Origin of the sequence: Bombella apis (assembly GCF_018221685.1) — a bacterium.
Taxonomy (GTDB): domain Bacteria; phylum Pseudomonadota; class Alphaproteobacteria; order Acetobacterales; family Acetobacteraceae; genus Bombella; species Bombella apis.
Map to the genome: position 1 here is coordinate 229,367 of NZ_JAGJTM010000004.1, position 110,907 is coordinate 340,273.

The 110,907-nt window shown below is 59.7% G+C and carries 113 protein-coding genes and 1 pseudogene (1 of these 114 running past the window's edge); 47 read left to right on the forward strand and 67 right to left on the reverse strand.

What is annotated here, in order from left to right:
• Positions 1-930 carry the 5' portion of a carbohydrate porin gene (locus J8Z04_RS04235; protein ID WP_192848582.1) on the reverse strand. The gene continues 615 nt to the left of window position 1, outside the view, so only the first 930 of its 1,545 coding nucleotides appear in the window; the start codon lies at positions 928-930; the stop codon falls past the left edge of the window.
• Positions 931-1,142: 212 nt separating this feature from the next.
• On the opposite strand from J8Z04_RS04235, the gene J8Z04_RS04240 reads away from it, so the two are divergent.
• The 6 genes from J8Z04_RS04240 to J8Z04_RS04265 all read left to right on the forward strand — a co-directional run bounded on the left by J8Z04_RS04240 (position 1,143) and on the right by J8Z04_RS04265 (position 9,502).
• Positions 1,143-2,501: a purine-cytosine permease family protein gene (locus J8Z04_RS04240; RefSeq protein WP_043562053.1), complete on the forward strand. Its 1,359-nt coding sequence runs from the start codon at positions 1,143-1,145 to the stop codon at positions 2,499-2,501.
• A 283-nt stretch (positions 2,502-2,784) separates the two neighbouring features.
• A complete protein-coding gene (locus tag J8Z04_RS04245; RefSeq protein ID WP_081563390.1) occupies positions 2,785-3,648 on the forward strand; it encodes a transporter in 864 nt (287 codons plus the stop codon).
• Between the two features lie 76 nt (positions 3,649-3,724).
• Positions 3,725-4,897 carry a Na+/H+ antiporter NhaA gene (gene nhaA / locus J8Z04_RS04250; RefSeq protein WP_192848583.1) on the forward strand — a complete coding sequence of 391 codons (1,173 nt, stop codon included), beginning with the start codon at positions 3,725-3,727 and terminating at the stop codon, positions 4,895-4,897.
• Positions 4,898-4,977: 80 nt separating this feature from the next.
• On the forward strand, positions 4,978-5,769 hold the full coding sequence (locus tag J8Z04_RS04255) for an epoxyqueuosine reductase QueH (RefSeq protein WP_086431766.1): 792 nt from the start codon (positions 4,978-4,980) through the stop codon (positions 5,767-5,769).
• Positions 5,770-5,812: 43 nt separating this feature from the next.
• Positions 5,813-6,976, forward strand: coding sequence for a glycerate kinase (locus J8Z04_RS04260; protein ID WP_192848584.1), 1,164 nt, complete (start codon positions 5,813-5,815; stop codon positions 6,974-6,976).
• An 81-nt stretch (positions 6,977-7,057) separates the two neighbouring features.
• Positions 7,058-9,502 (forward strand): mechanosensitive ion channel family protein, encoded by a 2,445-nt coding sequence (locus J8Z04_RS04265; protein WP_192848585.1) that lies wholly within the window; start codon positions 7,058-7,060, stop codon positions 9,500-9,502.
• Positions 9,503-9,562: 60 nt separating this feature from the next.
• On the opposite strand, the gene J8Z04_RS04270 is transcribed toward J8Z04_RS04265, so the two are convergent.
• Positions 9,563-9,727, reverse strand: a complete 165-nt coding sequence (locus J8Z04_RS04270) for a hypothetical protein (RefSeq protein WP_156878809.1) — start codon at positions 9,725-9,727, stop codon at positions 9,563-9,565.
• Positions 9,728-9,940: 213 nt separating this feature from the next.
• Between J8Z04_RS04270 and J8Z04_RS04275 the strand changes: the two genes are divergently transcribed.
• Positions 9,941-11,083, forward strand: coding sequence for an AI-2E family transporter (locus J8Z04_RS04275; RefSeq protein ID WP_192848586.1), 1,143 nt, complete (start codon positions 9,941-9,943; stop codon positions 11,081-11,083).
• A gap of 32 nt (positions 11,084-11,115) precedes the next feature.
• Here the strand turns inward: J8Z04_RS04275 and J8Z04_RS04280 are convergent, their stop codons facing one another.
• Both J8Z04_RS04280 and J8Z04_RS04285 read right to left on the reverse strand, forming a co-directional pair.
• Positions 11,116-13,026, reverse strand: a complete 1,911-nt coding sequence (locus tag J8Z04_RS04280; RefSeq protein ID WP_192848587.1) for a PepSY-associated TM helix domain-containing protein — start codon at positions 13,024-13,026, stop codon at positions 11,116-11,118.
• Positions 13,026-13,325, reverse strand: coding sequence for a hypothetical protein (locus J8Z04_RS04285; RefSeq protein WP_192848588.1), 300 nt, complete (start codon positions 13,323-13,325; stop codon positions 13,026-13,028). Before J8Z04_RS04285 ends, J8Z04_RS04280 begins: the two co-directional genes overlap by 1 nt.
• A gap of 496 nt (positions 13,326-13,821) precedes the next feature.
• On the opposite strand from J8Z04_RS04285, the gene J8Z04_RS04290 reads away from it, so the two are divergent.
• The 5 genes from J8Z04_RS04290 (at position 13,822) to J8Z04_RS04310 (ending at position 16,647) form a co-directional block, all read left to right on the forward strand.
• Positions 13,822-14,334 carry a GNAT family N-acetyltransferase gene (locus J8Z04_RS04290; RefSeq protein ID WP_081562651.1) on the forward strand — a complete coding sequence of 171 codons (513 nt, stop codon included), beginning with the start codon at positions 13,822-13,824 and terminating at the stop codon, positions 14,332-14,334.
• A 192-nt stretch (positions 14,335-14,526) separates the two neighbouring features.
• Positions 14,527-15,018 carry a hypothetical protein gene (locus tag J8Z04_RS04295; protein WP_103765796.1) on the forward strand — a complete coding sequence of 164 codons (492 nt, stop codon included), beginning with the start codon at positions 14,527-14,529 and terminating at the stop codon, positions 15,016-15,018.
• Positions 15,019-15,038: 20 nt separating this feature from the next.
• A complete protein-coding gene (locus J8Z04_RS04300; protein ID WP_212125578.1) occupies positions 15,039-15,395 on the forward strand; it encodes a hypothetical protein in 357 nt (118 codons plus the stop codon).
• Between the two features lie 141 nt (positions 15,396-15,536).
• The gene (locus J8Z04_RS04305; protein WP_043562073.1) at positions 15,537-15,977 is read left to right on the forward strand and encodes a hypothetical protein; all 441 of its coding nucleotides are present in this window, start codon (positions 15,537-15,539) and stop codon (positions 15,975-15,977) included.
• Between the two features lie 52 nt (positions 15,978-16,029).
• Positions 16,030-16,647: a trimeric intracellular cation channel family protein gene (locus J8Z04_RS04310; protein ID WP_043562075.1), complete on the forward strand. Its 618-nt coding sequence runs from the start codon at positions 16,030-16,032 to the stop codon at positions 16,645-16,647.
• Between the two features lie 9 nt (positions 16,648-16,656).
• On the opposite strand, the gene J8Z04_RS04315 is transcribed toward J8Z04_RS04310, so the two are convergent.
• The 4 genes from J8Z04_RS04315 to J8Z04_RS04330 form a co-directional block, all read right to left on the reverse strand.
• Positions 16,657-16,998 (reverse strand): YnfA family protein, encoded by a 342-nt coding sequence (locus J8Z04_RS04315; protein ID WP_081562647.1) that lies wholly within the window; start codon positions 16,996-16,998, stop codon positions 16,657-16,659.
• Between the two features lie 93 nt (positions 16,999-17,091).
• On the reverse strand, positions 17,092-17,319 hold the full coding sequence (locus tag J8Z04_RS04320; RefSeq protein ID WP_052349246.1) for a hypothetical protein: 228 nt from the start codon (positions 17,317-17,319) through the stop codon (positions 17,092-17,094).
• A 75-nt stretch (positions 17,320-17,394) separates the two neighbouring features.
• The gene (locus tag J8Z04_RS04325; RefSeq protein ID WP_192848590.1) at positions 17,395-17,844 is read right to left on the reverse strand and encodes a structural protein P5; all 450 of its coding nucleotides are present in this window, start codon (positions 17,842-17,844) and stop codon (positions 17,395-17,397) included.
• 5 nt (positions 17,845-17,849) lie between these two features.
• Positions 17,850-18,149 (reverse strand): hypothetical protein, encoded by a 300-nt coding sequence (locus J8Z04_RS04330; RefSeq protein ID WP_043562083.1) that lies wholly within the window; start codon positions 18,147-18,149, stop codon positions 17,850-17,852.
• A gap of 87 nt (positions 18,150-18,236) precedes the next feature.
• Between J8Z04_RS04330 and J8Z04_RS04335 the strand changes: the two genes are divergently transcribed.
• Positions 18,237-18,419 carry a hypothetical protein gene (locus tag J8Z04_RS04335; RefSeq protein ID WP_192848591.1) on the forward strand — a complete coding sequence of 61 codons (183 nt, stop codon included), beginning with the start codon at positions 18,237-18,239 and terminating at the stop codon, positions 18,417-18,419.
• 26 nt (positions 18,420-18,445) lie between these two features.
• On the opposite strand, the gene J8Z04_RS04340 is transcribed toward J8Z04_RS04335, so the two are convergent.
• From J8Z04_RS04340 to J8Z04_RS04375, 8 genes are all read right to left on the reverse strand, one after another.
• Positions 18,446-18,679: a hypothetical protein gene (locus J8Z04_RS04340; protein ID WP_043562088.1), complete on the reverse strand. Its 234-nt coding sequence runs from the start codon at positions 18,677-18,679 to the stop codon at positions 18,446-18,448.
• Positions 18,680-18,687: 8 nt separating this feature from the next.
• Complete coding sequence (locus tag J8Z04_RS04345) at positions 18,688-19,164, reverse strand: hypothetical protein (RefSeq protein WP_192848592.1); 477 nt, start codon at positions 19,162-19,164, stop codon at positions 18,688-18,690.
• A complete protein-coding gene (locus tag J8Z04_RS04350; RefSeq protein ID WP_192848593.1) occupies positions 19,161-21,170 on the reverse strand; it encodes a right-handed parallel beta-helix repeat-containing protein in 2,010 nt (669 codons plus the stop codon). The genes J8Z04_RS04345 and J8Z04_RS04350 overlap by 4 nt, the downstream gene beginning before the upstream one ends.
• 60 nt (positions 21,171-21,230) lie before the next feature.
• A complete protein-coding gene (locus tag J8Z04_RS04355; protein WP_192848594.1) occupies positions 21,231-22,334 on the reverse strand; it encodes a glycine-rich domain-containing protein in 1,104 nt (367 codons plus the stop codon).
• Positions 22,331-22,927: a DUF2612 domain-containing protein gene (locus J8Z04_RS04360; RefSeq protein ID WP_052349248.1), complete on the reverse strand. Its 597-nt coding sequence runs from the start codon at positions 22,925-22,927 to the stop codon at positions 22,331-22,333. The genes J8Z04_RS04355 and J8Z04_RS04360 overlap by 4 nt, the downstream gene beginning before the upstream one ends.
• Positions 22,924-24,150: a baseplate J/gp47 family protein gene (locus J8Z04_RS04365; protein WP_192848595.1), complete on the reverse strand. Its 1,227-nt coding sequence runs from the start codon at positions 24,148-24,150 to the stop codon at positions 22,924-22,926. Before J8Z04_RS04365 ends, J8Z04_RS04360 begins: the two co-directional genes overlap by 4 nt.
• Positions 24,137-24,487, reverse strand: a complete 351-nt coding sequence (locus tag J8Z04_RS04370; RefSeq protein ID WP_192848596.1) for a hypothetical protein — start codon at positions 24,485-24,487, stop codon at positions 24,137-24,139. The genes J8Z04_RS04365 and J8Z04_RS04370 overlap by 14 nt, the downstream gene beginning before the upstream one ends.
• A gap of 78 nt (positions 24,488-24,565) precedes the next feature.
• On the reverse strand, positions 24,566-26,644 hold the full coding sequence (locus tag J8Z04_RS04375) for an ATP-binding protein (protein WP_192848597.1): 2,079 nt from the start codon (positions 26,642-26,644) through the stop codon (positions 24,566-24,568).
• Positions 26,645-26,972: 328 nt separating this feature from the next.
• Here J8Z04_RS04375 and J8Z04_RS04380 point away from each other — a divergent pair, with 328 nt between their 5' ends.
• The 5 genes from J8Z04_RS04380 (at position 26,973) to J8Z04_RS04400 (ending at position 29,203) form a co-directional block, all read left to right on the forward strand.
• Complete coding sequence (locus J8Z04_RS04380; protein ID WP_192848598.1) at positions 26,973-27,143, forward strand: hypothetical protein; 171 nt, start codon at positions 26,973-26,975, stop codon at positions 27,141-27,143.
• A 281-nt stretch (positions 27,144-27,424) separates the two neighbouring features.
• On the forward strand, positions 27,425-27,760 hold the full coding sequence (locus J8Z04_RS04385; protein ID WP_143539976.1) for a hypothetical protein: 336 nt from the start codon (positions 27,425-27,427) through the stop codon (positions 27,758-27,760).
• Positions 27,761-27,882: 122 nt separating this feature from the next.
• Positions 27,883-28,251, forward strand: coding sequence for a hypothetical protein (locus J8Z04_RS04390; RefSeq protein ID WP_043562104.1), 369 nt, complete (start codon positions 27,883-27,885; stop codon positions 28,249-28,251).
• Positions 28,252-28,399: 148 nt separating this feature from the next.
• Positions 28,400-28,555 (forward strand): hypothetical protein, encoded by a 156-nt coding sequence (locus J8Z04_RS04395; protein WP_156878807.1) that lies wholly within the window; start codon positions 28,400-28,402, stop codon positions 28,553-28,555.
• A 75-nt stretch (positions 28,556-28,630) separates the two neighbouring features.
• On the forward strand, positions 28,631-29,203 hold the full coding sequence (locus J8Z04_RS04400; RefSeq protein WP_043562106.1) for a hypothetical protein: 573 nt from the start codon (positions 28,631-28,633) through the stop codon (positions 29,201-29,203).
• A gap of 4 nt (positions 29,204-29,207) precedes the next feature.
• Here J8Z04_RS04400 and J8Z04_RS04405 read toward each other — a convergent pair whose 3' ends face one another.
• From J8Z04_RS04405 to J8Z04_RS04455, 11 genes are read right to left on the reverse strand one after another with little or no spacing between them, the layout of a single operon-like run.
• A complete protein-coding gene (locus tag J8Z04_RS04405) occupies positions 29,208-29,861 on the reverse strand; it encodes a Gp138 family membrane-puncturing spike protein (RefSeq protein ID WP_192848599.1) in 654 nt (217 codons plus the stop codon).
• Between the two features lie 54 nt (positions 29,862-29,915).
• Positions 29,916-30,935, reverse strand: coding sequence for a hypothetical protein (locus J8Z04_RS04410; protein WP_192848600.1), 1,020 nt, complete (start codon positions 30,933-30,935; stop codon positions 29,916-29,918).
• A complete protein-coding gene (locus tag J8Z04_RS04415) occupies positions 30,932-31,231 on the reverse strand; it encodes a phage baseplate plug family protein (RefSeq protein ID WP_086431785.1) in 300 nt (99 codons plus the stop codon). Before J8Z04_RS04415 ends, J8Z04_RS04410 begins: the two co-directional genes overlap by 4 nt.
• Entirely contained in the window at positions 31,228-31,926 is a 699-nt protein-coding gene (locus J8Z04_RS04420) for a hypothetical protein (protein ID WP_086431786.1), read from the reverse strand. The genes J8Z04_RS04415 and J8Z04_RS04420 overlap by 4 nt, the downstream gene beginning before the upstream one ends.
• Before the next feature lie 21 nt (positions 31,927-31,947).
• Positions 31,948-32,955, reverse strand: a complete 1,008-nt coding sequence (locus J8Z04_RS04425; protein WP_192848601.1) for a hypothetical protein — start codon at positions 32,953-32,955, stop codon at positions 31,948-31,950.
• Positions 32,942-33,082: a hypothetical protein gene (locus tag J8Z04_RS04430; protein ID WP_156878805.1), complete on the reverse strand. Its 141-nt coding sequence runs from the start codon at positions 33,080-33,082 to the stop codon at positions 32,942-32,944. Before J8Z04_RS04430 ends, J8Z04_RS04425 begins: the two co-directional genes overlap by 14 nt.
• Positions 33,079-33,543, reverse strand: coding sequence for a phage tail assembly chaperone (locus tag J8Z04_RS04435; protein ID WP_081562633.1), 465 nt, complete (start codon positions 33,541-33,543; stop codon positions 33,079-33,081). Before J8Z04_RS04435 ends, J8Z04_RS04430 begins: the two co-directional genes overlap by 4 nt.
• Positions 33,544-33,554: 11 nt before the next feature.
• Positions 33,555-33,998: a phage tail fiber protein gene (locus J8Z04_RS04440; RefSeq protein WP_081562632.1), complete on the reverse strand. Its 444-nt coding sequence runs from the start codon at positions 33,996-33,998 to the stop codon at positions 33,555-33,557.
• A 3-nt stretch (positions 33,999-34,001) separates the two neighbouring features.
• A complete protein-coding gene (locus J8Z04_RS04445; RefSeq protein WP_103765807.1) occupies positions 34,002-35,171 on the reverse strand; it encodes a DUF3383 family protein in 1,170 nt (389 codons plus the stop codon).
• 30 nt (positions 35,172-35,201) lie between these two features.
• The gene (locus tag J8Z04_RS04450) at positions 35,202-35,783 is read right to left on the reverse strand and encodes a phage neck terminator protein (RefSeq protein ID WP_192848602.1); all 582 of its coding nucleotides are present in this window, start codon (positions 35,781-35,783) and stop codon (positions 35,202-35,204) included.
• Positions 35,729-36,118 (reverse strand): hypothetical protein, encoded by a 390-nt coding sequence (locus tag J8Z04_RS04455; RefSeq protein ID WP_192848603.1) that lies wholly within the window; start codon positions 36,116-36,118, stop codon positions 35,729-35,731. The genes J8Z04_RS04450 and J8Z04_RS04455 overlap by 55 nt, the downstream gene beginning before the upstream one ends.
• A gap of 137 nt (positions 36,119-36,255) precedes the next feature.
• On the opposite strand from J8Z04_RS04455, the gene J8Z04_RS04460 reads away from it, so the two are divergent.
• On the forward strand, positions 36,256-36,447 hold the full coding sequence (locus tag J8Z04_RS04460; protein ID WP_043562128.1) for a hypothetical protein: 192 nt from the start codon (positions 36,256-36,258) through the stop codon (positions 36,445-36,447).
• A 56-nt stretch (positions 36,448-36,503) separates the two neighbouring features.
• On the opposite strand, the gene J8Z04_RS04465 is transcribed toward J8Z04_RS04460, so the two are convergent.
• From J8Z04_RS04465 to J8Z04_RS04490, 6 genes are all read right to left on the reverse strand, one after another.
• Complete coding sequence (locus tag J8Z04_RS04465) at positions 36,504-36,968, reverse strand: DUF4054 domain-containing protein (RefSeq protein ID WP_192848604.1); 465 nt, start codon at positions 36,966-36,968, stop codon at positions 36,504-36,506.
• A gap of 67 nt (positions 36,969-37,035) precedes the next feature.
• Positions 37,036-37,449 (reverse strand): hypothetical protein, encoded by a 414-nt coding sequence (locus J8Z04_RS04470; protein ID WP_181005249.1) that lies wholly within the window; start codon positions 37,447-37,449, stop codon positions 37,036-37,038.
• A 3-nt stretch (positions 37,450-37,452) separates the two neighbouring features.
• Entirely contained in the window at positions 37,453-38,478 is a 1,026-nt protein-coding gene (locus J8Z04_RS04475) for a hypothetical protein (protein WP_052349250.1), read from the reverse strand.
• Positions 38,479-38,534: 56 nt separating this feature from the next.
• Positions 38,535-39,035: a structural cement protein Gp24 gene (locus J8Z04_RS04480; RefSeq protein WP_192848605.1), complete on the reverse strand. Its 501-nt coding sequence runs from the start codon at positions 39,033-39,035 to the stop codon at positions 38,535-38,537.
• A 35-nt stretch (positions 39,036-39,070) separates the two neighbouring features.
• The gene (locus J8Z04_RS04485; protein WP_192848606.1) at positions 39,071-40,000 is read right to left on the reverse strand and encodes a DUF2213 domain-containing protein; all 930 of its coding nucleotides are present in this window, start codon (positions 39,998-40,000) and stop codon (positions 39,071-39,073) included.
• The gene (locus J8Z04_RS04490) at positions 39,997-41,433 is read right to left on the reverse strand and encodes a phage portal protein (protein ID WP_154980962.1); all 1,437 of its coding nucleotides are present in this window, start codon (positions 41,431-41,433) and stop codon (positions 39,997-39,999) included. The genes J8Z04_RS04485 and J8Z04_RS04490 overlap by 4 nt, the downstream gene beginning before the upstream one ends.
• Positions 41,434-41,469: 36 nt before the next feature.
• Here J8Z04_RS04490 and J8Z04_RS09430 point away from each other — a divergent pair, with 36 nt between their 5' ends.
• Complete coding sequence (locus J8Z04_RS09430; protein ID WP_256462226.1) at positions 41,470-41,601, forward strand: hypothetical protein; 132 nt, start codon at positions 41,470-41,472, stop codon at positions 41,599-41,601.
• 12 nt (positions 41,602-41,613) lie between these two features.
• Here J8Z04_RS09430 and J8Z04_RS04495 read toward each other — a convergent pair whose 3' ends face one another.
• The 4 genes from J8Z04_RS04495 to J8Z04_RS04510 all read right to left on the reverse strand — a co-directional run bounded on the left by J8Z04_RS04495 (position 41,614) and on the right by J8Z04_RS04510 (position 44,657).
• Complete coding sequence (locus J8Z04_RS04495; protein WP_197981634.1) at positions 41,614-42,843, reverse strand: PBSX family phage terminase large subunit; 1,230 nt, start codon at positions 42,841-42,843, stop codon at positions 41,614-41,616.
• Positions 42,844-42,857: 14 nt separating this feature from the next.
• Entirely contained in the window at positions 42,858-43,316 is a 459-nt protein-coding gene (locus J8Z04_RS04500; RefSeq protein WP_052349176.1) for a terminase small subunit-like protein, read from the reverse strand.
• Positions 43,306-43,710 carry a hypothetical protein gene (locus tag J8Z04_RS04505; RefSeq protein WP_086431794.1) on the reverse strand — a complete coding sequence of 135 codons (405 nt, stop codon included), beginning with the start codon at positions 43,708-43,710 and terminating at the stop codon, positions 43,306-43,308. Before J8Z04_RS04505 ends, J8Z04_RS04500 begins: the two co-directional genes overlap by 11 nt.
• A gap of 299 nt (positions 43,711-44,009) precedes the next feature.
• Positions 44,010-44,657, reverse strand: a complete 648-nt coding sequence (locus J8Z04_RS04510) for a hypothetical protein (protein WP_043561032.1) — start codon at positions 44,655-44,657, stop codon at positions 44,010-44,012.
• A 245-nt stretch (positions 44,658-44,902) separates the two neighbouring features.
• On the opposite strand from J8Z04_RS04510, the gene J8Z04_RS04515 reads away from it, so the two are divergent.
• The 3 genes from J8Z04_RS04515 to J8Z04_RS04525 all read left to right on the forward strand — a co-directional run bounded on the left by J8Z04_RS04515 (position 44,903) and on the right by J8Z04_RS04525 (position 47,768).
• Positions 44,903-45,667 (forward strand): LexA family protein, encoded by a 765-nt coding sequence (locus tag J8Z04_RS04515; protein WP_166651630.1) that lies wholly within the window; start codon positions 44,903-44,905, stop codon positions 45,665-45,667.
• Between the two features lie 17 nt (positions 45,668-45,684).
• Positions 45,685-46,815 (forward strand): DNA polymerase IV, encoded by a 1,131-nt coding sequence (gene dinB, locus J8Z04_RS04520; protein ID WP_086431796.1) that lies wholly within the window; start codon positions 45,685-45,687, stop codon positions 46,813-46,815.
• Positions 46,816-46,931: 116 nt separating this feature from the next.
• Entirely contained in the window at positions 46,932-47,768 is an 837-nt protein-coding gene (locus tag J8Z04_RS04525; RefSeq protein WP_212125613.1) for an aldo/keto reductase, read from the forward strand.
• 65 nt (positions 47,769-47,833) lie between these two features.
• Here J8Z04_RS04525 and J8Z04_RS04530 read toward each other — a convergent pair whose 3' ends face one another.
• Positions 47,834-49,831: a DNA gyrase/topoisomerase IV subunit B gene (locus J8Z04_RS04530; RefSeq protein WP_192848607.1), complete on the reverse strand. Its 1,998-nt coding sequence runs from the start codon at positions 49,829-49,831 to the stop codon at positions 47,834-47,836.
• Between the two features lie 41 nt (positions 49,832-49,872).
• Positions 49,873-50,409, reverse strand: coding sequence for a hypothetical protein (locus J8Z04_RS04535; protein WP_081562618.1), 537 nt, complete (start codon positions 50,407-50,409; stop codon positions 49,873-49,875).
• A gap of 261 nt (positions 50,410-50,670) precedes the next feature.
• Here J8Z04_RS04535 and J8Z04_RS04540 point away from each other — a divergent pair, with 261 nt between their 5' ends.
• Positions 50,671-51,279, forward strand: coding sequence for a hypothetical protein (locus tag J8Z04_RS04540; RefSeq protein ID WP_143539805.1), 609 nt, complete (start codon positions 50,671-50,673; stop codon positions 51,277-51,279).
• A gap of 128 nt (positions 51,280-51,407) precedes the next feature.
• Here J8Z04_RS04540 and J8Z04_RS04545 read toward each other — a convergent pair whose 3' ends face one another.
• From J8Z04_RS04545 to gltX, 9 genes are all read right to left on the reverse strand, one after another.
• Positions 51,408-52,553 carry an OmpA family protein gene (locus J8Z04_RS04545; RefSeq protein WP_043561026.1) on the reverse strand — a complete coding sequence of 382 codons (1,146 nt, stop codon included), beginning with the start codon at positions 52,551-52,553 and terminating at the stop codon, positions 51,408-51,410.
• Between the two features lie 171 nt (positions 52,554-52,724).
• Positions 52,725-53,078, reverse strand: coding sequence for a DUF1491 family protein (locus tag J8Z04_RS04550; RefSeq protein WP_086431799.1), 354 nt, complete (start codon positions 53,076-53,078; stop codon positions 52,725-52,727).
• A gap of 34 nt (positions 53,079-53,112) precedes the next feature.
• On the reverse strand, positions 53,113-54,990 hold the full coding sequence (locus J8Z04_RS04555) for a S41 family peptidase (RefSeq protein ID WP_192848608.1): 1,878 nt from the start codon (positions 54,988-54,990) through the stop codon (positions 53,113-53,115).
• Positions 54,991-55,168: 178 nt separating this feature from the next.
• Positions 55,169-57,895, reverse strand: coding sequence for a type I DNA topoisomerase (gene topA / locus J8Z04_RS04560; RefSeq protein ID WP_192848639.1), 2,727 nt, complete (start codon positions 57,893-57,895; stop codon positions 55,169-55,171).
• Between the two features lie 60 nt (positions 57,896-57,955).
• Positions 57,956-59,164 (reverse strand): DNA-processing protein DprA, encoded by a 1,209-nt coding sequence (gene dprA / locus J8Z04_RS04565; RefSeq protein ID WP_332067169.1) that lies wholly within the window; start codon positions 59,162-59,164, stop codon positions 57,956-57,958.
• The gene (gene plsY / locus J8Z04_RS04570) at positions 59,148-59,783 is read right to left on the reverse strand and encodes a glycerol-3-phosphate 1-O-acyltransferase PlsY (RefSeq protein ID WP_043561018.1); all 636 of its coding nucleotides are present in this window, start codon (positions 59,781-59,783) and stop codon (positions 59,148-59,150) included. Before plsY ends, dprA begins: the two co-directional genes overlap by 17 nt.
• The gene (locus J8Z04_RS04575) at positions 59,780-61,057 is read right to left on the reverse strand and encodes a dihydroorotase (protein ID WP_081562612.1); all 1,278 of its coding nucleotides are present in this window, start codon (positions 61,055-61,057) and stop codon (positions 59,780-59,782) included. The genes plsY and J8Z04_RS04575 overlap by 4 nt, the downstream gene beginning before the upstream one ends.
• Positions 61,054-61,992 (reverse strand): aspartate carbamoyltransferase catalytic subunit, encoded by a 939-nt coding sequence (locus J8Z04_RS04580; protein ID WP_043561013.1) that lies wholly within the window; start codon positions 61,990-61,992, stop codon positions 61,054-61,056. Before J8Z04_RS04580 ends, J8Z04_RS04575 begins: the two co-directional genes overlap by 4 nt.
• Positions 61,989-63,392 carry a glutamate--tRNA ligase gene (gene gltX / locus J8Z04_RS04585; protein ID WP_103765817.1) on the reverse strand — a complete coding sequence of 468 codons (1,404 nt, stop codon included), beginning with the start codon at positions 63,390-63,392 and terminating at the stop codon, positions 61,989-61,991. The genes J8Z04_RS04580 and gltX overlap by 4 nt, the downstream gene beginning before the upstream one ends.
• A gap of 108 nt (positions 63,393-63,500) precedes the next feature.
• On the opposite strand from gltX, the gene J8Z04_RS04590 reads away from it, so the two are divergent.
• Entirely contained in the window at positions 63,501-65,741 is a 2,241-nt protein-coding gene (locus J8Z04_RS04590) for a ComEC/Rec2 family competence protein (RefSeq protein ID WP_212125580.1), read from the forward strand.
• A gap of 7 nt (positions 65,742-65,748) precedes the next feature.
• Here the strand turns inward: J8Z04_RS04590 and J8Z04_RS04595 are convergent, their stop codons facing one another.
• Complete coding sequence (locus J8Z04_RS04595; protein ID WP_043561007.1) at positions 65,749-66,693, reverse strand: glycosyltransferase family 8 protein; 945 nt, start codon at positions 66,691-66,693, stop codon at positions 65,749-65,751.
• Between the two features lie 116 nt (positions 66,694-66,809).
• Entirely contained in the window at positions 66,810-67,508 is a 699-nt protein-coding gene (gene nth, locus J8Z04_RS04600) for an endonuclease III (protein WP_373364563.1), read from the reverse strand.
• Between the two features lie 153 nt (positions 67,509-67,661).
• Between nth and J8Z04_RS04605 the strand changes: the two genes are divergently transcribed.
• A complete protein-coding gene (locus tag J8Z04_RS04605; RefSeq protein ID WP_192848641.1) occupies positions 67,662-69,455 on the forward strand; it encodes an ABC transporter ATP-binding protein in 1,794 nt (597 codons plus the stop codon).
• A 45-nt stretch (positions 69,456-69,500) separates the two neighbouring features.
• Here the strand turns inward: J8Z04_RS04605 and J8Z04_RS04610 are convergent, their stop codons facing one another.
• On the reverse strand, positions 69,501-70,640 hold the full coding sequence (locus J8Z04_RS04610) for a type III PLP-dependent enzyme (protein ID WP_043561002.1): 1,140 nt from the start codon (positions 70,638-70,640) through the stop codon (positions 69,501-69,503).
• Positions 70,641-71,080: 440 nt separating this feature from the next.
• Between J8Z04_RS04610 and J8Z04_RS04615 the strand changes: the two genes are divergently transcribed.
• Complete coding sequence (locus tag J8Z04_RS04615) at positions 71,081-71,863, forward strand: aspartyl/asparaginyl beta-hydroxylase domain-containing protein (RefSeq protein ID WP_244978045.1); 783 nt, start codon at positions 71,081-71,083, stop codon at positions 71,861-71,863.
• 56 nt (positions 71,864-71,919) lie between these two features.
• Positions 71,920-72,897, forward strand: a complete 978-nt coding sequence (locus tag J8Z04_RS04620) for a YihY/virulence factor BrkB family protein (RefSeq protein WP_227449777.1) — start codon at positions 71,920-71,922, stop codon at positions 72,895-72,897.
• A gap of 11 nt (positions 72,898-72,908) precedes the next feature.
• On the opposite strand, the gene J8Z04_RS04625 is transcribed toward J8Z04_RS04620, so the two are convergent.
• Complete coding sequence (locus J8Z04_RS04625) at positions 72,909-73,499, reverse strand: septal ring lytic transglycosylase RlpA family protein (RefSeq protein WP_192848610.1); 591 nt, start codon at positions 73,497-73,499, stop codon at positions 72,909-72,911.
• Positions 73,500-73,673: 174 nt separating this feature from the next.
• On the opposite strand from J8Z04_RS04625, the gene aroQ reads away from it, so the two are divergent.
• The 3 genes from aroQ to accC are packed head-to-tail and all read left to right on the forward strand — an operon-like array spanning position 73,674 to position 75,930.
• Positions 73,674-74,123 (forward strand): type II 3-dehydroquinate dehydratase, encoded by a 450-nt coding sequence (aroQ, locus tag J8Z04_RS04630; protein ID WP_043561671.1) that lies wholly within the window; start codon positions 73,674-73,676, stop codon positions 74,121-74,123.
• The gene (locus tag J8Z04_RS04635) at positions 74,120-74,575 is read left to right on the forward strand and encodes an acetyl-CoA carboxylase biotin carboxyl carrier protein (protein ID WP_043560999.1); all 456 of its coding nucleotides are present in this window, start codon (positions 74,120-74,122) and stop codon (positions 74,573-74,575) included. Before aroQ ends, J8Z04_RS04635 begins: the two co-directional genes overlap by 4 nt.
• Entirely contained in the window at positions 74,575-75,930 is a 1,356-nt protein-coding gene (gene accC / locus J8Z04_RS04640; RefSeq protein ID WP_192848642.1) for an acetyl-CoA carboxylase biotin carboxylase subunit, read from the forward strand. Before J8Z04_RS04635 ends, accC begins: the two co-directional genes overlap by 1 nt.
• Before the next feature lie 66 nt (positions 75,931-75,996).
• Here accC and ccmB read toward each other — a convergent pair whose 3' ends face one another.
• Together ccmB and ccmA are read right to left on the reverse strand one after the other, a co-directional pair.
• Positions 75,997-76,701, reverse strand: coding sequence for a heme exporter protein CcmB (gene ccmB / locus J8Z04_RS04645; protein WP_192848643.1), 705 nt, complete (start codon positions 76,699-76,701; stop codon positions 75,997-75,999).
• Between the two features lie 54 nt (positions 76,702-76,755).
• A pseudogene (gene ccmA, locus J8Z04_RS04650) lies at positions 76,756-77,337 on the reverse strand (heme ABC exporter ATP-binding protein CcmA); the annotation flags it as partial.
• A gap of 193 nt (positions 77,338-77,530) precedes the next feature.
• Here ccmA and J8Z04_RS04655 point away from each other — a divergent pair.
• The gene (locus J8Z04_RS04655) at positions 77,531-78,274 is read left to right on the forward strand and encodes an amino acid ABC transporter ATP-binding protein (protein ID WP_052349171.1); all 744 of its coding nucleotides are present in this window, start codon (positions 77,531-77,533) and stop codon (positions 78,272-78,274) included.
• A gap of 68 nt (positions 78,275-78,342) precedes the next feature.
• Positions 78,343-79,863: an ABC transporter substrate-binding protein/permease gene (locus J8Z04_RS04660; protein ID WP_052349215.1), complete on the forward strand. Its 1,521-nt coding sequence runs from the start codon at positions 78,343-78,345 to the stop codon at positions 79,861-79,863.
• Positions 79,864-79,871: 8 nt separating this feature from the next.
• Here the strand turns inward: J8Z04_RS04660 and J8Z04_RS04665 are convergent, their stop codons facing one another.
• From J8Z04_RS04665 to J8Z04_RS04675, 3 genes are all read right to left on the reverse strand, one after another.
• Positions 79,872-80,807, reverse strand: coding sequence for a hypothetical protein (locus J8Z04_RS04665; RefSeq protein WP_192848612.1), 936 nt, complete (start codon positions 80,805-80,807; stop codon positions 79,872-79,874).
• Positions 80,804-82,087 (reverse strand): AAA family ATPase, encoded by a 1,284-nt coding sequence (locus J8Z04_RS04670; RefSeq protein WP_086431826.1) that lies wholly within the window; start codon positions 82,085-82,087, stop codon positions 80,804-80,806. The genes J8Z04_RS04665 and J8Z04_RS04670 overlap by 4 nt, the downstream gene beginning before the upstream one ends.
• A gap of 83 nt (positions 82,088-82,170) precedes the next feature.
• Entirely contained in the window at positions 82,171-82,752 is a 582-nt protein-coding gene (locus tag J8Z04_RS04675; RefSeq protein WP_043560990.1) for a hypothetical protein, read from the reverse strand.
• 261 nt (positions 82,753-83,013) lie between these two features.
• On the opposite strand from J8Z04_RS04675, the gene rimP reads away from it, so the two are divergent.
• From rimP to J8Z04_RS04720, 9 genes are all read left to right on the forward strand, one after another.
• The gene (rimP, locus tag J8Z04_RS04680; RefSeq protein ID WP_081563379.1) at positions 83,014-83,601 is read left to right on the forward strand and encodes a ribosome maturation factor RimP; all 588 of its coding nucleotides are present in this window, start codon (positions 83,014-83,016) and stop codon (positions 83,599-83,601) included.
• A gap of 34 nt (positions 83,602-83,635) precedes the next feature.
• Positions 83,636-85,177 (forward strand): transcription termination factor NusA, encoded by a 1,542-nt coding sequence (gene nusA, locus J8Z04_RS04685; protein ID WP_043560987.1) that lies wholly within the window; start codon positions 83,636-83,638, stop codon positions 85,175-85,177.
• Entirely contained in the window at positions 85,152-85,817 is a 666-nt protein-coding gene (locus J8Z04_RS04690; protein ID WP_227449778.1) for a DUF448 domain-containing protein, read from the forward strand. The genes nusA and J8Z04_RS04690 overlap by 26 nt, the downstream gene beginning before the upstream one ends.
• 16 nt (positions 85,818-85,833) lie before the next feature.
• Positions 85,834-88,572, forward strand: coding sequence for a translation initiation factor IF-2 (infB, locus tag J8Z04_RS04695; protein WP_154980974.1), 2,739 nt, complete (start codon positions 85,834-85,836; stop codon positions 88,570-88,572).
• Complete coding sequence (gene rbfA, locus J8Z04_RS04700) at positions 88,569-89,012, forward strand: 30S ribosome-binding factor RbfA (RefSeq protein ID WP_192848613.1); 444 nt, start codon at positions 88,569-88,571, stop codon at positions 89,010-89,012. Before infB ends, rbfA begins: the two co-directional genes overlap by 4 nt.
• A gap of 18 nt (positions 89,013-89,030) precedes the next feature.
• A complete protein-coding gene (truB, locus tag J8Z04_RS04705) occupies positions 89,031-90,005 on the forward strand; it encodes a tRNA pseudouridine(55) synthase TruB (RefSeq protein WP_043560977.1) in 975 nt (324 codons plus the stop codon).
• Positions 89,989-90,258: a 30S ribosomal protein S15 gene (gene rpsO / locus J8Z04_RS04710; RefSeq protein ID WP_043560974.1), complete on the forward strand. Its 270-nt coding sequence runs from the start codon at positions 89,989-89,991 to the stop codon at positions 90,256-90,258. Before truB ends, rpsO begins: the two co-directional genes overlap by 17 nt.
• 196 nt (positions 90,259-90,454) lie before the next feature.
• Positions 90,455-92,605: a polyribonucleotide nucleotidyltransferase gene (gene pnp / locus J8Z04_RS04715; RefSeq protein ID WP_081562601.1), complete on the forward strand. Its 2,151-nt coding sequence runs from the start codon at positions 90,455-90,457 to the stop codon at positions 92,603-92,605.
• A gap of 75 nt (positions 92,606-92,680) precedes the next feature.
• The gene (locus tag J8Z04_RS04720; protein WP_043560968.1) at positions 92,681-94,108 is read left to right on the forward strand and encodes an NAD(P)H-dependent flavin oxidoreductase; all 1,428 of its coding nucleotides are present in this window, start codon (positions 92,681-92,683) and stop codon (positions 94,106-94,108) included.
• 72 nt (positions 94,109-94,180) lie between these two features.
• Here the strand turns inward: J8Z04_RS04720 and pdxH are convergent, their stop codons facing one another.
• A complete protein-coding gene (pdxH, locus tag J8Z04_RS04725) occupies positions 94,181-94,837 on the reverse strand; it encodes a pyridoxamine 5'-phosphate oxidase (protein WP_192848614.1) in 657 nt (218 codons plus the stop codon).
• A 138-nt stretch (positions 94,838-94,975) separates the two neighbouring features.
• Between pdxH and J8Z04_RS04730 the strand changes: the two genes are divergently transcribed.
• Positions 94,976-95,653, forward strand: coding sequence for a 4-hydroxythreonine-4-phosphate dehydrogenase (locus J8Z04_RS04730; protein ID WP_232086395.1), 678 nt, complete (start codon positions 94,976-94,978; stop codon positions 95,651-95,653).
• Positions 95,654-95,656: 3 nt separating this feature from the next.
• Here the strand turns inward: J8Z04_RS04730 and J8Z04_RS04735 are convergent, their stop codons facing one another.
• The 4 genes from J8Z04_RS04735 to J8Z04_RS04750 all read right to left on the reverse strand — a co-directional run bounded on the left by J8Z04_RS04735 (position 95,657) and on the right by J8Z04_RS04750 (position 100,174).
• Positions 95,657-96,109 (reverse strand): DUF1489 family protein, encoded by a 453-nt coding sequence (locus J8Z04_RS04735; protein WP_192848615.1) that lies wholly within the window; start codon positions 96,107-96,109, stop codon positions 95,657-95,659.
• Between the two features lie 75 nt (positions 96,110-96,184).
• Positions 96,185-97,360: a radical SAM family heme chaperone HemW gene (gene hemW, locus J8Z04_RS04740; protein WP_197981642.1), complete on the reverse strand. Its 1,176-nt coding sequence runs from the start codon at positions 97,358-97,360 to the stop codon at positions 96,185-96,187.
• Positions 97,357-99,327 (reverse strand): potassium transporter Kup, encoded by a 1,971-nt coding sequence (locus tag J8Z04_RS04745; RefSeq protein ID WP_043560963.1) that lies wholly within the window; start codon positions 99,325-99,327, stop codon positions 97,357-97,359. The genes hemW and J8Z04_RS04745 overlap by 4 nt, the downstream gene beginning before the upstream one ends.
• Positions 99,328-99,496: 169 nt before the next feature.
• On the reverse strand, positions 99,497-100,174 hold the full coding sequence (locus tag J8Z04_RS04750; RefSeq protein ID WP_154980978.1) for a YggS family pyridoxal phosphate-dependent enzyme: 678 nt from the start codon (positions 100,172-100,174) through the stop codon (positions 99,497-99,499).
• 94 nt (positions 100,175-100,268) lie between these two features.
• Between J8Z04_RS04750 and J8Z04_RS04755 the strand changes: the two genes are divergently transcribed.
• Positions 100,269-101,597, forward strand: coding sequence for an RsmB/NOP family class I SAM-dependent RNA methyltransferase (locus J8Z04_RS04755; RefSeq protein ID WP_192848617.1), 1,329 nt, complete (start codon positions 100,269-100,271; stop codon positions 101,595-101,597).
• A gap of 20 nt (positions 101,598-101,617) precedes the next feature.
• Here J8Z04_RS04755 and J8Z04_RS04760 read toward each other — a convergent pair whose 3' ends face one another.
• Positions 101,618-102,640: a cysteine synthase A gene (locus J8Z04_RS04760; protein ID WP_192848618.1), complete on the reverse strand. Its 1,023-nt coding sequence runs from the start codon at positions 102,638-102,640 to the stop codon at positions 101,618-101,620.
• 277 nt (positions 102,641-102,917) lie between these two features.
• On the opposite strand from J8Z04_RS04760, the gene J8Z04_RS04765 reads away from it, so the two are divergent.
• Positions 102,918-103,289 (forward strand): rhodanese-like domain-containing protein, encoded by a 372-nt coding sequence (locus J8Z04_RS04765; RefSeq protein ID WP_192848619.1) that lies wholly within the window; start codon positions 102,918-102,920, stop codon positions 103,287-103,289.
• 7 nt (positions 103,290-103,296) lie between these two features.
• Here the strand turns inward: J8Z04_RS04765 and J8Z04_RS04770 are convergent, their stop codons facing one another.
• Positions 103,297-104,247, reverse strand: coding sequence for a DUF2272 domain-containing protein (locus J8Z04_RS04770; protein ID WP_086431829.1), 951 nt, complete (start codon positions 104,245-104,247; stop codon positions 103,297-103,299).
• Between the two features lie 286 nt (positions 104,248-104,533).
• Here J8Z04_RS04770 and J8Z04_RS04775 point away from each other — a divergent pair, with 286 nt between their 5' ends.
• Together J8Z04_RS04775 and J8Z04_RS04780 are read left to right on the forward strand one after the other, a co-directional pair.
• The gene (locus tag J8Z04_RS04775; protein ID WP_192848620.1) at positions 104,534-105,175 is read left to right on the forward strand and encodes a hypothetical protein; all 642 of its coding nucleotides are present in this window, start codon (positions 104,534-104,536) and stop codon (positions 105,173-105,175) included.
• Positions 105,176-105,281: 106 nt separating this feature from the next.
• Positions 105,282-106,004, forward strand: a complete 723-nt coding sequence (locus J8Z04_RS04780; protein ID WP_154980987.1) for a hypothetical protein — start codon at positions 105,282-105,284, stop codon at positions 106,002-106,004.
• Between the two features lie 77 nt (positions 106,005-106,081).
• Here J8Z04_RS04780 and J8Z04_RS04785 read toward each other — a convergent pair whose 3' ends face one another.
• The 3 genes from J8Z04_RS04785 to J8Z04_RS04795 form a co-directional block, all read right to left on the reverse strand.
• Positions 106,082-107,734 carry a Hint domain-containing protein gene (locus J8Z04_RS04785; RefSeq protein WP_192848621.1) on the reverse strand — a complete coding sequence of 551 codons (1,653 nt, stop codon included), beginning with the start codon at positions 107,732-107,734 and terminating at the stop codon, positions 106,082-106,084.
• Positions 107,735-107,987: 253 nt separating this feature from the next.
• Positions 107,988-109,628: a Hint domain-containing protein gene (locus tag J8Z04_RS04790; protein ID WP_192848622.1), complete on the reverse strand. Its 1,641-nt coding sequence runs from the start codon at positions 109,626-109,628 to the stop codon at positions 107,988-107,990.
• Between the two features lie 262 nt (positions 109,629-109,890).
• Positions 109,891-110,880 carry an aldo/keto reductase gene (locus tag J8Z04_RS04795; protein WP_192848623.1) on the reverse strand — a complete coding sequence of 330 codons (990 nt, stop codon included), beginning with the start codon at positions 110,878-110,880 and terminating at the stop codon, positions 109,891-109,893.
• Between the last annotated feature and the right edge of the window lie 27 nt (positions 110,881-110,907).

Sequence of the window (110,907 nt, forward strand, 5' to 3'; positions counted from 1 at the left end):
GAACCCGTTGATGTTGCCGCCATTGAACTTGAAGCCGGTACGGTGCTGCTCGTTCTTGTAGATGCCGTTTTCTCCGGCATAGAGGCCGCTCTGTATATAGAGGAAGCGGGAGGGACGGACCCGGATGCGCCCAGCCCAGACAGCTGCAGGATAACCGCTGACAAAGCTGCTGTCCGTGGCGGCCTTGGGCCGTCCGCAGATGCTGCCATTCTGGAAGTTGCAGAAGAGGGGGCTGTTCTGGAAGTCCGACATTTCCGCCATGCGGCCGGCAGCGATGGCAAGGCGGCCATTGAACAGGTCTTCTTCACCATAGGCCATGACGAGATGGACAACCACATTGCCGCCACCGCCGTAATCTTCCGATGCATGGTTCAGCCAGTCACCAAACATGCGGTTGGCTGTTGTTCCATAGCGGCCGACAACAATGCTGTGTGTGGAAAAACCCCGCAGCCCGATGAGCTGTTCCCAGTTTATGTTGAGTGAGGCGGCATATTGCCCGGCATTGCTGGCGCCCTGTTTGTAGGGTGCGAAATGCTGGGAGTTGGGATAGTTTTTCTTGGGCGGCGTGATGGCCCCGGCAAATTCATTCGTGTTGTCGAGGAGGAGGGCAATGCCCCGTTTGCGCAGCCAGTCCGTCATGCCAAAGCCATGGGGAAAGAGGGCCTCCGGCCTGCCAAAGGGAGGAACCGAGGTCGTATAGCCGCCATGGGCAGGCAGGGGGGTATCAACCCGGAGCAGGGGTTCGTTACCGACGATTTCATCAAGTACCTGTGCCTGCGCACCGGGGGTGGCGAAGCAGAAGAGGGCGACTGGCAGCAGCCAGGAGCAGTGCCTGGCCAGCTTTTTGAGAAAAACTGATGAATAACGGCGTAGTTCTTTTAGAGAAATGGGTACGTTCTGCCGTATGGGGCAAGAGAATATGGCAGGCATAATAGTCCCCATTTCTATAAAAAGAACCCTGACGGTACGAAATTGCCCCCAAGAAAGAGCGCATTGTTGCGGAATCTGTTAAAGAAGTTTGGGTAAAACTTCAAAGTCTATCTTCCACCTCTGGATATTTTTCAGTCTGACCTGCTGTCTGGACGGGACTGCCATGAAGTAACCTCTTTTCACGCCTCTGGGAGTGTGGGAAAAGCGGGGCCATGAGTACCCATATGGAAACCCATACCATTCACCCCGTTCCTCAGGCGCATCGTCACGGGCGGGTAGCGGACCTGTTCTCGGTCTGGTTCAGTGCCAACATGACATTGCTGACGGTTGTTACCGGGGCTCTGGGGCCAGCCGTATTCGGGCTGTCGCTCATCTGGTCCGTTTTGGCGCTGGTGCTGGGTAATGTGGTGGGGGCTGTCTTCATGGCGCTCCATGCGGCACAGGGCCCGCGTCTGGGTGTGCCCCAGATGGTGCAGAGTCGGGGGCAGTTTGGCGTTTATGGGTCGGTGCCGATCATCCTGCTGGTCGTGCTCATGTATATCGGTTTTGCTGCTTCCAACTGTGTCGTGGGGGGAGAAGCCCTGGCGCATGTGCTGCCTGTCTTCCAGGGCAGCAGGGGGGTCTGGCTCATTGCGGTGCTGACACTTCTGCCCTGCATGATGGGGTACAGGGCCATCCATGTCTGTTCCCGTCTGGCCAGCTGGATTTCCATTGTGGCGGTCATTTACGCCATCGGTTGTGGGCTGGGCGGGTTTTCCCGCACATTGCTGGCAGACATGCACGGCACGGTAGCCGGATTCTTCGGAGCCTTTTCCGTTTCGGCTCTCTGGCAGATCGCCTATGCCCCTTATGTTTCCGATTCTTCCCGGTATCTGCCGGATGAGGCCGGGTCCGGCCGGCAGGCCTTCTGGGCGACCTATGGGGGAACTGTCATCGGGGCTGTTCTGCCCATGGTGCTGGGGAGCCTGCTGTCACTGAGCTATCCGTCCCTGCCGTTGGCTGGAGCGCTCTCCCTGACGGGCGGCCATATGGGCAATATCGTTCTTCTGGTGCTGGCACTGGCCATTCCGCTGGCCAATGCCATGAGTGTCTATTGTGGAGCGTTGTGCAGCCTTACTCTGGTGCAGACCTTTTGGCCGTCGTGGCGTGCCGGCCTGTGGGGGCGGCTGGTCATGACGGTTCTTCTGCTGGGGGCGGCCCTGGTCATGAGCCTTGGCATGGTTGGTGACTTCCTGAAGGCATACACGTCGTTTCTGGATGTACTGATGGCAGTGCTCGTGCCGTGGACGGCAATCAATCTGTGCGATTATTACCTGCTGCGCCATGGCGAGTATGATGTCATGGCCTTTTTCAGGGCGGATGGTGGACCGTATGGGCGGTTCAATCTGCCGGTCGTATTGATTTATCTCCTGGGTGTGCTGGTTGAACTGCCTTTCATGAAGACCGGCCCGTATACAGGGCCGCTTGTGGAAGCCCTGCATGGAGTGGATATTTCATGGATTGTCAGTCTGCTGGTGACGGCCGTCGTGTATTACCTCTGGGTGAGACGATGTGACGGGGTGAGAGCCTGAGCTTTACCTGGTCGTATGAGGGGTTTCATTGGGGTCTGATGTAAGCTGTACTGACAGGGTACTATTATATTTGTAATTGATCTGACTTGTTAAAAGAGAACCGATCCTTCTATACAGGCAGAAGCCGTTTTAGACTGGCCATCCCTGTGGGGGTGGCAGGGGACGTGATGCAGCTCTTTTGTTGACGGCCGGGCCCTGCGTCATGTCTGCTCTGTGGGGAAGGCTCTGCATGCTGTGGCTGAGGAGGGTGAGATCACCGGGTGGGCTGCTGGTGCTGGGTGGCATGGTCGTGTTCTGGCTGCTGTCGTCTGCTTCGGCAGAAGCATCGGACATCACGTTTGCCGTCATTGGTCCGCATGAATATGACCTGCCAGTGGATTTCAAGCCTTTCAATGTATTCGTCCAGTATGGTGACGGGAATGCAGCAGGAAATTATTATGATGGGCAAGGGGCCAGAAAGCCGGAACGGGGCAGCCATACATGGTCTGGCCTGAGCAAATACGTCCATTTCTGGACGTTTGATTCCATTCCTCATGTCGGTTTTGCCTATGAAGTCATCCAGACGGAAAGTTACCGTCTGGCGGATGGCACAAATTATGGTGGATTGGGGCCGACCATCACAGGGCCTGCGGTGTGGTTCAAACCGAATGAACACAGCACGTTCGGTATCCAGACCTTCATGCAGACACCCAGCGCCACCCGGAAAGTCCTGAACCCGCAATACTGGTCCAATCTTTCAAGCTTCATGTTTGATTATGAGTGGAAACATTTCAGTTTCGGTGGAGACCTCGGGGCTGTGGTGGCTTCGACCATGCATGTCAGAGGGGAACATTCCTATCATCCGGGGACGGCCTTTCACAGCAATCTGCGTTTCAGTTGGAAAGCCAGCCGCAGGTGGGAGCCATTTTTCTCCATGGACTGGCAGAACAATGCCGGCTGGCATGACAACACGCTGGGGCGCTCCGTGGCGGACAGCAGCAGCCGGGAGGTTACGCTGGGCGTGGGATTGATGTGGAACATCAATCCCCGGCTTAACATCACGACCCGCTATGCTCATTCGGTGGACGGACGTTATGTACCGGAGACCAACGCTTATTATTTCAAGCTGGTTTATCTGTTTGAGGGGGCCCTGTTCTCACATTACTGACCGTCTGGCAGGTGGTAGAGATTTTTTCCCCGGAGCGCTGTAAGAGGGGAGCGGTCTCGACAGCCATAAAAGGACGATGATGACGGCAACATGCAGACATCGGTTTCTGACGCCGGAAACGGGCGGCCCCTGCCTTCTGCTGGTCATGGCGCTGGCAGGTTTCATCCTGGCCAATTCACCATGGCGGTCTTTTTATGCGCTGCTGGCCAAGCCTCTGGGACCTGTCCCGTTGGGGGATGGCCTGTCACCCTTCTGCCTGCCCAGCGTTGCAGAGCTGGTTACCATTGGGCCGATGACGCTGTTTTTCCTCACCATTTCGCTTGAGCTGAAAAAGGAACTGACAGCCGGACACCTTGCAGAATTTCGCCAATGTCTTCTGCCCTGTCTTTCTGCTCTGGGAGGTGTGGTTGTTCCAGCAGGGCTGTATGCGCTGATCGCTGCACCTGACCCTGCCCTGCGGTCAGGCTGGGCCATTCCCGTTGCAACGGATGCAGCTTTTACGCTGCCTGTACTGTTGGCGCTGGGGCGGCGTGTTTCGGAAGGAGGGCGGGTCTGGCTGATGGCACTGGCCATTTTTGATGATGTGCTGGGCATTTTCATCATCGCCCTCTTTTATGGTGGAACACCGCATGCCATGCCGCTTTTCGGTACGGTCATCCTTGTGGGCATGATGGCCTGTGCCGGCTGGCGGGGTGTCCGTTGCCTGTGGTTTTATGGCATTGGCGGGGGGCTTCTGTGGATTTGCCTGAAGGAAGCGGGGCTGCATCCCACATTGACGGGTGTCGTGGTGGGGCTCTGCCTGCCGACCGCCCGGCATGATGGCCCGTCTCCTCTGGAGCGTGTGGAGCATGGTCTGGCGCCGTGGGTCACATGGGGGGTGTTGCCGCTGTTCGGTTTTGTCATGGTGGGTGTGCCGTTGGCTGATACGTCTCTCACGAGCCTTGATCTGCGTCTGATCGTGGCTGTTGTGGTGGGGCTGGTATTGGGCAAGACGGCCGGAATTTTCGGCATGACGTGGCTTGCCATACGGTGCCGCCTGGCTTCTCTTCCGGCCCGGACATCATGGCCGATGCTTTTTGGTCTGTGCCTGCTCTGTGGGTTGGGTTTTACCGTCAGTCTTTTCATGGCTTCGCTGGCCTTTCCTGCTTCGGGCCTGCTCATATCCAGTAAGATCGGTATTTTTCTCGGCTCTTTCATGGCCGTGGCCAGTGGCTGGTTCTGGTTGAGATGCGTGGTGAAAGAGACGTGAAGCTCTATCTACTCGACAGTTCTGCCGTGCCTCTGTATGGGGGCGGGCGTGTGCTGATGATCGGATAGAGGAACTCACTGATGAGCCATGAGCGGACAGACCGGCCGGATGCCCTTCATGACCCGGCCTGTGATGGAACGACACATGCCGGAGTGGCCAGCCCGACCGGTAGGGAACGTGGCTATGCAGCCCGGAAAAAGCGCCGTGTGTCTGCTCCGCTGACACCGTCCGGCAGGCCGGTTCTGGAGCCTCCGGGTGGGCAGAAAAAGGTGCTGCTTCACTCCTGCTGTGCCCCCTGCTCTGGTGAGGTGATGGAGGCGATGACGGAATCAGGCATCGACTACACCATCTTCTTCTATAATCCGAACATCCATCCAGAGCGGGAATATCTTCTGCGCAAGGAAGAGAATGTCCGGTTTGCCGAGGCACACAACATCCCGTTCGTTGATGCCGATTATGACAGGGACAACTGGTTTGAGCGGGCCAAGGGCATGGAATGGGAGCCGGAGCGTGGCATACGCTGCACGATGTGCTTCGACATGCGTTTTGAGCGCACGGCCCTGTATGCGCATGAGCACGGGTTTCCTGTCATGACGAGTTCTCTGGGCATTTCACGCTGGAAGAACATGGCCCAGATCAATGATTGTGGTGCCCGGGCCGTGGCGCCCTATGATGGGTTGTCCTACTGGGATTTCAACTGGCGCAAGGGGGGAGGCTCTGCCCGCATGATCGAGATCAGCAAGCGGGAGAGATTCTACAAACAGGAATATTGTGGCTGTGCCTATTCCTTGCGGGATACGAACAATTTCCGGCGTTCAAAAGGGCGGCCCGCCATCGTGCTGGGAGAGGAATTCTACGGCGAAGAAGACTAGACCTTTTCCTGCCCGGGGAGCACCCTGAAGGCAGGAGGGACGTATGAAAATTGCCATTGTCTGTGATTCCTTCAAGGAAAGTCTGGCCCCACTTGAGGTGGCTGAGGAGATAAAAGCAGGTTTCTCCCGCGTGTTTCCTGAAGCATCGTATGTCTGCCTGCCTATGGCAGATGGTGGAGAGGGAACAGTGGAAGCCCTCGTGCAGGGTACGGATGGTAAACTGGTGCATTGTTCTGTCACGGGGCCGCTGGGGATGCCGGTTCCTGCTTTTTTCGGCATCAGCGGTGATGGGCAGACGGCGATCATCGAGATGGCAGCAGCGGCGGGCCTTCCCCTGCTCCAGCCAGAAGAGCGTGATCCCTTGCGGACGACCACTTATGGAGTTGGGCAGCTCGTTCTTGCCGCTCTGGAACATGGGTGCCGACATGTCATTCTCGGCCTGGGGGGCAGTGCTACCAATGATGGAGGGGCCGGGTTTGCGCAGGCTCTCGGGGCCCGCCTGCTCGATCAGCAGGGGCAGGAGCTGCCGCCTGGTGGTGGGGCTCTGGCCAGGCTGGCGGATGTGGACCTTTCCGGTCTGGACAGGCGCCTGTCTGACATCACGCTGGAAGGGGCCTGTGATGTGACCAGCCCTCTGACAGGGCCGCAGGGGGCCTCGCATGTTTTTGGTCCCCAAAAAGGGGCTGGACGAGAGGATGTGATTCTTCTGGATGATGCCTTGGCGCATTATGCCCGTATCCTGGCCCTTCGGTGTGGGAAGGATGTGGCGGCTGTGCCCGGGGCCGGTGCTGCGGGGGGATTGGGCGCGGGGCTTCTGGCTTTTACGAAGGCACGGCTGCGGCCAGGTGTGGAGATTGTTGCAGACCAGCTTCAGCTGGCTGCCCGTTTCAGGGATGTGGACCTTGTCATCACCGGGGAGGGCCGGATGGATGGCCAGAGTGCCCAGGGCAAGGCTCCCATGGGGGTTGCTCAGGTTGCCAGAGCCCAGGGGCGGCCTGTCATTGCCATTGTCGGTTCTACGGGAGAGGGTGTGGACAGGATGCATCAGGTGGGCATTGATGCTTTCTTTGATACGGTTCCCCGTCCCGAGGCGTTGCCGGTCGTGCTGGCGCAGGCCCGTGAGAATGTCCGTCGTACAGCAGAGAATGTCGCCGCTGCGATACGGACAGGGATGGAGATGGGACGGAACCTGTCGGGATCATCTTGAAAGGTAACATAACTCTACCATATTTCTATGTTCGTCTACCCAGCAGGTCATGAATCAAGACATTGGAAACAAGCAGGTTTTATGAAGCGTTATTCTGTTCGTCAGATCATGGTGAGCATGGGGGCAGGCCTTGGGCTGGTTGCCATGCTGGCGGCTCCTGCGCAGGGCATGGCCGCCAGTGCTGCTGACAAGGTGGATTCCGGGTCAGCCCCGGCGCACGCTGCGCCCGTCGGGACAGTTTCCCTGCCTCTGGGGCAGCCGGAAGGTGATTTTGGCTGGGCCGGTGTGTCGGGGGCATTGCGGACCCAGCTGGACCAGGACCAGACGACCTTGCGGACGGTTGGTGCCGCTCTGGGGGGGCTGAAGGGGCTGCCTGCCGGGCGGTTGCTGGATTCCTACACGCAGCAGGTGGCGAAGGTCCGCCAGCATGTGACGGACGGGATGGCGCAGATCCAGGCTTATGAGGGCTCCATCAATTCCCTGCTGAAGGTTCTTGGCGACAAGGCCGAGGATGGGGAGGATGCTTCCATCACCCGGCAGCGTGTCACGGCCCGCAAAACCTCCATGGGGATCACGGCTCTTCTGGTGCGGATGCGTGTCTGTGATCTTCAGACCCGCCAGCTGGAAGGTCAGCTGGACGACCTGCTCCGCAAGGTCCAGCAGGGAGCGCTGGTACGGCATGTCGATTCTCCTCTGGGGGTCGGTTTCTGGCGGCGGGCCCTGTCGGATGGTTATGCGACATTCCGGGATATGGGGCAGGATGAGCCGAGGGCACTGGTTGGTGTTCTGGGTATTGGCTGCCTGGTCATGCTGTTTGGCTTCGTGCTGAGGCAGCTGGCGACCCGTGTTCTTGCTTCAGCCCGGGGGCAGGCGAGCTGGGGGGGCGTGATCCGCAGCCAGCGTGCCCTGGGGAGCGTGTTGGCCGGTGTCTTGTGTGGTCTGCTGGCGGAAATCCTCTGGCAGGGCTGGCAGCTTGTGGGTTTCGACAGTGATGGCGTGCCCGCCATGCAGGGCGCGTATCTGACACAGGCACTGCCGGTGTGTGGTTTCATCATCGGGGCCGGGGTGTCCCTCAAGCGCTGGCTTCTGGGCAGGGCGTGCCTGCCGTGCAGTCTGCTTCTCGGTGGAGGAATTTTGTTCTACGGAGCGTTGCGGACGGCCGAAGTCAGCCGCGATGTCGGTCCCGGGCTGGATGCCGTGCTGGAAGGAGCGTTTGCGCTTTCCACATCCATCCTGCTGTATCTGACGTGCCGCTCCAGCAAACGTGACCAGAAAAATGGGACGGCTCTGGGTGATGTGGAGGCAGGCAGTACGGGGCAGGATATTGGTGCCGTACTGATCCAGCATATTCCCCTGCATGGTGTTTCTGCCCTGCTCATGGGGGTGACGGCCGTTGCCGTTCTGAGTGGTTATATCTCCTTTGCTTTCCTGCTGAATGACTGGGTGCTGACGCTGCTTTATGCCTTTGGGGCCGTCATGCTGCTCATGCAGGCGTGGCGGGACTTTTCACAGTTCCTCTTTTCGGCACAGAGCCGTCTTGGGCGGCTGTGGACCGAGCTGGAGCTGAGTGCCCGCCGTCTTGCGCAGATGGAGGTCATCACCACGGCGCTGGTTGGTCTCAGCCTTGTCATGGTATTCATTGCACTGTTGCAGGGCAGAAATGGTGTTTCCTTCATCGGGACATGGCGGCAGCTGGAGCATGTCTTTGGTGGGGGTATCCTGTTTGGTGTGCCCGTCTCGCCAAGGACGATAGTGGGGGCGGCCCTGCTGCTGGTGGGCGTTTATTACGCCATACGGTTTTTGCAACAGTGGCTGCAGACACGTCTGTTCCCGGTCACGTCCCTGGATAATGGGGCACGGACATCCATCATCAGCATTCTGACTTATACATTGTGGATCGCTGCGGGGCTCAAGCTGTTGGCCATGATCGGCATTTCCGTACAGAATCTGACATGGGTTGTCAGTGCGCTGTCAGTGGGTGTGGGTTTCGGTCTCCAGTCCATCGTCAAAGACTTCATTTCTGGTCTGATCCTGCTGGCGGAACGTCCGGCCCAGGCTGGGGACAAGATCACCATCAGTGGCAATACGGGGGTGATTCAGCGTGTGAATGTGCGGGCAACGGATATCCGGCTGAGTGATGGAACGACACTCATTGTTCCCAACTCCCAGTTTATCACGGCGAATGTGCAGAATTACAGTGCGGGTCATAATCCGCTGAAGATGAGCCTTGTTTTCGCTGTACCGACCAATGTGAGTGTGGACAAGGTGAAGGCGCTTTTCATGCTTGTCGTGGCGGATCAGCCGGATGTTCTGAAGGACCCGGCCCCGCAGAGCTGGCTGGGTGACAAGGTGGGGGATACGGTTTCTGCGACGCTGGCGATCTATGTTGCACGGGGCACGAACAGTGATGCCGTGAGAACGGCTGTTATCTCCGGGGTGCTGGCACGTTTCAGCCAGGAAGGTATCAGCCTCATGGTGCCGCAGGTTTCTATGACGCTGCCATCTGATGATGGGTCCCAGACATGAAAAAAAAAGCCAGGGTGACTGTCACCCTGGCTTTCCATGCCACTGTCGTGCAGGGAGGTTTTACTTGCCGTCGACGGAACGGGCAATTTCAGCCACGAGCTTGAGAAGGTAGGCACGGTCGATCTTGGTGTTCGGACCTTCGATGCGGACTACATCCTGCACCAGAGCGAAGATGAGGTCTTCGCGGGTCATGCTGCGGGCGATATTGTTTTCTTTCTGAGACATGCAGGTAAATCCTCTCATGTGGTGAATTGGCAACGCCGGGTAGACGGTACCGTGCCGGTATCCGTCCCAGCAATCTTTTAGCAGTTTTCATTGAGATAGGTCACGAGGTGTGGATGAAAAGATTGTAACCATAGTCATGGTACCGGTCTTCCATCTTTCCCGGGATTCTATTTTATTGGGGCCATACAGGCACCTTTTTGCTCAGGATAGGTCATGATAACGCGTTTCAGGAATTTCTTTGCTTCAGCCGAGGCTACGACCCGGGCTGCGGTCAGCCCGGTCCGGCCAGTACTGACCGCTCTGGCAGTGGGGCTTCTGCTTCTGGCCGCGGTATGGATCATCCATCCTTTCCTGCCCCCCATTCTCTGGGGGGCGACGATTTCTGTCACGCTCTGGCCGCTGGTTCAGCGGTTGCAGACCATATGCTTTGGCAGCCGGTCAGCGGCGGTCTTTTTTACCGTCCTGGCCGCCATGATCATCTTCTTCCTGCCTGCCGTGCTGGTGATCGTCATTTTTGCACGGCATGTTGATGCCGTGTCCCATTTCATTGGGATCCTGCCGACAATACAGCTGCCAGCAGCGCCCGCCTGGGTGGGGCGTATCCCTTACGTTGGGGGCAATATCATTCCGTTCTGGGATCATCTGCGGGAAAACAGCCTGCCGGAGCTGCTGAAACAGGTCATCCCGTCGCCAGAGAAGATCCTGCATGTCCTTCTGGCATCAGCGGGCAGCTTTGGGTCTCTTTTGCTGGAATTCGCTCTGACATTGATCGTCATGGTGCTGCTGCTGGGCCGGGCGGAGGGCATCATCATGCTTCTGGACCGGATTGGTGGTCAGCTTGGCGGCAGAAAGGGACGTGCCCTGCTGAAGCAGGCCGAGATCACGACACGAGGTGTTGCTCTGGGTGTCACGCTGACAGCCATTCTTGAATCACTGTTCGGCTGGGTTGGCCTGATGGCCGCTGGTATGCCGATGGGCAGTGTCGTGGCGGCGGTCATGTTCATTTCCTGTGTTCTACAGTTCGGTGGGGCATGGGTGATGATTCTCAGCACCGTCTGGCTTTATTTTACGGCACCGTTGATGCACGCCATCATCATGCTGCTGTTTGCGCTTGTGGTGATTGCAGGAGACAATTTCCTTCAGCCGCTCATCATTCGCCGGTATGTGCGGATTTCTGTCATCGTTATCATGGTGGGCGCTTTTGGTGGGTTGTCCACACTTGGTTTTGCTGGTGTCTTCATCGGTCCAACCCTGCTTTATCTGACGGAGACGATGATTCGGGACTGGGCGGGCCTGCCTGCTGACGATGAAAAGGCGGGTCAGGCTGATGCTTCAGCTGATGCCTCCGAGAGCTGAGCGTGTATCAGGCCGGCTTCCGCTGGGGGGTATCACCTGCCAGTGGGAGCGACCTGTTTCCAACGGTAGAGCGTGAGAAGACTCCCAGCCCAGAGGGCCAGACTGGCAAAGCTGAAGGCGATGGTCAGTTCTGCCGCAAGAGGGGTCTGCACGGCTGTATGACGCATAAGCACGATTGTGACGGCTCCCGAAAGACAGAAGGCCGCAAGGGCCAGAATGATCCCGCGGCATAAGGCTCTGGGCAGCAGACAGTAGCTGACCAGTGTCAAGGCAATCAGCCCATGGTAGGCTAGGCTGGTCTGCTGGTATGAGTGTTCCATGTCTGGCGTTGAGACGCTGGACAGATGGGGGATCGGTGTCAGATGGGTCATGAGGGGGCTGATGGCGATGATGCCGCACAGCCCCAGCAGGCAGCCCAGCAGTGTCCCTTCGCTCAGACGGCCCAGCCAGAGAGTGGCGGGTGTTTCCACGCAGGACGTCTGTCCCGGTTTCCTGCGGCGGTGGGTATTGAGCCAGAGCTGGTTGGCAGCATGGAAAAAACCGACGCCGCACAGACCCAGTGCCACATAGAGCCAGCGGACAAATTCGCCGCCAAAACTCCCGAAATGCAAGGCGAGGCACCATGTCAGGATACGGCGGGCTGGTGTTTGCTGGCCGGGTAGATTCTGGCTGTCGATCAGGTGGCCTGTTTCGGGGGTCAGCAGGACAGCGCCACGATCCCGGCCAATGAGCGGGTTCTGGAGGTCTGTTCCTTCTGCCAGCAGATAAGACTGTCCTGCCGGAGGCAGGCTCCGCTCCCCATTGGCATTGTAGAGCGGGGCATGGAGGGCAAGGCGCTCGGCCTGACTGTCCGTGCCGTGAGGGGACAGGACATAATCCAGCGTGAGGGGATGAAAATCTGGTGCCAGTTCATGCAGGAAGGACAGGGCTTTTTCGGGGGGAAGAAGCGATGATGCTGATGGCATCTCTCTGGCAGTTGCCTGCTGGATGCCGTCATGCCCCGAGGAGACAGGGTACAGTAGCGGCGAGAAGGCAAAAAGTGCCGTTGTCAGGGCGATGATGAGGTGGAAGGGAAGGGAGCAGAGGCCGAGAAGACTGTGGAGGTCGAGCCAGAGGCGGCGGCTGTGGCCCTGCAGGCGGACGCTCATGAGGTGGCGCCATATGCCGGGCAGAAGAAGAATGACACCGGAGAGTAGCGCCAGGCCGTAAAGGAGGCAAACGGTACCGACAAGAGGCATGGCCCAGTTTTCAGGCAGTGGCAGGCCCAGACGGCGGTGCAGCCCTCCGATGAACGTGGGAACAGGGGACAGGGTCAGCTGGTGAAGGGAGGGAGTATGAGAGGCAGGCAGGCTGATGAGAATATGGGATGCTGGCAGGCCGAGGGGCAACTCTGGCCCTGTCGGGATGCTGAGGGTGGCCGTATCTGATGTTTTGAGGCCGACCCTGTAATGGAGGCCGGGGAAGATGGAGGGTAGGTCTTCTGTCCGGGATGTGAGAATCTGGTCAAGCGTCGCGGGGATGTCTGCCAGTGGGAGGGCTCCATGGTCCGGCAGGGGCGGCTGGCTCCATTGTTGAAGAGGGGCGGCAAACAGGGTCATGGTTCCAGCCAGAAAGCTCATGGAAAGCAGAGTGCCGGTTGTAATGCCGATCCAGCCATGCAGGGCGCGGTACCGGATGGCCAGATGCTGGAGCTTTTGCCACGGGCCGAGGCCGATACACAGGGTCAGCCCCGTAATCCCGGCCAGACAGGCGCCCGTCATCAGCAGGCAGAAGCCCGTCATGCCATAAGGGCGGAAACAGGGGAGGGTTATGTCTGCCCAACAGGCCGCCATGATGAAAAGAGCTGCCAGCAGGCCACCGATGCCCAATCGCAGCCACAATACGGCAGAAGGATGGGGCTGTGGGGGAACCGGCCGCCTGTCCCTGCCTTGTGATCCCTTCATCAGGACGTATGGGACTGGGTGGAAATGAGAATGGCCCAGAGGATGGGCATGATGCACAGCAGCACCATGCCAAGCCCACCAAGGCAGAAAAAAGCGGTTACGGCACCGAAGACATGAGCCCATAGCAGCCATGCCAGCCCGCTGGACAGGGCAAGGCCGACCACACCGGCAGTACGGCCCAGCTTCTCGGGTCCGGGCGTATTGCCGGGGAGCTGCATCCACAGGAGCACGGCCCACACGGCCCCGGCCAGAAGGCCGCCCCAGAAGAAAACGGGCTCAGACGCAGTCTCCAGTCTCATGCTCCCTCCGGTTTCCCCGCATTCCGCCTGCTACAGGAAGGCTGGCAGGTGGATCATGCTCTGTAACGGGCCGGATTTTATGGGGAAGAGGGAAGAGACGTCAAACCTGTATAATTTATACAGGATATAAGGAGTCCTGATGTCAGGCTTCCATGCCGCACTGCCGCCGCTTCTTACTGCCGCCGGAAGGGGAGGCGTTTGCGCAGGCCGCTGAGTGGTCCTGCTGCCGCAAAACCAACGAGCAGGGAAGCTGTGACGGTCAACTGAAAAAGAAAGTGATAGGAGGACGACATGATTCTGTTCTCCAAGGCGGGGGTGACGGATGTCATCCTCAGGCATCAGTAATTAATTTTACGTAATAAAGGAATGGTTTTTTGGAGGCTTCTACAAAAAATATGAAAGGGTGCTGTTTTTGCTGCCTGTTCTGTGGAACGTACTGCTATGGGCAGGCCCTCTGGCAGGTAGGGGAGCGGGCCTGGAAGAAGAGGAAGCAGGGATGAAGATTCGGCCAGCTGAAGACAGGGACATTGCCGCCATTACCGGGATATACAACCATGCTGTCAGTACGACGACAGCCATATGGAATGACAGGGTGGTGGACAGTGCCAATCGTGCCGCCTGGCTGAAAGCCCACGATGAGGCAGGCCTTCCCGTGCTGGTGGCCGTTGATGACGGGGGTGGAGTGGCTGGTTATGCCACGTTCGGGCCATGGCGTGCCTGGGATGGCTACCGTCATACCGTGGAACATTCCGTCTATGTTCACAAGGACAGGCAGAGGGCCGGGATCGGGAGGGCTCTGATGGTGGCTCTTCTGGAAGAGGCCCGCCAGCGGGGATATCATGCCATGGTTGCCGGGATTGAATCGGGCAATGTCGGCTCCATCCGACTGCATGAACAGCTGGGTTTTGCTGTGGTTGGGCAGTGTCGGCAGGTCGGCTGCAAGTTCGGGCGCTGGCTGGATTTGACCTTCATGCAGATTCTTCTTGATGATCGCTCCAGCCCGGGCTGAAAGTCCTTCTCTGTCGGAATCTTGATTTGCACGGCAAAGCTGATGTGTGAATGTTAATTCATGTTCCGGTTGGGGAACAAAATGACAGCTTGCCGGGAAGGAGACGGTCATGGTGACAGGCTGGGCCTCCTTTGGCATCTGTGCCCTGCCGGTCTGTGACAAGTGTGGAATGATAGGGAGGTCCTGGGACTGATGATGGTACGATATGGGAAAGCCGGTCTTTATGGTGGGATGATGGCACTGGGCATGAGCTTAATGGCTGGAGCTGCCCAGGCAGAGGGCTTGGACCGTGTGTATGAGGTGCAGGCCCAGCTGTCTCCAACAGCCCTTGTGGCGGGCAACAGCACGCCAGTGGATGTGCTGAAGACCCAGATCGGCCCGAATATCCGGCAGGAACAGGATGAGAAGACGGTTTCCATCGGTCAGGACAGCTACAGGCTGGACCAGTACCGCATGAGGGTGCGTCTGCGCCATGGTGCTGGTGGCGGGTATGATGATGGTACGGTAAGCTATGTGATCTCTGCCAACCTGAGCCGGAAGAACAGCGATCATGCGACGTCCATTTTCACGCGGGTGAGAGGCGTCCTGAAGATGCATGATGGCCAGGCTGCGGCTGTTCTGCCAGCCAATCGTTATTTCAAGGGCACGGTGCAGGTTGGTGCCATTGCGGCGAAGCTGTTCTGAACGTGAAGGGAGACTGGACCGTGTGGCGGTTTACGAAAGGCAGCATGGCCCTCCTGGCCTGTCTCATGGTTCCGGCTGGTGCCATGGCGGCTGGGCTGGCCCTGCCGGCTTCAGGAATCAAGGCGCCGTACAGCCCGTTGGCCATTCCAACCCGGATGACGCCCCTTGAAGATTCCCTGGAAACCCTGCTGGACAGGCAATACCGTGTTGTTGCTGCCCATCAGGCCGGAGGGGAGGAGGTGCTGGTTCTGTTCCAGGGGGATATGCCGGACAGGGCTGGAAGTACGGTCCTGTGTGCCCTGACGATGCCCAATCCTGCCAGGGATCAGAATGTCGTGACATCACGTTGCTGGGCCCTGAACCACCCTGACCGGTAAAACATGCCGTCATGCCTGTGCAAGAAAGCCGTTCTGCTGTGTGTACAGGTATGTTACTCATTCTGCGATGTCATGTGGTCCGTCATGCCTCATGTCTCTGCCCTCGGGTAGAGAAGACGGCTCAGGGAGGGAGCTATCTTTATGGTTGATTCAGTTTACAGTCTGCTTGGTTATGAGGCGGAGGTGCGCCAGCTGGGGAAGAAGATCGGGCGTTTGTCCAAGCATGAGCTTTTTTCACAGGATCTGACAGCTTTCCCTACTGCACATCCACGGGTCGAGCCCCGGCATGAGGCTTTTTATCGTGAGATCGAGGCATCCCATCTCTTTTACCGGCAGATGGTCAGCTCGATGGAGCGGGAGTTTCATGCTCTTTGTGAGTGTTTTTCATCTGAGCGCTATTATGCGGTTGATGGTGACTTCAACCATCTGATGGTGAAATTCAACGGTGATGCTGCCAACGATACGCTGGCCTCCATGCGGTTCATGAACCGTTTTATCCTCTGCCTGAAGAAGGGAGCACCCTTTGGGGAGGATGACACGCATGTCCTGTTCGCCAATTACGGGCGGCTGGTGGTCCGCTAGGCGGCAGGGCTGCATTTTTTCTGGCAGAGTGGCGCATGGCAGGGAACCCAGCATGACCTTTGATCTCTACACCACGCTGTATATCGTGGCCATCATTGCCGAGGCCATGACGGCTGCCCTGCTGGCGGGCAAGCTGGAGATGGATCTTGTAGGGGTGTTCCTGTTGGGATGGATCACCGCCCTGGGGGGAGGGTCCATCCGGGATGTGCTGCTCAACCATTATCCATTGTCCTGGGTGCGGCACCCCAGTTACCCGCTCATTACCGGGTTTGCCGCCCTGGCCACCATCATGGTGGCCCAGCACATGCACAGGTTGCGCAAACTGTTCCTGTTTCTGGATGCAATTGGCCTTGTCGTCTTTACCGTTATGGGCTGCCAGGTAGCGATGACGGAACATCTTTCTGTGGTCTGTGTCATCATTTCTGGCATGATCACGGGATGTATGGGCGGCGTGCTGCGGGATATACTCTGCAATGACATTCCGCTGCTGTTCCGGTCCGAACTGTATGGCACGGTGTCTGTCAGTACGGGGGTCGTGTTTCTCTGCTGCTCCCATATTGTGGACAACAGGAACATCGAGCTGCTGATCTCCATGATTTTTGGCATCAGTTTCCGTCTGCTCTCCATCCGCTACAACTGGACACTGCCACGCTTCAGTTATCGGTCCTGAGGCAGGTGGTCAGGTCCGGCCATGGGGGGCCAGAAGAATGAGCAGGGCTCCCACCAGGCAGAGGGCAGCCCCTGCCATGTCCCATGCATCCGGTGCCAGACCCTCCACGGCCCAGCCCCAAAAGAGGCTGGTGATGATATAGAGGCCGCCATACAGGGCATAGGCCCGCCCGGCATGGTCAGCCGGGCTGAATGTCAGCAGGATAGCGAACAGGCCGAGGCACAGCCCGCCGGGCAGGAGCCAGAGCGGGGACCGCCCCAGCCGCAGCCAGGCCCAGACAGAGAAACAGCCTGCAATTTCAGCGAAGGCCGCCAGGCCGTAGAGCAGGCAGGCAATGAGAGCATGTGACATGGCCGATGGTCCTGACGTGATGACGCTATCTGTTCTGTAGCAGGTGAGACAGCTCACAGGCGAGGGCGGAGAGAGACGGTCTCTGCCTGGGGCTCAGGAATTATGTGAGGCTTCTTTCGCTGGGTGCCCTGGCTGGAGGTGATTTCTGGCCCAACCGACATTCAGTGCCAGCGTGGATATGCATCGGTATGGCAGTATCCAGCGGGAACCAGCCGCTGGCGGGCGGATGAACACGGTCATCAGATTGCAGAGGATGATGACCAGCGCCACGTAGTTCTGGAGACCATCGGGAAGGGTGGTGAAAAAGGAGCTGATATCCATTGGCGGTATCTCCGTGATGATAAGGCCGCAGAGAGGCGGTCATGGGATTGATGTATGATGAGATGGAAGCGTCAGTCAGGTCGCTGGGGTCTGCCGGAGGGCAGGGAGGGCTGCTGCGACCTGGGCCACCAGCCGTCCATAAGGGTTCTGGCCATTTTCGTAGTGGATGATGGCCTCCATCAGGCTGGCAAGCAGGGTGGCTGTAGGCGGGCCGAGGACTGTATCCGGCGTCACGCCAAGGACCTGCGCAACAGTATCAATGTAGCGTCGGGTATCGTTCTCGGCCGGAGGGGCCCATTGGCTGATGATGCAGGCGACGGTATCCAGCCTGTCCCGTACCATGTAACGGCAGAGCTGGTCCCGCAAGGCCATCAGGCCAGCTTCTGATGTGGAGAAGTGGGCAAAGCGGGGCGTGATGCCTGGCTCCGCAGGCTCCAGCATTGCGCCGGGCTGATGGGCGAAGTTGAGGTTGCCCGGATTGTTGTTGCGGATGCCACGGGGTGGCCGGGTGGGTGTCTGGGGCATGGTCATCAGCCTCCGAAGAAATGGGGGTAGAGCGTGTGGATGAGTTGATAGAGCCCCACGGCGACTGCTCCGCCAACCGCACCGCCGCCTGTGATGGCGGCTGTAACAGTGCGTGACCGTAATGAATTGCTCTCCCGTATCTGTTCGCTCAGGGAGGCAATGCCAGCATGAAGTTCCAGCGCCAGATTATCGATCTTGTTGCTGAGCTTTGTGAGGTCTTCATCATGACGGGCCTGTACTGCCTCCAGGGCGGCAATCCGCTCGTTGAGAGGGGTGATCCTGTCAGGAAGGTGTGTGGGCATCATGGGAGCAGTTCCATAAAAAAAACCGCCTTGGCGGGCGGTCAATGTGGGGTGAGAGCGTGGTGGTCAGCTACAGATTTTTTGAATTTCATGGCGTTCATTTCCATAATCCAGAAGGAAGAGGGGCGTTTCCTTCAGGTCAGGATGGAGATGGAGCTCTCTGGCGACAGCTCGCTCTTCTTCTGGCGAATAATGGACAAGCGCCGGGCAAAGGGGACGAAAGGGAGGCTGGTTGCAGCCTGCCAGCAGGCACAAGGCCAGCCCTGCCAGTAGTCCCGCAGGCGGTGGAGCGGGGGCCATCAGAATTGTCCCTTTTCCAGTGTGTCCAGCAGCTGGGTGCGGGTCCGCAGGCCGTTGGTACGGGCTTCGAGCATGGTGCGGGCGGCCTTGCTTGTGGCCTGGGCTGTTGCCGCGTCCTGCTGGCTGGACCGGACCCGTGCGCTGTTGCGTCCAGCCCTGTTGGCATAGGCAATCAGCCCTCCCAGAAAGGCCAGCATGGTGAGGAGAAAACAGCCTGCAAAATAGGGATTCATGGGGGCTCTCAATCTGTTGGTCTTGCGGGTAACGTGGGGAGGGACGTTGGTGTGTCAGAACCATCCAGGATGGCTCTCAGTGTGCTGACACAGGCCCGCATTTTGGGGCCGAAGGTTTCGCCCATGGCGGTAGTCATGGCTGCCTGTTGCTGAACCTGCAGCATCATGGCGGCGGCCTGGTCCCGCAGGGTGGTGGAGGGTGTTTTTCCCTGTGTGATGCCCCCCTTGGAGAGAACTGGATTTACAACAGGGCGGGCGTTCCAGTCCTCATCCGTGACATGCAGGCGGATGGCCCGGCTTCCCGCAGGCATGTGCGGTGTGACCTGCTGGAGCAGCTCTTCTTCCGTCAGGCTGTGGGCGGTTATGGTGCCATCGGCCTGTTTCCTGTCCTGCGTGAGGGGAATGATGGTCCAGCCACGGATGGGGACAGGCTCCATGGCGGCTCCTTCATCAATTATGGCGAAATAGGCCATGTTCTGGGTCATGACGAAAGCTCTCCAATGGCCATGACAGTAATGTCATCGGCCGGATCAATATTGGCACCTCCCAGTCCGACCCAGAATTTTCCAACCGTGAAGCCGGTGCGGTCCGGTGGGGAGAGGGTTGAGGGGCCACCAACAATCATGTTGGTTCCGTTATGGAATGGCGGAACCATTATCGACACGGTGTCGCTGGTGAAGGATTGCGGAAAGGTGACCCTGTCTCCATGGGCTGCCTTTATGGTGAAAACCTGCATCATGAGCGGTGCGCCGGATGGGCTGCGTATGTTCAGCAGGACGTGGCCGTTCGGTGTGGTGATGGCCCCGTTCAGTGAGAGGGAAAAGACCCGGAAGATGTTGCCCTTGTTCAGGACAATATCGCCGGAAACGGCTCCCGTGGTCTGGTTCCGTGCTGTCTGGAGGAAGAGGCCCGTATCATCGGTCGTGGCACCGATCTGCCTGCTCAGTGTACGGCCATCATAGTCATAATGGCCTGATGCCACGATGTTGCTGCTTCGGGGGAGGGTATCCAGCAGTCCGCCCATGCCATCTGGCTGGCTGATGAAAGCTGTATCAGTCTGCCATGCCAGAGCCAGCAGGGGGCCGGCCATTGGTCCGGCTGCTACATTGCCGCTGATGAGGCCAGCAGCACCGACCGTTCCGCCAAGGCCTGTACGGAGCGGGCCGGAGGTACCGGCCGTGTTGGCAAATATGTTGTTGCGGATGATGGCGCCAGTGGGCCTGTTGAGATAGATGGCCGTTCCCGGATTGGCAGTGGAGCCGATATCCTCAAAATGATTGCCTTCAATTTCGACAAACTGGCAGCTGTCCGAGACATAGGCGGCATAGACCGGGTTGCCCGTTCTGGCGGTTGATCCATCACGGGATACAAGGTTGTTGCGGACCTGTACGCCATGAGCCGCCACGATGCCGATGGATCCACCCCCGTTGCGTCCGTGCGTATTGTTGTTGGAGAGGATGTTTCCCGTAATGAGGATGTTCCGCTGGATCAGCCCGTCTGCACTTTTCTGGTCTGTCGTCGTGATGCCAATGCCCCCGTCGGCATTGTCGTGGACATGATTGTTGGCGATCAGGATGTTCTCGTTGGCGGGCTGGTCGGAACTGTCGGCATAGACGCCGATCCCGTCATGGTTGCCGGAGACCGTATTACCTGTGGCCCCGCAGCGGCGGCAGCCCATGTAGAAGACGAAACCGCCATCGGTGTGACCGGTTGATAGGCTGTCCGTGAACCAGCAGTTGTCAGCCGACCAGATGAACTGGGGGCTGTTGCCGCCATCCAGCAGCGTGACGTTGGTAATGAGGCTGTTGCTGATGAACCCCAGAGAAAGCGGCCAGTTGAAGGTGTTGCGGATCGTGATTCCGGAAATCAGCAGATTGTCGATCCGTGTTGGAAATGAAGGCATATCAGGCGTATTGTCTGTATGGCTCAGCGTGTTGGCGCATATGCCGCCACTTACGGCGGTCTGTCCCCCCTGCTGGCCGGACCGGTTTCCGTCAATGATTCCCTGTCCCGTGATGGAAATCCGCTCCAGAGACTGGCCGGGGGCATAGATGTCCAGACAGTTCGTGTTGCTGTCTGGCGCCAGGGTGATGATACCATCCAGGACGAGATGCGTATCCGGGCGGGTGATGCGGAGCGTTCCAAGCATGACGGACAGCCCGGCAGGGTGCACCAGCCGGAAGGTGCCTGCACAGTCATTGATGGCGGCCTGATAGGCGGCACTGTTGGCGGCTGTGTGCTGGCCGTCCGGGTCGTGGGTGACACCGTAGCTGGTCACCAGTTTTTCCGGGAAGCGGGCCAGAACATCCCGGACTTTTTCTCCTGCAAGGGTACTGTCACCATCAATGGTCAGCCCCGCTGCCTGGCCGTTGATGGCGTCAATCTTGCCGCCAATTTCCCTGGCAACGGTTGTGGAGGGGACGATGTCTGTCGGGTTTCCCGTTGCCGTGTAGGAGCGCCAGGCAGGAACCCTGTTTGCTGGTTGTGTCATGGTTTCCTCATGCTGGTTTCATTGCGCCGCCTGCGGGCGGTCCCAAAGGCTGGATGACGCTCAGACCAGCCAGCGATAGCGGATCAGGCCGTTGCCTCCTGTGCCGCCAGAAAAGAGTGTGTTTTTGGAGAAGGCATCATAGGCTCCACCTCCTCCCGCACCGAAGGAGGAGGCATCCAGTCCTCCCTGTGCACCGGCCCGTCCACCGCCCCCGAAAGCAGAGTCGCCTCCGTTGCCAACAAGAATGAACGGGCCGTTCTGCCCGTCTGACCCTGGGGCACCGGACTGCATGAGGATGTTTCCTCCATGTGCGGAACCGCCAGGGGCCCCAGCACTGGAGGCCTTTGCCTGCCATGAGGCTCCTCTGCCGCCACCTGCCGTCATGACGGCAGTTCCGTTGATGAACAGTACGGTATCGCCGCCAGGCTGTTCTGTGGCGCCCCCCCGACCGACCCTGACGGACAGGGTATCGGCAGGAGAGATGGAGAAGATACCCTCTGCATAGGCGCCAGCTCCACCGCCACCGCCTGAAGAATTGGTGTTGGAGAATTCGCCCCATGCCTGGCAGTTGGCACCTCCCCCTCCTGCCCCCAGTGCCACGACATGAAGGCGTGTGGCCCATGCTGGGGGAGCGGGCATTGATCCGTCCTGATAGAGCGAGGCGAACAGGAGATTGGCTGAGGCTCCATCAAGACGGCTGAGCCTGCTGTCCAGACGGTCGGAGAGGGCCCCCAGTGTGTGCTGGAGTGCCTCATCATTGCCGATGCGCCGCCAGTATGTTCCGTCAGGGTCGGTCGCGGGGTTGGTCATGTTGCCATCCTGCTGGCTGATGAGCAGAATGGTCGGATCCGTGGTGGATCGCAGAACAGCTCCCAGCGGGTAGCCTCCGACATCATGGGCGAATGATGCATCGAATGTCATCGTGGTGCCTGCACACCATGCCCGTGCGATGGATGAGAGGGCAAACAGGATGCCGTTCATGTCCCGGCCATCTGGTGGTGTGCCCCCAGCCCCCGTAGGCTGAAAGGTCAGCGCAGGGAAACCCAGCATGAAAGAGGCCGCCCCTGCATCACTGCTCTGGAGAGGGATGTCACGCCGATAGGCCAGACCTGCATTCTGGGCAAAAGGAACGGTAATTTTCTCTGGAAGGTCGGAAGTCTTCATAGAATGTCATTCCCGAAATCATTTTTGGCAGGGGGGATGAAGGTGTAGCGGTACTGCACGCCAGAGGGGCGGGGCAGCACACCGGATGCGATGATGGAAACGTCAATGGCTGTGGGGCGGAAGGAGAAAACGAGCATCATGGTGTGGTCGCTCGTATCGGCCAAGTAGCAGTTGCCACGGTTGCCGAAGAGGATCATGAGGATGCGGTTGATGTCAGCGATGGACCCGGCAGAAATGTTTGCTGCTGCCTTGGCCAGGATCAGCTGGCGGTAGTTTTCGTCTGTCAGGCGGTAATTGGCTGTTGCTCCACGCCCGGAATACCAGATGCCTTCACCAAAGGTTCTGGAGGTCGGATAGCCTTGTGCAAATCCCCAATAGCCTGTCGTGTCAATGCGTAGAACCCGCCCGACCCCGACAATCCTCCCCCACACGTCCAGCCCCCAGCCTTTGGCCGTGGCCGGGTTCCAGACATCATGCAGGAAGGTCTCGATAGACCGTTGCGGGTCCACCGCCGCATTGAAGCGCTCGAGGATGCCGGTGAGGGCAGGGCTGTTGGCATACTGGGCGAGGATGGTCTCCCGTATGTCGATCATGTCACCACCTGCACGCTGATCGTGTCCGCCGTCACCGTGGGAAGCTGGTTGATCGGCAGTGTGAGCCTGTTCTGGCCCGCATTGCCATCAGTGCCGATGGACAGGGTGAGCACCTCTGCCCAGTCCCCCAGCCCGTCCACCACGGCAGAAAGGCGGGAGGCATAGACGGTTCTGCCCAGCCGGATGCGGTTGGCCCCCGTCGTCAGGTAGGAGACGATGGCCTGCTGGATGAGCTGTGCCGCATTGGATGGCACGGCATCCGAGGCCGCAATCTCCATGACCACATGGAGAGCAACCGGCGTTGGCCTGTCATAGCGGAATGAGTAGGACGGCTGGTTGCCCGCATAAACAGGGTTTGTGTCCTGCACCGTGACGATCTGGGTACCAACGGTGGGGATGCCCGGGGGCTTCTTGTGCAGGATGGCCTGGCCGATGTCCTGCGGGTTGCCTCCTTCGACAAGGATGTACTGCGCCCCCGCCGGGATGGTCACGCCCTGCTGCACTGTCGGAGCCTGTGCCGGATTGTCCGTCACATAAGCATCCGTCACGCCGGGCAGCTCCAGCAGTGCCCCCATGAGGGAAGCATTCTGCCCGATGCTGTTGGCCGCCACGCTGGCCTGCCGCCGGGCCTCGAAGTCGGTGCGGCTTTCGGCATCAGCGCCCGTGGCGCCGGGGGCAGGATTGGTGAGGGACGCCAGCCCCAGCCCCGCCTGATAGAGCGTCAGGCTGCTGGCGGGGCAGGTGATGGCCCCGGCGGTCTGGCAGGAGAGGTCGATGCTGGCCGTGGCGGACTGGGGAAGCGTGATGACCTGCGGAGCCACATAGAGGCTGCCATCCGTTCCCTGCGCCACGACCGTACCGGCAGCGATGGTCTGGCCGGGGGCGTTCACGCTGGCCTGCACCGTGACGGTCGTTGCCGTGGCGGGGCGGCGTTCGATGAAGTAGATGCGCCCGATGGCCTCCTGCATCCGCCCGGAAGAAGAGGCCGGGTCCACGCCATTGAAGATGGCGATCATCGCCCCCAGAAAGTCGCCAAGGATGGCGGTCTCGGAAAGGGCGATCTGCCCCTGCGGGGTGGAAAGGGCCGTGTTGGCCCCACCGCCCAGGGCGGCGTTCATGTCGGCCAGAACCCCGGCAAGGATGTCCTGCTCGGAAGGGGCGGTGAAGCCCGCATCGGTGAGGATGGGGGCCGGGACGTTGGTCGTGGCGTCAGAACTGGGCATGGTCCGTGCTCCCATCGCTGAAGGTTACGAGAATGACGCCGGTGAGCTGGCGTTCCCTGGTGGGATTGGCGAGGTGGCAGGTGGCCGCCGCCACGCCGGGAACAGACGTGGCGGCATCCTCGATCTCCGAGGCATAGAAGGAGAGGTCCACGTCCGAGCGGAGGATGTCCGTGTCGTAGGGGATGCCCTGCCCGGTGTCGTAGAGCACCTCGCCCAGCCATGTGCGGGCGGCTGAGCATACGTCCTGAAGGATGGCCGCCTTGTCCGTCAGCACGACCAGATTGCCCGTGCTGTCCAGTGTCAGGTCCCAGTCAGGGGTGAGGGAGAGGGTTTTCATGAGAACTCCGGGCAATAAAAAACCCTCCCGGTGGGGGGAGGGTTGGATGATCTCCAGTGAAGACTGGGCCTGTTGGTATCAAAAGTTGTTGATCCCCAGTTTTTCAAAGAATGGCTTGTTGCGCATTTTCGCATCATCAAGTAGACGGTCCCATTCGATGAGTTCAATGGAGCCTTTGTAACTGTCACCAGGGGCCAGCCAGCGTCCTTTCTTGGGGTTGGGGAACCAACCATCTGTCCATTCCTCAAGCTTTCCTAAACGGTCGGCGATGATGAAGCAGTCAAAGATGCAATTTTCACTTATTTCTACAGGCCGACCATTTGGGCCTTTGACTTTCTGGCCAGCTAGGGAGCGTCGGTAGTTTATGATCTGCTGTACAGGACTGTCCTCAGATGTATAGATTTCCCGGCCCGGCCTTTTGAACTCCACAATCATGATGCGGTTCGGAGTTTTCGGATCATCCATGAATCCCATGACCTGATCGAAGACAATCAGATCGGGCCGTTTTTTGCTGTTGCTACCCTGCACGATGTCTTTCTGAGGGACATCCGAAGACAGGAACTGTGTGAAGGTCAGCCGCTCATCAATCACCCAGAGATCATGAGAGAAAAAGGCAGGTTTTGGTCCTATGGATGTTTCTCGCATCGGGCAAAGAAGGGAGTGGAGAATTTCTTCCTTGGCGTAGTCGGCATCACGGCCTGTCTGGTGTCTGGTCACATAGGTCAGACTCTCTTCCATCAGGTTGAGGAGGGCCTTTCTGCGTGTGACATATTCGCACAGGCTGTTCCTGTCTGCTTTGCTTTCCTGCGCGCGTATGGCCGAAATTCTTTCCGACAGATCGGAAACAGGGCCATCGCACCGCATATCTGCGATGACCTTTTTTAGTTCTTTTGAGCGGTTCTTGTCACGAATGAAGCGCCTGCGGGAAAACTCTCCATAAACATGATTGGGGTCATCGTAGCCGTATCCCTGTTCTGCAAGAATTTTCAGCATTTGGTCGATGCTGCCTTCCAGCACGGAAGGGTACATGTTCACGACATCTTTGATAGCGTCCCTCTGTTTCTTTCTCAGGTCAGCCAAGGGGACTTGTAGAAACGTGGTAAGAGGCTCGTGGAACATCTCTACAATATCTTTACCCTGCAGTTTAGCTGCGTCTCCAGTAAAGTCTGTCCGCTCCTGATTTACATTCCTGTCAAGAATAGGAGAGGTGAGGATGGCCCGGAACTTCACTCTTTTTCCGTCAGTTCTATGGTAGGCATTTTTAATGCCCATGACGGTGTCGATATCTTCCTGCTTTACGATGCGGTCATTGCCCGCAAGGTAGATGAGGTTATTGCGCTTCCCTGATGATGGAACATTTTCTGCCAAGCATTCCATCATCAGCAGGGTGTAGGGTTGTCCATTCACCTCTGTAGTAACTTTTTCTTTCCTGACGATGCTGTTCTGTACCTTTTCGGAAAGGTCGGTGTTCTGGCCGTCAATTTCCAGTATGAGGCGGCCCATTTCTTTATTGAGAAGATAGGGGAAGAATTGGCTGCAGATGATATCCTCCACAGCTTTTCGATTAAGTTGCTTTTGGGCTGGTTTACTTGCCTTTGTTAGCGGAATTTTCTCGGCATATTCAGGTAATATGCCGCTGAATGAGATTTTCGTTTCTGTTTCGTCAAAGAGACGGTCAAGGGGCTCTTCTATAAAGTCCGTAATCGGTTCACTTTCTCCCAGCCCGAACTTGAACGAACGCTTCGAAAAGGTGATGCTTTTTCCTTCGGCGGTGTTGTCTACTTCGTATGTGCTTTCAATGGCTGTTTTTTTAAAGGCAGCCAGCCACAGTAAGCGACCAACACCTTTCCGGCCTTTCCCGACGCCATGTAGGGTATCGACCATGCAGAATGCGTCAAAATTTTCCTCTGTCATGCCAGTACCGTTGTCGGTTACTGAGCAGGAAAATCTTTTGTCGGCCCCTGACATTTTTACTGTGATACGCCCCTTTTTCTCTGTTTTTTCCTTAAATAGCTCTTCTATGGAAATGAAGGAGTTACTTATGGCCTCGAGCACGGGCAAGAGGGCGGTGTGGCCGTTATGGGGCGCAGGTAAACGCCGGACACGGGCAGCAAGGTTGAAGCTCATTGCCTTGTTCTGTTGTGTCTGTGCCTTCATACCATGTCCCCGCTTAAGTAGTGCGAAAGTTATGACATGAAGGTCGTTGTTTGTGAATGGGAGGGAAGGGGGGGGTGCATTTCTGCACAGGCCCCCAGTGTCGGGCCATCCCCGCTAGGGCGGGGAACACCCAATGCTCATGCCTGCATGGGAGACAATCGCCGCAAGAGTGTTTTTGTTTGATTTGGCGTCACCCATGATTGAAGTACTTTTTCAGTCAGAGGTTGGGGAGGTTGTGCGGGTTGTAGACACATGGGGGTCACCTGTGCCGAAACGATCCTCCTTCTGATCCAGCAGGTATTGGAGGCAGAAAAAGAGGAGTAGTTACGTGGAGGAGATCATGAAGAAATTAGGCGTTGCTTTTGTTCTGGCTTCTGGGCTTTTGGGATACTCTCTTTCGGCGAGAGCTGAGGAGAATGAGGATCAGGTCAACCAGTTGATGCAATCCATGACGGCTCAAGACTTCCTGAAAGTTCTGGACCAGTTCTACGGGAAGTAAAGAGGTAAGGGGGAGGAAGCAAAAAATTCCTCCTTTACTGCCGACACGCCATATTTCATCTGTTGCCTGGATGAACTGGTCCAGCCCGTTGTGCGGCTCTCTTTTTCTTTTTTGGAAAAACCGATCGCCACAGGTTTGTGGTAGAAGCAGGCTCTTCCACAGGTCCGTTGAGTGTGGTTTTCATATGTGGCCCTGATGGATCAGGATGTGGTTGTCAGAGTCGGTGGCTGCACCCGGTAGGGTGGGTGCCGTCAATTTCAGGAATGAACAGGATTATGGGCATGAAACATCTGGTGCTGTGCGCCGTGTTCGCACTGGCTCTGCCCGGTGTGGCACGGGCGGAGGCTGTGTATCTGAAAAATGAGGATGGGTCTTTCGCCATAGACCCTCCAAAACTGTACGAATTTCTTCACAAGGCTTATTCCAGCAAGCGGGTGGCGGATAATGCCTATGATGTGCTCATCAACAAACGGCGGGGCAATTGCTACGATGCTGTTGTCCATGTGCTTAGATATTTTGATGATGGGCCAGGAAATGTGCCGAAATATTGTTACAGGCCGGATCTGGCCAGTGATGATGCCGTTACGGACGAGCCGCAGGGCCTGAGAGCGCCCTGAAAGCAACACCCGGCCAGAAAATTGTCTGATTGCCAGCGCATGGGGTGAAACCACATTGGAGAGGTTGTCGGGATGCGCTATTTTCTCCGTAGCCTATGGGGCGTAATGCAGGAATCCTGTCCATGAAACACGTTCTTTTTGTAATTGCAGCCGTTTCTGTCTGGGGCGGAGTAGCCCGTGCGGATGCATTGAGTCACATGCCCGAAACCAGAGGCACCCTCTCTCAGGCGCTGCATAGTGCCAAGGTGCAGGCGCATCAGGGGGTGAATCATCAGGAGCAGCGGACGGATGAGGAGAATTTGCGCCGCATCGGCCTTTCCGCCGAGACGGTGAGGGATGGTCTCTGGGCCGTATCACACCGCCCCCATTCGCCCTGTGCCCAGTATATCCGTCAGCTGACAGCCGATGCAAAGGGCAGTTCGGCGGCCCTGTTGCAGAGTGACCAGCGGCTTGTCACTTACGTCGAGAATTCTGGAATCTGCGAACGCTAACCGGCTGGAGCAGTGGTTTCTCTGCAAGGCAGTCGTGCAGTGATAGAGGGGCCGTGCGCTTGATCGACCGTTCCTGATGGTTCAGTGCTGGGCTGCGCCCTTCTGGAAAAGAGGGCGTCCGATAGTGAATGACTGGAAAGGGAGTATCATGTCCGAGAAGGAAGAACCGGCTGCAAACCCTGTGAAGGCAGTACATGACGTGATCAGGAACATGCCAGCTGAGGAACGTGAAAAGGCTCATGAGCGCCATCATGAAGTGCTCGATGAAGTCTCCAGTGATGAATCCGAAACTGTAACTGACTGAAATCTGTTACGGGCGGGGGCAGGCGGGCCTGTTCCGTCCTGCCCCCGCCCCTGTATCGTGAGGGAAAGGAAAGTGATGATGCGGACGACACTGTGCATGACAGGCCTGAGTCTGATGCTGCTGGCGGGCAGTCTGACAGATGCCCGGGCCCAGACCCCGCTGGATGTGGCGCAGGATGGAACGGTGACAACAAGCGGTCTGGCCGCTCTTGGTGTATCTCCCAATGGGGGGCAGCGCTTGGGGCAGACCGGTAAATGGCAGATGCTGGAGCTGGACCACACGCTTACGGCTCTTCTGGCAGAAAATGATGTCATGTTGTCCGCATCGCCACGTCGGGGTGGTGATGTCTTTCTCATGTTCGTCCTGAAGAATCATGAGATTCACCAGCCAGAACTGGAGGTCCGTTTCTCCAACGGATACGAGGTGAAAGGCTTCCATTATACAGGCATCATCAACCGGGGCACGCAATGGGGATGTTATGTCTCCGAAGCTGAGGGGCACGCCCTGTTTGATGCCCTGGCAGGCAGTACGTCTGTCAGCATGTCCTGGGCAGGGGGCGCAGCCCACATCGATTTCGATCACGGGGATGAGTTCGTCCGCACACTGGCCGAGACAGCCTGGCGTGGAAATATGCCGTTTCCGAAATGATATTTCATTGAGGGGGAGCGCTTGTGCCCGGACCGGTCTGCACGCCGCCGTGAGTATGCTGTTTTAGCGAGATGCCACCCGCCTGAACGTCGCCGGATGTGATAATATCGCAGGTGGCTTCAATGCGGCTGGCTTTCAGGGTGAGGGGCCCTTGTGCGTCTATGGTGACGGATCCCGGCGTCACGATCCGCCAGCCCTGATCCGTTGCCTGTATGAACTGGTCTGGCCCTTCATTGAGGAAGCCGCCCACATATACGCAGTCCTGCATGGAGAACTGTCGGAACGAGGCCGGAGGTGAGGGCTGTCGGGTCGTGATGGCATGGGTGTGGTCCCGCCCTGATATGATGATGAAGCCAATATCCCCCGGCTTGGGGTCGATGATGAAGGCGGAACGGCCGCCTTGCAAACGCAGGTAAGGAACATTGTGGATGAGGTCATGTGGCAGGGTGCGGGAGAGCGCATCCTGCTGCTGTACCATGGGACGGACCGTGACCTTGCCTGTAATGGCAGTGGCCTCGGTCGTGACTGTTTCTACCTGTACCAGCATGGAAGGGCCGATCTGGTTGATGTGGCTGGCAATGAGTGAATCCAGTGCACCTTTCAGGCTGTTTTTGCCCGCATTGGAGCGCAGGAGATAGGGCGTGGCTGTAGCTGGCATGCTGTGATCCTTCAGGCCGTTCTGGAGGTGGTTGTTCAGGAAGGTGGCGGCCCGTCATCGTCTGCCAAGGGTCGTACGGATGCATTCCATATGTGTATGCCAGGATCCATGTGAGGTCTCGGTACTGATGTCGTGCCAGACAAAGGTGGCCAGCCACAGGCCGTTCCAAGGTGGGGTGCTGGTTGTGCATGTTCCGGTGACGGGTGCAAAGGTGCTTTCCAGAGCCAGTGGATGCCAGAAGGTGATGTCTGGCCGGAGGAGGGTTGTCAGGGATATGCCGGAACTGCTGTATCGGGGATAGCCGATCATCCCCGTTGCGGCTGAGATGACAGGAACTGTTGATTCCTGCCCTGCTGGCGGGATGCCGGTAAAGGTCGGCCCCCATATTTCAAGGAGCCCCCTGTAGGGAATGGCCCCCTGGTTGCTTTCCATCACGGGGATGAAAGGTGAGAGGTTGAAGGTGCCTTTCGTCGCCGTCAGGATGGCCTGTATCTGCTCAAGAGCCGTTCCCCATCTGTAATGGTTTGTCAGGCTGGCATGGTGTTCCCACCCACCATGATCCAGCAGCTGGAAGCCTGCTTCTTTGCAGATATCCGCCATCAGGGTGATGACGTCCTGCGGTCCGGCATAGCCTTTGGCCTGTGGCAGGATGGACGCTGGAATGGTGCTGGTCATGGCATGGATATGGAAGGGACTGTCCAGATCATCATAATCCGTCTGGGCACTGTCGACTGTTCCAGTGAACAGGTTTGTCAGCGGGCTCCCTTCATCACCGGCCTGTAAGGTGATGAAAGTCTGGCCAGCAGTGATTGTGTTTAGGTTGTCTGGTGCAGGATGGTCGGGAAGGATGGAAAGGCTGTCTCTGTCTATCTGGGAGAGCCCCCTGATGGTGAGGTCAGCTTCGGAACCGGTGGTGAATCCCGCATGTCTTATGGTGGCCTGTATTGCATGTCCCTTGCCAATCGTGAAGCTGTCCAGGCCTCCGTTCAGCCCGGGTATGAAGAATGTGACGGTTATCTGTTTGCGGGCAAAGCTGTGTGTCGTGGTGGCATTGGGATATGTGATGGCTGTCATGATGTATCATCTTCGTAATGAAGCAGGAATCGGGACCCCAGACCTGAAAATGTGGGATCATCAGCCCCTTGTGTGTCGGTGAAGTACAGGCGGCCTGGCAGCAGGCTGGCAGGGTTGCGGATGATGTTGGTCCCGTTCTGGCAGACAATGCCACGGAGAAGGGCTTCGGTACCGACGGTCAGGTCCATGTATAGTCCGGTGGAAAGCTGTCTCAGCCAGATGTGGCATTGCAGCCCGGCAATGGGGCAGGTCATGCTCTGGGCTGCTGTTGGCTGGAGCGGAACCGTGTAGATCATGTCCGTTTCTCCGGCTGAAGGGTGACGGGGCCTGCATTGCGGGTTTGCGCACCCTGTGGGTGGCGGCTTCCCGTCCAGCGGGACGTGTTTCCCTGTCGGACTTCCTGAATGGTGATGTTGGCCGTTATGATGTCAACGCCGCTGTCGACCGTGCGGGTGAAGGTGTAACCGGTGATGTTGGCATTGGGGTAGATGCCCTCTGGCGTGGCGACGAAATAGAGGTTTGTGTCCTTTACGAGCCGGGAAAGCGTTTCCAGAAAATCTTTCCGCACCGTGTCAGACCCCACACCAAGGGTGCTGCGTATGAAGTCTGGCAGCAGGTTTTCACCAAGGGAGCCTGTTTCCGACCCGTCACAGACCATGCGGATCATGGCCCGGTAGGGCAGGAATACCTTGTTGTAGCTCGTGAAGGTACCGTTTTCCTGTGGGGCGGAGCAGATGTTGGCCTGTTCATCCAGTCGCAGGGAATCGACATGGGCGGCGGAGAGGACACGTCTTGGCGCCTGGCCTGACAGGAAACTGGATGGGCCGCCAGCTGATCGGTTGAAACCGGACGATGTGAGGGAACTGAACTGGTCAGCCGTCGGGCGGCGGAAGATGCCCCATTGGCGGGCGGCACGCTGTACGGCCCAGTTTCCCAGCGTTTCACCACCGGTGGCGGAGGCTGACGCCCGGAGAGATGTCAGGATGGACATGAGGACTGCTCCAGAAAGAGATTATCCGGTCTGGGTGAGGGTCTGGCGGGCAAGGGCTTTTATGGTGCTGGCTTCCACGGCACGGGCAATGTCTTGCGGTCTGCCATGACCTGCCGTCACGGTGATGTTGATGGTCGGGCTGTGCGTGGTCGTGTTGTGGGTCGTGAGAGGGTGCGGTCGTGCTGCGGTTTCGACATGCCGGGCAAGGTGGGCAAGAGCCGGCCCTGCACCGGGAGTGGGCCTGCCCGGAATGGCGGGGGAACGGGAACCCGGTGCTGCAGGAAGCATCCGTGAGAGTGTCTGATCCGTACGGGCAAGGGTCAGGGACAGGCGATGCAGCCGCTCCTGGTCCTGCTGCGGCGTGGGTGAGACGTTCAGTTCCCGTGAGGCCGTGCCGGTCAGGTATGGGATGGACATGGCAGGCAGGAGCCTGCCCGGCTGGCGAGGAGGGGGTGTCTTCTGGCGTCCGGTTTCATCATGGGGTGAGGAGAGGCCTTCAGGAGCATGAAGGTTCAGGATGCTGCGGGCCGTCATCATGGCTGAAAAACCTTGCAGGAGGGGGCCGGGGTCCGTTCCCTCCCGTGTTTCATCAGCCTGTCGTGCCTGCAGGTGAAGGACACGCTCCAGAGCCTGCTCTGCATTGTGGAGGGTTGGCTCCACGTCCTTCAGGGCCTGTCGGGCGGCAGGGGTGGACTGGGCCAGCAGGGTGGACCAGTCCCGCACGGTCTGTACCGCCGAGGGAGGCATGGGCTGGGGTGAAGGGGCTTTCGCTTCGGGAGTTGTGGCATCGCTCTGGCGGACCGGTGGCTCCGGCGTTGGCATCATGGCGGGCAGAGGGCGTGCCATGACAGGGACATCTGTTCCGTCTGTGTCCTGCTGTTTCAGACCAGTGAGTGATCGCCCCCCGGTGAAAAGGGCCAGTGCCCCCATGACATTCCGCCGGAAGGCTGCCGTGCCCTGTTTCAGGGGGAGATGGGTCGGGGGACGTATCAGGTCCGACTGGGCAATGAGTGTATCAAGAATGGCCATTCATGCGCTCCACGGCCGCAATTTCCCAGAGAAGCCACATGTCTTCGCTGTCATAGAGGGTTTTCAGCTCATGCAGTGTGGCCAGCCCCGCCCCGATGACAAAGGCCATCGGACTGGAGAGATTCACGCAGCGGGCGGGAGGTCCCCGTCCGGCTGTGTCTCCCTCAAGATGGCGATGAGGGGGTATATCTGGTAAATTGCGGCCTTGAAAAAATCCACGTTCAGCCGGAAGGCCTCTGCCCGTAAGGCAGGCAACGTGTTGGGGTCCGTTATGTCCGCCTCGATGAGCGGGGCAGGCTCAAGGGCCCGGTTCGTGGGGTCCCGGCGGATTGTCACACAGTCCAGAAGGCCGGAGAAAGCCCGGTCACAGTCTTCATCGCTCATGTGCCCGAACAGGGCCATGCTCTGGCCGGAGAGACCGGCAATGCCGCTGTGCAGGGCCTCCCGTGGGGTGTTGGCTCCGGCACGGGCCAGGGCACGGACGACATGCCGTGCCCAGCGGTCCGCCGTGAAGGCCGACATGCGGGAAATGACAAAACATTTGCCTGCATCAGGGCCTTCGGCAGGGGTCCATTCGATGGTTTTCATGGTGGGTTGCCTTACAGCCCTGCCGGGAGGACATTTTCCCATGTGATGTTCACGGTCCGGTTGCCCAGCGTTGTATCCCCCGCCGGAACGGGGTCATAATCCGTCAGGCAGCCATTGGTGAAGGTGAAACGCTGTCCCAGCCCGTGCAGCAGAAGCTCGCCGTTCAGTTCATAGACTGTCCGGGCCTGCCGGGAGGCCGTGGCGATGGCATCGAAGACGGGAAGGGAGCGTGATCCGGCAGAGAAATGCAGGGCCATGTGATAGGCTGAAGGGACAAATCCCTTGTTGAGACGGCCATCAATGGAGAGGCTCGTCGTGGCCAGCTTCAGCTTCTGGGAGCCACTCCAGCCATGGTCGGTTGCCCAGTTCTCCAGCGTGATGGGCGCATTGAACAGGGTCTTGACCGTGAGGGTGAAAACGGCGTCAGCCGAGGTGATGAGCGCAGTGCGGGACATGACTTACTGGACCTCGATGGATGCAAGATGAATGGACTGGACGGACTGGCCATCCGTGTACCAGAAGCGGCACGGGGGACTTCTGCGGGCGGCCCGGATGTCGGCTGCGGCGGTGGAGGCATTGGGCTGGAAGTACCAGCCCCGGCTCTGCACCGTGTCGCTGATGGTGGTTCCGGCAGCCTGGTCGATCTGCTGTTTCTGAAGGGATGTCAGCTGGATTCCGGGGCGGATGGCCCCGAAGCGCAGGGCCTGGTTGATGGTGTCCTGCACGCTGGCCGAGATCAGCCCATCCCCGAGGCTGTCATACGGAATCTGCCCGGTCTGGAGCAGAAGCGTGGTCAGGGCGGACTGGAAGGACGCATTGAGCCATATCTGGTTGATGTAGCTGTCCGCCCAGAGGAAAGCCCCCGAGACATGCCCGTCCTCCAGCCACTGGAAGCGGCCCAGCCCGTTGGCATAGGCCCCGTAGAAATTGTAGCCATTGGCCCGGAGAGTGGCGGCTGTCGTGGCATCGGTCACGCTGGGGGTGAGCAGCCCGCTGCGGCGAAAGCAGAGCGTGGTGCGCCCGTCCGTTGCGCTGAAATCGAGCGAGGCCAGCCAGCCGAGACAGAAGGCGGCAGCTAGAGGGTCCTGATAGATCAGGGTGGTGCCATCAATGTTCCGGTTTTGCAACCATGTGCCGAAGCTGGCACTGTTCTGCGGGTTGAGGGCCTGCTCGTCCGTGTCCCATGGGACATACCAGTAACGGTCCGTCGTGCCGGCCACCCATGTGGCGAAGGCCTGTTTCTGTGTCAGGGTGGGTTCCCATGTGGTGGTGAAGCCGGTGAAAGCCTGATTCTGGCTGGTGATGAGGTCCATCAGGCTGGCAGGATCGGCCTGGTGGGCCGGGTCCGCCATATGGATCAGCAGGGTGGGCGGTATCTGGGCTGCATCGTCATGGCTGGCGAAATAGACGGCGGCCATGCGGGCTTCCGGGCTGTTGGCGGGGAAGTCTTTCGTCACGTCTGCCAGGGAGCCGTAGGATTTCAGCTGACCTGTACCGAGAGCGGCTGAATCCGAAGGGGTTGTGATGAGCAGCCCGTTCATGAAAGGAACGCCACTGGCGGTGCCGAGTGTGACGGGATTGATGCTGACAGTCTGGGCAAGAGGGATGGTGCCGGTCAGGGAGGCCATGATGGAGTGTCCTTGTCTGTGAAAAAGGAATCAGTGGTCGGCAGATGGGAGGGGAGTGGCCAGGGTGGCTTCCACCATGGAGGCCATGCCGAGGGCTGTGGCCGTCTCGGCCGGGCGTTTCAGGGTGGTCATGATGACGAGACGCAGTGTCAGGGTGGCGGAGGCCTCATACTGCTGTTCTGCACTGGTGAAGTCCTGCTGCGTGAGGGGCCCGGTGTCTATGGGGGCGATGTCAGGCCGTCTGTGGCGGAACCACGCCACGGTCCGCCGGTCCCGCCACAGGGTGCTGACACCGCCCAGAACCGTCAGGGATTCAGGCCCACGGGCGGTGAGCCGGATGGACAGTTCCATGGGCTGGGAGATGGTGACGCCTTCTTCATCATGGTCATGGCTGTTGGTGGCGAGCGGACGGCGTGTGGTTGGCTGCATGACGAGATGGCTGCCTGAAGGCATGGGCAGACGGTTCTGCTGGCCCTGGAAGAGGCCCCAGCCTTCAGGCAGAATTTCTGCTTTTAGCCAGTCTCCCAGCATCTGCATGACCGTGCTGTCTGTCGGGGTCAGCTGGAACTCTGCCGGCATGGAATCTGGCGGGTGACGATCAGGCGGCACCATTCATTGGCTCCCCATTGTTCGAGTATTTTCGTGACCAGCCATTCCGATCCTTCAAACAGGAGGCTGTCGCCCCCGCTCTGCAGAGGGCGACTGAGAGTATGGGCGCTGCCTTGCAGAAAGACGGTGCGGCTTTCTCCCTGCTGGGCGATGTCGCCAATGAGCTGGAGGAGAGTGGCCGGGGCGGGCTGGATGTCGATCAGCATAGGGATGTCCTCATGAAGCGGGGTCGTGCTGTAATCGGCGGCAATCTGGCTGCCTGTCATGCGGCGGAGAATGGCAGGCTGAAGCGGGTTGATGGTGGTTGTCACGCTGCTGGCGAGAGAGAAGAGATTCATGCTGTCTGGCCTTCCATCAGGTGGTGAAACCGGTCAGGCGGGACTGGATTGACGAAAGCGCATGACTGCGCCACTTTACGGCCAGTTCTGGCTGGTTGCGGATGCGTGTTCAGCCAGTGAGACAGGAGTAAGATCGTATGTATGGTGCTGTAACCGGCAAGGCCGTGCTGTTTGCCGTGGTGCTGATCCTGTGTCTGCTTTCTCTGACACGGACCATTTTCCTGATGATGCGGGCCGGTGATGGCAAGCGTATCACCTTCGGTACGCTGGTCCATCTCGTGGTGCCTTTCCTGTTCGCCTATGTTGTCTGGAAGCTGCTCTGGCACTGAGAGCGTCAGGTGATGATGGAAGACGGCCCACCCTTCTGGGGTGGGCCGTTTCCGTATCAGGGCCAGAGGTAGGCTGGATGTGCCTGGCCAGGCAGGAAGCGCATCTGGCGGAGGGGGGCCGTGGCCTGCCAGAAGATCAGTCCATACTGTGTCTGGCTGAACCACCCGGCCTGCCTTGGCAGGGTACTGCCATCCAGTGTGATGGAGACCGCCCCCCGTGTGGCGGAGGCGACCCGTCCGACTGGCGGTGCCGCTGGCGGGCTGCCGGTGGCCTCGCCAGACTGGGCTGGTGTTTCGGTGGCGAAGAGCTGCGCCTGATGCGCTACCAGCAGCCAGAGCAGCGTCCTGCGTCGTGTCATGTCCCGGACAGGGGAACGGCCCGTATTGTTGAGGATCAGTTCTGCCAGCTGGAAGAAGCTTTCCGCCTGCCCGGCACTGACATGCCCGACGAAGGCCGGATAGGCGGCGAGCCAGTCCTGATAGGAAAAGATAACCTGCCCTGGGGGGGAGGAGTCCGTCATGGTGGCATTGTCTCCCGGTTGGAGGCCCGTGCCGTTGGGCTGGAGGGCATAAGGCACGGGCGGGTGGTCAGGCTGTTTTCTGCATGGGGGTGACACCTTCGGCCAGGGTGGTGTTGTCAGCCCCTTCCAGCCCCGTGCGGTCCTTGGCCAGTTCGGCCATGGCATTGTCGGCACGGGCGGGCGTGGTTTCGGCAAAGATGATCTTCCGGGTGATGAGGTCGCTCTGCCTGTTCTGTTCCAGCCAGGCTTTCCAGAAGTTGGTCGGCACGGTGGTCCGTCCTGCCCGCCCGAGCAGACGGTTTTCCACGGGATGGTAGAGCGGGTCCTGCCGGATGCCATTCAGCAGTATGGAGGACCGGGCCTGTGGCGGAGTCATGACGGGGGCCGTGGCCTGTGTCCGTTCGCTCAGGCTGGAGAGGTCATGCAGGTCGAGCCGGATGCCGGAAGGCAGACGGCAGAGGACGGTGACAGTATCGGCCATGGTTCAGATTCCTGTCATGGTGACGCAGGCCACCGGGTAGAACCAGATGGTTCCCCATGTGCCCTGGGATTTTTTCTGGCGGATGTAGGAGCTGTAGCGTTCGACCGCATGGGCACGCAGCTTCTCGGTAAAGGCGGTGGTGACACTTTCCTGCCCGTCCACCTCCCGCAGGAAGAGCTGCATCTGCGTGACCTTGCTGAGACCACCAGACAGCGTACTGCCGGCTTCCGGCAGGGTCTCGATCTTCAGGTTGGGCAGGTTCTCCCGCAGCAGTTCACGAAGGGAGACACGGAACTGGTTCGTGTACAGCAGGCACTGCTGCCGCTCCGTCGGAATGACGAGGGTCAGGGGGCTTTCCAGCGTGACATTTCCGCCCATCTGTTCGGAAAGCTGCTGGAAGGCCTTGAGAATGTCGGCATAGACCTGCATCGGGTCGGTCATGCTCAGCCAGTCGCTGCTGCCCGTTGCCGCTCCGGAAGGAGCAATCTTCGGGGTGGGCTGGATGGCCGGTGGCAGGGCCGTGTCATTGAGGGCACCACGCAGCTGGAGACCTTCCATTCCGAAGAGGCTGATGCGGTTGCTCGTCTTGTTCAGGATGGAGATGGACGCCTCATTCTTGCGGGAGACCCAGTCCAGCCGTGCCGCCCCCATGCGTTCCGCCTCCCGTTCTCCCCAGCGGGTCCATGTCTGGAAATGGAAGGACTGCCTCTGCACCCAGTTGGCGTTGACGTCACTGTCCCCGGAGCTGTCATAGTCCCCGTAGGAAGCTGTCTGGCCGGAAAGTTCGACAAAGGGGAATTGTGCCGTGTCCGTCAGCCAGTCGCCTTTCTGGCCCTGGCCATAGATGGCCTCGGCCCGGATGGGTGTGATGAGAGCCTTGATGGTGCGAGGGTCGGCATAGGTGGAAAAGATGGACGGAATGCCGGAATTGGGAGCCGTCACGGCGCTGTCGAAGGCCATGGCGTGGTCAAGCACGCCATGAATGCCGAAGTCACGTTTCAGCATGGCGGAAGAAATGGAGTGGGGCATGGTGATACCTTGCTTGTGGTCGGGAGCGGAGAAGGGGCGGGCGGGTTGAAGAGGGGTCAGGCCGTCATGGGGTGCATGGGGCCGGAAATGATGATCAGTTCTCCCGCACTGCCGCCACGGGAGACCGTCCAGCCTGTGGCCACGGTTCCCTGCGGTGTGTTGCCTGCCGGGGCCGTCTGGAGGCTGCCGTCACCTGTGGAGGCATAGACGGCCTGTCCCGCCGTGGCTGCCGTGCTGGCCACGGCCCAGAAGTCTCCGCCCTCAGCAAGGCTGGCCATGAAGCCCTGCGGCAGGGTCATGGTGGCGGACTGGAGATACTGCGTCGTCAGCCCCTGCTGCGAACGGTAGAGGAAGCCCGCCGGGGTGGTGGTGCCGGTGTGGCTCAGGCTCACGCCGTCTTCATGACGCCAGACGAAACGGGCAATGGTCAGCCCGCCCTCTCTGGCGATGAATCCGCCTTCCGGGGCGATGGCCGTGCGGATGGGGTTGGCACTGGCCGGGGCTCCGGGAAAACCCTGCGGCCATGTGTAGGAGACAGTCTGCTGGAAATCGGACATGGATGTGCTTTCTGTAAATCTGGGCAGGGATGGGGTCAGTAACGGCGTGGGGCCGTATACCCGGTGGCGGTTTCATCAGCGGCAGGAGCGTGCGTGATGGGTGGAGTCATGGCCTCCAGACGGGTCTGGACGAGGGCATGAAGACCGGCCTGATTGATGGCGGCGAGACTGTCCGCTGCCATGCCGGACTGCCGGAGGGCATAGCGGTAGACGTCATCGGCACTTTCCATGCCATGAACCTCTCCGACCAGGGGGCGGACAAGGCGGCGTGCCTCCTCCGTGGCCTGGCGCAGGGTACGGTCGGCGGAAAGGGCCTTCTGGATGGCCTCGTTCAGGGCAGATTCCGCCTCTTCATGGTGGGGTACCTCGGCGGTGGGCGTGTCGTCTTTCCGTGTCATGGTGGTGGCTGCTTTCCCTGTGGCTGAAGAATCATGGACCAGCACGTCAGGGCCGGCCCGTCCTTTTGTTACGAGAGCAATATGGTTTCCCCGGATGTTGACCATGCGTCCGTCATAGGGCTGGCCCTCATGGGTGCCCGGTGTCATGTCCGCCTCATAGGCGTAGCCGCAGGACAGTTCCTTCTGGTCGCCGGACTGGATGCGGGTGATGGCAGGACCATCAAAGATGACCATGCCGACCGTCAGGTAGGGGCTTTCGAAGCGGGCATTGTCCATGGTGGAGCCGACCGTCAGTTCCCTTGGGTGGGCATCCGCACTGGTGGGGACGTGTTCCTCCAGAACAGGCAGGGAGTTGAAACTGTCTGCCGCCTTTTCCAGTTCTTTCGGGTCCCGCAGGAGGCGGTAGGACTGGTCCGGGTTCAGGCCCAGCCGGGCATGGTCGGGAATTTCCCGCCCCTGATAGAGGCAGATGTTGGCCTTGCTGATGGGGGTCCGTTCCACACGGAGGCGTCCGTTGTCATCAAAACTGCGGACGGACCCGGTGCGGTCATAGGCGAGAATGGTCATGAGGCCTCGGATGGCTGTGGTTGTGTGGTCTGCTGCCAGAGGGGCTTGAAGGTGATCTCCAGCGCAGGGTCGGTGTCTCCCCAGAGGTTGAGCTGGATCAGGGTGAGCAGGCGGCTCAGCACGGGCCGCATGTGGGCTTCCTGAAAGGCGGCGATCTCATCGTAGAACACCCTGATTTCTCCAGCGGAGGAGGCGTTCAGCCCGTTGGGGGTGATGCCGAAGAGCTTCACGAGCGGTATGCCGGGTATGGAGGCCATGGCTTCCATGGCCTGGGACTGGAGGTCGGCAAGCCCTGTCAGGGGTGTGGCCACGATGGATACATCCTCGTTCTGCCGGTCGGCCACGATGATGTCCTGTCCTTCGGAAATTTTCTGCATGAAGGAGGCCCGCCCCGTGATGGAGGCTGTCGGGTCGGCCTCGTCGCTGGTGCCGGTGGCCATCAGGCCGCCCATGTCGGTCTTCAGGACAAGCCTGGAGAAATTGGTCGTGATGTTGCTGATGCTGTTGCGGGTCCGCAGGAAGTTGTGGACATAGGGGCGCAGCTGCTGTGTCAGGCTCATCCCGCCGAAATTGAATGACGGTTTGAAGAGGTCGGATACGCCATAAGGCACCATGCTGATGAGCCTGTCCCGATGGACAAGGCTGCCCTGCACCCACCAGTTGCGGGGCCGGTAATAGTCATCCTGCAGGGGAGAGTCGGCATTGTAGGCGTTGGGCGTGGTCCAGACCGGTTCGATGTTTTTCAGCCCGGCCAGAGTTCCCCTGCGGACCCCGTGGGGGGTGAGGGGCAGCGGGAGTGTCTGCCCATAGGTCGTGCGGGGCGTGTCAGCCATGTTGAGCCAGATATGGCCGATGCCGTAGAGCAGGCTGTCCAGAATCTGCTGGTGCAGAAGCTCGCGGACATTCAGCCGTTTCATCTCCACATCCAGCGCATGAAGGCGGGCTGCGGGATCCGACGGAAGAGCCGGAGAGGGATGGTCTGGGTTGTGCGTGCTGAGGCTGATCCATTCCCGTGTGGCTTCCCGTGCGATGACATCACAGGGTTTGCGGAACTCCGCCCGCTGGGCCATCTGGGCGAGGGTCGGATACCCCAGAAAACCAAGCCCGTCGGCCATCCATGATGGCTGGGCTGCCGTCTGTCCCATGGCCCAGCAGGCCATGTCCATCATGGCCGTGGGGGCAGAATCCATGCCGGGCTGGTCATGCCCTTCCGGCACGACGCCCGGTGGTGGCCGGTAGGGGGAGAATGGCGTGGCTGTCTCTCTGTCATCGGGTGTAGGGATGGTGTGGGAGGCCCGCCACAGGCGGGTCAGCCAGTGGGGACTTGTCTTCCCGGCCATACTGGTGTGACGTGGAGCGGCGGGTTCCTGCCGGGGGCGTGCGGTTGTTGTGGGCTGTTTTTCAAACAGACGGGTGAGAGAAAAACCGGGCATGGGCAAGGCCTATCTGTAACGGAAAGGAGACGTGTCATGAGATGGATCGACTGGAAGGCATCATCACAGCGTATTGCCGGACGGATGCTTCTGCTGGCCCTTCTGGGTGGGCTGATACTGGGGGGAGCCGTAGGGGGATGGCTGGTCTGGGCGCTGGGTCATCCGTGAGAGCCATGTCCATCAGGTAGGTGGTGCAAACCGTGAGAAATCCGGCAGAGGGGACTGGTTGGTGATGAGGCCATCCAGAGCGTAACGCAGGGCGTCGATGTAATGGTTGTTCGCATCTTCCACCTGCGGGAGGACATCGCCTGTCAGCGGGTCCGACCTGTAACGGTAGAGGCGGAATTCACGGACTGTCTGCTGGCAGCGGGGATGGATGCGGATGGACCGGAAGGAGCGCAGCCTCTCGATGCCATCCTGTACGCTTCCGGGCCATTTTCGGGCAGCACTGATGCGGAAATGATGGCGGGTGCGAAGGTAACTGATCGTTTCCGGCCGGGCACCGTCTGCCCGGATGGGCCAGTGGCGGATGCCCGGTATCCTGTCGAACAGGGCAGGCAGGTGGTCCAGTGGAATGTGGGTGCCGCCTGCCTCATGGTCGATATGGAGGATGTCCTCGTGAATGAAGCAGCGTATGACGGCTGTGGGGTCCCGTGAGAAGCCCCAGTCCACTCCAAAATGGAAGCGGCAGCTGCTGGGAGGCCGGAACTCTTCAACCGTGATGCGGTCGGGGAAGATGAGGGCTTCGTGATGCAGCTGATAGCCTCCCTCCCAGATATGGCCATAGTCCTGTGGTCGCAGATGTTGATCCCGTTTTCGTTCCTGGTCCAGAATATTTGGGAACCACGGATTGTCTGACCAGTTCGCCCGGATCGTGATGAAGGAGGGGTCACCTTCCGTGGCAGGATCACGCATGAAGGCATCCACAGGGTCGGAGGGATGATTGGGATTCCAGCTGAACCAGAGTTCGGAACCGGGCTGGCGGATGGTCGGGCGCAGGAGTTTCAGGGACCTGGCCGAGAGGGACTGCGCTTCCTCTACCCAGGCGATGTTCATTCCTTCCAGGGATTTTATGGTTTCGGCATTGTGGGACTGCATCCCCTGGAAGCGGATGACACCGCCGCCGGGTGTACGGATTTCCCTGTCCAAAACTGTGAAGAGGTGGGACAGGTTCAGGCGTGCGATGGTGTCCCGGAGCAGCTGGTGAACGGAAACAGTCAGGGATTTCTGGATTTCCCGGATGCAGACCGCCCGCAACCCGGGGCGCAGTGTGGCCTGTTCGATCAGCATTCCGGCAAAGAAACAGGACTTCCCGGAACCTCGTCCTCCCCAGATGCCTTTATAGCGGGCAGGCTGTAGAAGGGGCGCAAAGGCCCGGGGTGTCATGATGGTGACCCGGTCTGTTGTCATGAGGCCCCTGCATTTTATTGCGGTGATGTGTCCGGTGGTGTTGTGCCCGGAGCAGCGGGATCAATGATGAGCCGCTGGATGGTGTGTACGGGGCCGCCATCATGCCCGGCATGTTCCATGGTCTGCCGGTCGCCATACCGCTTTGGGGCACGGCGGGCCATGATCCAGCGGAGCATGTCGAACCTCAGCTTGTGGAAATTGACCGTGGCCGCATCAGCTTTTTCTGGCATGGCCCTGATATGGGAGAGGATGGTGCTTTCCAGACTGTCGGCAGACAGTTCCCGTGCCCGGCGATAACGGGGCAGGAGGGCCGGATGTTTCTGGAGCCAACGATAGAAGCTGCGCAGGGTGGGGCGCTGTGCGCCGGAGCAGATGTCATGCAGGGGAGTGCCGAGCATGAGGTCTTCCATCATTTCATCAAAGAGTTTCTGCGAGAAGGAGACAGGCTTTTTGCGGGGCGTGTCATGAGACATGGGTCGCATGAAGGCGGTTGCGGGCATGTCTGCCAGAGAAGAAGGGCAGCCTGTCACTTTCCAGAGCGTTGACCTGCAGTTCCCGGTGTGTCCGGAGGCGGAGCTGGGTGAGGGTGAAGGCGGAGAGACTTGCAGGCTGGGGGGTGACGGCCTGACGCTGCTTGAGGAAGGGAATGGCCCTGACGACCGCATTTTGTTTCAGTCCCAGAATGAGTTCATCCCTCCATGTCAGAGGAATGTCGGCCCTGTGTGTCAGGGCTGGAGCTTCGTGGATCGGGCAGAGAACAAGACTGTTGCCCTCTTCGGCAAGAACGGTGCAGAGGCCGCGTCTGGTCAGAACGATGCGGCCGCGGCCGAGCGGCTGCCCGGCGGGGGAGGAAGGCATGTGAGCCATGGAAGAAAGTCCGTTTTTAATGAATGCAGGTGCCGGGCATGGAAGCCGGATCATGCATGTCCGGCAGGATGGGCCTCGGTGGTGCAGTGGAGGTGGATCATGGCGCATGGGGTCGCACCGCCGGGAAGGGCGGTGGTTTGCGGAATCCATCCTGAAGGGAAAGAAAAGCTGTCTGTCTTGGAACAGCAGTCATGAAAAAAGCCGTACACCCCTCTGGGCGCACGGCTCGTGATGATGTCATTTTTATAGGCTAAAGCGGGTAAGCTGTCAACAGGAAAAAAGCAATCCGGGTGCCATGGTCAGTTGCGGAGTTCCGCAGCCGTGATCTTCTGGGGTTTGTTCAGGATGATCTCGCCATGCCGGATGATCTTCTCAAGACCTTCAGGGGCCAGATGATAGCGTCTGGACAGGGTCATCATGTCGAGCCCTTTGCGATGTTCCCGGGCAATGGTGACAGCCTGTCTGGCTTTTTCGCGTCTCTGTCCCTGCCAGAAGGCGGCTAGCATTTCCAGTGTGGCGGCGCACTCTTCCGAAGCCTTTTTGCGGGCACTGTCCGGGTGCAGATCGGGATAGAGTTTGGAGCCGAGGGAAGAAAAGGACCAGCCGAGTCCCAGCATGTTCACGAGCAGCTGGTGTCGGGCCCGTCCCGCATGGCGGCGGAAGGCGTTCAGCCGCCCCCAGGCTTTGCCCTGCAATGCATTGAAGGTGAAGACATTCCCCGCCTGTGCGGGGGCGCCGCCATTTTTCATGATGTCGAGATAGCCGTGTTCGGCCAGCATCCAGTCCTTGACCCACTGTTCTGCTTCAGAAATGACATCAGCAGTCAGACGTGAGGAGAGGGCACCAAGAGTGTTGGCACGGCGGCGCCTGCGGCCGATGATTTCATAATCGGGCTTGCGGGTCCGCTCCCGGGTCGGGGTGGTCGTGATGTGCGTGATGCGAGACAAAGGAATTCTCCCGGAAAACTGCGTTATGGTCCGTAATGGGGCATGGCCCCATGACAATCAGGTCATATGGAGAGGATGAAAGCAGTGAGGGTATTTCTTCCTTGGCAGATTGAGTGTCGGAGAGCCTCCTGTAAGGAATTGCTCTGAGGATGCGGGGATATACCCTTAACTGTCAAGAAAAATTAACAGGACCTAGGGTGTCCCCTGTCTGGACACACGCAGGAAAGAGGGATAATCCCCGTACTATGTCTATTGAATCGTTGTTGTCGCATCTGGATTCCCTTCTGGCGGCCCAGGGATTGTCCGACAGGCGGGCCTGTCTGAAAGCCCGTGAGATCAATCCTGCTGTTGGTGTGGATTTTTTGCGGGACATGCGTCGGCGCAAACATCTCCCCCGTACGGACAAACTGGCAGCCCTGGCCCAGGTGCTGGGTGTGCCGGTTGGTCCGCTGGTAGCAGAGATCAGCAGGTCTGAAGAGCAGAAGACAGTCGAACAGCCAGCGCCGTCTCCTAATCTGCCTGTTTCGCAGGTGCAGGTCTGTGGTGAGGTGCAGGCCGGGGTCTGGAAGGAGGCACATGAATGGCCTCTTCCAGACCAGTATGCGATCACCATTCCTTACGATGCAGCCTATCCCGGTCTGAAGCGATACGGGTTGATGGTGAAGGGGCAGTCCATGAACCGTGTGTTTCAGGATGGTTCGGTGGTTATCGTCATCAATTTTTCCGAGCTGGGACGCCGGCCCCGTAATGGGGATTATGTGGTCGCCATGCAACGTTCCAGAGTGTCGGATGGTTTCGAGGCCACCATAAAGGCGGTTCAGGTCAAGGAAAGCGGACAGATGGTTCTCTGGCCCCAGAGTACCGAGCCGGAGTTTCAGTCACCGATCATCCTGCCTGCACCGGGTGATACGGTCTGCCACAGCGCTGCTGAGAGCCCGGATGTAACCATCCTTGCGCTGGTTGTCGGCAGTTATGTGCCGATGCCAACGGCATCTTTTCAGGGATCGTGAGAGGGGCTGAGGCAGGCATGTCCCATCCGGCGGGGTTGGAAAGGGTGAAAGAGGGTAGGGCTGATGACGCTGCGAGGCGGATCCTGCATGTGGACATGGATGCGTTTTATGCTTCCATCGAGCAGCGGGACAATCCGGCTTTACGGGGCAGGCCAGTGGCTGTGGGGCGTGGGTCAGGTAGAGGTGTCGTGGCCGCTGCCAGTTATGAGGCCCGTGTCTTTGGTGTACGTTCCGCTTTGCCCTCGCACATGGCACTGGAACGTTGCCCGGAGCTGATCTTCGTTCCTCCCCGTTTTGACGTCTATCGTGCTGTCTCGGCTCAGATTCATGCCATTTTCCGGCATTATACGGCGCTCATACAGCCGCTGGCGCTGGATGAGGCCTATCTGGATGTTACGGAACAGTGGCCTCCTTATGGATCTGCTACAGCCGTTGCTGAAGCCATCCGGCGGGATATTCGGCAGCAGACAGGGCTGACGGCCTCAGCGGGGGTATCGTATAACCGTTTTCTGGCCAAACTGGCTTCGGGGCAGCGAAAGCCCGACGGGCTTTTTGTGATTTCCCCCCGGCAGGGCGCTGCTTTCGTGGCGGATCTGCCTGTGGAGAAATTCCATGGTGTGGGGCCGGCGACCACGCGGCGGATGCATGGTCTGGGAATCCACACGGGAGCGGACCTCAGAAAATGGACAGTACCGGAGTTGAGGCAGCATTTTGGCAGTTCAGCCCAGTTCTATCATGATATCGCCAGAGGTCAGGATCATCGCCCGGTAGAGGCCAACCGGCCCAGGAAGTCATTGGGAACGGAGACAACTTTTCCGCATGACGTGGCTGAATGGGACAGGCTGGCAGCGACGTTGAAAGCGATTGTCAGCAAACTGGCTGCTGGCTGTGCGCAGAAGCGCCTTGCCGGACGGACCGTTACGCTCAAGTTGCGCTATGCCGGATTTCATACGGTAACCCGGGCTCGCTCAATGGCTTTCCCTGCCGCCGATGAGTGCGTATTGCTGCCAGTGGCTCTGGAAATTCTGCGCAGTTTCTTTCCGCTGGACCGGCCAGTGCGACTGCTGGGACTGACCATTTCCTCGCTGGTGTCGTATGAGGACCGTTCCCTGCCGGTACAGATGGGTCTGTTTGAGCAGACTGTCTGATTTCCCGGGAGTGCATGGAGAATGGCTTGCCTGATCTTTCGGGAAGAGCGAGGATGAACGAACCGGCGGCACTGGCTGGTGGTCAGTGCCGTGTCGCCCAGAATCAGGGAGGGAACATGAGTGATTTTCCCAAGGATGCTGCATCCTGTGTACAGCTGAATGATGGTCATGCCATGCCGTGGATCGGGCTTGGTGTCTGGGAAACACCGCCTGATGAAACGGCTGATGTTGTCAGAACAGCCATAGAGCTGGGCTACAGGGCCGTGGATACGGCCCGGCTGTATCGCAATGAGGCGGGAGTTGGCGAGGGGCTGAAAGGGCACCCCGCCATGTTTGTCACAACCAAGGTCTGGAATGACGAGCAGGGTTATGATTCGACCCTGAAAGCTTTTGATGAGAGTGCCCGTCTGTTGCAGCGTGATGTGGTGGATCTCTACCTCATTCATTGGGCAATGCCGCAGCAGGGACTGTATGTGGAGACGTGGAAGGCTCTGATCGACCTTCAGAAACAGGGGCGTGTCCGGTCTATCGGCGTGGCCAATTTTGAGAAAGATCACCTCCAGCGAATCATGGATGAGACAGGTGTTGTGCCTGCCGTCAATCAGATCGAGATTCATCCTTTCTTCCAGCAGGAGGAGTTGCGGGCTTTTCATAAAAGCGTGGGAATTCAGACCGAAGCGTGGCGTCCTCTGGGCAAGGGGACTGTACTGAACAACGAGCTGATCGGTGATATTGCCAGACGCCACGGCAAAAGCCCGGCACAGGTGATTCTGCGCTGGCACCTCCAGAATGGGGTGATCGTGATTCCCAAATCAGTTCATCGGGAGCGCATGGCAGAGAATCTGGACCTGTTCGATTTTGTCCTGCCCGAGCAGGAGATGGCGGCGATCGCCACGCTCCATAGGGCGGATGGCCGCATGGGAGAGAATCCGGCGAATCCGGTATTCGGCTGACATGGAAGAGGCGCATCCTGTTTGTGGGATGCGCCTCTTCCTGTTTCCGGGGATGCTCGGGCGTGTCAGATATCGAGAAGATTGACCGACTGGGCCTGCTCCTGAATGAACTGGAAGCGCAGCTCAGGCTTGCGGCCCATGAGGCTCTCGATCCGTCTGCGGGTCATCAGGTTGTCTTCTGTCGGGACGGTTACACGCAGGAGTGTGCGGCGTGCAGGGGACATGGTGGTTTCCTTGAGGTCGGAAACCGGCATTTCCCCCAGCCCTTTGAAGCGTGAAATTTCAACTTTGGCATTGGGCTTGAAGTCCGTCTTCAACCTGCGGTCACGGTCGAGGTCGTTCATGGCGTAGATGGTCTTGCTGCCATGAGTGAGCCGGTAGAGTGGTGGCTGCGCCAGGTAGAGGTGCCCCTGCCGGACGAGCTCCGGCATCTCCCGGAAGAAGAAGGTCATCAGCAGGGAGGCGATATGGGCGCCATCCACGTCAGCATCTGTCATGATGATGATGCGGCCATAGCGCAGTTTTTCAAGGTCGAGAGTCTTGCCAAAGCCACAGCCAAGTGCCTCGATCAGGTCTTTCAACTCCGTATTGGCCAGCAGTTTTTCCTGTGTGGCAGAGGCGACATTGAGTATCTTGCCCCGCAGGGGCAGGACGGCCTGTGTTTCCCTGTCACGGGCCTGACGGGCAGACCCCCCGGCTGATTCGCCTTCCACGAGAAATATCTCCGTCTCATGGGCATTGCTGCGGGAGCAGTCTGTCAGCTTGCCGGGCAGACGCAGGCGCTTTGTCGCCGTTTTGCGGGTTGTTTCACGGGCTTCACGGCGGCGCAGGCGTTCTTCTGCCCGTTCGACCATATAGCTGACCAGACTGTCAGCCTGCTGGGGATTGCCCCCCAGCCAGTGGTCGATCCGGTCCCGCAGGGCACCTTCCACGAGGCGACTGGCCTCCTGTGTGGTCAGTCTGTCTTTTGTCTGTCCCTGGAATTGTGGGTTGCGGATGAAGACGGACAGACGGGCATTGATGGTGCCCAGCACATCTTCCGCCGTGATGGTGCTGGAACGGCGAATCTTGCGCTGGTCCCCCCAGTTGCGGAAGCCTTTGACGAGTGCCGCTCGCAGGCCGTTCTCATGGGTGCCACCCTGTGGTGTGGGGATGGTGTTGCAGTAGGAAATGAGAGCGCTGTTTCCCTGGTCGAGAAAGGCAACAGCCCACTCGACACGCCCACCGGGTTGGCCATCGGCAGCCACAGGCAGCTCAGCCTCACCAGCCCAGAGGGGGGTAAGCAGGGCAGGTGAGGGACCAAGATCAGCCGTCAGGGCATCTTCCAGACCATTTGGATAGGCGATGACAGCTTCGGCTGGTGGAGCATTGTCCCCTTTCAGAAGTTCCGGGGCACAGGACCATGTGATGCTGACCCCCCGGAACAGCGCTGCCTTGATCTGGCACTGGCGGTACAGGCGGGCCGGGGAGAAATGCAGGGGGCCGAAAATGTCACTGTCCGGGGTGAAACGCACCATCGTGCCACGCCGGATGGCAGGTTTTGTGCTTTCTAGCGTACTGGTTGGCAGACCACGGGAGAAAGTCTGTCGCCATCCCTTGCGGTTGCGGTAGACCTCGACTTCCAGATGGGAGGCCAGTGCGTTGACGACAGAGCTGCCCACACCATGCAGACCGCCTGATGTGGCATAGGATTTGCCAGAGAATTTCCCTCCCGCATGGAGCGTGGTGAAAATGACCTCAAGGGCTGATTTTTTCGGGAAGCGGGGATGGGGGTCAGTCGGAATCCCACGGCCATTGTCACGGACCATCAGGGTGTGGGCGTCTTCCAGACAGACCTCGATGGTCGTGGCATGACCCGCCACGGCTTCATCCATGGCGTTGTCAATGATTTCGGAAGCAAGATGGTGGTAGGCCGCATCGTCCGTACCCCCGATATACATGCCAGGGCGACGGCGTACCGGCTCCAGCCCTTCAAGGACCTCAATGGCCCCGGCATCATACTGTTCAGCTGGCTGTACATGGGAGGGGGCAGGTGTGGAACCCTGCTCGAACATATCGGCCATCCTGTGATCCTGTCTGTCGGGGCGTGGGGAGGGGCGGGAGGTCAGCCCCGGCGCCTGCGGCGGCTCGTGGCCCGGTGGGGAGGCTGGGGTGCCGTGCAGCTTTCGTAGGAAGAAGGCTGAACAATATCCTTGGCCTCGGCATAATGGGCGAGGTCGCTGTTCGAATCGTCCAGCGCCTCGATCTCGTCATACATCGGCACACGTTGGGCACAGAAGGCCGTACCGGACTTCAGCCCCCCCAAGGACTGCACATCCGCCAGCTGCGTGATGTAATCATCATGTTTTTTCTGCGCCTGGCGGCCAAATGTCCGGTGGAAATAGGAATCCAGCCGTCTTTCCGATTCTGTCAGGATGGGGCGGAAGCGTGTGATGAACTGGTTGTAACGGTCCTGCGTCTGGCAGGAGAGAGCCGTCACCATGAGTTCCGATTTCAGACCAGCCAGATTGAAGGCTGAATGGTCTTCTGCCGAAGAGTGGCAGGCTGCTGCCCATGAGGCAGGGGCAATGGCAAAAAAAGCCGCAGTGGCAAGGGCCAGTCCAGTCCTAGAGAAGGACAGGCCGTAGGACAGAAGAGACATATGAAAACTCCCGCTGACAGGTTCTCTGCCTATATCATGGTCATTTGGGAAAGTCTGCCCTGAGACGGGCAATTCTTTGGTGGATATGGCCGTGTAATGATGAAGGAAACGTTAAACATAACTGACAGAGAAAGAAATATGGAAGACCTCATTCTCATGATGGTGCTGAAAGCGTATCGTGCGTTCTGAAAACTGGCGGATTGCGGGCAGGGGCCTGGATGCGCCTTTTTTATCTGTTTTTAGTTTTCTCTGGAGTGGACTGTGCAGCAGAGCAGTTTTCTAGTGCGGGCAGGGGTTGTCGGTGCAACTCTTCTGGCCCTTGGCGGGTGTGTCGGCCAGCAGTCAAGGGGGCCGAGTGGCATCGAGATTCCTCCCAATCCTTTTGCCAACGAGAAGCGGGCTGCTCATTGTGAGGTATCGCCTGTGCAGACAGACGCCACGGGCCGCATGAGTGTGAGCATGACGGTCAGCGCTGGTGATGGCGGTACCTGCCCGTTTTCTGTCAGCAAAGGGGGTGGAGGCAGTTACGTGTCTTTTGGTGTGGTTCCTCCGCCGGAGAATGGCAGGGCCTTTCTGTATAATTATGATAACCGCACATATGTGGAATACACCCCTGCGGCGGATTACAAGGGGGCTGACGGCTTCACCGTGGAGTTGATTCCTGCCCATGCACAGCCACGCCGTCAGCTTCAGGTCCGTGTGCAGGTCGAGCCGGCTGTCGTTGCAGCTGCCCCCGCCCCCTCTGAGGAACCGGGCAAGAAGATGGCCGAATCAACTGAGAAAAAGACGCCTCAGGCTGTCCATCATGCGACCTCCCGAACGGTGCATCATGCCGTCAGCAGGCACGCTCCGGCAGCCAAGACGAAGTAACAGGGCGTAGAGACCTGTCAGAAAAAACGGGCCGGACACACTGAATACGTGTCAGGCCCGTTTTTTGAGAGAGCACATCAGGATGTCTGACCGGCAGGCGAAGGCCGGTCAGACTCTGAAGTACCTGTTTACTGGAAGTCGATTTCCACCCGGCGGTTCTGCGGTTCTGCCGTACCGGGGCGGGTGGAGACCAGTGGCTTCGAATCACCAAAACCGTGAACCTCGATGACGCCAGCCGGTACGCCATCGCGGATCAGCTCTGCCTTGATGGTCTGCGCACGGCGGAGAGACAGGGCCATGTTGTAGGCTTCAGCCTTCCGGCTGCCAGGACGGACAGCCGAAGAATCGGCATGGCCATTGACCTGGATCCGGGTGAACTGGGCTGATGTGGAGTTGCGGGCAGCTGTTTCCACGATGGCCCGCGCCCGGTCGGACAGGTTGGCACGATCCCAGTCGAAGAACACCAGATAGGTGCGGACGGGGGCAGGTGCCGGGGTGGAGAGGGTGGGGGCCTGTGTCGGTGGCGGCGGAGCCGGGTTGAACTCATAGCGCAGCCCGAGCATCAGGGAATGGTTGAAATCTGTCCGGCTGCCACGCTTGCCGCTGACGGGTCCACTGTCGGGGGCAGCGATGTTGTAGGATGCTGTCGTGAAGTGCCTGTGGCGGCCCGTGATGGTGTAGAAGCGATATTCCATTGTGGTGGAAAGGCCAACAACCCATGGCACGGGCAGTGAAACACCAAAGATGCCCTGATAGGCAAAGCCGCCTGCGCTGTCACGGGTCCGCTGCCTGTAGCCCCTGTCTGCGCCTGTCCCCTGGATTCTGGTGTTCGTGAACTGGCTTCCATAACCGATACCAGCCCCGAAATAGGGGTAGATCCAGTTCTGGCCGATATCCATGTCAAACAGGGCATTGGCCATGCCCCCGTATTTCTGCTGGTGACCATGGGCTGTGCTGCTGAAGCCGGGGGAATGGAACCGGGAAAGGCGGTTGTTGCGGTAGTTGCCCTCCACTTCCACACGGAAACCGTTCCCCAGTCCCCAGCCGATGCTGCCCAGCCCGGTGATGCCTGTCGCAAAGTCGTCCCGACCATGCGCAAAGAGCTTCGTGTGGGGATTGACGGTCTGGGACTGGTTGAAGCTCGCCCCCGCTGCCCCGCCGACATAGAGGCCACGGACAGGCTGTGCCCGGGCCGCACCAAACGCCATGACTGACAGGCAGGCGGCACAGGCGCTGCGGGCCAGCAGTGATGTAATGGAGGGGCGTGCGGTCATGTAATTACTCTCCAGCCAGACAGGTGGCTACCCTTTTCACTGAAAGTGACAGTAAACGCAATGGATTGCCGGGACATACCTGTGCCGTTTGCGTCTGAATCGGGAAAAGATGTGTCCTATGTGTTACAGGTGGATGAGGCGTCGGTCGGCCCCCGGGGAACATGGGGCTGGTCAGTCTTCATGGCTGAAGCGGCGTGTGGTGATGTCATGTTCCAGCGGGTGGGTGCTGTCTAGGACATCAACCTCCATGATCCAGAGGTCAGGGTCGTACCGTTTCTGCCGTTCCAGATAGGCATTGGCCTGCATCATGGCACTTTCCGTGTCGCTGTCCTCAAAGGTCTGGCGCAGCCATGTCGCACCCTGTTCCCGTAATATGGCGATGCGTCCATCCCGGCCATTCAGCATGATGAAGACACTGCCAGCATCTTCGTCACCTTTACGGACCAGAGCGGCCATCAGGCCATTCTGGTTGAGGTGCCTGAGGGTGGCACGGACCCAGAATCCGGTTTTCAGGCCATGGAACATGAGTCCGGTCTCCCTGCCAGATGGTGCATAGTCGTCATGGGGTGGTGTTAGCCGCCGGGTGAATTGCCGTGTTGTCTGGCAGATGCAGGAGGGCAGCACGATAGGTGTGGGGGATGATGAAAAGTGCCAGAGCGGCGGAGATGTCGGTCGGGCTGGCAGCGGCAGGGGGGCAGACCTGTCGCAGGGCACGCCGTGCCGCCTCCGGGCTGTCTGTGCTGATGAGGCGGGACTGGCGCAGGGCATCGGTCATGAGGGACTGGTCAGCACGAAGCGCTGCCAGCTGGTCCCGGAGGGAAAACTGTCCCTGGGGGCTTGTGCAGAGCTGGGGCAGGACCCCAAGGTCCTGCAGGGCCCAGCCTTGGGGAGCGGTGATGTGTGCCCATGTCAGGGACAGGTGCCCCCCGTTGGGCAGGGTGGAAGAAATCTGGACCATGCCTTTGCCAAAGGTACTGCTGCCGGTCACAACGGCCCTTTGCTGGTCGGCCAGCGCTGCTGCCAGAACTTCGGCTGCACTGCCCGTATCCTGGTCAACCAGCAGGGCCAGCGGGGTATTGTTGGTCAGATCCCCGCCCTGGATGCTCCAGACGTGATTGGCCTCCGCCGCCCGTCCTTCGGTCGTGGCGATCACGCCGTGGTCGAGGAAGAGCGCCGCCGTCATGACCGCCTGTTGCAGGATTCCTCCATGGTTCCCGCGCAGGTCCAGCACGAGGCCGGGCAGGGTGGGCGCTGGTGGGGTCCGGCCGTCTGGAGGGTGGGGCAGACTGCTATTTGGGGGTGTTTCTGGCAGGAGCGTGGAAAGATACTGGCTGACTTCTTCGGCCGTCCGGCTGGAAAAATGGGTGACCCGCAGGACGGGGAACCGCCCGGCCTGTTCAGGGAAGACACTTTCTTCTGCCATGCGCCCACGGGTGAAATTCCTGATGAGATGATGTCCGTCCTGGGTGCGGAATTCCAGCTCCACCGTACTGCCAGCAGGGCCAGTCAGCATGGCCTGGAGGGCGGGCAGGGCCATCTGGCGTGTGCTCTGGTGGTCGAGGCTGGTCAGGCTGTCTCCCGGTATGATTCCGGCATCCCACAGAGGGCTGTCGAGGTTGAGGGCTGCCACGACAGGGAAATGGGCTCGTGTCCGGCGGAGGGTCAGCCCGACGCTTGCTGCGGGTTCGGGTGGGGGCTGGGCAGGCGTGACGGCATCAGACTGGCTGGGCGGCGGTGGAGGAGACTGATAGCGGGAATAGGGGTCCAGCCTGGCCAGAAGGCCATTGAGAAAACGGCTCAGCAGGGTTTCATCATTCATGAGCTGGTAGGATGGCACATCACGTCGCAGGAGCGTGATGAGCTGGAGGCTCAGATGGCTCCAGCCGGTCACGTCGTCCTTGCCGGGTGTCCGGACAGACAGCAGAGGGTGCCTGTCATGGAGCAGGCTCATGTGAGCCGGGCTGAACATGGTTCCGGGCTGGACGGCGAGGGTGAAGCTGGATGATGGCGCCTGCCCATGATCCGGCTGTTGTAAAGGCTGGGGGACTTCCAGCAGGGCCTGCATCCCCCAGAGGCAGAGTTCCTGCGGTGTGTGCGCAGTCAGCATCCGGGGAAGCATGAATGTAAGGGCGGTTGATAATGTCAGCTCTGCCAGCCGGTCTTCATCCGTGAATTCCGGGAGAGCCGGAGCGGTGGGCACGGGGGTGGATCGGGAGGAGCTGCCTGTCCCTGCGGGTTGGGATGTTGTGGTGGCGATGGATCCGACCGGGGTGGAGGAGGGTGCTCCAGGGCGGCCGGCAAAATGGTGGAGCAGCCGGTTCCAGAAAGGATGGGCCTGAACAGGCTGGGCGATGGCAGAGCCGACTGTCAGCACGCCGGACAGGGCAACCCCGGTGAAGGCTGTGCAGACGGGACGCAGGAGGCGAACTGGCATCATGAAGGCGATGGACCGGACTGGTAAGAAAAAGGGAAGATGAAAAGCCGGGACACTGTCACATGGTTTCTTTCGGGGACAGAGGCCGGGCAGGGCGGATCGTGCCCGTTGCGGGCCGGGGGCGTGCCATCATGGAAGACACATCCCCCGCTATTATGCCGCATTCATGGAAGAAGGGAAATCAGAAAGGAAGGTCATCCTTGCTGATGGGCGCCTCTGGTGAGGTTTTGCTGCGGCTGCCGGTTTTTGTGGTTCCGCTTTTTGTTGTTTTGGCTCTGCTGGTTGCCTTCCCTGTCGCTGCCTTTTTGGTGGCCGTTTTTCTGGTCGTGCTCTTCGCCGTAGTGGTTTTTCTGGTCGTGGTCTTTTTGGCGGCCGTTTTTTTCGTGGTTGTCTTGCGGCCACCTTTCAGCGGTTTGCCTTTTTCATCCAGCAGGGTGAGGGCCTCTTCCAGCGTGACGTCATCCATCGAGTCCCCTTTGGGGAGAGTGGCAATGGTCTGGCCATGCTGCACATAGGGACCAAAACGTCCCTTGCGGACCATGACGACCTCACCATCCTTGGGGTGCGTACCCAACGTGCGGATGGAGGCCAGCTTTTTGGCCAGAGCATCAACGGCCCGGTTCAGGCCGATGGTCAGCACGTCATCATCCTTGCTGAGCGTGCCGTAGATGCTGCCCATCTTGACGAACGGTCCGAAACGGCCAAGACCGGCCGTGATCATCTCGCCCGTTTCCGGGTGGGGGCCAACCTCACGGGGGAGGGAGAGAAGGCCGATGGCTTCCTCAAGGGTGAGCGTTTCGCCGTTACGGTCCTTGGGGATGGTGGCCCGTTTTGGTTTGGCCTTCCTGTCTTCAGGGTCCGGCTCGCCACGCTGGACATACAGCCCGTAAGGCCCACGACGGAGGGTGATGTCCTCGCCCGTGGCAGGGTCATGGCCAAGCAGGCGCATACCGTCCGGTAGGGCAGTCTCCTCGCCATTATCAACCGCCAGGGGGCGGGTGACACGGCATTCCGGATAGTTGGAGCATCCCAGGAAGGCTCCATGCCGCCCCAGCTTGAGGCCCAGCCGTCCATCAGTGCAGGACGGGCAGCTGCGTGGATCACTGCCATCCGGTCGGGGTGGGAAGAAATGGTTGCCGAGGTCCTGGTCCAGCGCATCAATGACATCAGAGATTTTCAGGTCTTTTGTCTTGGCAACCGTGGCCGAGAAGTCGTTCCAGAAGGCGGACATGACATCATGCCAGTCAGCCCGGCCATCCGAGATGTCATCCAGCTGCGTCTCCAGCGAGGCCGTGAAGCCCGTATCTACATAACGCTGGAAAAAAGAGGTGAGAAAAGCCGTGACCAGCCGCCCCCTGTCTTCCGGCACGAAGCGTCGGGCATCAAGGCGCACATAATTGCGGTCCCGCAGGACGCTGAGGATGGAGGCATAGGTGGAAGGCCGCCCGATGCCGATTTCTTCCATCTTCTTGACCAGTGATGCTTCGGAATAGCGGGGCGGTGGCTGGGTGAAGTGCTGTTCGGCTGTCACGTCCTTCGTGCCCAGCTGGTCGCCTTCCTTCATGGCGGGGAGAAGGCGGTTCTGGTCATCATCCCCGCCTTTTTCCTTGTCATCATGGCCTTCGATATAGAGCTTCAGAAAGCCGTCAAAGGCGATGATGGAGCCGGTGGCCCGCATCAGGGTCTGCTCCTGTTCATCACCGATGGTGACGGCTGTCTGGTCCAGCTCGGCAGACTGCATCTGTGAAGCAACGGAGCGCTTCCAGATCAGCTCATAAAGGCGTTTCTGGTCCGCCGTGAGCACGGAGGCGACAGAAGAAGGTGTACGGGACACATCGGTAGGGCGGATGGCCTCGTGGGCTTCCTGTGCGTTTTTTGCCTTCGTGGTGTAGGAGCGTGGCTTGCCCGGGCAGTAATCTTTGCCAAAGGATGAGCTGATATGGGAGCGGATGGCCTGCACGGCCTCCGAGGCCATGGTGACGCCATCGGTACGCATGTAGGTGATCAGGCCGAACGTCTCGCCATTCAGGTCCACACCCTCATAAAGCTGCTGGGCGGTGCGCATGGTGGTCTGTGCACTCATGCCCAGCTTGCGGGAGGCTTCCTGCTGGAGGGTGGAGGTGGTGAAAGGCGGTGCCGGATTGCGGCGTGTCCGCTTCCGCTCGATCTTCCGTACGCTGAGGGCGGAGGAGCGGACCAGATCACGGGCCCTGTGGGCCATGTCCTCATTGGTCAGGGCGAACTGGTCGAGTTTTCTGCCTTCAAGATGGGTCAGTTTTGCGGTGAAGTCCGCCTTGGCGGGAGTTGTGAAGAGACCTTCCACACTCCAGTATTCCCGGGGTTTGAAGACCTCGATTTCCGCTTCCCGTTCGCAGATCAGCCGCAGGGCGACAGACTGCACACGCCCTGCACTGCGGCTGCCGGGCAGCTTGCGCCAGAGAACGGGAGACAGGGTGAAGCCGACCAGATAGTCCAGCGCACGGCGGGCCAGATAGGCATCAATCAGGGGGCGGTCCAGCGTACGGGGGGCCTTCATGGCCGCAGCGATGGCGTTTTTGGTGATCTCGTTGAAGGTGACCCGCTCGACCTCAATATCCTTGAGGAGCTTTTTTTCCTCGAGGGCACTGCGGACATGCCACGAGATGGCCTCACCTTCCCTGTCCGGGTCGGTGGCGAGAATCAGTTTGCTGGCCCCTTTGAGAGCCTTGGCAATGGTGGCAATCTGTTTCGAGCCACGATCATCGGTCTGCCACGACATGGCGAAATTCTCGTCAGGGCGCACGCTTCCATCCTTGGGAGGAAGGTCCCGCACATGGCCGAAGGAGGCGATAACGGTATAATCGCTGCCGAGATAACGGTTGATGGTCTTTGCCTTGGCAGGGCTTTCTACAACCACAACATTCTTCACTGCCATGAGTCTTTCCCGGTCTCTGGTGTCCTGGTGGTAAGGCTGTCTGGCCGATGCCCGCTAGCTGGGAAGTGTGATCTGCCCATCGTCGTGGCGTTGGACAGCTCCGTTCATTTCCAGCTCGATGAGTATTGCCGCAACTGCTGAGATGGACAACTGACAGCGTGATGCAATCTCGTCAACAGTGGAGGGGGTATGCGCCAGCAGGGAGAGAATATTTTTTTCGTCAGATTCCGGTAATGATTGACTGGCCGCAGGGGCTTTCCGGGGGGCAGCTGGCGGGGCGGTCGGTACTTTTTCAGTGGGTGTGAAAAGGGATGGCTGGCGTGAGGGAGGCCTGCTCCATGGGGCCAGTCCGGGGTCTGGTGAGGGCGTGTCTGCCAGGGTGGACAGGATGTCCTGAACCTGCTCGACCAGTATGGCCTGATTCTGTTTCAGCAGGTCATTCCCGCCGCTGGAACGTGGATCGCCGGGAAAGCCAGGCACGGCAAAGAGCAGACGCTGGAAGGTTGCAGCGAGTCGGGCCGTGATGAGTGTGCCGGAGCGTCTGGCTGCCTCAACCAGCAGGCAGCCACGGGCCAGACCGGCAATGAGAAGGTTGCGCCGTGGAAAATGGCGGGCATTGGCCGGCATGCCGGGAGGATATTCCGTAATCAGGCAGCCCTGCTGGGCTATGGCGGCCTGCAAGCCTGCATGTTCGGGAGGGTAGGTAATGTCCAGCCCGCCGGGCAGGGCGGCGATGGTCCGTCCAGAGGGCAGGGCTCCCCGGTGGGCCGCTCCATCAACTCCACGGGCCAGACCGGAAACGACAGTCAGGCCGGCTTCTGCCAGACCGGCGGCGAATTCCTCTGTCAGTTTCAGGGCCGGATTGGAGGCCTTGCGGGCCCCGACAATGGCCAGGGAGGGCGTGGAGAGCAGGTCTGTATTGCCTTGGGTGAATAGAAGTACGGGAGCATTCGGCAGTCCGGCCAGCAGGCGGGGATAGGCAGGGTCGGAGCGTAGCAGATGGTGGCCTCCCCGTTTTCCCAGCCAGGCAATTTCGTCTTCCATGCGGGATGCGGAGGGAATGGCTGGCGCCGGACGGCCGGAAAGGCGGGCACGGGCAGGCAGCGCTGCAATGGCCTGCTCTGCCGTGCCGTAAAGGCCCATCAACCGGCTGAATGTGGCGTTGCCAATGCCCTTTGTGCGGGCCAGCCGCAATCGAGCCAGACGTTCCGTTGCTGTCAGGTTGGCTTCTGATAATGCAGCTGGCTCATTTCTGTCCGACACGGGGTTCCGTTCCGCTACAGAGGCGGGCAATGTTGCCGTAATGGCGCAGGAGGATCAGCAGGGTGATGCATGCTGCTGCAATGGGACGGGCCGACATGATGGGTGCCAGAGAGAAGGCCACCATCAGGAACGGTGCTGCCAGAAAAGCCAGAAGCGCCCCCACGGAAGAAATCCTGCTCAGACGGACACCAGCCAGCCAGAGCAGGGTGCAGAGCAGCCCGACCGGCCAGCACATGCCCCAGAAAACACCGATGCCTGTAGCAACGCCCTTGCCGCCACGAAACCTGAGCCATATGGGGAAGCAGTGCCCCACGACAGCGGCACACCCTGCTACGGAGAGGCACAGGGCCGTGTCGTGAGGGGAGAGGGCCTCCGCCAGCAGGACGGCCAGAAGCCCCTTGAAGGCATCCAGAAGCAGGGTTGCCGCAGCGAGGCCTTTGCGGCCTGTCCGCAGCACGTTGGTGGCCCCGATGTTGCCGGAACCGATGCGCCGGATGTCACCCTGCCCACTGAGTGCGGTAAGCAGGAGGCCGAAAGGGATGCTCCCCAGAAGATAGGCCCCCAGAGCGATGACAGGCAGGCTGGGGGGCATGAGGGACCAGGTCAGGATGCCGCTCATGCAGGGAGACCTTTGGCAGTGAAGACTTCACGACCCTGACGGAAGGTCCGCAGGACACGTCCTTTGAGGTTTCGGCCATCAAAGGGGGTATTCTGTGCCCGGCCGGGCAGGCTGCCCGCGGTGACGGTCCATTCTTCTTCCGGGTCAAACAGGCAGAGGTCTGCCGGGGCACCGACGGCCAGCGTCCCGGCTTCCAGCCCCAGAAGACGGGCCGGAGCCACGGTGAGCAGGCGCAGGGCCTCCAGCAGCGGCAGGCCAGCCTGAAGCGTGACACCCAGCAGGGTGACGAGGCCGGTCCCGCCAGCCCGGGCCTGGGCAAAGGGAAGACGCTTGTCATCCGCATCGGCCGGGCTGTGATCGGAGGCGATGGCATCAATGGTGCCGTCTGCCAGACCCGCCAGAACGGCCTGCCGGTCAGCTTCCAGCCGCAGCGGCGGGGAGAGCTTGGCGTAGGTGCGGAAATCCCCGATATCCGCCTCCGTCATGGCGAAATAGGGCGGTGCCGTGTCGCAGGTGACCCGGATGCCCCGCTTTTTGGCATCAGCAATCAGGCCGAGGGCTTCCCCGGTGGAAACATGCCCGAAATGGATGCGTGCGCCCGTCAGTTCGGCAAGGCGAAGGTCACGGGCGATCATCATGGCCTCGGCGCAGGCGGGAATCTGTGGCAGGCCCATTTTCACGGCCTGCGGGCTGGCAGTGGCGCAGCCCCCTTTGGCCAGGGAGGGATCTTCCGGGTGGAGGACAATGACGGTATCCAGAAAGCCGGAATAGGCCAGCAGGTTGCGCATCTGCTTGGTGTCGGCAATGGCCCGGGCACCGTCGGTGAAGCCGATGGCCCCGGCTTTTTTCAGCAGGCCGATTTCGGCCATGTCCGTTCCGGCGCAGCCTTTTGTCAGGGCTCCATAGGGATAGATGGAGACAAGACCAGTCTCTTCCCCACGGCGGCGGATGTAATGGACGAGTGCCGGGTTGTCGATGGCAGGCTCGGTATCGGGAAGCAGGGCCAGGGAGGTGATGCCTCCTGCCACGGCAGCCTGAATACCGGAATCAATGCTCTCCCGGTATTCAGCTCCGGGTTCGCCAAAGCTGGCCCGCATGTCCACGAGGCCGGGGCAGAGGACGGCCCCTTTGCCATCCACGATGCGGGCAGCCTTGGAGGTCTCCTTGGGGTCGAGGGCGGCAATGCGCCCTTTCTCGACCAGCAGGCTCCCTTTGCCATCCCGCCCGGAGGCAGGGTCAATCAGCCGGACATTTTCAAAAAGGATGCTGCTCATGCGGGATTCTTCATGCGGGAAAGACGGTCGAGGACAGCCATGCGGACGGCCACGCCCATCTCGACCTGTTCAGAAATGACGCTTTGTGGCGAATCGGCGACATCGGAGGCAATTTCAACACCCCGGTTCATCGGGCCGGGATGCATCACCAAGGCTCCTGGCTTGGCCAGAGCGAGGCGGCGGCGGTCCAGCCCGAAGAGGGAGAAATATTCCCGTGCGCTGGGGACAAGGCCGCTGCCCATGCGTTCCCGCTGGACACGGAGACACATGGCCACGTCCGCATCCTTCAGGGCTTCATCAATGTCATGATGCAGGGTGACGCCTTCCAGCGTGCCGAGGGCACCGGGCAGCAGGGTGGGGGGGCCTGCCAGATGGATGTCGTTGCCCATGGCCCGCAGGAGGTGAATGTCCGACCGGGCCACACGGCTGTGGGCGATGTCGCCGCATATGGCGATTTTCAGCCCGCTGAGGCGGCCGAAATGCCGCCGGATGGTCAGGCCGTCCAGCAGGGCCTGCGTGGGGTGCTCGTGCATCCCGTCCCCGGCATTGACGACACTGGCCTCGACCTTCTGCGAGAGCAGGGCCGGGGCACCGCTCTGGGCATGGCGGACCACCAGCAGGTCGCAGTGCATGGCGTTGAGGGTGGAGGCCGTGTCCAGCAGGGTTTCGCCCTTGTTGACCGAGCTTGTGGCGACGGTCATGTTCACCACATCGGCACCCAGCCGCTTGGCGGCCAGCTCGAAGCTGGTGCGCGTGCGCGTGCTGTCCTCAAAGAAGAGATTGATGACGGTACGGCCCTGTAGCACGTCCCGTGGTGCATTGCGGGAACGGCTGAGCAGGGCATAGCTCTCGGCGAGGTCCAGAAAAGGCGTGATGTCCTTTTCTGTCATGCCTTCAATGCCGAGAAGATGGGGCGTGTGGTGTGTGGGGTTCATGCGGACAGGACACTCCGGATGCGGGCGAGAACCTCATCCCGGCCCAATGCGGCGAGCGTGAGGTCGATTCCGGGCGATGTCGTGGTACCTGTCATGGCAGCACGGAGCGGCTGGGCGACGGCACCCAGTTTCAGCTCATGCTCGGCAGCGAAGGCCCGCAGCGTGCTGTCGATCCCTTCTGCCGTGAAAGGTTCCAGCCCGGCGAGTTTTTCCTCCAGCCCGGCGAGAACCTTCCGGCCTTCCTCGCCCAGATGCTTTTCCGCCTTGGGGGTGATGGTCAGCGGCAGGCGCAGCCCGGCGAAGGCGGCGTTGTCGGCCAGCTCCACGACCGTCTTTGCCCGTTCCTTCAGCCCCGGCATGAGGGCAAGCACACGGGCACGGACCGTCTCGTCATGGTCAAGGTCATCACGTCGCTCCAGACGCTGCATGACAAGGGCCGTCAGCCGCTCGTCATCGGCACGGCGCATCCAGATGCCGTTGAGGTGGCTGAGCTTGACGTAATCCATCCGGGAGGGAGAGCGGCCGATGCCGTCCATGTCGAAAAGCCTGATCTGTTCCTCACGGTCCAGCACCTCGGCATCGCCATGCCCCCAGCCGAGGCGCAGCAGATAGTTGCAGAGGGCCTCCGGCAGGATGCCTTCCTCACGGAAGTCCACGACGGATTGTGCACCATGACGTTTGGAGAGCTTGGCTCCATCCGGCCCGTGGATGAGGGGCAGATGGGCGAATTCTGGCAGGTCCCAGCCCATGGCCCGATAGATCATGGCCTGACGGAAGGTGTTTGTCAGGTGGTCGTCACCCCGCATGACGTGCGTGATGCCCATGTCGTGGTCATCCACCACCACGGCGAGCAGATAGGTCGGTGTCCCGTCGGAGCGGAGCAGGATGAGGTCATCCATTTCTGCATTGGCGACACGGACCTCGCCCTGCACATGGTCCCTGATGATGGTCTCGCCTTCCTTCGGAGCCCTGAGGCGGATGGCATAAGGCACGCCTTCCGGGGCTTCGGACGGGTCACGGTCACGCCATGTGCCATCATAGCGGGGCGGGCGTTTCTCGGCCCGGGCCTTCTCCCGCATGGCGGCCAGCTCTTCGGGCGTGCAGTAGCAGCGGTAGGCCATGCCCTTTTCCATGAGCTGGGCCACGACCTCGGCATGACGGTCCTGCCGGCTGGCCTGGAAGACAGGCTCTCCATCCCAGTCCAGTCCCATCCATTTCAGGCCATCAAAAATGACGTCCACGGCGTGCTGGGTGGAGCGTTCCCGGTCTGTATCCTCGATGCGCAGGACAAATTCTCCACCGTGATGACGGGCGAAGAGATAGTTGAACAGGGCAGCACGGGCGTTGCCGATATGGAGCAGGCCGGTGGGCGAGGGGGCAAAACGGGTACGGATCTTCATGAGCAGGCCTTATAACATGCCGGGATGGGTCGGGCCATCCACTTCAATGTGTCATCATGGGCTTTATCACAGGCAGCGGCACTTGTGGAATGGACGGGCCAGGGGTGGATGCAGGAGGCGGCAGAGCGGAGGATGATGGGGCAGGCTGTACTCAGGATGGTAGCGTCGGGGCTGGCCCGTCAGGGCAGTCGCCTGACCTGCTGGCTGCCTGTCGGTGTAGCCTTGGGCATTGTGGGGTATTTTGCCCTGCCGGCAGAACCTGCGTGGAGCACAGGCCTGATGATGGGTGGTTTGGCGGGCATGGGGCTGGTGTTGCTGGCCTGCTGCCGCTGGATGGTGGCCGGGACGGAACAGGCGGCACACTGGCAGGTATTGGGGCATTGTCTGGGAAGTGGCCTCCTGGCGATTGGCCTGGGGTTTCTGTTGGCCTGGGGGCAGGCTGTCCGGCAGTCCCCCATGCCGTTCCTGCCCATGGAATCGGTCTGGCTGGAAGGACGGCTGGCGGCTCTGGAACCTGTTCCAGGCCGACATGAAGGGCAGAAGCCCAGCTGGCATGTGGTGGTGGAGGGGGCCGTGTTCGACTCTCCATGGTGGAATGGCATGGCGCCCCTGCAACGGCGGGTGACTGTCACCTTTCTGCCCAGAGAGGGGCAGGAAGATGGCCTGATGGCGTTGGTGACAGGCCAGCCTGTGCGGATACGGGCGCTTCTGCGCTCTCCGCCCCCACCGCTCTGGCCAGGAGGGCATGATGGGCAGCGTGCGGCCTGGTTTGCTGGACGTGCCGGAGCGGGACTGGCCCTCTCACCGCCCTTGCCGCTGAGAGCTGCACCGGCAGGTGGTGTTGTGGGCCGTCTGGAGGACAGGCTGGTCCATCTGCGGCAGACAATGGCCTGGATGATCGGAGCGGCCCTGCCGGGGCAGGTGGGAGCGGTGGCATCCGCCGTGCTGTGTGGCGAAACGGGCCGTCTTTCTGCCGAGACGAGGCAGAGCTATGCGGCTGCCGGGCTGGCGCATCTTCTGGCCGTGGCGGGCCTGCATCTGGGGCTGGTGATGGGGCTGGTGTTTGCCACGGTCAGACGTTGCCTCAGCCTGTCGCAGCGCCTGTCGGCCTACTGGCCCTGTCGTGAGGTTGCCATGCTGGTCTCTTTTGGGGCCGGGGTGGTTTATGTGGTGCTGACAGGGTTGCATGTGCCGGGGCTGAGAGCGCTGGGCATGGCGGGGTTGGCCGTGTTGGCCCTGCTGCTGGGGCGGCGGGCCGTTTCCATGCGGGGGCTGGCTCTGGTCTGCCTGATGCTGGAGGTGATGTCTCCTGTTCTGGTGCTGGATGTTTCCTTCCAGATGTCTTTCGCAGCTGTGATGGCTCTGATTGCGGGTCACGAATCATGGCGGAACTGGCTGTTTCGGTTGGGAGGGCATCATGGGCAGCAGGCCCCGGCTCTCTGGCGGCGGGGGGCAGCTCTGCTGGTGGCCCTTGTTCTGACCTCCCTGCTGGCCGGACTGGCGACCCTGCCGCTCAGCATGGCGTATTTCGGCGCCTTCCAGCCATGGTTTGTCATGGCCAATCTTCTGGCAGTCCCCTTGATGGGTGTCTGGGTGATGCCTGCCGGGATTGTGGCCCTGCTGCTGATGCCATTTGGCCTTTCTTCGGGGCCACTGCACGTGATGGGGTGGGGCATAAAGGGTATCGGCTGGCTGGCAGGGTGTGTGGCGGCGGCTCCGCTTGCATCATTGCCGGTGCCGTCTTTTCCGGCCTGGGGGGTGGGGCTGTATCTGCTGGGGCTGACCGTGATGTGTCTGTGGCGGGGATGGGGCCGGTTTGCTGGCGTGGGTGTGATGGCTGTGGCGCTTTCAGCACCCTGGCTGGTGGACCGGCCCGTGATGCTGCTGGTGGAGCAGGGTGCCGTTTTGGCTGTCCGGCAGGAAGGGGCCATGAGGGTGATGGAGGGGCGCCCTGGTAGCGGGCTGGTCCGACAGGAGATGCAGCGTGCCTTGGGCTGGAATGGCAGAGGGCCGGGGCAGCCGGACTGTGCGGCAGGTCTCTGTCATCTACGCCTTGGGAATGATCGGCTGGTTTTGTGGCGTGGGGTTGCCGGGCCGGAGCGTGGTGGAGAGGCATCATGCCGGGATGTTGTGTTGGAGATACGTATGGGCGGACAGCATCCTCTCTGTCCGTCTGTCCGGCAGCTTGGTCCGGCTGATCTGCGGCGGGAAGGAAGCTGGGCCGTTTATGGGACGGGGGCGGGTGGTATCAGGCTCGTGTCGGACAGAATGGTGCAGGGGGATCGCCTCTGGACCGGCGAAGGAGCGTTCCAGAATGTCGTGCCCCTGCCACCAGCTCCGGCTGAGTGAAGGGGAATCAGGACCCGCACAATGTACGGATCAGTGGCGGGGCAATGCGGCTGAGGCGCTGCTCCAGGGCAGCGGAGAGGCGCCGGTAATGGCTGGCACCAGGCAATGCCGGGTCTTCCCACGGTTTGGTCCCCTCGGGGAACTGGATGATGCAGCGTTTCAGCCGTTCGCTTTCCCGGCGTTTCTTCCATGGTTCCGGGAGATGCAGGCAGAGATTTTCCGTCAGCTTGCCGGTCAGGAAGTTCCAGCGTTCGGGCAGGAGATGGACATGGTCGTGGAAGACCTGATTGAGGATGTCTGTCCCCGGGCAGAGATAGGGGCGTGTGGCAAGGGTGAAGCAGCGGTTTATCTGCGACGGTGAGATGAGCCGGGGGCGGAGCAGCATCATGCTGCTGTTGAAGTAGTCTTCCGGCCGGGCAAGGGAGAGATGCTGGCGGGTATAGTCGGGCAGGGAGACATCGGGCAGCCCGGCAGCGGGAGCATCGCCCAGCAGGGTATGGATGGGCACTTCATGCTGGCGGAGAATCTGGGCGACAGGGTCGGCCACGGCACCGATGGCGGCCTGCCGGGGAAAACGGTTCAGCAGGGGGGGCAATGGTCCGGTAACGAGCAGGGCACTGTCCAGCCAGAGCACATGGACATCATCCCGGAACAGCACCGGGAGATAGCAGCGATAGAAACATTCATTGCGCCATCGTTGATGGGTGTGCAGGCGCAGGGCTGCGGCTTTCTGTCCGACATCGTGAAAGGTCAGCAGGCTGTATTCTGTTCGGAACAGGTCACTGATGATGAGCTGGAGGGCTGGCGCCACATTGGTGTGGAGGATGTGGAAATCGAGCTTCGTGCGGGGATTGTGATCCACGACGGACTGGATGGCACAGAGCGTGGCCCAGAGGTCTTTGCCATTCGTGCCAAAAACGATGGCCGTCTCTTCCAGTCGAGGCGATGGCATGGTCTATCTCATGGTTTGATCGTAAAATTAGACACAAAAGGTCTTTTATAGACTTTTACGATAAAATAAAGGCCTTGATATTAAGGCTTTTTTTGGAGGAGAAGCTTGTGGCCTGCTCAGCGCTTGGGGGGTATTTTGTTCTTTTCCCTGTAGAGACACCATTCAGTGACGGGGCAGCGCCAGCATTCCGGTGTGCGGGCCTTGCAGACATAGCGGCCATGCAGGATGAGCCAGTGATGGGCAGGGCGGAGCATCTCTTTGGGGATGCGGCGGACCAGCTCATCCTCCACGGCACGGACGGTCTTGCCCGGTGCGAGGCCAGTACGGTTGCCGAGGCGGAAAATATGGGTATCGACAGCCATGGTTGGCTGGTCGAAGGCGATGTTGAGGACGACATTGGCTGTTTTCCGACCCACGCCGGGCAGGGCTTCCAGCTCTTCCCGGCTTCCGGGGACCTGCCCGTCATGTTTTTCCAGCAGCTGCTGGCAGAGCAGGGCCACGTTATGGGCTTTTGAGCGCCAGAGGCCTATGGTGCGGATATGTCTGGCGATGCCTTCTTCACCCAGTGCGGCCATGCTGGCAGGGTCGGGGGCTTCTTCGTACAGGGCACGGGTGGCCTTGTTGACGGAAACATCCGTCGCCTGTGCTGAAAGCACGACACTGACGAGCAGCTCGAACGTGTTGTGATAGATCAGCTCGCTGCGGGCGTCCGGGTGTGCTTTCTCCAGCGCGGCCAGAAAGGCGCGGACGGCCTTCAGGCTCATGCGGGGCTGGGAGCTGGTCGAGCGTGTGCGGGGCGTGCTGGTAGAAGCCATGAGGGTATGGTGGGTCCGGCCATTATGGGAAAAACTCTGTCCGTTCCTAAGGGGAGTCGGGTTTTTCTTCAAGCGGAGGGGCCGGGTGTGGTCTGACAGTTTTTGAAGGAGGAAAAGGCAGACGTGGCAGAGAATGGGGATGGACGGGACAGCATGAAGAAACTCTCCTTTGGGGCGATACTGGCTTTTGTGGTGAAGCGCTGGCTGGGCCAGCCTGCCATGCTGGCATGGACGCTTGGCGGTGTGGCCTTGGCCACGGTAGCTGATATATGCACTCCTCTTCTGGCTGGTCGCCTGGTGGGTGATATTTCCACGACGACATCTGCCTCATCGGCTGCTGGTGGCCGGGAGGCTTTGCTGCATGATGCCCTGCTCATGGTCAGCGGGCTGCTGGTTCTGGGGCTGGTGGGCGTCATGGGCCGGCGGTCTTCCTATCTGGGGATCAGCAAACTCAGCCTTGCTGTCATGCGCCGGGTGCTGGATGATGCTTTCGCCCGGGTGCAGCGTTTCTCGTCAGACTGGCACGCCAACAATTTTGCGGGCTCTACCGTGCGGCGGATCACCCGGGGAATCTGGGCCATTGATACGCTGGATGACACGCTTCTCCTGCTCATTACGCCAGAGGTTCTGGTCCTGCTGGGGACGACCCTGGTCCTGCTGGTGCGGGCGCCCCTCATGGGGCTGGTGCTGGCCGTGATGGTCGGGCTGTTTGCCTGCATGTCCATCTGGCTGGCTCTGCGTTATGTGGCGCCAACAGCCCGGATATCCAACGCCTGTGATTCCAGGATGGGTGCCGTGCTGGGGGATGCCATTACCTGCAATGCGGTGGTGAAGAGCTTCGGGGCGGAGGAACGGGAGGAGCGGCAGCTCCATGCCGTAGCCCGCACGTGGGCGGACAAGACCTATTACAGCTGGTATCGGGGGACGAACAGCGCCAACTTTCAGGCGTCCTATACGCTGCTGATGCGTGTGGTGATGATTGGTCTGGCTGTGCTGCTCTGGTGGCGTGGTATGGCCGGGCCGGGTGATGTGGCCTATGTGCTGACGATGATGTTCCTCATCCAGGGTTATCTGCGGGATCTGGGGCAGCAGGTGAGCCAGGTTCAGCGGTCGGTCAATGAGATGGAAGAACTCGTCGGGCTGTTCTCGAGCGAACCGGCCATCCGGGATATCCCCGGTGCCATTCCGTTGGAGGTGACGGCGGGGGAGATTGTCCTTCTGGATGTGAGTTTCCGGTATCCATCCCAGGAAAAGCCGATCTATCAGGGGCTGTCGCTGAGGATCGCACCGGGGAGCCGTGTGGCCCTGGTCGGGGCGTCCGGGTCGGGCAAGACGACGCTGACACGGTTGTTGCAGCGTCTGTATGATGTGGATGGTGGCAATATTCTGATTGATGGGCAGGATATTGCTTACGTCACCCAGCAGAGCCTGCGGCGCCAGATTGCGCTTGTCCCGCAGGAACCCATGCTGTTCCATCGAACATTGGCTGAGAACATTGCCTATGGTCGGCCTGATGCCACCCGGGAGGAGATCGAGCAGGCGGCACGGCTTGCCAATGCTGATGGATTCATTACCCGTCTTGCCGAAGGGTATGAGACGCTGGTTGGTGAACGTGGCGTGAAGCTCTCCGGGGGAGAGCGCCAGCGCGTGGCGATTGCCCGGGCTTTTCTGGTTGATGCGCCGATTGTGATTTTTGATGAAGCCACGGCAAGCCTCGATTCTGAATCAGAAATGCTGGTGCAGGAGGCCATGACCCGCCTGATGGAAACACGCACCGTACTGGTTGTGGCGCACCGTCTGGCCACCGTGCGTGACCTGGACAGGATTCTGGTATTTCATCAGGGGCAGATCGTTGAGGATGGCACGCACGAGAGTCTGATGGCTCTGAAGGACGGGGCCTATCGGCGGCTCGTGTCGCTGCAATCGCTTGATGCAGCCAGCCCGTAACGGGCTGGCTGATGCTGGATGGTCGTCTCCTGCCCTGCGGAAGGGTCAGATGTAATGTTCATCCAGTGGTGGAAAGCCATTGAACCCGGTCGAGCAGTAAGTGGACACATAGGCACCAGTGGCGAGGATGTTGATCCTGTCTCCTGCCTTGAGCTCTTCTGGCAGGGGAACGGGATTTTTCTCGTATAGCACGTCCATGCTGTCGCATGTCGGCCCGGCCAGGATGCAGGGTGAGCGGCTGCTCGTGGTGTCGTCATGGGGTGTCTGGAAGACATAGCGGATGGATTCGCCTTCTGTTTCCGCCAGACCACCAAAGCGGCCGATATCCAGATAGACCCAGCGGGGAGTGTTGTCCTCACCGCCCCGCCTGCTGGCCAGCACGACCTCGGTATGCACGATTCCCGCACTGCCAACCATGTAGCGGCCCGGCTCCAGCAGAATGCGGGGGGCCCCTTGTGGGAAATGCGCTGCCATGGCCTCCGTTATGGTCGTGCCGAACTGGTCGATGCTGGGGATGGGGCTGTTGTAATAGGTTGGAAAGCCCCCGCCCATATTGATGAAGTCCAGCGTGATGCCCTGCTTCTGGAGGCGGTGGCAGATTTCGGCAGCCTGAGCAATGGCGTCGGCATAGGCTGTCGTGCTGGTCTGCTGGCTACCGACATGGAAAGACAGGCCAGCTGGTTTCAGGCCCAGCTCACGGGCTTTCTGCAACAGGGTAAAAGCGCTTTCCGGCGTCGTGCCAAACTTGCGGGAGAGCGGCCACTGTGCCCCGGTATTGAGAACTCCCAGCCGACAGAAAACCTCACAGCCGGGGGCGTGTTCTGCCAGTTTTTCCAGCTCCTCCATGCAGTCGAATGCATAGAGTGTCAGGCCTTTCTGATGGGCATAGGCAATGGAGCGCACTGTCTTGACGGTGTGGCCGAAAGAAAGCTTCTGCGCCGGAATGCCTGCTTGCAGGCAGATGTCGATCTCTCCGGGGGATGCGATGTCGAAGAACGAGCCGAGGGCATGCAGCTCCTTCAGGATCGCTGGTGCCGGATTGGCCTTTACGGCGTAATGGATCCGGGCGGAGGGAAGGGCATCGTGCAGGGCGTGGTACTGCGTACGTACGCAGTCCAGGTCCACGACAAGGCAAGGGGTGGCGGGTTTTTGTTCGGTGAGAAAACGGGCGATTCTGGGAGTCATGATACTCACGTCCCCTATAAATTCTCCCCGGTCGGGGGAGATGTTGCGAAACGGTCGAACGGACCGGCGGGATTCCGCCTGCCCCCTGCAGGCAAGGGGATACGGGGCCAGAGCGCTTGACGTCGTTGCGTAACCTCATGAGGGCCAGTGGCACGTGCGTTGCTGCGTGGAGTGCGTGACAATGCCCAGATTTTTTTTCAATGCAAGGGGAAACTGAAGGGTGGCCTCCGGGTAAGGTTTTTATCACAAAAAAGTGATGTCAAGTCAGCAATTCAGCAGGAGGGGGCGGGAAGGGAGCGTCCTGTTCAGGAAGGATTTTTATTAAAATTCAGTGTGTTGTTGAATGGAGGCAGTCATGGTGGTTGATATCATATTGATATGTGACTTTCTTTTGAGAGAACTGTTCTGGTAACAGTGTAGCGTCTGCGTGGACTGGTTTGATGTGTTTTCTGCTAGTGGAGGACATGATGGCGGCAGGTCATGATGATAAGAAAAAACGCCCCTTTCTTGTACGGGTTGGCAAGGCGCTACGCCCCTTGTTCAATGCCCTGATTGCCAGAGGGTCACTGGTCCCCAATACACCTTTGCTGGACAATGGCCTGTTTCCCTGGGCGGTGGCCCTGGAGAAGGCTGCCCCGCTGATGCAGAAAGAGTTTCAGGCCATCATGGCTGAGCGTGAGAAAATTCCGCCCCTGCGTGACCTTTCGCCCGATCATGAGCGCATTGCGCCGGACAGCCGCTGGAAGTCATTTTTTCTGTATGGCTACGGCATTCCTGTTCCAGAGAATTGTGCCAAGGCCCCTGTTACGGCCCAGCTTGTGGCCGGGATTCCCGGTCTCTGTTCCGCCCTGTTCTCCGTTCTGGAGCCCGGTGGGGAAATTCCACCCCATAAAGGGGTTACCAAAGGGATGCTGAATGCACATCAGGGCTTGGGGGTTCCACGAGATCGTGATAATTGCTGGATCAAGGTCGCAGATCACACGCTGCACTGGGATGATGGCAGGCTGTTCATCTTTGATGATACCTACCGGCATACGGTGCAGAACAACACCGATGAGGTGCGTGGCATACTGTTCATTCAGTTTGAGCGGCCTACCCGTGGTCTGGGATGGTTGATGCAGCGTATTTTCCTTGGAGGGGTGAAAAAATCCGCCTTTGTCAGGGATGCCCAGAACAATATCGAACGCTGGAACCGTATTCAGGCTGAACTGGAGAAAGTGTGATGATGGAGCCGTGATCTTGCTGTCACGGCCTCGCAGGGAGAGGAAAAGCGCACCCCGTGCCCGACAAGATCGAGATGCCATTGGAGCCTCCGCCACCACCAAAAGGCCTCTGGGCCACGTTCAGGCAGGTCCTGAGCAACAGCGGAGACAGCCAGACGTCCCTCAGTGCGGCGGGATGCGCCTTCTTTGCAACCCTGTCGCTGTTTCCCGCCCTGACGGCGCTGATCTCTGTCTATGGGCTGGCTTTTGACGTACAGACGGCAGAAGAGCAGCTGCGTGTCGTCAGGCACATGCTCCCTCCTGCCGCCTATGAGATGATCTTCGACAGGATCCATGCGCTGGTGACTCAGCCTCAGTCCTCACTGACCCTGGGGCTGGTTTTTTCCCTGCTGGTGGCTCTCTGGTCCGTCACGGCCAGCAGCAAGTCCATCCTGTCTGCCCTGAACATCGTCTATCATGCCAGGGAAACTCGTGGTTTCCTGCATTTTCAGGTTCTGGCCTTCGGCACAACTCTTCTGGCCGTGATAGGGGCCTGCCTGACGTTGGCGCTCATGGTGGCGGCTCCGGCCATCGTGGATTATCTGCCACGCTATCTGAGTTATGTGGGGGTGACGATAGATAGCCTGCCGCCATCGCTCCATTTTCTGGTGGAGCAGGGCACGCCCGTTCTCGTTCACTGGCTGGCCCCTTCCATCATGCTCTGTTTCGTCTTCATGGCGCTGATCGTGCTGTATCGTATCGCCCCGTGCCGGGAGCGCATGACATCATGGCGCTGGATCCTGCCCGGTGCGTTTCTGGCGACCCTGCTCTGGGTTGGCGTGTCCATTGGTTTTTCGTGGTACGTCTCGCACTTTGCCAGTTATGGCACGACGTATGGGCCACTGGGTGCCGTGGCGGCTGTCATGATGTGGCTTTTTGTCAGTGCGTATGTCGTGCTGTTTGGCGCCGTGCTGAATGCCGAGCTGGAGGAGCGGGGCTACCGGCGGATCGTTCGCAAGGAAATGGGAATCCCCGTCAGGCCAGCGGATCACTGAGGAGCTGTCGGCTACCGGAGCGGGCTGTCCTGTGCGATTTTTTCGGCCTGACGGGCCTGGTCCTGAAGAATCTCGTGCATGTCGGTAGGGTGGCGGAAACGGGAGCGGCGGCGGGGTAGGACCGTTATGGTGATGTGGCTGACACCGTGATTCATGATTCCCAGGCTGGCCGCAGCCCCCTGCGAGAGGTCGATGATGCGGTCGCCGTCGGCTGGCCCGCGGTCATTGACCCTAACGATGACAGATCGGCCCGTGACGGATGAATGGACCAGCAGTTTCGTTCCCAGAGGGAGGGACGGATGGGCGGCCGTCAGCGCGTCGGGGCTGAAGCGTTCGCCGCTGGCAGTCCGTTTTCCGATCAGCTCTTTGCCGCCATACCAGCTGGCCAGCCCGCTTTGCGTGGGAGGGAGTGCAGCTGCTTCCGTCTTCTCCACGTCTGATGACATCCCGGCCGCCAGGGCGGATGGGCTGGAGGCGACATGCCCCAGACATGCAAGAATGATCAGACACGGCAGGGTAGAGGCTGTGAAGGGGAACCGCCTGTTCCGCCCATGAGGGACGACAGCTTCCATGGAAGCAGGGAAAGGTGTGTTTGCCTTCATGTTACCCACGGATATTGTTGATGGTCATCCCGAGTGTGTCACAACTTGAACAGATGGGCCAGCGTGGGCGTCCAGATGATTGTAAACTATTGGATAACATATGAAGATTGCGGTGCCAGACTGTAAAAGAAGTGGCTTTACCTGATGAAGATGAAGGTGCTATCAGCCGTTCGGATGAAGCGACCTCTTATTGTTGTCCTGAACGGACCGAACCTGAATATGCTGGGGCTGCGGCAGCCTGAGATTTACGGCGAAGCCACACTGGATGATGTGGAGCAGCTGTGCCTTCAGGCTGCGGAGCGGCTCGATGTGACGATCGACTTCCGCCAGACCAATGGCGAGGGGGAGCTTGTGTCATGGGTGCAGGAATGCCGGGGCCGTGCAAGCGGTATTGTCATAAATCCTGCGGCCTATGGGCACACATCGATTGCTTTGCTTGATGCGCTGCTGGCTGTTGAGCTGCCAGTGATTGAGGTGCATATGTCTAACATTCATCGCCGGGAAGCATTTCGTCATCACACGTATGTTTCACAGGCAGCCCGTGGAGTCATCTGCGGGCTGGGGATACGCGGGTATGCCCATGCTCTCCAGGCGGTGGCAGATATGATTGAGGATGAAGGATGAGCCGTATGCTCGTGGACAAGGAGGCCATTCGGGCACTGGCCGATATCCTGACGGATACAGGCCTGACCGAGATTGAAGTTTCCGAAGGCGACAGCCGCCTTCGTGTTGCCCGGAATGTGACCGTACAGGCTGCGGCTGCTCCCGTGGCCGCTGCTCCTGCTGCGGCTCCCGCCCCCGTGGCGGAAGAGGCCGTGGCCCCGGCAGACCCGTCATCCCATCCTGGCGCTGTTCCCAGCCCGATGGTGGGCGTGGCCTATCTGACACCGGACCCCTCCTCCCCTCCGTTCGTGCAGGAAGGAGGCCAGGTCGCTGCCGGGCAGACCATCATGCTCATCGAGGCGATGAAGACCTTCAACCAGATCAAGGCACCGCGTGCAGGCAAGCTGGTCCGCTACTGCGTGGCATCTGGCGATCCGGTTGAATTCGGGGCAACATTGGCGATCATCGAGTGATGTTTTCCAAGATCCTGATAGCCAATCGTGGCGAGATTGCCCTGAGGGTGCTGCGCGCCTGCCGGGAGATGGGCATCAAGACGGTGGCGGTGCATTCCACGGCAGATGCTGACGCCATGCATGTGCGTCTGGCCGATGAGGCTGTCTGCATCGGGCCGCCAAGCTCCCGTGATTCTTACCTGAATGTGGCGGCTATTCTTTCTGCCGCCACCATCACCGGAGCAGAGGCCATCCATCCGGGCTATGGCTTCCTTTCCGAAAATGCGGAATTCGCCGAAACGGTGGAGGAGCACGGCATCGCCTTCATTGGCCCGACAGCCGAGCACATCCGCATGATGGGTGACAAGATCACCGCCAAAACGACCATGGAGGCCCTCGGCGTGCCGCTGGTGCCCGGGTCGGACGGGGCCCTGCGGAGCCTGGACGAGGCCCGGGAAGTTGCGGCCCGTGTCGGGTATCCGGTGCTCATCAAGGCCGCTGCCGGTGGTGGTGGTCGTGGCATGAAGGTAGCCCAGACAGCTGATGAGCTGGAGGAAGCCTGGAGCGTGGCCCGGACGGAAGCCCGTGCCGCTTTTGGCAATGACGAGGTCTATCTGGAGAAATATCTCGACAAGCCCCGTCATATCGAGCTTCAGATCATGGGTGACACGCACGGCAATGTCGTGCATTTCGGGGAGCGTGACTGCTCCCTCCAGCGTCGCCATCAGAAGCTGCTGGAGGAAGCCGGTTCCCCCGTCATCACGCCAGAGCAGCGCAACGAGATTGGCAAAACAGTTACGGATGCCCTGTCACGCATGGGGTATCGCAATGCCGGTACGCTCGAGTTCCTGTATCAGGACGGGCAGTTCTGCTTCATTGAGATGAATACCCGCCTTCAGGTGGAACATCCGGTGACGGAAATGGTCTGCGATGTGGACCTCGTGCGGGAGCAGATCCGTGTGGCCGCTGGTGAAAAGCTGAGCTACCGGCAGGAAGACATCGTGATGAACGGCCATGCCATCGAGTGCCGCATCAACGCCGAGGACCCGGAAACCTTTGCGCCCAACCCGGGGACGGTCAAGGTGTTCCATGCTCCCGGTGGTCTTGGTGTCCGTATGGACAGTGCGCTCTTTGCCGGTTACAGGGTGCCTCCCTATTACGACAGCATGATTGCCAAGCTGATCGTTCATGCTCCCACCCGTGCGCTGGCCATCAGCCGCATGCAGCGGGCCCTGACGGAGTGTGTGGTGGAGGGGGTGAAGACGGTCATCCCTTTGCATCAGAAAATTCTGGCAGACCCGGAGTTCCAGAAGGGTGAATATACCATTCACTGGCTGGAGAATTTCGTGGCGAAACTTCAGGCCGCTAAAGCCTGAAGATTTCTGCTTCGGCCTGTCCGTTCAGAAAGCCGTTCCCGTAGCAGGGAGCGGCTTTTTTTATGGTCAGCCCCGTGCTTCTTTTAGGCTGGCTCCAGCGATGAGGGGGCAGCTCGGCAGGGCCAGAAGGAAAAGGGCCGCCAGAAGGCTCAGATTGGCCGTACAGGCTGTTCCTGTCGGGGTGGTGCAGGCCAGTGTGCCGAAGATGAGACCAGGAGTCATCAGCGGCAGTGTCAGCACGGGGAGCAGAAGGCTGTTGCGGCGTGCTCCCAGTGTTATGGCCGCTGTCATGCCCCCTGTGAGAGAGAGGGTCAGGCTGCCCAGAGTAAGGCTGAGCATGAGCACCGTCAGGTTATGGGCTGGCAGCTGGAAGAACGGGGCCAGCAGAGGGGTGGCCAGCAGGATGGGCAGTCCACCTGTCACCCAGTGGGCGAACATTTTTCCCAGCGCAATGAAGGCAGGGTGCAGGGTGATCTGGAGCATGTCCAGTGATCCGTCTTCCGCATCTTCATCATAGAGGCGCTCCAGTGGCAGGAGTGAGGCCAGCAGGGTACAGACCCACAGAATGGCCGGGCCGGTCTGCTGGAGCAGGGCGGGGGTGGGGCCGAGGGCAAGAGGAAAAAGTGTGCTGCAGACTGTCAGGAACAGCAGCCCCCCTACGGTTTCGGCACCGTTCAGGCGGGCCAGATGCAGCTCCCGGCGCAGATGCAGGAGCAATGGATGAAGGGTCTCTTTCGAGGCTGGCTTCTCCTGCACTGGCGGGGTTTGCATGGCCATGTCTGGCGTGATGGATGGTGCCACCATGCCGGGTGTGAGGTGCTGGCTGCCCGGTAGGGATAGTGGCGCATGGGAGGCAATGGCTACGGCCCCCCCACGGGCACGATGCTCCGCCAGCAGGGTCTCCAGTAGGGCAAGGCTGGCAGCATCCAGACCATTGGCAGGCTCATCCAGCAGCCACAGCCGGGCATCGGGAAGGAGCAGCAGGCGGCTCAGGGCTACACGACGTTTTTGCCCCAGCGAGAGCAGGCGGACAGGGCAGTCCAGAAGATGGGCCAGCGCCAGACGCTTCAGGGCAGCATGGATGGTTTCTGTCCCATGAGGCATGAAGAGACAGAGATTCTGCTCGACCGTCAGGGTGGATTTCAGGGCGTCAGCAGGGCCAAGCCAGGCAATGTCGGCCCGGCGGGTCACTGTGCCTCCAGCAGGGGGACACAGCCCTGCCATCAGCCGCAGAAGTGATGACTTGCCCGTACCATTTGGCCCGGTAAGGAGTAGGGCATCACCGGTAGCGAGGTTCAGGGAGAGATCAGGGACCAGACAGCGTCCTGCCCGCTCCAGCCGGACATGATCCAGCCGGAGAAGGGATTGTGGTGGAGAGGCAGGCGGGCATGAGGTGCTGGAGGCCATGGTGATGTTTCATGTGGAGCTGGAAGGGGCCTAGGGAAGGTCCGGGAGAAAAATATGCCCTTCCGGGTGGAAAATACAGAAAAGGATGTTTTGCTTGAAGGGTGGTTATGGTTAAGAAAGCGCATGGTGAATGACTACAGGATGGTTGTCCATGTTGTAGCGTGCAGGAGGATGTTCGGAACTGACTGACTGGGTGCTGAAGGCGACCGGTATCGCCAAGTCTTTCGCCGGGAATGAAATTCTGCGGGGAATTTCTCTGGAAGTGGAACGTGGGGAGCTGATTTCCATCATCGGGCCGTCCGGCTGTGGGAAATCAACGTTCCTCCGCTGTCTCAATTTTCTGGAACATCCCGATGCCGGAGAGGTGCGGGTTGAGGATGTGACCGTGGCCAGTACGGGCTCATGGCGCCGTGCGGACGAGGTTCAGGCCCACCGTCTGCGCAGCCATGTGGGCATGGTCTTCCAGTCCTTCAACCTGTTTCCACATCGCACGGTGCTGGAGAACGTCATGCTGGCCCCCATGCAGGTCAAACGCATGAGTGAGACGCAGGCGAAGCATGTTGCCTGCGAACTGCTGGAGAAGGTTGGCCTTGCCGCCGTGAAGAACCGTTACCCGGACCGTCTGTCCGGCGGGCAGCAGCAGCGTGCGGCCATTGCCCGGGCTCTGGCGATGAAGCCTTCCGTCATGCTGTATGATGAGCCGACATCCGCTCTGGACCCGGAACTTTCCGAAGAGGTGCTGTCTGTCATGAGGGCGCTGGATGCAGAAGGCATGACCCAGCTCGTCGTGACGCACGACATGCGTTTCGCCCGGGCGGCCTCGGATCGTGTGCTGTTCATGGAAGCTGGACAGATTGTGGAAAGTGGCGACCCCGATGTGATGTTCGCCAACCCGCGTGAGGCAGGAACCCGGCGTTTCCTGCGGACACTCCTTTGATGAATGGGGGCACGGTGATGAAGCGTGTGAGGTTTGCGCTGGCTCTGGCCCTGTTCGGGCTGTGGGGTATGGCAGGTCTGTCCGCTCCTGCCTGGGCTGAAGGCGGTACTCCAGCAGTAGCTTCCCTGCGGGTTCCCGGTGCTACGGATGACAGGGACCTTCCCTGGGCGTCGGACGGAGAGGCCAACGTGCCTTACGTCTTTCACGATCCAGCCCATGAAGGGCGGATGACAGGTTTTGAATATGACCTGATGCAGACCATCAGCGCCCGGATGGGACGGCATGGGCGTTTCGTACAGAATGGCTGGGACGGGCTGATCCCCGGCCTCTCACGGGACCTGTATGCCCTGGTCATTGATGGTATCGAGATGACGCCGGAGCATAAGGCTGCCGTGCTTTTTTCCCGGCCCTATTATGTGACGGTGGATCGGATTGTCCTGCGGAATGATGAAAAAGGGCTGGACACGCTTGATGCCCTGAAAGGCCATGTGGTCGGGACCATCAAGAGCACGGCTGCCGAGCGTCTTCTGCTGGATCACGATCCGGCCAATGTGCGTTCTTATGATGAAGAGACAAATCTGTTTTCTGACCTGAAGAACGGACGTCTTGATGCCATTCTGATTGATGAGCCTATTGCCCTTTATTACCGGTCGGATGATCTGAAGCTCGTTGGGCCGCCGATCGGTCGTGTGGCTTATGGAATTGCCTTCCCTAAGAACAATCCCGGCCTGCGTGATGCTGTGGATTCCGTTCTGGGTGATCTCATGAGCGATGGCACCCTGCATCAGATTCTGGCCCGCTGGAATCTCTGGACGCCGCAGATGGCCGATTACACGGGGGATCAGACTCTCTCAACAGTCCAGCCAACGGCCTGGGTGGATTACCGCCAGACGATGGAGCGGATGTCCGGCAGCAGTGTGCAGGCCATGGTTCACCGTTATGTCAGTTTTCTGCCTCTGATAGGCAGTGGGGCGTTGATGACGCTGGGCGTGTCGGCTCTGGCGATGGTGCTTGCCGTGGCGATGGGGCTGGTGCTGGCTCTGGCCCGGGCCTACGGGGTGGCACCGTTACGCTGGCTGGCCGGGCTGTATGTGGAGATCGTGCGGGGCACGCCGTTGCTGATACAGGTGCTGTTCATTTTCTATGGACTGCCTGCTTTTGGTCTGCGTCTGTCGCCTTTTGCGGCGGGCGTGCTGTCGCTGGGGCTGAATTATGCGGCCTATGAGGCGGAAAATTACCGGGCGGGGCTGCTTTCTGTTCCCCGTGGGCAGATGGAAGCGGCCATCGCCCTGAACATGACCCACATGCAGGCCCTCCGGCTCGTGATCGTTCCGCAGGCCTTCCGCACGGTCGTACCCGTCATGACGAACGATTTCATTGCCCTGCTCAAGGACAGTTCCCTCGTTTCCGTTATCACGCTGACAGAGCTGAGCCAGACCTATATCCGTCTCTCGTCAACCTATTATGACTATATCGGCACGGGGCTCATGGTCGGTCTGGCCTATCTTCTGGTTGGCCTGCCTTTTGTGCGCCTCGCCCGCATGGCGGAGAAGCGCATGGGGCGCGTCGTCGCCAAGGGGCATCACTGAAGGCCCCATCAGGGGATCAGCGGGTCCGGTGGCGGGGTGTGACCCTGCAACTGGTTCCCGAACCCCAGCTGCAGGGCCTTTTGCCACTCCAGCGCCCAGCTGCGCATCCTGGTCAGGAATGTTCTGGCCTCGGGGTAGGGTGACAGCGCATCCCTGGACCAGACGGGAATGGGGGCAAGCAGCTGGTGGGTCTGCTGGTCCAGTGGTGGAATCAGCGTGTCCACAAGGCCAACCTGGGCCTGACCATCCGTCGTGGTAGCGACGTGTCGCCATTGGACAGCCAGAAACAGGGGGGGGATGGGCGTGACGCCGAGGGCCTGCAAGCGGGCGATGGACTGGTTGATGAGTGGATTGGTGCTGACATCATTGCCCTGTATCACCACAGTACCAGAGCCGATGCAGTCTTCTCCTGCTGGAGAGACCGGCAGGCTGTGATTGAGGAAGTTGCGGTCATCATGGCAGATGCCCGTCACGTTCCCAGCCCGGTCCAGAGCAATGGGCTGCTGGGTTGCCTGGGCGATGATGAGGCCGGTAATGGCCCCCTGATGTGTACGGACAAGAGCCAGAAAAGAGAGGGGGGACTCGTTGCTGATCTGGGCGGAGAGAATGGGGTGCCACTCTCCTTTGGGTAGAGGAATGGTATGGCCACCCAGGATAACACGATCCCGTACAATCTCAGACATGCTGGGATATTGCAGATGCACCGGCATCGGCCCGGAGGGTGTATTGTCAGCATCGCCCGGGCCGCCGTCTGCATGAGCTGAATCGTGAGGAGCGTGCGTTGCTGTCGGCGCCATGCCGGGGAGCCAGGGAGCCTGTTTTTTCAGCCAGGGGGTTGGGAAAAAGGCTGCCATCACCAGCCCGCCAAGCCCGATCATGAAGGAGAGGCGCCACAGGGGGGCCTGCTTCCAAAGGGAGATGCAGGTACGGAGGAGATGCTTCACAGGCTGGCCTTGTTCATTCTTTCCTGAGGCTCTTCGCTTGTTTCAGCCCGGATGCGTCCTTCTCCTTCCATGACGAGGTGGACATGGGTGCGTCCCTGCTGGCGGGCCGTGATGAGGCTGTCGCTGATCATGTCTTCAATGGACCGGAGAATATCCCGGGCACTGGCCATGCTGCCCAGTTTCTGCTGGCGCTGAAGGATTTCGAAGAGAAGGGCAGGGTCGATGCCACCGGCTTCAACATTCAGCCCGTAGCCACGGATCATCTGCTCAATTTCCAGAGCAGCCACACGGGCGAGGTCCAGCCCCCGCAGCGCACGGAATACGAAGATGCGGTCCAGCCTGTTCAGGACCTCCGGCGCAAACCCGGCCCGACGCAGGGCTTCGGTCGATTCGGCCCGCATTTTCTCGGGCTCGTCAGCCAGCCTGTCCGCAATGGCACTGAGAGCATCCGTGGCAATGTTTGATGTCAGAACAAAGATGGCCCGTGTGGTTGGTACCAGCTCGTTGGTGGAGGCTTCCGTTACATGGCCGTCATTCCAGGCCGTAAGGAATTTCTTGAAGACGTCCGGGTGGGCCTTTTCGATCTCATCCAGCAGGACGACGGCATCGGGATTTTCCTTCAGGCCACCTGTCAGCCGCCCGAACGTGTCAGACCCAACATAGCCTTTGGGAGAGCCGAAAAGCTGTGTGGCAGCATGCGGGCTGGACATCTGGGTCATGTCGAAATGCAGCAGCGGGCGCTCCGTCTGGTTGGCAATCTGCTTGGCCAGATAGGTCTTGCCGGTACCGGGCGGCCCAGCAAGGAGGAAGACCCCGACGGGACGGTCACGGTTCTGGAGAGCCAGCCGGCGGCGCAGCTGCTGGGCAATATCCTCGCAGACCTGGTCCTGCCCGATGACACGGGCACGCAGGGCAGCGGCCAGCTCCTCAGCATTGATGGCACTCTCACGCTGCTGGCGTGCCAGCATTTCCTCCAGAGCGGTGCGGTTGGTCAGACGGCTGAGAACATCCATGAGAAGACTCTTTCTGTGGCGCAGGCCACGGCGGGCCAGACGGTCGGACGAGAGACAGTAGAACACCCCGGCAAGAGAGAGGGCAAGCCCGGCGATCCCGGCGGGAAGATAGCCGGGGCGGGCCCAGTTGGCAGCAACGAGCAGCGCATGCAGCAGGGTTGTGGGGGAGAGATGGACCATGAGAGCCAGCTGGACAGCCGCCAGTATCAGGAAGGCCGCCATCATCAGGGGCATCATGCGGGAGAGCCAGGGGATCAGGGATTTCATCATGGGCTTCTGCATCCTGCCGGGAGGGGAACCCCCTGTTTTCACTGGCAGGCCGGGATGGGGTCAAGTCCTTTTCCTGACAGCTACTGGACAACCACCGGGATGGCGAAGGAAGGGCTGGCAGGGGTAAGGGGAGGCAGGACCACGACATTATGGAACATGTCCAGCGTTGCAATGGATACGGGGCCCATGCCTGCTGGACTGGTGCGTGTCAGTGTGACGATGCCTTCCCGGGCGATGGGGAGCAGCACGGCCTGTGCTCTGGGGCCGAGGATGATCTGCTGGCTGATGCCACTGCTGCTTACGGTCAGCATCTGTCCCGCATGGCCTGCCGCATCGGCCAGGGGGAGGGCTGCCAGCCGGATGCGGTTGTCCTTGAGTGCGGCCAGAAGGGCAGGTTTCTGCTGGGCAGGGATTGTGCTGCGGGCAATGGCCCGGGCTGCATCATCTGGGGGAAGCATGGAGAGCGGGAGTGAGCCTGCCGCCATGGGAATGGCCTGTTCCGCCGCCTGGGGTTGTGGTGTTGGCTGGGCGGCATCATGCGGAGATGGCTGGCCATGCCATGCCAGAAGGGCGCCCCCCAGTCCCACAACGGCCGCAACCACGGCCACGGGGCGCCAGAGAGGCTGTTTCTGTGGTTCGGGAGAGGGGGAAGGCTGGTTCATGGCTGTCATTTCGCATCACCATATACCATAAGGGCAGGAAGGCAGAATGGCGTTTCTTTCATCTTTTCCCTGTCGAGCAGTTGCGGGCGGGAAGTGCTTGCATTGGGTGTGGCTCTGTCGTATCAGGGAGATGTTTTCACTTTCCGCTCTTTTGGGGGGTGGCCCTGACGGGCCGCCTTTTTTGTTTTGGATCATTTTTCCACATCGTCGGACCAGTCCGGTCCATCCGCTCCGTTTCATGAGGGTGAAAGCTCCCATGGTATCCGCCGTCTGAGCGGGCTGGAAGCACGCATTGCGGACAGGATTGCCCCGACTCTGGCCGACATGGGGTACGAGCTGGTACGCCTCTCGGTTCTCGGGCATGAGACACCGACCGTCCAGGTCATGGCCGACCGTGCCGATGGCTCGCTCATCAGTGTTGATGACTGCGAGCAGATCAGCCACGCAGTGGGCGCTGTGCTGGATGTGGATGACCCGATACCAGGGGCATGGATGCTGGAGGTTTCCTCTGCCGGGATCGACCGTCCGTTGACCCGGGCGAAGGACTGGGAGCGTTTTGCCGGGCATCTGGCCAAGGTGGAGCTGGAGGTTCCGCTGGATGGTCGCAAGCGTTTTGCCGGTATTGTCCTTGGCGAGCGTGACGGGCTTGGCCTGCTTCGTCTGGATGACGGGCAGGAAGTGGCCCTGCCGCTGGATGACATGCGCAAGGCACGGCTGGTCCTGACGGATGAGCTGATTGAGGCAAGTGCTGCGCTGGCAGGCGTGGCGCAGGAAGACGAAGCCGAGGCCGATGGCAGGACCCGCCGGGCGCCAAAGCTGAAACCCAAAAAGCCGGGGAAGAAAAACTGATGACCCGTCTTATGCTGGTTGGAGGTCCGATCTGATGGACACATCTGTTACCCGTCCTGAGCTGCTTCTGGTTGCTGATGCGGTCTCAAGGGAAAAGAATATTGATCGTGAGCAGGTGCTCGAAGCCATGGAGCAGGCCATCCAGAAGGCTGGCCGTGCGAAATATGGGCATGAGAAGGACATCCGTGCCACGATCGATCGCAAGACGGGAGAGGTCCGGCTGAGCCGCTGGACGGAAGCTGTCGAGGTTGTGGAAAATGAGGATGCCCAGATTCCCTTGAAGATCGCCCGGAAATTCCGGCCTGAGATCCAGGAAGGTGAGTTTATCGTCGATCCTCTGCCGCCGATCGATTTCGGCCGTATTGCGGCGCAGACAGCCAAACAGGTGATCGTCCAGCGTGTGCGTGAGTATGAGCGCAAACGCCAGTATGACGAGTTCAAGGACCGTGTGGGTGAGATCATCAACGGGACGCTCAAGCAGACCGAATACGGCAACCTTATGGTGGAGCTGGGCGGTCAGGCCGAAGGGCTGCTGCGTCGTGATGAAATGATCCCCCGTGAGGAGTTCCGCAACTCCGACCGCATTCGCGCCTACATTTACGATGTGCGTGACGAGCCCCGCGGGCCGCAGATTTTCCTCTCCCGTACCCATCCGGGCTTCCTGGCCAAACTGTTTGCGCAGGAAGTGCCGGAAATCTATGACGGGATCATCGAGATCAAGGCCGTGGCCCGTGATCCGGGTTCCCGTGCCAAGATGGCTGTCGAGTCCCGTGATGCCTCCATCGATCCGGTCGGTGCCTGCGTGGGTATGCGTGGGTCCCGTGTGCAGGCTGTTGTGGCGGAACTTCAGGGGGAGAAGATCGACATCATCCCCTGGAGTCCCCATGCGGCTACCTTCGTGGTGAATGCCCTGGCGCCTGCTGAGGTGACCAAGGTGGTGATGGATGAGGATGCCGGCCGGGTCGAGGTCGTGGTGCCGGATGAGCAGCTCTCACTGGCCATTGGTCGGCGTGGGCAGAATGTTCGCCTTGCCAGCCAGCTGACCCGCTGGGACATCGACATCCTGACCGAAGCTGAGGAATCGGAACGCCGTCAGGAAGAGTTCCGCAAGCGGACCAGCCAGTTCGTCAATGAGCTGGATGTGGACGACGTCATTGCCGGACTGCTGGTAACCGAGGGCTATCATACCATCGAGGACCTGGCCTATGCCGACCCGGCAGAGCTGCACGACATTGAAGGTTTCGATGAGGCAGTGGCCGAAGAGCTGATGAACCGTGCCAACAATTATCTGGCCAGTCGTGAGCAGGCGCTGGATGAGCGGCGTCGTGAGCTGGGTGTCAGTGATGATCTGGTCAATCTTGGTGTCTTCTCCCTCCAGGTTCTGGTTGAACTCGGGGAGAAGGGGATCAGGACGCTGGATGACCTGGCCGACCTCGCTGCCGATGAGCTGATCGAGCTTCTGGGTGGTGATGAGCCACTTGAGGAAGCCGAGGCCAATGAGATCATCATGGCCGCTCGTGCCCACTGGTTTGAGGGTGACGAGGGAGCTGGTGAAGGAGACTCGGGTCACGACTGAGGATCATATCCCCGATGTGGATGATGGCCCGTCCGGGCGGGGGCGTCGTGCCTCATCCCGGCGGCGCTGTCTGATCAGCCGCACACATGGTGAGCCGTGTCACATGATACGGTTTGTCGTCGGGCCCGATGGCCAGATCGTGGCGGACCTTGCCGCCCGGCTGCCCGGGCGTGGCATGTGGGTGCAGGCGGACAGGGCTGTTCTGGAAGATGGACAGCTGGCTCGGGCCTTCTCCCGGGCGGCGCGGCAGAAGGTGGACGTGCCTGTGGGGCTTGTGGAGTCTCTCAGGGATGGTTTGGCAAAGCGCCTTCTGGATGGTATCAGTCTGGGCCGACGCGCTGGTGAGGCGGTCTGTGGGTTCCAGAAGTGTCGGGAACGGATCGTTGCTGGCAGAGTCGGGGTTGTCATTTGTGCAGCAGGTGCGAGCCAGGATGAGGTGGCCCGTCTGCTGTCAGGCCAGCGGGAGCTGCCGGTGGTCTGGGTGCCGGGGGATATCCTGGCAGCGTCCTTCGGGAGGGAGCGTGCGGTTTATGCCGTGATGGCTCCTGGCGCTCTGGCAGAGCGGCTGAAGGCAGAATATAAGAGATTTGCGGGGGTGGCCGAAGGCACGCTCCCGGGCCCTGATACGGTAGGGCAGTAAGGAACAGGCAGAAATTATGAGCGACGGCAACGAGCGCAACCAGAACGGAACTCCAAAGGGGACCACCCCAAAAGAAGGGCAGGGCAAGAGCTCCGGCCGCCTGTCCCTGCGTCCGGCAGGACGCAAGGACGTGGGGCGGACCGTAGAGGCTGGCTCTGTAAGACAGAGCTTCAGCCATGGGCGCTCCAAGGAGGTCCGGGTTGAAGTGCGCAAGCCCAAGAGAAGCGGGGCCGCAGGGGGGCGTGGCGGTCGTGCCACGGCTGGTGTCCGTGGCCTGACGGCTTCCGAGCAGGAAAAGCGCCAGCGCGTTCTGGCTGAGGCCGCCGCAGAGGCTGCCCGGCGTGAGGCAGAAGAGGAAGCCCGCCGGGAAGCCGAGAAGATCCGTATCCGTTCCGCTGCTGAGGAAGAGGCCCGGCAGAAGGCTGAGGCCGAAAGCCGTCGTGCCCAGGAAGAGGAAGAGGCCCGGAGCCGTGCGGCCGAGGAAGAAGTTCGCAAGAAGGCCGAAGTTGCAGCCCGTCGCCAGGAAGCTGAACGGAAGGTGCCGCCGCCGCTGACGGGTTCCACGACCGGGGGTGTGCAGCTGGCCGAGCCGACCAAGCGTCTGCGTCCGCTGGCCGAGCGGGCCATCATGCCGAGCCGCCCGCTGAATACGGCGGCGTCTTCACGGGCTTCTTCAGCCCGTTCCAGCAATGACGCCAGCGAGACGCTGCACCTGCGGGGACGCACTGGGGCCGTGGGAGGTGCCGATGACGAGGGAGCAGGGCCTTCCCGTCGTGGCGGTGCCGGTGGCGCCCGGCGTTCTTCTCCGTCGTCCCGCCGTTCTTCGCCCCGCCGCAGCGGGGGTGGTGGTCAGGACCGTCGGTCAGGCCGTATTGACGTCCGTGCCGCCATTGAAGGTGATGACGGCAAGACCCGTTCGCTGGCTTCCGTCCGGCGTCAGCGTGACCGCGAGCGCCGTCAGGCCGAGCTGGAGCGCCTGCGTTCCGATCAGGTTCGTGTCGTGCGTGACGTGACCGTGCCGGAAACCATCACCGTGGGTGAACTGGCCAACCGTATGGCTGCCCGTCAGGGCGAGGTCATCAAGATGCTGATGAAGATGGGCGTCATGGCAACGGCTGCCCAGAGCATCGATGGTGATACGGCCGAGCTTGTCGTGAGTGAATTCGGCCATCGCATCAAGCGTGTGGCAGACAGTGACGTTGAGCTGGGCATCGAGGGCATTGAGGACAAGCCGGAAGACATGAAGCCCCGTCCGCCGGTCGTGACGGTGATGGGCCATGTAGACCATGGCAAGACCTCCCTGCTGGATGCCCTGCGCACGACAGACGTGGCTCATGGCGAGGCTGGTGGGATTACCCAGCATATCGGTGCCTATCAGGTAACCGTGGCTTCCGGTCAGAAGGTAACCTTCATCGATACACCGGGCCATGAAGCCTTCACCTCCATGCGTGCCCGTGGCGCTTCCGTGACGGACATTGTCGTTCTGGTGGTGGCTGCTGATGATGGTGTGATGCCGCAGACGATTGAGGCCATCAAACATGCCAAGGCTGCCAATGCGCCGATCATCGTGGCCATCAACAAGATGGACAAGCCTGGCGCCAATCCGGACCGTGTCCGCAATGAGCTGCTGAACCATGAGATCGTGGTGGAGAGCATGGGTGGCGACACGCAGGAGGTGGAGGTCTCCGCCCTCAAGCGTGATGGTCTTGACCGTCTGCTGGAAGCCATCCTGCTTCAGGCCGAGATTCTTGACCTGAAGGCGAATCCGAACCGGATTGCCGAGGGTGCCGTCATCGAGAGCCGCCTAGATCGTGGCCGTGGTTCCGTGGCAACGGTGCTGGTCCAGAAAGGGACGCTCAACCGGACGGACATCGTGGTGGCCGGAGCCCATTGGGGTCGTGTCCGTGCGCTGCTTGATGATCATGGCAAGCAGATCAAGAAGGCTGGACCGTCCGTGCCGGTCGAGATTCTGGGCATGAGCGGGGTGCCGGATGCCGGTGCGCCGTTTGTGGTTGTCGATAGCGAGAACCGTGCCCGTGAGATCAGCGAGTTCCGCCAGCGCAAGGCCCGGGAGAAGGCCACCGCCATGCAGGTTGCTGCCCGTGGTACGCTGGACCAGATGCTGGCCCGCATCCAGGCTGGTGAGCAGAAGGAAGTGGCCCTGATCGTCAAGGCGGACGTGCAGGGTTCTGCCGAAGCCATTCAGGCAACGGTGGAGAAGCTCTCCCATGAGGAAGTGGCCGTGCGGGTGCTGAATGCCAGCGTTGGTCAGATCACCGAAAGTGACGTGCAGCTGGCCAAGGCGTCCAATGCTGTCATCATTGCTTTCAATGTGCGGGCTACCGTTCAGGCCCGTGAGCTGGCCCAGCGTGATGGTGTGGACATCCGCTACTATTCCATCATCTATCAGGTCTCTGATGATGTGGAGAAGCTGGTCAAAGGACGTATCGCACCGAAGCATCGGGAGAAGTTCCTTGGTTATGCAGAGATCCGTCAGGTCTTCAACATTACCAAGGTCGGCAAGGTTGCCGGGTGCTACGTCACCGAGGGTGTCGTCAAACGTGGCTGTGGCGTACGCCTGCTGCGTGACAACGTCGTCATTCATGAGGGTGAGCTGAGCCAGCTGAAACGCTTCAAGGATGATGTCCGTGAAGTGGCTCATAATTATGAGTGCGGCCTTTCCTTCGCCGGTTACAACGACCTGCGGGAAGGTGATGTGGTTGAATGCTATGAGATGGAAGAGATCCCGGCTTGAAGACGCGGCCTTCCTTTGACCTCCTCGGGCCGGCGGGTGAAAGCGCCGTCGGCCCAAGCACCCGCCAGCTGCGTGTAGCTGAAGAGGTCCGCCATGTTCTCGCAGAACTGTTTGCCAGAACGGAGTTCCGCGACCCGGAACTCTATGGTGTGACCATCACGGTAACGGAGGTCCGTATTTCACCGGACCTGCGCCATGCAACGGTGTTCGTCACACGTCTGGGGCGAGATGATGTTGAGGCTGTCCTGCCAGCTCTGAAGCGTGTGGCCTCTTTCCTGCGGAAACGTCTTTCCGCAGCCCTGCGTCTGAGGACAGTGCCGGAGCTGCATTTTCAGCCTGATACGTCTCTGGAGCATGCGATGGAAGTGGAGAGCATCCTGCGCTCGCCAGAGGTCCAGCGGGACCTGCACCGTGACCAGGCTTTGGATGATGAAGACTGAGGCCGGGCCAGAATACTGATGGCACGCAAGAGAGGCAGGGACATCCATGGCTGGCTGATTCTGGACAAGCCATTGGGGCCGAGTTCCACAACGATGGTCAACCGGCTGCTGCGTTTTTTTGATGGACGCAAGGCCGGCCACGGCGGGACTCTGGATCCTCTGGCGTCAGGTGTTCTGCCGATCGCCTTTGGCAAGGCAACCAGCACCATTCCGTACATCATGGATGCAACCAAACGGTATCGGTTTACCCTCTCTTTTGGTGAAAGCCGGACGACGGATGACCGGGAGGGTGATGTTCTTGCAACGTCCGATGTCCGGCCATCGGATGAAGATATCAGGGCTGTATTGCCTTCGCTTTGCGGGGATGTGATGCAGGTGCCTCCAGTTTTTTCGGCTCTTCGTGTCGGTGGGCAGCGGGCTTACGATCTGGCCCGGGCGGGGCGTCCGCCGGAACTTCCCCCCCGTCCTGCTCGAATCGATTCGATTACTCTCGTGGACCGCCCCGATGCCGATACGGCCGTTTTTGACGTCCAGTCAGGCAAGGGGGTTTATATGCGGTCGCTTGCGCGGGATATTGCTCTGGCCTGTGGTACTGTGGGGCATATCTCTGTTCTGCGGCGCACAAAATGCGGGCCGTTTGATCTTTCCCATGCTTGTTCAGCAGAACAGTTAGGGCTGGACAAAACGGACGAAACTAGAGACAAGGCATGTGTTCTTCCGGTTCCTCTGCTGGAGGCGGCGACCGCGCTGGTCGACATCCCGGCGCTGGCCGTCACGAAAGCGGAAGGAAAATCCCTGATCTGTGGGCAGGCTGTCACGCTGGCCCATCTTGAGGGGGGCGTGCCCGATGGGGTGGAGACTGTTCCACTCTGGCGGGTCATGATCGGGGAGCATGTCATCGGGCTGTGCCGGGTTGCCGAAGGGCGGTTGCGGGCAGTCAGAATGTTGGAAAATCATTTGTTTTTTGGAGAACAGGATGTCGATTACAGCTGAACGTCGCAGCCAGCTTATCGCTGAATACCGTCGTGCCGAAGGTGATACGGGCTCCCCGGAAGTGCAGGTCGCCCTGCTGACCGAGCGCATCGTGAACCTGACCGAGCACATGAAGAGCCACAACAAGGACTTCCACTCCCGTCGTGGTCTGCTGATGCTGGTCGGTCGCCGTCGTGCGCTGCTGGATTATCTGAAGCGCAAGAGCGAAGAGCGCTACAAGACTCTGATCGAACGTCTCGGCCTGCGCCGCTGATTTTCGACCTTTCTCCGGGGGAGAGGTCTCCCCCGGATTTGGGCCCGGGTTGAGCTGCCAGAAAACGCTTTTCCGGCGTTTCAGGCCACATGGTGTCATGACGCGTCTGGTGCGTCATCCTCGCCATGCCGTCCGAAACGCTGTTTGTAGTCTGGTACCGGTCGGGCCGTGATTATTGCTTCCGGAGGAAGACAGAATGTTTGACAATTATTTCCGCAAAGAAATTGAATGGGCCGGCCGTCCGCTGGTGCTTGAGACGGGCAAGATTGCCCGTCAGGCTGATGGGGCCGTTGTGGTCACCTATGGTGATACGGTCGTGCTCTGTACTGCCGTTGGTGCCAAGACTGTGAAGCCGGGGCAGGATTTCTTTCCGCTGACCGTGAACTATCAGGAGAAGGCCTACGCTGCAGGCAAGATTCCCGGCGGGTTCTTCAAGCGGGAAGGCCGTCCGTCCGAGCATGAGGTGCTGTCCTCCCGTCTGATCGACCGGCCGATCCGTCCGCTTTTCCCGGACAATTTCCGGAACGAGGTTCAGGTCGTTGCCACGGTCCTCAGCCATGACATGGAAAATGATCCGGCCCTGGTGGCTCTAATTGGCTGTTCCGCAGCGCTGACACTGTCCGGTATTCCCTTCTTCGGTCCGGTTGGGGCTGCCCGTATCGGTCACATTGATGGCAAGTTTGTTGTCAATCCGACCCTCAGCCAGGTGAAGGACAGTGCGCTGGACCTCGTGGTGGCCGGTACATCCGAGGGTGTGCTGATGGTTGAGTCCGAGGCGCAGGAGCTCTCCGAGGATGAGATGCTCGAGGCTGTCATGCTGGGTCATACGGCTTTCCAGCCGGTGATTGATGCGATCATCGACCTCGCAGAATCGGCTGCCCGTGCCCCGTGGGACCTGCCGGAGGTCTCCAAGGAAGAGGTCGCCCTGCGCAAGCGTGTGGACAAGGTGGGCAACAAGCTGATTGCCGAGGCCTACAAGGAACGCCACAAGCAGGCCCGTGTGGAGAAGGTTGCCGCGGCTCGCGAGAAGATCGTGGCCACCCTTGAGGAGGAAGGCTTTGATGCCGAGCTGGCCAAGCCGATGATCAAGGATCTGGAGGCACAGGTTGTCCGTGGCACCATCCTGAAAACGGGCATCCGCATCGATGGCCGTGATACGAAGACGGTGCGTCCCATCATGGCTGAGGTTGGTGTGCTGCCCCGCTCTCATGGGTCTGCCCTTTTCACCCGTGGCGAGACGCAGGCGCTGGTTGTCGCCACCTTGGGGACAGGTCAGGATGAGCAGGTGATTGATGCGCTGGAGGGGGAATACCGGTCCCGCTTCATGCTGCATTACAACTTCCCGCCGTTCTCCGTTGGTGAGTGTGGCCGCATGGGGTCTCCGGGCCGTCGTGAGATCGGACATGGCAAGCTGGCATGGCGTGCCATCAATCCGCTCCTGCCGTCCAAGGAAGATTTTCCGTATACGCTGCGTGTCGTTTCCGAAATTACGGAAAGCAACGGCTCTTCCTCCATGGCTACGGTTTGTGGAACGTCCCTGTCCCTGATGGATGCCGGCGTACCCATGCCGCGCCCGGTGGCTGGCATTGCCATGGGCCTTATCAAGGAAGAGCGTGGCCATGCTGTCCTGACAGATATTCTTGGGGATGAGGATCACCTTGGGGATATGGACTTCAAGGTTGCTGGTACGTCCGAGGGTGTGACCGCTCTCCAGATGGACATCAAGATCACTTCCATCACGCCGGAAATCATGAAGGTGGCGCTGGAGCAGGCCCGTGAAGGCCGTCTGCACATTCTTGGTGAAATGAGCAAAGCTCTCTCCGAGGGACGCTCCGACGTGGCAGGCAATGCACCGAAGATCACGACCATGACCGTTCCTGTTGCGAAGATCCGTGATGTGATCGGATCGGGCGGCAAGGTCATTCGTGAGATTTGTGAGTATTCTGGCGCCAAGGTTGATATCGGGGATGACGGCGTCATCAAGATTGCTGCCGCCAGTGATGAGCAGGCCCAGAAGGCCATCAGCCGCATTGAGGGCATCGTGGCGGAACCGGAGATGGGACGCATCTACGACGGGAAGGTTGTCAAGACGGCCGACTTCGGTGCGTTCGTGAACTTCCTTGGCCCCAAGGATGGTCTGGTTCATATTTCCGAACTGACGGATGGTCGGGTCGCCAAGACAACGGATGTTGTCAAGCAGGGTGATGCCGTCAAGGTCAAGGTCATTGGTTTTGATGATCGTGGCAAGGTGAAGCTTTCCATGCGTGTCGTGGACCAGGAGACTGGTGCGGACATTACGGAGAGCGTTGGCGCAAAGCCGGGTCGCCCTCGTCGTGATGCGGAGTAAGGATGTGTGAGGGGAGCCCAGGCTCCCTTTGCATGAGTGAGTTTTGTGATTGAGTAGTGGGGACATCTGGCCTCTATGAAGTCGATCAATGCCGTCCGTTTTGGTGGTCAGGAGGTTCTGCCCCTGGTCGAAGGGGGCAAAGGTGTTTCTGTCTCCAATGGTGTGTCTGCGGGTCATTGGGCTGCGGCAGGTGGGGTCGGAACGCTCTCTGCTGTCAATGCGGACAGTTATGACGAGCAGGGCAATCCTGTTCCGCAGGTCTATCATGGCCGGACACGCCGGGAGCGGCAGGCCGAGCTGGTGCGCTATGCCATAGAAGGGGGTATCGCACAGGCACGGATAGCCCGGGACATTTCCGGTGGCCGTGGCCGTGTTCATGCCAATTTCATGTGGGAAATGGGTGCTGCCGAGGAAGTCATCACCGGGATACTGGAAGGTGCTCCCGGGTTGATCCAGGGGCTGACGTGTGGCGCAGGGATGCCCTACCGGCTGGCTGAAATTGCGGCGCAGTTCGGGATACATTACTACCCGATCGTCTCATCCGGCCGTGCGTTCAGTGCGCTCTGGAAGCGCTCCTATGTGCGTTTTTCCGAGCTGCTGGGCGGTGTTGTCTATGAGGACCCCTGGCGGGCCGGCGGTCATAATGGCCTCTCGAATACGGAAAACCCTCTGAAACCGGAGGAGCCCTACCACCGTGTGGCAGCCCTGCGGAAGGTCATGAATGGTTTTGGCCTTCAGCATGTGCCCATCATCATGGCTGGTGGTGTCTGGCATCTGGAAGAGTGGAGTGACTGGCTGGACAACCCCGAGATCGGGCTGATTGCTTTCCAGTTCGGTACTCGCCCCTTGTTGACGCAGGAAAGCCCTGTCCCGGATGCGTGGAAGCAGCTGCTGCTGACGCTGAAGGAGGGTGATGTCTATCTGAACCGTTTCTCTCCGACGGGTTTTTATTCATCGGCCGTGAAAAATGGTTTCCTGCGGGAGCTGTATGAGCGGTCCGAGCGACAGATTGCTTTCCGTGCGGCAGCAGAGGCCGAGTTTGATACGCCCATCTGTCTGGGCGGGCGTGGACGGGAGGTTTTTGTCCGGGCTGATGATGCCGAGAAGGTGAATCGCTGGAAGGCCGCCGGGTATACCCAGCCCATGCGGACGCCGGATGATACTGTGGTATTCGAGACGCTGGAGACGGCCCGGCAGGTTCTGGCTGATCAGGCGGCCTGCATGGGGTGCCTTTCCCAGTGCCGTTTCTCCAACTGGAGCCAGAAGGGCCCGACCTTCAGCACAGGCCAGCGGGCGGATCCCCGTTCTTTCTGTATTCAGAAGACCCTTCAGACGATCTCCCATTTGCAGGATGTCTCGCCAGAGGAGCAGAAAAAGATCGTGGACCACAATCTGGTCTTCGGTGGAACGAATGCGTGGCGCTTTGCCACAGACCCGTTCTACGCCAACGGGCATATTCCGACCGTCAAGGAGCTGGTCGATCGCATCATGACAGGGCGGTAAAACAGCCTCTGCCAGTCATGGACAATAGGAAGGTGCGGGTTTTTGGGCCCGCACCTTTTTTTGTGCCTGCTCTCACGGAAAAAGACGCTGTGTTGTCCAGTGCTGGCCATCCTGTGTACGGGTGAAGAGTACCCGGTCATGGAGGCGGAATGGCTTGTCCATCCAGAACTCCATGGAGGCCGGGGTGACGTGATAGCCATTCCAGTATGGTGGCCGGGGGATGGGCCCGATGGCGAAACGGGCCGTTTCTTTTGTCACGGCCTTCCAGAGGGCTTTGCGGCTGGCGATGGGGCGGGACTGCTGGCTGGCCCAGGCGCCGATGCGGCTCGCCCGGGGGCGGGAGTCGAAATAGGCGTCCGTATCTACGGCAGGAAGACGTGAGACCCGGCCCCGGATGCGGACCTGTCGGCGCAGGCTCTTCCAGTGGAAGAGCAGGGCCGCCTGCATGTTGCCTTCCAGTTCCCGTCCTTTGGCAGATTCGCTGTTCGTGTAGAAGATGAAACCTGTCTCATCAACGCCTTTCAGCAGCACCATGCGTGCATCGGGCAGGCCATGTTCATCAACCGTCGCCAGAGCCATTGCATTGGGGTCATTGGGTTCCTTCGTGCCGGCCAGCGTCAGCCATTCATGAAAAAGCAGGAAAGGGTCTTCTCCGGTGATGGTCTGCTCATCATCCTGAAAGGCTGCCTCAATGGAGTCATCGGGGGTCTTGTGGGGCGTATCGTTCATGGTGGCGTGTCCTGTCACTGTAGCCATGTTGGCCCACCATCATGGGAGGGGCTGGGGGGGAATGTCCATAGGGGCTTGGCTGGGTATGATGTGCATCCCATATGAGGGAGACAGGATCAGGACAGTCAGGGACGAGGGATGATGGAAGCGCTCCGGTTCATTTTTATGCTGACCCGTGATGACCGCACGGTGGACAATGCTCTGGAGGCTGTGGACATCGCCCTGCGGCTGGGCATCCGGCATGTTGGCTTCAAGGATATTGGTCTGCCCGTGGAGCAGTTGCGGATACTGGCGGACAGGATCCGTTCTGCTGGAGCGACTTCATACCTGGAAATCGTGTCACCGGACCGGGAGCGGGAGCTGGATTCCGTCAAGGCCGGGCTGTCCTTGGGGGTGGACTGCCTGATGGGAGGCACGCATGTGCCGGATGTGTTGCCTCTTCTGGCAGGGCATGACGTAGCCTACTACCCGTTTGCAGGGCATGTTGTGGGGCATCCAAGCGTGCTGAAAGGCTCACCGGAGGAAATAGCCCGCAATGCGGTGGAATGGGCCGCCCATCCCGCCGTGACGGGGCTGGACCTGCTGGCGTACCGGAATGACGGGAATGTCCCGGAGGTCATCCGGGCCAGCTGTGCAGCTGTAAAGAAACCCGTGATTGTGGCAGGGTCCATCAGCACACCGGAACAGATCAGGACGATCCGGCAGGCCGGGGCGGCGGGGTTCACCGTGGGGACATCGGCTCTGGAAGGGACATTTCCCGCCGAAAGCAGTGGTCTGGAAGATCAGCTCCGGGCCGTGATGGCCTGCTGTTCCTGACCGTTACAGAAGGCCCAGCTCGGACAGCTGGTTGCGGAGGGAGGCCGGCAGGGAACTGATCCCGTCATCGGGGAGATCAGCGGCCCCCTGACCAAGATCGGGTGGAGCATCTTCCGGTTTGAAGTACCGCCAGCCCTGAAAAGGCCGCATAGGCCGTGGCTGGGTCGGGATGACCTCGTCCGAGACGAGGATCAGCGTGCCGGGATGGCCGTCATCCCGGGTGTAGCTGTCAAACCCGATGATGGGCTGCCGACACATGATGAGACCGTTGATGACCCGGTAGATGGACCCGCCACCCTGCACGATTTCCGCAGCCCGTTTGGGCATGGTGCGGGTGCGCACGTAGGCTGTCCCCTTGTGGCGTTCCACCGCTACCCAGTCCCGCAGCATCTCGGGGGAGGTGCAGCCTACGATCAGCTTTATCATGTGGAGGGTGGGGTTTTTCTGTGCAGACATGGCGGGCATCACGCTGTGGATGATGGGAGGCTGCCCTGTAGATGGGGTGCAGTCTGTTCTTTTCAAAGGTGGCGTTCAGAGAACAAGCTGGCCAAGCAGGGCTTCCAGCCGGAGACGGCCTTCATCCGTGGCCCGGAGGGTCTGGGCATCCTGTTCCAGATAGCCTTCCTCAAGACAGGCCTCCAGAATGACGGGGTCGAGGCAGTCTCGCAGCGGCAGGCCGGTCCGTCTGCTGAAATGGGCCGCATTGATGCCTTCCCGCAGGCGCAGCCCCATGAGCAGGGCTTCATGAGCCTTCATGTCCGGTGAGAGTGTTTCATCGTCCCTTGTGCCATGCCCATGTGTTTCCACACGCTCTGCCCAGGGTTCCGGGGCACGATGGCGGCGTGTGGCGTGGAGCTGGCCCCTGAAGGTCAGGCGGCTGTGGGCACCGGGGCCAATGCCCAGATAGTCGTCATAATGCCAGTAGGTGAGGTTGTGGCGGCTTTCGGCACCGGGGATGGCATAGTTGGAGATTTCATAGTCACGCAGGCCGAAACGGGCGGCTTCGTCACGGGTCATCATGTAGAGGGACGCCGCCAGATCATCCTCAGGCAGGACAAGGTTGCCCCGCCTGTGCTGGGCCTCGAATTTCGTGCCGGGTTCGATCGTCAGCTGGTAGAGTGAAAGGTGGTCTGCGGCCAGAGCCAGGGCCTGCCGAAGTTCCGCACGCCATTTTTCTTCCGTCTGGCCGGGGCGGGCATAGATCAGGTCAAAGGAGAGGCGGGGGAAAATGCTGCGTCCCAGCTCCAGGGCCGCAATGGCCTGTCGTGCCGAATGTTGCCGCCCCAGAGCGGCCAGGTCGGTCTCATCAAGGCTCTGCACGCCGAGGGAAAGACGGTTGACACCTGCCTCTGCAAAGGCACGGAACCTGTCGGCCTCCACACTGGTGGGGTTGGCCTCCAGAGTGATCTCGAGGTCATTCACGCTGGGGAAGAGGCGGCGGGCATCCTCGATCAGATGATGGACCGTCTCCGGCTGCATGAGGGAGGGCGTTCCCCCTCCGAAAAAGATCGAGACAAGCTGCCGGGGGGCGTCCTGAATCAGCCGTGTGGTTTCATGCTCCAGCTCGGCCCTCAGGGCGTTGGCGAAACGCTCCTGAGGGATGGTTTCCCGCACATGGGAGTTGAAATCACAGTACGGGCATTTGGCAAGGCAGAAAGGCCAGTGGATGTAGAGCGAAAGCGGAAGGGGCTGGTGGGCCACGATCAGATCGCGACCCGTACCCCGAACTCCATGACACGCTCCGGCGGAATCCGGAAGAACTCGGAAATCGACGTGGCATTGTTGAGGAGATAGAGGAACACCCACATCCGCCAGAGTGACATCTTCGGCACCTTGGAGCGGAAGACGAGGTCATGCGAGGTGAAATAGGACGCCTGAATGGGGTCGAAATCCATTTCTGTCATGCCAGCCAGTGTCAGGGGCAGGTTGGGCATCTCCATGAAGCCGTAACGGATGATGACCCGGCGGATGCCTGGTGCCAGTTCCTTGACAGTCATGCGCTGGTCGGGGTCCGCTTCCGGCTGGTCGAGCGTCTGCACGGTGACGAACAGGACTGTCTGGTGCAGGACCTTGTTGTGCCGCAGGTTGTAGAGCAGGGCATCCGGCACCATTTCCGGGTCCGAGGTCAGGAAGACGGCCAGACCGGGCACACGGATGGTGCGGGACTGGGTCAACCGGGTGATGAAGGAGCCCATCGGCACGGCATCACGTTTTTTCGTGTTGCGGATGAGCTGGCGGCCACGTTGCCATGTGGTCATGATGAGTGTGCTGCCAACGGCGATGCTGAGCGGGACCCACCCTCCATCCGGAATCTTCATCACGTTGGAGGAGAAGAAGACGGCATCCATGATGAAGAAGAAGCCGAACACGGTCCCCACGGCATAGCTCTTCCACTGGAAGACACGGCGGAAGACCACCATGGCCAGCACACAGGTGCAGAGGAAGGTCCCTGTCACGGCGATGCCGTAGGCAGAAGCCAGGGCCGCAGAGGAGCGGAAGGCGATGACCAGCACGACGGACCCGAAGGCCAGCAGCCAGTTGAGGGACGGCAGGTAGATCTGCGCTTCCTCATGCGGGTTGGTGTGGATGATGCGTGTGCGGGGCAGGTAACCAAGCTGGATGAGCTGGCGGCAGAGGGAGAAACTGCCAGAGATGCCCGCCTGGCTGGCAATGATGGTGGCCATGGTCGCCAGCAGCAGCATGGGTATCTGCATCCAGTGCGGGGCCAGATAGTAGAAAGGATTGGCCAACGTGGTCGGGTTGTGGATGATGGAGGCAGCCTGCCCGAAATAGTTCAGCGTCAGGGCAGGCAGCACAAGGAAAAGCCATGCAAAGCGGATGGGTGTGCGCCCGAAATGGCCCATGTCGGCATAGAGGGCCTCCGCCCCGGTGACGGACAGCACGACCGATCCCAGCGCAATGAAGGACAGCTTGCCATGCGTGACGATGAAGCGGATGGCCTCCAGCGGGGACAGGGCCAGCAGCACACCCGGATGCAGCATGATCCCTCTTGCCCCCAGTATGGCGATGGTGAAGAACCATACCAGCATGATGGGCCCGAAAGCCCGGCCTATCTTGCCAGTGCCCAGAGCCTGGGCGGCAAACAGCCCCAGCAGGATGATGATGGCCGCCGGGATGATGAAGGCTGAAGCCTCCGGCACCGAGACCTCTACCCCTTCCACGGCGGAGAGGACGGAGATGGCTGGTGTGATGATGCCATCCCCGAAGAACAGACAGGCCCCGGCAATGCCGATCAGCCCGAAGACCCAGCGGAAATAGTTGGATTTGCAGACACGCTGCGCCAGAGCCATGAGGGCGATGATGCCCCCCTCCTTGTTATGGTCGGCCCGCATGATGAGAATGACGTATTTGATGGTCACAACCAGCATCAGGGCCCAGAAGGTGAGGCTGGTCAGCCCGATGACTTCCCACGCATGGGCGGGGTGGGTTTCCGACCCGACATTGCGGATGGAGGATTGCAGGGCGTAGAGCGGGCTGGTCCCGATGTCGCCATATACGACACCCAGAGCGGCCAGCATGGCGCCAATGCCCTTGGGGTGGCTGTGCCCGCCGGGCTCCGGCGGCGGTGGTGCTGCCGTTGGCGTACCAACAGAGCTGGGATACCGGGCGTCAGAAGAAGATTCCTTGAGGGACACGCTATCCTGTTCAGACATGGTGAAACCATCCTGTATGACTGATAGACACCCATCCCCCGCAGGAAGACAGGCAGAAGTGCCCCCACGGAAGGAAGCACAGGCTGTAATGATTCTGGCTTCATGACAGTTTTTTTATGGGGAATGCAAGAGACAGCCCGAAAAAACTGTCATCTCTGTCATGCCGATATTACGGGGCGGGGCGGTCTCCAAAGATGGCCGTGCCGACACGGACAAGTGTTGCCCCCTCGGCGATGGCGGTCTCAAAGTCGGCCGACATGCCCATGGAGAGAGCGGGAAGGCCATGGCGGCGGTTCATCTCCGCCAGCCTGTGGAAGAAGGGGCGCGGGTCTTCGTTGGCGGGCGGGATGGCCATGAGACCTTTCACATGCTGGCCAAAACGGCGCAGGGCATCCTCGATGAACCGGTCCGCCTCCGAGGTGGCGATGCCGGATTTCTGCGGTTCATCACCAATGTTCACCTGCACGAACAGCTCAGGCAGGCGGCCCGTTTTCTGGGACGCCTTTTCCAGCGCCGTGCTGAGGGAGGGGCGGTCCAGACTTTCGATCACGTCGGCAAGGGCGCAGGCTTCGGTTGCCTTGTTGCTCTGGAGCGTGCCTATGAGATGCAGGCGGAGGTCCGGCCATTTTTCCCGCAGGGCAGGAAATTTGGCGGCGGCCTCCTGCACGCGGTTCTCCCCGAAAATGCGCTGCCCAGCTTCAAGGGCCTGCTGTACCGCACTTTGCGGATGGAACTTGCTGACGGCCACGAGGCTGACCGCCTCCGCCGGGCGGGCAGCCCTCTGGCAGGCGGCGCTGATGCGGGTCTGGATGCCTTCCAAGGCATGGGCGATGGTATGGTCTGTCATGATTGATGGATTGCAGCCCCTTTGGCGGGGAGGGTCAAGTGGGCGTGTAAAAACCATCTTGACTTTCCTGCCGCTGACTCCTGAAAACGGGCGCATGACAAATGCTTCTTCTCCCCGTCCAGCCCGTTCACACCCCAAGGGTGGCCGGGGGCGGCGGCCTGCTGCCCGCCCTGCCTCCATTTCCCGCCATGAAGACCCGGTGAGGGATCTGGCCTTCGACATCATCTGCGGTGTGGTGGAACATCGCCGGATGCTGGAAACCACGCTGGAGCGCAGCAGCTGCGAGGGGCGGGACCGTGCGGCGGCCCACCGTCTGGCGGCGGCCACGCTCCGCCATCTGGGCAGCATGACGGAGCTGCTCCAGCCGCTCCTCCGCCGCCAGCCGCCGGAGCCGGTCCGCTGTGCCCTGCTGCTGGGTGTGGCGCAGATCATCCATCTTCAGACACCCCCTCATGCGGCCGTGGGCACGATCGTGGACCTCCTGCACCGGCGTGGCCTGTCACCTTTTGCCGGTCTGGCCAATGCCGTCCTGCGCCGTGTGGTGCGGGAGGCTGAAACGCTGAAGGAGGGGCTGGATGATGCCCGGCTGGATGTGCCGCACTGGCTCTGGAGTTCCTGGGGGCGGCGGGCACGGTCCATCACGCAGGGTTTCTATCAGGAAGCGCCGCTGGACCTCACCGTGAAGCCTGGTTATGAGGCCCCGGAAGGGGGCGAGCCCCTGCCGACGGGGACGGTCCGCTACCCGGCGGGCACGAAAATGGCAGACCTGCCGGGCTTTGCGGAAGGGCAGTTCTGGGCGCAGGACACGGCGGCGGCCATGCCGGTCCGGCTGATGGGCGACATGCGGGGGAAGCGGGTGGCCGACCTGTGCGCCGCACCGGGGGGCAAGACGGCCCAGCTGCTCTGTGCGGGTGCCGAGGTGATGGCAGTGGAGCGTGAGAAGCCCCGTGCCCAGAGGCTGAAGGAGAATCTGGCCCGCCTCCAGCTGAAGGCCGAGGTCATTGTGGGGGATGCCCTTCGCTGGCGTCCTTCCGAGCCGCTGGATGCCGTGCTGCTGGATGCGCCCTGCTCGGCCACGGGGACGCTGCGGCGTCACCCGGATGTCTTGTGGATCAAACGCCCCCGGGACATCACCACGCTGGCAGCGGGGCAGGACCGTTTCATTGATGCCGCCTATGACATGCTGAAGCCGGGCGGGATGCTGCTCTATGCCGTCTGTTCCCTTCAGGATGAGGAAGGTCCGCAGCGTATCGCTCACGCTCTGGAAGATGGCCGGTGGAAGCTGTCTCCTTTTACGGAGGATGAGCTGGCGGCTCTTCCCCGTGCCCGCACGGAGGAAGGGTACTTCCGTACCCATCCGGGCATGAACGTGGCACAGGGGGGCATGGATGGCTTCTTTGCCGCCCGGCTGATCCGCCGTTAGGAGCGGACCAGCCCGGGATGTCACATCCAGGGCGGGGTGGGCAGGTTCTTGCTGCGGAGGAAGTCCGGGTTGAAGAGCTTGGACTGGTATCGTGCCCCGCCATCGCTGAGGATGGTGACGATGGTATGCCCCGGCCCGAGACGGCGGGCCGTGCGGATGGCCGCAGCAATGTTGATGCCTGATGACCCACCCACGGAGAGACCTTCTTTCATGGTGAGCTGGTAGATCTGTTCCAGAGCTTCGGCATCGGGGATGCGTTCGGCGTGATCGGGCGCACAGCCTTCCAGATTGGCCGTCACACGGGACTGGCCGATCCCTTCGGTGATGGAACTGCCGGTGATGCTGAGGTCATTGGTGGTCACCCAGCCATACAGGCCGGAGCCCTCCGGGTCGGCCAGGACGATTTCGGGAGATTTCCGGCCATCCCGCTGGGCCAGCTCCCGCAGGCCGAAGGCGATTCCTGCCAGTGTACCGCCGGACCCGCAGGAGCAGGTGAAGGCGTCGACCTTTCCGTCCAGCTGGGACCAGATTTCCGGGGCCGTGGTCGTGCGGTGGGCGTCCCGGTTGGCCGTGTTGTCGAACTGGTTGGCCCAGAAGGCCCCGGTTTCTTCGGCCAGACGGCGGGAGACATGCACGTAATTGCCGGGGTCCCGGTACGGTCTGGCGGGCACGAGGCGCAGGTCCGCTCCGATCATGCGGAGGAAGTCCAGCTTTTCCCGGCTCTGGGTTTCCGGCACGACGATGACGGCCTTGCAGCCCAGTGCATGGGCCACGAGCGTGATGCCGATGCCCGTGTTGCCTGCCGTGCCTTCCACGATCGTGCCGCCCTTGCTGAGGGCACCACGGGCAAAACCGTCCTGAATGATGGAAAGGGCCGCCCTGTCCTTGACGGACCCACCGGGATTCATGAATTCCGCCTTGCCATAGATGGTGCAGCCCGTGATCTCGGAAGCATGATGCAGGCGGATGAGCGGGGTATTGCCAATGGCTTCCACCAGAGAGGGGCAGGGCAAGGCGTTAGGATGGGATGACAGATGTGACATATGTGCTTTGTTCCAGTGGATGGTGTGGGGCGAGGTCATGATGGCAGAGAGGGTATCATCATTATGTTCTACGTAAAATGGTGTGGAAGAATCATTATAACTATTTAAGATGGTTATAATACTCTCCCCGCTATTGAACTCTGGGGAGAGCGGAACAAAATCAGGTTGTATGATGAGTGCAGGTCTGGCTGTACGGTTCCGGGTCGTGAATGTTCGCCCGTCTGTTGGGGGAGCGAAACATGGCCGGGACGGGGCGCCTGCGTAAAAGGAGGCTGACATGGAACATTGTACTGCGAAGGAAAGCTGGGACCGTCTTCAGGCTGATGCACGGGCCGTGCTGGTGGATGTCCGTACACCGGAGGAATGGGCGCAGGTGGGTCTGCCAGAGCTGGGATCTCTGGGCCGGAAGGTTGTGGCGTTGACATGGGGGGAAGGCAGTGAGGCCGAGTTCCTCCACGGACTGGAAGAGGCCGTGCCGGACAAGGCCACGCCGATCTTTTTCATCTGCCGTTCAGGCATGCGGTCGCAGAAGGCTGCCGCACTGGCTGCCCAGGCCGGGTACAGGACGCTGACGAACGTTGCTGATGGCTTCGAAGACAGGCACGGCCCCGGCACGGGGTGGAAGGCCAGCGGCCTGCCTGTGAAGTAGGATCGTTTTACTGCCCGCTGTTCGGGTCCATGTCGGCATCGTAGCGGGGGGTCAGGATGGCACACCACGGGTAACGGCTGTCGTAGCTTCGCCCGTCTGGTGTGCTGACATGGCCGGTGCTGTCCGTTGGAACGTGGGTCAGCGAGACGGCATCATCCACATTGCCTCCCACGATGCTGATTTCCTTGCCGAAAGGCGGGGCATTTTGGCCCGTGGCCACTACGATGCCGCAATGGGCCGGGAAGCCGTAGGAGGTCGGCAGCATGGCATATGTGATGCTGCGGCTCCGTCCACGGCCCACGCAGAGTATGTCCCCCAATCGTGGGGCATAATTGGCGGGATTCTGTGCTGAAATACCCGGATTATTGCCGGAGGCTGCGGCATTGATGTAGGTGGCGTGGTTCGGGGAGTAGGGGAAGCGGATATTGGCGCCGCCAATGCGCATGACGTAGGAGATGAAGGCGGCGGACCAAGCGTAATTGCCGTCCCGCTGGAAGGAGAACAGGGTGCCATTGCCATCGGTACGGCCTGTCCAGCGGGCCTCATTTTCTTCCGGGGCCTGGCCGATCCACCAATATTCACCAATGCGCTGCCACAGGCCGGGCAGACGCTCCGGCTTGAGGGCGGGGCTTGTGGGCTCTGGCCTGTCATGCGGGTCCGCATCGGCAACCGGACTTCCGAACATCCGCCATTCCCGCAGGGCGATGGCGGCGACATCCTGACGGTTGAAGGGGGCAAAATTTTCGCTGGCAAAAGCCGGAACATGTGTGTCGTATCCCAGCGGGCCAGTCTGCCCATTGGCATATTGCGTCATGGGGGTGAGAGCAGGAGAATGCTGGCTGCTGCTACATGCGGCAAGCAGGGCCAGACCGCAGAGCGCCCCCCAGCCAGCCAGGGCCCTGCGGGCGACATCCCAATGGGCCGCCTGATTGCTTTCAGAGTGACGAACTGCCTTCATGATGACCTTACGCTTGCCTGCTGCGTCTGTGAGCATTTTTCATGCCCGGAAGAGGCCCAGATTAGAATGTTTTCATGGGATTGGGAACGTATTTTGCTAAAGCGGCAGGAGAAAGGATGGTGGTCTGTCGTCTTACCGGGACGGGGTAATATGGTTTCAGGGGCAGGGCGTTATTTTATGTCACAACTATGGCATTTGTAATGCATTTTGAGTAACTGGTCGTATTCGTTCAGAATAAGACTGGGGGCTGCAGGGTATGAGACGATACTCCATTCCAGGTACATTCATGTGTTGCGTGTCCCTGATGGTGCTTGGTGGCTGTGATACGGTCAAGATACCGTATAAGGATGAGGATCATGCTTGGGCGGCCCGGACTGGACATGCAACCGTGATCGTACGGGCGTCCGCCATTTTTGGGCAAAAGCAGTATTATTGTGCCAATCTGGTGGAAAACTCGTTCCTCTTACCGGATACACCGTACTATCGGGACTGGATACGGGTACTGCAGTCCCCCTATCATTTTAAGGGTGACATTACCCGGAAGGCGAAGGCCCTGTTGCGCAAGGCTCCCCGGCAGGCCATGTGCACATTTGTGTTCAGGAATGTTCCTGCTGGAAAATGGGTGTTTTTTGGCAACATCCAGCATTATCTGGCGCAACCGCAGACGCACTGGGTAAGCGGGATGGAGCTGCGCAGCAATATTTCCGGCTTCAACCTGTTGTGGGGAGGTATTGTCGTGCAGGATGACATGGGGGTCATTGCACGACAGGTTGTTCAGGATGGCAACAGGCGAAATGATATCGGCCTGTTCAAGGCCCGACATTTTGGAGCGGCTGCGGATGTCAGTACGTGGCATCCGACAGAGGAAGAAATGAAGGGGCTGGGACTCTCCGACCAGGAGATGCGACAGGTGGTCGAGGCAAAATGATGGCATTCCGTATCTTTTGCCGCCTATCATGCAGACGGTATGGCTGCGCCATAGAGATTTGACGTCACTGGAAGAAGGATCATTCCGGATAATGGTTTTTGGAAAAATGAGACTGTATACTCTGGCAGGACTTGCCGGGATCATGGGACTGTTGAGCGGATGCTCCGGCTATGACGGAAATTTCAAGGTCAAGCAGCTGGCTTGGGCTGGACAGCCAGGTAACAGGACTTTGGCCGTACTGCTTTCTGGCCACGATAACCTCCATCCACAGCTTTCCTGCAGGGTTGCTGATGTGGATGTCATGCTGATGCCGGATGCCCCGTATTTCCGTGATTATCTCCGCATCGACATGGCACAGGCGGGGTTCAGGGAGAAAATTGGCAACAGCAAGGCCCTTGCCCTGGTACGGCATGCTGCCCGCAATGATGCCTGTCAGCTGGTGTTTGCCAACCTTCCGGCTGGCAGCTGGCTTCTCGCCACACGGCCTCATTTTTATGTCAATGACGAGGCAGCTGCCCAGCAGGGGAAGCCCTCACAGCATGATGTGGCACCAGCCATGTTCATGTGGAACAGGATTACGGTTGATGCGGATAATGACGTGACGGCCGTGCATGTTGAAAAAGACCTGAGCCGGATTGTCCGCAAGAAGCATCAGTATGTGCGTAAGCACACGCACAAGAAATCAAAGAAGAGGATCCGGGAGTTCCATGGTGAAGGCTCCCCGGATACACAGCAGGACAGCTGGATCATGACCCCGGCAGAGAAACAGGCCCTTGGTATTCCGGGCATGACCCTGACACCAACTGCCGTTGCTCCATCCGGCCAGTAAAGGTTGGCATATATGGCAGGAAACGGAGAGCATTGATCCAATGCGGTGTTGGAACAAGCTCTCCGTTATCCATTGATTTATCCCGCTTTTTTGACGGGTTTGTATTTCAGTTCGTTTTGATAGGTCGTCAGCGGATGTTCTGCATCAGCCGGATAAGGCCCAGCGGAAATGATTTCGATGGCCAGCAGTCCAGCTTCCGTTACAGAGTGTTGACTGGTATGGGGTAGATCAAGGGTAGCCGCTCCTTTAGTCCACCTCATTTTAGAATTTTCCAAATCGAACCAGCCTTCCATATCTTCATGTGTTAGGTGTCTATCGATATTTATGCAATCTATTCCATGGAAATAAAGTATTTCTCCTACCAAAACGCCAAGCTCGCGCCTGTCATCCACGACAGGACCATGGACGTCATAAGGTCTTCCTGTTTTTGAGAGGATGGTTACTCTTTTTACCCCGGCAGGTATGTGAAATACTTTGTAGTTGTTTGAGGACCGTTTTTCCTGAAGAACATGCCCCTGTTCCGTGAGTAGTTGCAAGGCAGGATTGTGGGACACGGTTTCAGTTTTGTAGGCGTGCTGAACTGGAAACAGAAGCTGTTTTGCACGTTCAAGCAGCTTTTGATGGATAGGAGCTACAAAATTTTCTGCTGTGCATAATGGCGCTGCAGCATCTTTCTCCCATGATAGATTTTTTGAAGTAAAATCATATTCTATGACGTTTGTGTCTCCATTATCTCGCTGAAACTGGAAACGGTTTCCTGTATTGAGATAACTTTCCGTAAGAACATTATTTGCAGAAATGATGCTGTGTGTTGATGTTTCTATATGAAATATGTCATAATAAAAGAATGGTCCGCTCTTTTTGGATGTATCGTGCATGCTCGTATCATAATATATTGATCGTCCGTTCACCATGATACGGACTGGAATAAAATGTTTCTCCAGAAGCAGGCAGTGCTCCGCTGTAACCAGAAGATCCTCGGAAGGTACATTGTCTGCCAGTGCATTTTTTTTGATACGGACCGGATAGCCGGCCATGTCCAAGGGGAGAGATGAGTCTATACGGACCCTGCTCTGTTGGCAGAAGACAACATGCTGGGGAAGAGGCTCATTTCGCCCCGTTTCAGGATTGTAAGTAATTACAACGTCATTTCTGGTCAAATTTTCTATCTTTTTCGGCCCTGAGAGGGTTTCAATCATGGTTCCAGAAAGAAAGCATGTATCAAATGTAAATTTCTGGCCAAGTGAGCCATCTGTTGCTGTACCGTTATCGTCCTGCTTGAAGGTGTAAGAAACTCCATTTAGAAGAAGAGTAAAATTGTTTCCCATTGACCAAGGAAGTCTGAAATTGAAACTGTATGAATACTGCGCTTGTGTTGGGTCGATCAGGGAGCGTCCATCAATACTGGAAGATGAGCTGCCCGGAACATCAGACGTGATAACGTAATACCCACCACTGCCATTACCAATGATAAAACCATTTACAGCCTTATTTCCCCAAGAGAAATCATAACCACCAGATGTAATGACACTTCCCGTATTCGGATCCTTTATTACAAAGTCCTGTACCTTCTGGTCGGATGCCCGGGTAGGAGTGTGCGTTGTAAAAGTGGCATCAACACCAAACAACTGGGATGTTATGTAGCCATTTCCATTTGCGTCAACAGATAGGGATGCAATATTTACTCTATATGTTCCAAGTGCGACGACAGGCTGAGGATTGCCGGGCATGCATGATTCTCCAAAAGAGCCAACCTTTCCTTCACGATATAATAATAATATTTTAAGTGCAAATTCAATTATCTTTTGAATAAAATTAACCAAATATCAATAAATGTACATTCTTTTTTCTGGTAAATCGTATTTTCTGATCGGGCAGGTAGCGCATTTCAGGTGCACAAGAGCGGAAGGAAGGTTCCTTTGCTACTCATGTTCTCTTGGTGTTTCGTGGGAACCAGTATCAGACGCCCCCAGTTTTCCTTCGTTATACAGCCCTGACGAGACCGGGCTGTGTCGTCATGTCAGCTTCATCTTCCAGAGAGTTGTTGGCAGACAGGGGATAGGGGCCTGCCGCCATGATCTGTATGGCCAGCAGCCCCGTCTCCACACCATCATTGTATTCCGGCTGACTGGGAAGAGGGAGTCTTGCAGCCCCCTGCGTCCAGCGCATGGAGGGGTTTTCCAGCCCGCACCAGCCATCCAGCTGATCGGTCGTCAGGTGTGTGTCGATGCTGGTGGAATGGGTAGCCTGGAAGTGGAGAATTTCTCCGACCAGTACCCCTAGTGTGCGCCGGTCATCAACAAAGGGGCCGTGAGTGTCACAGGGGCGGCCTGTTCTGGAGACCAGCGTGACATGGGTTGTTCTGAGGGGAATGGAAAAGAGCCGGTACCCTGCGGATGTCCGCTTCTCATGCAGGACCTCTCCCCGGTCCGTGACCAGGTGGAAGGCTGGATCCTCGCAAAGGGCCTCAGCCTTGTAGGGGTGCTGGATGGGGAAACTCAGCTCTTCTGCACGCTGGAGGAATCCCTGATGAAGGGGCGCCACGAATTCCCGGGCCGTGCACAGGGGAGCAGCGGCATCACGGTACCATGACCGTTTCCGTGTAGAGAAGTCATGGGTGATGACATCGCCCGTATGGCTGTCGTGGCTGGACCGCACGAACTGGTAACGGTTGCCCGTATCCAGATAGCTTTCCGTCATCACATCATTGGCGAAGATGACGCTGTGCATTTCCGTCTCAATGTGGAAAATGTCGCAGGCCATCTGCCGGATTCTGTCTGTCATCTCGAAATGGATGGACCGGCCATTGACCAGCATGCGGGCAGGGACAAAGCGGTCATCAAGAAATAGGCAGTGCTCCGCCGTAACCAGAAGGTCTTCGGAGGGTACGCCATCCGCCAGGGCGTCTTTTCTGATCCGTACAGGGTAGCCGGCCATATCCATATGGGGGGAGGATGTTATCCGCAGCCGACTTCTGCCTGCCCATGTGAGACGTTGCGGCAGGGTCTGCCCGCTGATGGGGTTGTGGGTGAGAATGACATCACCAGTCTTGAGCTCTTCCACCTTGCGGGGGCCGTCTGGCGTTTCGATCAGGCTGCCAGCCAGAAAGCATGTATTGAAGGTAAACTGTTCGTTCAGAGCACCATCAGTGGCTGTACCATCATTGTCCTGATGGAAGTAATAATGCTGACCATTCAGGTCGAGGTCGAAGAAGTTGCCATTGGCCCAGTTTCTGGAGGAATCGTTGATGTAAGTGTAACGTGCCTCCGAGGGGTCAAGCAGGGCGGCACCATCAATGGTGGATGAGGAGCTGCCGGGCACGGCGGAGGTGATGATGTAATAGCCCCCCGACCCATTGCCGATGATGAAGCCGTTTACCGACTTGTTGCCCCATGAGTAATCATAACTGCCGGTAAGCTGTTTTTTCGTTTGCGGATCCTGGAAGGTGAAATCCTGGACCTTCTTGTCATTGCGACCGGTCGGGGTATGGGTCGTGAAAGTGGCTTCCACGTTGTATTTGGGATTGGAGATGGTGGCCCGTTTCGTTCTCGGGTCAACCGTCAGGGAGGCGATATCCACCAGGTAGGTCCCGGTAGCGACAACGGGTTTCGGGTTACCAGCCAACGTCTGTATCCTTCGGAGGTAAGGCTTGCTCTCCGGAAAGGATATAGGTCGTTCATCTTATAATTTTCTTAACAAAAAATGGCATTAAAGTTGTATAAAAACTAATATATTTTTAACAAAATTCAGAAAACTTCATATTTTTCTGCATGTTGGCCCATGTCATATTTTTTTTCATGTTCTGGTCCAAAAGCAGCAGAAGAAGTGGCCAGAAAGCCATGCCACTCCTTCGCCGCATTGCTTCAATTTAATATGAAGTTTTTTCTCATGACTTCCGGGCCGGTGGGGCCATGAAGGCAGGAGAGATGGGCGTGGGGACATGACGTTCCAGAATGGCGTCAATATCCTTCCTGTCCTGATCGGTCAGCTGCCAGCCGAAGACATCCGCAACACCATCAATCTGTTCCGGCTTGCGGGCACCCCACAGGGCAATGGTCGGTCCCTGGTCCAGCACCCAGCGGATGGCCAGCACCATGAGGGACTTGCCGTGGCGGTCCGCAATCGTCTTCAGTTCGTCCACAGCAGTCAGATAGTCCTTGAAGTGTTCTTTCTGGAACTTGGGGTCGCCAGACCGCAGATCACTTTCCGGGAAGGTCTTGTCCGCTGTCATCTTGCCGGTCAGCAGGCCACGGCAGAGCGGGCCATAGGCCAGCGTGACGAGCTTGTGCGTCTTCGCATAGGGCAGCACGTCCTTTTCAATCTCACGTTCAAAGAGATTGTAGGGGGACTGGACACTGGCCAGCGGGGCCACCTCACGGAAGATGTCCATCTGCTCCGGGGAGTAGTTGCTCACGCCAAGGGCACGGATTTTCCCCTCCTTGTGGAGCTTCTGGAGCTCACGGGCCGTCTCGTCGATCGGCGTGTTGGGGTCCGGCCAGTGAACCTGCTCGAGGTCGATGGTCTCGACACGCAGGCGGCGCAGGGAGTCTTCCACTTCCTTGCGGATGCGGGCAGGGCTGGAATTGCGGAACGGCTGGTGATCGTCGTTCCAGTCCAGTGCGAGCTTGGTGGCGATGCGGGCCCTGTGGGGTTTTTCTGCCAGAGCACGGCCCACGACTTCCTCGGAATGACCAAAGCCATAGACCGGAGCGGTGTCGATCAGGTCCACGCCTTCATCAAGGGCACGGTGGATGGTACGGACGGCATTGTCGTCATCAGGGCCGCCCCACATCCAGCCGCCAATGGCCCATGTGCCAAGGGCAACGCGTGATACGGGTCTGTCAAAACCGGGAATGAGAATGGTGTTTTCATTCATGGGTTTGTCTCCATCAGAAAATGAGGG

Bases quoted from the DNA above. Each gene is read 5' to 3' on its own strand.
- J8Z04_RS04240 (WP_043562053.1), top strand. From the start codon at position 1,143: ATGAGTACCCATATGGAAACCCATACCATTCACCCCGTTCCTCAGGCG.
- J8Z04_RS04245 (WP_081563390.1), top strand. From the start codon at position 2,785: ATGGTCGTGTTCTGGCTGCTGTCGTCTGCTTCGGCAGAAGCATCGGAC.
- nhaA (WP_192848583.1), top strand. From the start codon at position 3,725: ATGATGACGGCAACATGCAGACATCGGTTTCTGACGCCGGAAACGGGC.
- J8Z04_RS04255 (WP_086431766.1), top strand. From the start codon at position 4,978: ATGAGCCATGAGCGGACAGACCGGCCGGATGCCCTTCATGACCCGGCC.
- J8Z04_RS04260 (WP_192848584.1), top strand. From the start codon at position 5,813: ATGAAAATTGCCATTGTCTGTGATTCCTTCAAGGAAAGTCTGGCCCCA.
- J8Z04_RS04265 (WP_192848585.1), top strand. From the start codon at position 7,058: ATGAAGCGTTATTCTGTTCGTCAGATCATGGTGAGCATGGGGGCAGGC.
- J8Z04_RS04270 (WP_156878809.1), bottom strand. From the start codon at position 9,727: ATGTCTCAGAAAGAAAACAATATCGCCCGCAGCATGACCCGCGAAGAC.
- J8Z04_RS04275 (WP_192848586.1), top strand. From the start codon at position 9,941: ATGATAACGCGTTTCAGGAATTTCTTTGCTTCAGCCGAGGCTACGACC.
- J8Z04_RS04280 (WP_192848587.1), bottom strand. From the start codon at position 13,026: ATGAAGGGATCACAAGGCAGGGACAGGCGGCCGGTTCCCCCACAGCCC.
- J8Z04_RS04285 (WP_192848588.1), bottom strand. From the start codon at position 13,325: ATGAGACTGGAGACTGCGTCTGAGCCCGTTTTCTTCTGGGGCGGCCTT.
- J8Z04_RS04290 (WP_081562651.1), top strand. From the start codon at position 13,822: ATGAAGATTCGGCCAGCTGAAGACAGGGACATTGCCGCCATTACCGGG.
- J8Z04_RS04295 (WP_103765796.1), top strand. From the start codon at position 14,527: ATGATGGTACGATATGGGAAAGCCGGTCTTTATGGTGGGATGATGGCA.
- J8Z04_RS04305 (WP_043562073.1), top strand. From the start codon at position 15,537: ATGGTTGATTCAGTTTACAGTCTGCTTGGTTATGAGGCGGAGGTGCGC.
- J8Z04_RS04310 (WP_043562075.1), top strand. From the start codon at position 16,030: ATGACCTTTGATCTCTACACCACGCTGTATATCGTGGCCATCATTGCC.
- J8Z04_RS04315 (WP_081562647.1), bottom strand. From the start codon at position 16,998: ATGTCACATGCTCTCATTGCCTGCCTGCTCTACGGCCTGGCGGCCTTC.
- J8Z04_RS04320 (WP_052349246.1), bottom strand. From the start codon at position 17,319: ATGGATATCAGCTCCTTTTTCACCACCCTTCCCGATGGTCTCCAGAAC.
- J8Z04_RS04325 (WP_192848590.1), bottom strand. From the start codon at position 17,844: ATGCCCCAGACACCCACCCGGCCACCCCGTGGCATCCGCAACAACAAT.
- J8Z04_RS04330 (WP_043562083.1), bottom strand. From the start codon at position 18,149: ATGATGCCCACACACCTTCCTGACAGGATCACCCCTCTCAACGAGCGG.
- J8Z04_RS04335 (WP_192848591.1), top strand. From the start codon at position 18,237: ATGGCGTTCATTTCCATAATCCAGAAGGAAGAGGGGCGTTTCCTTCAG.
- J8Z04_RS04340 (WP_043562088.1), bottom strand. From the start codon at position 18,679: ATGAATCCCTATTTTGCAGGCTGTTTTCTCCTCACCATGCTGGCCTTT.
- J8Z04_RS04345 (WP_192848592.1), bottom strand. From the start codon at position 19,164: ATGACCCAGAACATGGCCTATTTCGCCATAATTGATGAAGGAGCCGCC.
- J8Z04_RS04350 (WP_192848593.1), bottom strand. From the start codon at position 21,170: ATGACACAACCAGCAAACAGGGTTCCTGCCTGGCGCTCCTACACGGCA.
- J8Z04_RS04355 (WP_192848594.1), bottom strand. From the start codon at position 22,334: ATGAAGACTTCCGACCTTCCAGAGAAAATTACCGTTCCTTTTGCCCAG.
- J8Z04_RS04360 (WP_052349248.1), bottom strand. From the start codon at position 22,927: ATGATCGACATACGGGAGACCATCCTCGCCCAGTATGCCAACAGCCCT.
- J8Z04_RS04365 (WP_192848595.1), bottom strand. From the start codon at position 24,150: ATGCCCAGTTCTGACGCCACGACCAACGTCCCGGCCCCCATCCTCACC.
- J8Z04_RS04370 (WP_192848596.1), bottom strand. From the start codon at position 24,487: ATGAAAACCCTCTCCCTCACCCCTGACTGGGACCTGACACTGGACAGC.
- J8Z04_RS04375 (WP_192848597.1), bottom strand. From the start codon at position 26,644: ATGAAGGCACAGACACAACAGAACAAGGCAATGAGCTTCAACCTTGCT.
- J8Z04_RS04385 (WP_143539976.1), top strand. From the start codon at position 27,425: ATGAAACATCTGGTGCTGTGCGCCGTGTTCGCACTGGCTCTGCCCGGT.
- J8Z04_RS04390 (WP_043562104.1), top strand. From the start codon at position 27,883: ATGAAACACGTTCTTTTTGTAATTGCAGCCGTTTCTGTCTGGGGCGGA.
- J8Z04_RS04395 (WP_156878807.1), top strand. From the start codon at position 28,400: ATGTCCGAGAAGGAAGAACCGGCTGCAAACCCTGTGAAGGCAGTACAT.
- J8Z04_RS04400 (WP_043562106.1), top strand. From the start codon at position 28,631: ATGATGCGGACGACACTGTGCATGACAGGCCTGAGTCTGATGCTGCTG.
- J8Z04_RS04405 (WP_192848599.1), bottom strand. From the start codon at position 29,861: ATGCCAGCTACAGCCACGCCCTATCTCCTGCGCTCCAATGCGGGCAAA.
- J8Z04_RS04410 (WP_192848600.1), bottom strand. From the start codon at position 30,935: ATGACAGCCATCACATATCCCAATGCCACCACGACACACAGCTTTGCC.
- J8Z04_RS04415 (WP_086431785.1), bottom strand. From the start codon at position 31,231: ATGATCTACACGGTTCCGCTCCAGCCAACAGCAGCCCAGAGCATGACC.
- J8Z04_RS04420 (WP_086431786.1), bottom strand. From the start codon at position 31,926: ATGTCCATCCTGACATCTCTCCGGGCGTCAGCCTCCGCCACCGGTGGT.
- J8Z04_RS04425 (WP_192848601.1), bottom strand. From the start codon at position 32,955: ATGGCCATTCTTGATACACTCATTGCCCAGTCGGACCTGATACGTCCC.
- J8Z04_RS04435 (WP_081562633.1), bottom strand. From the start codon at position 33,543: ATGAAAACCATCGAATGGACCCCTGCCGAAGGCCCTGATGCAGGCAAA.
- J8Z04_RS04440 (WP_081562632.1), bottom strand. From the start codon at position 33,998: ATGTCCCGCACTGCGCTCATCACCTCGGCTGACGCCGTTTTCACCCTC.
- J8Z04_RS04445 (WP_103765807.1), bottom strand. From the start codon at position 35,171: ATGGCCTCCCTGACCGGCACCATCCCTCTTGCCCAGACTGTCAGCATC.
- J8Z04_RS04450 (WP_192848602.1), bottom strand. From the start codon at position 35,783: ATGGTGCCGCCTGATCGTCACCCGCCAGATTCCATGCCGGCAGAGTTC.
- J8Z04_RS04455 (WP_192848603.1), bottom strand. From the start codon at position 36,118: ATGAATCTCTTCTCTCTCGCCAGCAGCGTGACAACCACCATCAACCCG.
- J8Z04_RS04460 (WP_043562128.1), top strand. From the start codon at position 36,256: ATGTATGGTGCTGTAACCGGCAAGGCCGTGCTGTTTGCCGTGGTGCTG.
- J8Z04_RS04465 (WP_192848604.1), bottom strand. From the start codon at position 36,968: ATGACGGACTCCTCCCCCCCAGGGCAGGTTATCTTTTCCTATCAGGAC.
- J8Z04_RS04470 (WP_181005249.1), bottom strand. From the start codon at position 37,449: ATGGCCGATACTGTCACCGTCCTCTGCCGTCTGCCTTCCGGCATCCGG.
- J8Z04_RS04475 (WP_052349250.1), bottom strand. From the start codon at position 38,478: ATGCCCCACTCCATTTCTTCCGCCATGCTGAAACGTGACTTCGGCATT.
- J8Z04_RS04480 (WP_192848605.1), bottom strand. From the start codon at position 39,035: ATGTCCGATTTCCAGCAGACTGTCTCCTACACATGGCCGCAGGGTTTT.
- J8Z04_RS04485 (WP_192848606.1), bottom strand. From the start codon at position 40,000: ATGACCATTCTCGCCTATGACCGCACCGGGTCCGTCCGCAGTTTTGAT.
- J8Z04_RS04490 (WP_154980962.1), bottom strand. From the start codon at position 41,433: ATGCCCGGTTTTTCTCTCACCCGTCTGTTTGAAAAACAGCCCACAACA.
- J8Z04_RS09430 (WP_256462226.1), top strand. From the start codon at position 41,470: ATGAGATGGATCGACTGGAAGGCATCATCACAGCGTATTGCCGGACGG.
- J8Z04_RS04495 (WP_197981634.1), bottom strand. From the start codon at position 42,843: ATGACAACAGACCGGGTCACCATCATGACACCCCGGGCCTTTGCGCCC.
- J8Z04_RS04500 (WP_052349176.1), bottom strand. From the start codon at position 43,316: ATGTCTCATGACACGCCCCGCAAAAAGCCTGTCTCCTTCTCGCAGAAA.
- J8Z04_RS04505 (WP_086431794.1), bottom strand. From the start codon at position 43,710: ATGGCTCACATGCCTTCCTCCCCCGCCGGGCAGCCGCTCGGCCGCGGC.
- J8Z04_RS04515 (WP_166651630.1), top strand. From the start codon at position 44,903: ATGTCTATTGAATCGTTGTTGTCGCATCTGGATTCCCTTCTGGCGGCC.
- dinB (WP_086431796.1), top strand. From the start codon at position 45,685: ATGTCCCATCCGGCGGGGTTGGAAAGGGTGAAAGAGGGTAGGGCTGAT.
- J8Z04_RS04525 (WP_212125613.1), top strand. From the start codon at position 46,932: ATGAGTGATTTTCCCAAGGATGCTGCATCCTGTGTACAGCTGAATGAT.
- J8Z04_RS04530 (WP_192848607.1), bottom strand. From the start codon at position 49,831: ATGGCCGATATGTTCGAGCAGGGTTCCACACCTGCCCCCTCCCATGTA.
- J8Z04_RS04535 (WP_081562618.1), bottom strand. From the start codon at position 50,409: ATGTCTCTTCTGTCCTACGGCCTGTCCTTCTCTAGGACTGGACTGGCC.
- J8Z04_RS04545 (WP_043561026.1), bottom strand. From the start codon at position 52,553: ATGACCGCACGCCCCTCCATTACATCACTGCTGGCCCGCAGCGCCTGT.
- J8Z04_RS04550 (WP_086431799.1), bottom strand. From the start codon at position 53,078: ATGTTCCATGGCCTGAAAACCGGATTCTGGGTCCGTGCCACCCTCAGG.
- J8Z04_RS04555 (WP_192848608.1), bottom strand. From the start codon at position 54,990: ATGATGCCAGTTCGCCTCCTGCGTCCCGTCTGCACAGCCTTCACCGGG.
- plsY (WP_043561018.1), bottom strand. From the start codon at position 59,783: ATGAGCGGCATCCTGACCTGGTCCCTCATGCCCCCCAGCCTGCCTGTC.
- J8Z04_RS04575 (WP_081562612.1), bottom strand. From the start codon at position 61,057: ATGAGCAGCATCCTTTTTGAAAATGTCCGGCTGATTGACCCTGCCTCC.
- J8Z04_RS04580 (WP_043561013.1), bottom strand. From the start codon at position 61,992: ATGAACCCCACACACCACACGCCCCATCTTCTCGGCATTGAAGGCATG.
- gltX (WP_103765817.1), bottom strand. From the start codon at position 63,392: ATGAAGATCCGTACCCGTTTTGCCCCCTCGCCCACCGGCCTGCTCCAT.
- J8Z04_RS04590 (WP_212125580.1), top strand. From the start codon at position 63,501: ATGCAGGAGGCGGCAGAGCGGAGGATGATGGGGCAGGCTGTACTCAGG.
- J8Z04_RS04595 (WP_043561007.1), bottom strand. From the start codon at position 66,693: ATGCCATCGCCTCGACTGGAAGAGACGGCCATCGTTTTTGGCACGAAT.
- nth (WP_373364563.1), bottom strand. From the start codon at position 67,508: ATGGCTTCTACCAGCACGCCCCGCACACGCTCGACCAGCTCCCAGCCC.
- J8Z04_RS04605 (WP_192848641.1), top strand. From the start codon at position 67,662: ATGAAGAAACTCTCCTTTGGGGCGATACTGGCTTTTGTGGTGAAGCGC.
- J8Z04_RS04610 (WP_043561002.1), bottom strand. From the start codon at position 70,640: ATGACTCCCAGAATCGCCCGTTTTCTCACCGAACAAAAACCCGCCACC.
- J8Z04_RS04615 (WP_244978045.1), top strand. From the start codon at position 71,081: ATGTGTTTTCTGCTAGTGGAGGACATGATGGCGGCAGGTCATGATGAT.
- J8Z04_RS04625 (WP_192848610.1), bottom strand. From the start codon at position 73,499: ATGAAGGCAAACACACCTTTCCCTGCTTCCATGGAAGCTGTCGTCCCT.
- aroQ (WP_043561671.1), top strand. From the start codon at position 73,674: ATGAAGCGACCTCTTATTGTTGTCCTGAACGGACCGAACCTGAATATG.
- J8Z04_RS04635 (WP_043560999.1), top strand. From the start codon at position 74,120: ATGAGCCGTATGCTCGTGGACAAGGAGGCCATTCGGGCACTGGCCGAT.
- accC (WP_192848642.1), top strand. From the start codon at position 74,575: ATGTTTTCCAAGATCCTGATAGCCAATCGTGGCGAGATTGCCCTGAGG.
- ccmB (WP_192848643.1), bottom strand. From the start codon at position 76,701: ATGCAAACCCCGCCAGTGCAGGAGAAGCCAGCCTCGAAAGAGACCCTT.
- J8Z04_RS04660 (WP_052349215.1), top strand. From the start codon at position 78,343: ATGGCAGGTCTGTCCGCTCCTGCCTGGGCTGAAGGCGGTACTCCAGCA.
- J8Z04_RS04670 (WP_086431826.1), bottom strand. From the start codon at position 82,087: ATGAAATCCCTGATCCCCTGGCTCTCCCGCATGATGCCCCTGATGATG.
- J8Z04_RS04675 (WP_043560990.1), bottom strand. From the start codon at position 82,752: ATGAACCAGCCTTCCCCCTCTCCCGAACCACAGAAACAGCCTCTCTGG.
- nusA (WP_043560987.1), top strand. From the start codon at position 83,636: ATGGACACATCTGTTACCCGTCCTGAGCTGCTTCTGGTTGCTGATGCG.
- infB (WP_154980974.1), top strand. From the start codon at position 85,834: ATGAGCGACGGCAACGAGCGCAACCAGAACGGAACTCCAAAGGGGACC.
- truB (WP_043560977.1), top strand. From the start codon at position 89,031: ATGGCACGCAAGAGAGGCAGGGACATCCATGGCTGGCTGATTCTGGAC.
- rpsO (WP_043560974.1), top strand. From the start codon at position 89,989: ATGTCGATTACAGCTGAACGTCGCAGCCAGCTTATCGCTGAATACCGT.
- pnp (WP_081562601.1), top strand. From the start codon at position 90,455: ATGTTTGACAATTATTTCCGCAAAGAAATTGAATGGGCCGGCCGTCCG.
- J8Z04_RS04720 (WP_043560968.1), top strand. From the start codon at position 92,681: ATGAAGTCGATCAATGCCGTCCGTTTTGGTGGTCAGGAGGTTCTGCCC.
- pdxH (WP_192848614.1), bottom strand. From the start codon at position 94,837: ATGAACGATACGCCCCACAAGACCCCCGATGACTCCATTGAGGCAGCC.
- J8Z04_RS04730 (WP_232086395.1), top strand. From the start codon at position 94,976: ATGATGGAAGCGCTCCGGTTCATTTTTATGCTGACCCGTGATGACCGC.
- J8Z04_RS04735 (WP_192848615.1), bottom strand. From the start codon at position 96,109: ATGTCTGCACAGAAAAACCCCACCCTCCACATGATAAAGCTGATCGTA.
- J8Z04_RS04745 (WP_043560963.1), bottom strand. From the start codon at position 99,327: ATGTCTGAACAGGATAGCGTGTCCCTCAAGGAATCTTCTTCTGACGCC.
- J8Z04_RS04750 (WP_154980978.1), bottom strand. From the start codon at position 100,174: ATGACAGACCATACCATCGCCCATGCCTTGGAAGGCATCCAGACCCGC.
- J8Z04_RS04755 (WP_192848617.1), top strand. From the start codon at position 100,269: ATGACAAATGCTTCTTCTCCCCGTCCAGCCCGTTCACACCCCAAGGGT.
- J8Z04_RS04760 (WP_192848618.1), bottom strand. From the start codon at position 102,640: ATGTCACATCTGTCATCCCATCCTAACGCCTTGCCCTGCCCCTCTCTG.
- J8Z04_RS04765 (WP_192848619.1), top strand. From the start codon at position 102,918: ATGGAACATTGTACTGCGAAGGAAAGCTGGGACCGTCTTCAGGCTGAT.
- J8Z04_RS04770 (WP_086431829.1), bottom strand. From the start codon at position 104,247: ATGAAGGCAGTTCGTCACTCTGAAAGCAATCAGGCGGCCCATTGGGAT.
- J8Z04_RS04775 (WP_192848620.1), top strand. From the start codon at position 104,534: ATGTGTTGCGTGTCCCTGATGGTGCTTGGTGGCTGTGATACGGTCAAG.
- J8Z04_RS04780 (WP_154980987.1), top strand. From the start codon at position 105,282: ATGAGACTGTATACTCTGGCAGGACTTGCCGGGATCATGGGACTGTTG.
- J8Z04_RS04785 (WP_192848621.1), bottom strand. From the start codon at position 107,734: ATGCCCGGCAATCCTCAGCCTGTCGTCGCACTTGGAACATATAGAGTA.
- J8Z04_RS04795 (WP_192848623.1), bottom strand. From the start codon at position 110,880: ATGAATGAAAACACCATTCTCATTCCCGGTTTTGACAGACCCGTATCA.